This window comes from Janthinobacterium sp. LPB2021202312-11-4 (genome assembly GCF_037049705.1).
Classification (GTDB): domain Bacteria; phylum Pseudomonadota; class Gammaproteobacteria; order Pseudomonadales; family Pseudomonadaceae; genus Aquipseudomonas.
This window is the reverse complement of sequence record NZ_JBAGKV010000009.1, coordinates 57,672-169,844: the sequence shown is the minus strand read 5'-3', so window position 1 is coordinate 169,844 and position 112,173 is coordinate 57,672. Positions and strand designations below refer to the sequence as shown.

The 112,173-nt window shown below is 60.4% G+C and carries 110 protein-coding genes and 4 tRNA genes (2 of these 114 running past the window's edge); 88 read left to right on the top strand and 26 right to left on the bottom strand.

Annotation, left to right across the window (positions count from 1 at the left end; translation table 11 throughout):
* The 6 genes from V5E99_RS12570 to V5E99_RS12545 all read left to right on the top strand — a co-directional run.
* Positions 1 to 227 carry the 3' end of a PDDEXK nuclease domain-containing protein gene (locus tag V5E99_RS12570; RefSeq protein ID WP_499802721.1) on the top strand. The gene continues 796 nt to the left of window position 1, outside the view, so 227 of the gene's 1,023 nt are visible here — the last part of the coding sequence; its start codon lies off the left edge, out of view; the stop codon is at positions 225 to 227.
* A gap of 114 nt (positions 228 to 341) precedes the next feature.
* Positions 342 to 1,238 carry a cysteine synthase CysM gene (gene cysM, locus V5E99_RS12565; RefSeq protein ID WP_499802758.1) on the top strand — a complete coding sequence of 299 codons (897 nt, stop codon included), beginning with the start codon at positions 342 to 344 and terminating at the stop codon, positions 1,236 to 1,238.
* The gene (rlmD, locus tag V5E99_RS12560; RefSeq protein WP_499802720.1) at positions 1,238 to 2,590 is read left to right on the top strand and encodes a 23S rRNA (uracil(1939)-C(5))-methyltransferase RlmD; all 1,353 of its coding nucleotides are present in this window, start codon (positions 1,238 to 1,240) and stop codon (positions 2,588 to 2,590) included. Before cysM ends, rlmD begins: the two co-directional genes overlap by 1 nt.
* A 123-nt stretch (positions 2,591 to 2,713) precedes the next feature.
* Positions 2,714 to 4,957, top strand: coding sequence for a GTP diphosphokinase (gene relA, locus V5E99_RS12555; RefSeq protein WP_499802719.1), 2,244 nt, complete (start codon positions 2,714 to 2,716; stop codon positions 4,955 to 4,957).
* A gap of 125 nt (positions 4,958 to 5,082) precedes the next feature.
* A complete protein-coding gene (gene mazG / locus V5E99_RS12550) occupies positions 5,083 to 5,916 on the top strand; it encodes a nucleoside triphosphate pyrophosphohydrolase (RefSeq protein WP_499802718.1) in 834 nt (277 codons plus the stop codon).
* Between the two features lie 28 nt (positions 5,917 to 5,944).
* Entirely contained in the window at positions 5,945 to 6,487 is a 543-nt protein-coding gene (locus V5E99_RS12545) for a DUF2058 domain-containing protein (protein ID WP_499802717.1), read from the top strand.
* Between the two features lie 70 nt (positions 6,488 to 6,557).
* Here V5E99_RS12545 and V5E99_RS12540 read toward each other — a convergent pair whose 3' ends face one another.
* From V5E99_RS12540 to V5E99_RS12515, 6 genes are all read right to left on the bottom strand, one after another.
* Positions 6,558 to 6,746, bottom strand: coding sequence for a hypothetical protein (locus tag V5E99_RS12540; protein ID WP_499802716.1), 189 nt, complete (start codon positions 6,744 to 6,746; stop codon positions 6,558 to 6,560).
* Positions 6,747 to 7,149: 403 nt separating this feature from the next.
* The gene (gene fabB / locus V5E99_RS12535; RefSeq protein ID WP_499802757.1) at positions 7,150 to 8,376 is read right to left on the bottom strand and encodes a beta-ketoacyl-ACP synthase I; all 1,227 of its coding nucleotides are present in this window, start codon (positions 8,374 to 8,376) and stop codon (positions 7,150 to 7,152) included.
* 5 nt (positions 8,377 to 8,381) lie between these two features.
* Positions 8,382 to 8,897, bottom strand: coding sequence for a 3-hydroxyacyl-[acyl-carrier-protein] dehydratase FabA (gene fabA, locus V5E99_RS12530; RefSeq protein ID WP_042560484.1), 516 nt, complete (start codon positions 8,895 to 8,897; stop codon positions 8,382 to 8,384).
* Positions 8,898 to 9,145: 248 nt separating this feature from the next.
* Positions 9,146 to 11,047 carry an ATP-binding protein gene (locus V5E99_RS12525; protein WP_499802715.1) on the bottom strand — a complete coding sequence of 634 codons (1,902 nt, stop codon included), beginning with the start codon at positions 11,045 to 11,047 and terminating at the stop codon, positions 9,146 to 9,148.
* Positions 11,044 to 11,973, bottom strand: a complete 930-nt coding sequence (locus V5E99_RS12520; RefSeq protein ID WP_499802714.1) for a hypothetical protein — start codon at positions 11,971 to 11,973, stop codon at positions 11,044 to 11,046. Before V5E99_RS12520 ends, V5E99_RS12525 begins: the two co-directional genes overlap by 4 nt.
* Positions 11,973 to 14,096, bottom strand: a complete 2,124-nt coding sequence (locus tag V5E99_RS12515; RefSeq protein WP_499802713.1) for a TonB-dependent receptor plug domain-containing protein — start codon at positions 14,094 to 14,096, stop codon at positions 11,973 to 11,975. Before V5E99_RS12515 ends, V5E99_RS12520 begins: the two co-directional genes overlap by 1 nt.
* 157 nt (positions 14,097 to 14,253) lie before the next feature.
* Between V5E99_RS12515 and V5E99_RS12510 the strand changes: the two genes are divergently transcribed.
* The 10 genes from V5E99_RS12510 (at position 14,254) to V5E99_RS12465 (ending at position 22,443) form a co-directional block, all read left to right on the top strand.
* Entirely contained in the window at positions 14,254 to 15,318 is a 1,065-nt protein-coding gene (locus V5E99_RS12510; RefSeq protein ID WP_499802712.1) for an NAD(P)H-dependent glycerol-3-phosphate dehydrogenase, read from the top strand.
* A 30-nt stretch (positions 15,319 to 15,348) separates the two neighbouring features.
* Complete coding sequence (locus tag V5E99_RS12505) at positions 15,349 to 15,696, top strand: DUF4389 domain-containing protein (protein WP_499802711.1); 348 nt, start codon at positions 15,349 to 15,351, stop codon at positions 15,694 to 15,696.
* Complete coding sequence (gene sixA / locus V5E99_RS12500) at positions 15,693 to 16,145, top strand: phosphohistidine phosphatase SixA (protein ID WP_499802710.1); 453 nt, start codon at positions 15,693 to 15,695, stop codon at positions 16,143 to 16,145. The genes V5E99_RS12505 and sixA overlap by 4 nt, the downstream gene beginning before the upstream one ends.
* A 192-nt stretch (positions 16,146 to 16,337) precedes the next feature.
* Positions 16,338 to 18,005 carry an AMP-binding protein gene (locus V5E99_RS12495; RefSeq protein WP_499802709.1) on the top strand — a complete coding sequence of 556 codons (1,668 nt, stop codon included), beginning with the start codon at positions 16,338 to 16,340 and terminating at the stop codon, positions 18,003 to 18,005.
* Between the two features lie 32 nt (positions 18,006 to 18,037).
* Complete coding sequence (locus tag V5E99_RS12490) at positions 18,038 to 18,481, top strand: hotdog fold thioesterase (protein WP_499802708.1); 444 nt, start codon at positions 18,038 to 18,040, stop codon at positions 18,479 to 18,481.
* A 185-nt stretch (positions 18,482 to 18,666) separates the two neighbouring features.
* On the top strand, positions 18,667 to 19,473 hold the full coding sequence (locus V5E99_RS12485; protein WP_499802707.1) for an alpha/beta fold hydrolase: 807 nt from the start codon (positions 18,667 to 18,669) through the stop codon (positions 19,471 to 19,473).
* The gene (locus V5E99_RS12480) at positions 19,470 to 20,324 is read left to right on the top strand and encodes an alpha/beta hydrolase (RefSeq protein WP_499802706.1); all 855 of its coding nucleotides are present in this window, start codon (positions 19,470 to 19,472) and stop codon (positions 20,322 to 20,324) included. The genes V5E99_RS12485 and V5E99_RS12480 overlap by 4 nt, the downstream gene beginning before the upstream one ends.
* A 50-nt stretch (positions 20,325 to 20,374) precedes the next feature.
* A complete protein-coding gene (locus tag V5E99_RS12475) occupies positions 20,375 to 20,506 on the top strand; it encodes a thioredoxin domain-containing protein (RefSeq protein ID WP_499802705.1) in 132 nt (43 codons plus the stop codon).
* A gap of 8 nt (positions 20,507 to 20,514) precedes the next feature.
* Positions 20,515 to 21,321 (top strand): DUF4892 domain-containing protein, encoded by an 807-nt coding sequence (locus tag V5E99_RS12470; protein ID WP_499802704.1) that lies wholly within the window; start codon positions 20,515 to 20,517, stop codon positions 21,319 to 21,321.
* Positions 21,322 to 21,390: 69 nt separating this feature from the next.
* Positions 21,391 to 22,443 (top strand): AI-2E family transporter, encoded by a 1,053-nt coding sequence (locus V5E99_RS12465; RefSeq protein WP_499802703.1) that lies wholly within the window; start codon positions 21,391 to 21,393, stop codon positions 22,441 to 22,443.
* A 157-nt stretch (positions 22,444 to 22,600) separates the two neighbouring features.
* On the opposite strand, the gene xopAW is transcribed toward V5E99_RS12465, so the two are convergent.
* The 3 genes from xopAW to V5E99_RS12450 all read right to left on the bottom strand — a co-directional run bounded on the left by xopAW (position 22,601) and on the right by V5E99_RS12450 (position 25,520).
* The gene (gene xopAW, locus V5E99_RS12460; RefSeq protein ID WP_499802702.1) at positions 22,601 to 23,470 is read right to left on the bottom strand and encodes a XopAW family type III secretion system calcium-binding effector; all 870 of its coding nucleotides are present in this window, start codon (positions 23,468 to 23,470) and stop codon (positions 22,601 to 22,603) included.
* 242 nt (positions 23,471 to 23,712) lie between these two features.
* A complete protein-coding gene (locus tag V5E99_RS12455) occupies positions 23,713 to 24,762 on the bottom strand; it encodes a sensor histidine kinase (RefSeq protein WP_499802701.1) in 1,050 nt (349 codons plus the stop codon).
* Positions 24,762 to 25,520: a response regulator gene (locus V5E99_RS12450; protein WP_054054921.1), complete on the bottom strand. Its 759-nt coding sequence runs from the start codon at positions 25,518 to 25,520 to the stop codon at positions 24,762 to 24,764. Before V5E99_RS12450 ends, V5E99_RS12455 begins: the two co-directional genes overlap by 1 nt.
* Positions 25,521 to 25,813: 293 nt before the next feature.
* On the opposite strand from V5E99_RS12450, the gene pyrF reads away from it, so the two are divergent.
* Positions 25,814 to 26,512, top strand: a complete 699-nt coding sequence (gene pyrF, locus V5E99_RS12445; RefSeq protein WP_499802699.1) for an orotidine-5'-phosphate decarboxylase — start codon at positions 25,814 to 25,816, stop codon at positions 26,510 to 26,512.
* A gap of 86 nt (positions 26,513 to 26,598) precedes the next feature.
* On the opposite strand, the gene V5E99_RS12440 is transcribed toward pyrF, so the two are convergent.
* Positions 26,599 to 27,603, bottom strand: a complete 1,005-nt coding sequence (locus tag V5E99_RS12440; RefSeq protein WP_499802698.1) for an NADP-dependent oxidoreductase — start codon at positions 27,601 to 27,603, stop codon at positions 26,599 to 26,601.
* 236 nt (positions 27,604 to 27,839) lie between these two features.
* Between V5E99_RS12440 and V5E99_RS12435 the strand changes: the two genes are divergently transcribed.
* From V5E99_RS12435 to V5E99_RS12425, 3 genes are all read left to right on the top strand, one after another.
* Positions 27,840 to 28,601 (top strand): SDR family oxidoreductase, encoded by a 762-nt coding sequence (locus tag V5E99_RS12435; RefSeq protein ID WP_499802697.1) that lies wholly within the window; start codon positions 27,840 to 27,842, stop codon positions 28,599 to 28,601.
* Between the two features lie 242 nt (positions 28,602 to 28,843).
* Positions 28,844 to 30,247, top strand: a complete 1,404-nt coding sequence (locus tag V5E99_RS12430; RefSeq protein ID WP_499802696.1) for an aminotransferase-like domain-containing protein — start codon at positions 28,844 to 28,846, stop codon at positions 30,245 to 30,247.
* A 120-nt stretch (positions 30,248 to 30,367) separates the two neighbouring features.
* Positions 30,368 to 32,323 (top strand): methyl-accepting chemotaxis protein, encoded by a 1,956-nt coding sequence (locus V5E99_RS12425; RefSeq protein ID WP_499802695.1) that lies wholly within the window; start codon positions 30,368 to 30,370, stop codon positions 32,321 to 32,323.
* Between the two features lie 583 nt (positions 32,324 to 32,906).
* Here V5E99_RS12425 and V5E99_RS12420 read toward each other — a convergent pair.
* Positions 32,907 to 33,665 carry a hypothetical protein gene (locus V5E99_RS12420; protein ID WP_499802694.1) on the bottom strand — a complete coding sequence of 253 codons (759 nt, stop codon included), beginning with the start codon at positions 33,663 to 33,665 and terminating at the stop codon, positions 32,907 to 32,909.
* 392 nt (positions 33,666 to 34,057) lie between these two features.
* Here V5E99_RS12420 and V5E99_RS12415 point away from each other — a divergent pair.
* From V5E99_RS12415 to V5E99_RS12400, 4 genes are all read left to right on the top strand, one after another.
* Positions 34,058 to 34,133 (top strand) — tRNA-Glu (locus tag V5E99_RS12415).
* 2 nt (positions 34,134 to 34,135) lie between these two features.
* Positions 34,136 to 34,211 (top strand) — tRNA-Gly (locus V5E99_RS12410).
* 105 nt (positions 34,212 to 34,316) lie between these two features.
* Positions 34,317 to 34,392: transfer RNA gene (locus tag V5E99_RS12405), tRNA-Glu, on the top strand.
* Positions 34,393 to 34,395: 3 nt separating this feature from the next.
* Positions 34,396 to 34,471, top strand: a tRNA-Gly gene (locus tag V5E99_RS12400).
* Between the two features lie 147 nt (positions 34,472 to 34,618).
* Here V5E99_RS12400 and V5E99_RS12395 read toward each other — a convergent pair.
* From V5E99_RS12395 to V5E99_RS12380, 4 genes are all read right to left on the bottom strand, one after another.
* Positions 34,619 to 36,343 (bottom strand): dipeptidase, encoded by a 1,725-nt coding sequence (locus tag V5E99_RS12395; RefSeq protein WP_499802693.1) that lies wholly within the window; start codon positions 36,341 to 36,343, stop codon positions 34,619 to 34,621.
* Between the two features lie 197 nt (positions 36,344 to 36,540).
* The gene (locus V5E99_RS12390; RefSeq protein WP_499802692.1) at positions 36,541 to 37,179 is read right to left on the bottom strand and encodes a LysE family translocator; all 639 of its coding nucleotides are present in this window, start codon (positions 37,177 to 37,179) and stop codon (positions 36,541 to 36,543) included.
* Position 37,180: 1 nt separating this feature from the next.
* The gene (locus V5E99_RS12385) at positions 37,181 to 37,951 is read right to left on the bottom strand and encodes a 2OG-Fe(II) oxygenase (protein ID WP_499802691.1); all 771 of its coding nucleotides are present in this window, start codon (positions 37,949 to 37,951) and stop codon (positions 37,181 to 37,183) included.
* A gap of 91 nt (positions 37,952 to 38,042) precedes the next feature.
* The gene (locus V5E99_RS12380; protein WP_499802690.1) at positions 38,043 to 38,669 is read right to left on the bottom strand and encodes an alanyl-tRNA editing protein; all 627 of its coding nucleotides are present in this window, start codon (positions 38,667 to 38,669) and stop codon (positions 38,043 to 38,045) included.
* A 90-nt stretch (positions 38,670 to 38,759) separates the two neighbouring features.
* On the opposite strand from V5E99_RS12380, the gene V5E99_RS12375 reads away from it, so the two are divergent.
* A complete protein-coding gene (locus V5E99_RS12375; protein WP_499802689.1) occupies positions 38,760 to 39,758 on the top strand; it encodes a LysR family transcriptional regulator in 999 nt (332 codons plus the stop codon).
* A 153-nt stretch (positions 39,759 to 39,911) separates the two neighbouring features.
* Here V5E99_RS12375 and V5E99_RS12370 read toward each other — a convergent pair whose 3' ends face one another.
* Positions 39,912 to 40,319: a PA2817 family protein gene (locus V5E99_RS12370; RefSeq protein WP_054051726.1), complete on the bottom strand. Its 408-nt coding sequence runs from the start codon at positions 40,317 to 40,319 to the stop codon at positions 39,912 to 39,914.
* A 72-nt stretch (positions 40,320 to 40,391) separates the two neighbouring features.
* On the bottom strand, positions 40,392 to 42,839 hold the full coding sequence (locus V5E99_RS12365) for an acyl-CoA dehydrogenase (RefSeq protein WP_499802688.1): 2,448 nt from the start codon (positions 42,837 to 42,839) through the stop codon (positions 40,392 to 40,394).
* 249 nt (positions 42,840 to 43,088) lie between these two features.
* Here V5E99_RS12365 and V5E99_RS12360 point away from each other — a divergent pair, with 249 nt between their 5' ends.
* From V5E99_RS12360 to V5E99_RS12345, 4 genes are all read left to right on the top strand, one after another.
* Entirely contained in the window at positions 43,089 to 43,748 is a 660-nt protein-coding gene (locus V5E99_RS12360; protein WP_499802687.1) for a transglutaminase-like domain-containing protein, read from the top strand.
* Positions 43,749 to 43,791: 43 nt separating this feature from the next.
* Positions 43,792 to 44,415 carry a glutathione S-transferase family protein gene (locus tag V5E99_RS12355; RefSeq protein WP_499802686.1) on the top strand — a complete coding sequence of 208 codons (624 nt, stop codon included), beginning with the start codon at positions 43,792 to 43,794 and terminating at the stop codon, positions 44,413 to 44,415.
* 132 nt (positions 44,416 to 44,547) lie between these two features.
* Entirely contained in the window at positions 44,548 to 45,480 is a 933-nt protein-coding gene (locus V5E99_RS12350; RefSeq protein WP_499802685.1) for an ABC transporter ATP-binding protein, read from the top strand.
* Positions 45,477 to 46,256, top strand: coding sequence for an ABC transporter permease (locus V5E99_RS12345; RefSeq protein WP_499802684.1), 780 nt, complete (start codon positions 45,477 to 45,479; stop codon positions 46,254 to 46,256). Before V5E99_RS12350 ends, V5E99_RS12345 begins: the two co-directional genes overlap by 4 nt.
* 147 nt (positions 46,257 to 46,403) lie before the next feature.
* On the opposite strand, the gene V5E99_RS12340 is transcribed toward V5E99_RS12345, so the two are convergent.
* On the bottom strand, positions 46,404 to 46,919 hold the full coding sequence (locus V5E99_RS12340) for a DUF2062 domain-containing protein (protein WP_499802683.1): 516 nt from the start codon (positions 46,917 to 46,919) through the stop codon (positions 46,404 to 46,406).
* Between the two features lie 137 nt (positions 46,920 to 47,056).
* Between V5E99_RS12340 and V5E99_RS12335 the strand changes: the two genes are divergently transcribed.
* From V5E99_RS12335 to V5E99_RS12280, 12 genes are all read left to right on the top strand, one after another.
* Entirely contained in the window at positions 47,057 to 49,291 is a 2,235-nt protein-coding gene (locus V5E99_RS12335) for a DNA internalization-related competence protein ComEC/Rec2 (RefSeq protein ID WP_499802682.1), read from the top strand.
* A 98-nt stretch (positions 49,292 to 49,389) separates the two neighbouring features.
* Positions 49,390 to 50,025, top strand: coding sequence for a flagellar polar localization protein PocA (gene pocA, locus V5E99_RS12330; protein WP_046031667.1), 636 nt, complete (start codon positions 49,390 to 49,392; stop codon positions 50,023 to 50,025).
* The gene (gene pocB, locus V5E99_RS12325; RefSeq protein WP_499802681.1) at positions 50,022 to 50,450 is read left to right on the top strand and encodes a flagellar polar localization protein PocB; all 429 of its coding nucleotides are present in this window, start codon (positions 50,022 to 50,024) and stop codon (positions 50,448 to 50,450) included. The genes pocA and pocB overlap by 4 nt, the downstream gene beginning before the upstream one ends.
* A 5-nt stretch (positions 50,451 to 50,455) precedes the next feature.
* A complete protein-coding gene (gene lpxK, locus V5E99_RS12320; RefSeq protein WP_499802680.1) occupies positions 50,456 to 51,460 on the top strand; it encodes a tetraacyldisaccharide 4'-kinase in 1,005 nt (334 codons plus the stop codon).
* 25 nt (positions 51,461 to 51,485) lie between these two features.
* The gene (locus V5E99_RS12315) at positions 51,486 to 51,671 is read left to right on the top strand and encodes a Trm112 family protein (RefSeq protein ID WP_007945752.1); all 186 of its coding nucleotides are present in this window, start codon (positions 51,486 to 51,488) and stop codon (positions 51,669 to 51,671) included.
* Complete coding sequence (gene kdsB, locus V5E99_RS12310; RefSeq protein WP_499802679.1) at positions 51,668 to 52,432, top strand: 3-deoxy-manno-octulosonate cytidylyltransferase; 765 nt, start codon at positions 51,668 to 51,670, stop codon at positions 52,430 to 52,432. Before V5E99_RS12315 ends, kdsB begins: the two co-directional genes overlap by 4 nt.
* Positions 52,432 to 52,896: a low molecular weight protein-tyrosine-phosphatase gene (locus V5E99_RS12305; protein ID WP_499802678.1), complete on the top strand. Its 465-nt coding sequence runs from the start codon at positions 52,432 to 52,434 to the stop codon at positions 52,894 to 52,896. The genes kdsB and V5E99_RS12305 overlap by 1 nt, the downstream gene beginning before the upstream one ends.
* Positions 52,893 to 53,912 (top strand): UDP-N-acetylmuramate dehydrogenase, encoded by a 1,020-nt coding sequence (gene murB / locus V5E99_RS12300; protein ID WP_499802677.1) that lies wholly within the window; start codon positions 52,893 to 52,895, stop codon positions 53,910 to 53,912. Before V5E99_RS12305 ends, murB begins: the two co-directional genes overlap by 4 nt.
* A 244-nt stretch (positions 53,913 to 54,156) precedes the next feature.
* The gene (locus V5E99_RS12295) at positions 54,157 to 54,630 is read left to right on the top strand and encodes a (2Fe-2S)-binding protein (RefSeq protein ID WP_499802676.1); all 474 of its coding nucleotides are present in this window, start codon (positions 54,157 to 54,159) and stop codon (positions 54,628 to 54,630) included.
* Positions 54,627 to 56,948, top strand: a complete 2,322-nt coding sequence (locus V5E99_RS12290; RefSeq protein WP_499802675.1) for a xanthine dehydrogenase family protein molybdopterin-binding subunit — start codon at positions 54,627 to 54,629, stop codon at positions 56,946 to 56,948. The genes V5E99_RS12295 and V5E99_RS12290 overlap by 4 nt, the downstream gene beginning before the upstream one ends.
* Positions 56,948 to 57,931 carry an XdhC family protein gene (locus V5E99_RS12285; protein WP_499802674.1) on the top strand — a complete coding sequence of 328 codons (984 nt, stop codon included), beginning with the start codon at positions 56,948 to 56,950 and terminating at the stop codon, positions 57,929 to 57,931. Before V5E99_RS12290 ends, V5E99_RS12285 begins: the two co-directional genes overlap by 1 nt.
* Complete coding sequence (locus tag V5E99_RS12280; RefSeq protein ID WP_499802673.1) at positions 57,928 to 58,518, top strand: nucleotidyltransferase family protein; 591 nt, start codon at positions 57,928 to 57,930, stop codon at positions 58,516 to 58,518. The genes V5E99_RS12285 and V5E99_RS12280 overlap by 4 nt, the downstream gene beginning before the upstream one ends.
* Positions 58,519 to 58,667: 149 nt before the next feature.
* Here V5E99_RS12280 and rne read toward each other — a convergent pair whose 3' ends face one another.
* Complete coding sequence (gene rne, locus V5E99_RS12275; protein WP_499802672.1) at positions 58,668 to 61,907, bottom strand: ribonuclease E; 3,240 nt, start codon at positions 61,905 to 61,907, stop codon at positions 58,668 to 58,670.
* Between the two features lie 701 nt (positions 61,908 to 62,608).
* On the opposite strand from rne, the gene rluC reads away from it, so the two are divergent.
* The 3 genes from rluC to sppA are packed head-to-tail and all read left to right on the top strand — an operon-like array spanning position 62,609 to position 65,231.
* On the top strand, positions 62,609 to 63,571 hold the full coding sequence (rluC, locus tag V5E99_RS12270) for a 23S rRNA pseudouridine(955/2504/2580) synthase RluC (protein ID WP_499802671.1): 963 nt from the start codon (positions 62,609 to 62,611) through the stop codon (positions 63,569 to 63,571).
* Complete coding sequence (locus V5E99_RS12265; protein WP_499802670.1) at positions 63,558 to 64,217, top strand: HAD-IA family hydrolase; 660 nt, start codon at positions 63,558 to 63,560, stop codon at positions 64,215 to 64,217. The genes rluC and V5E99_RS12265 overlap by 14 nt, the downstream gene beginning before the upstream one ends.
* Positions 64,218 to 64,241: 24 nt before the next feature.
* Positions 64,242 to 65,231, top strand: coding sequence for a signal peptide peptidase SppA (sppA, locus tag V5E99_RS12260; RefSeq protein ID WP_499802669.1), 990 nt, complete (start codon positions 64,242 to 64,244; stop codon positions 65,229 to 65,231).
* Positions 65,232 to 65,352: 121 nt separating this feature from the next.
* Here sppA and V5E99_RS12255 read toward each other — a convergent pair whose 3' ends face one another.
* The gene (locus tag V5E99_RS12255; protein WP_499802668.1) at positions 65,353 to 65,931 is read right to left on the bottom strand and encodes a Maf family protein; all 579 of its coding nucleotides are present in this window, start codon (positions 65,929 to 65,931) and stop codon (positions 65,353 to 65,355) included.
* Between the two features lie 105 nt (positions 65,932 to 66,036).
* Between V5E99_RS12255 and V5E99_RS12250 the strand changes: the two genes are divergently transcribed.
* The 28 genes from V5E99_RS12250 to V5E99_RS12115 all read left to right on the top strand — a co-directional run bounded on the left by V5E99_RS12250 (position 66,037) and on the right by V5E99_RS12115 (position 92,147).
* Positions 66,037 to 66,564 carry a YceD family protein gene (locus V5E99_RS12250; RefSeq protein ID WP_008152342.1) on the top strand — a complete coding sequence of 176 codons (528 nt, stop codon included), beginning with the start codon at positions 66,037 to 66,039 and terminating at the stop codon, positions 66,562 to 66,564.
* A gap of 13 nt (positions 66,565 to 66,577) precedes the next feature.
* Positions 66,578 to 66,760 (top strand): 50S ribosomal protein L32, encoded by a 183-nt coding sequence (gene rpmF / locus V5E99_RS12245; RefSeq protein WP_008152339.1) that lies wholly within the window; start codon positions 66,578 to 66,580, stop codon positions 66,758 to 66,760.
* Between the two features lie 4 nt (positions 66,761 to 66,764).
* On the top strand, positions 66,765 to 67,775 hold the full coding sequence (gene plsX, locus V5E99_RS12240; protein WP_499802667.1) for a phosphate acyltransferase PlsX: 1,011 nt from the start codon (positions 66,765 to 66,767) through the stop codon (positions 67,773 to 67,775).
* A 125-nt stretch (positions 67,776 to 67,900) separates the two neighbouring features.
* On the top strand, positions 67,901 to 68,839 hold the full coding sequence (fabD, locus tag V5E99_RS12235) for an ACP S-malonyltransferase (RefSeq protein WP_499802666.1): 939 nt from the start codon (positions 67,901 to 67,903) through the stop codon (positions 68,837 to 68,839).
* A gap of 16 nt (positions 68,840 to 68,855) precedes the next feature.
* On the top strand, positions 68,856 to 69,596 hold the full coding sequence (gene fabG, locus V5E99_RS12230; RefSeq protein WP_499802665.1) for a 3-oxoacyl-ACP reductase FabG: 741 nt from the start codon (positions 68,856 to 68,858) through the stop codon (positions 69,594 to 69,596).
* Between the two features lie 196 nt (positions 69,597 to 69,792).
* The gene (gene acpP, locus V5E99_RS12225; protein ID WP_003442511.1) at positions 69,793 to 70,029 is read left to right on the top strand and encodes an acyl carrier protein; all 237 of its coding nucleotides are present in this window, start codon (positions 69,793 to 69,795) and stop codon (positions 70,027 to 70,029) included.
* Between the two features lie 108 nt (positions 70,030 to 70,137).
* Positions 70,138 to 71,382 carry a beta-ketoacyl-ACP synthase II gene (gene fabF / locus V5E99_RS12220; RefSeq protein ID WP_054613861.1) on the top strand — a complete coding sequence of 415 codons (1,245 nt, stop codon included), beginning with the start codon at positions 70,138 to 70,140 and terminating at the stop codon, positions 71,380 to 71,382.
* Positions 71,382 to 72,197 (top strand): aminodeoxychorismate lyase, encoded by an 816-nt coding sequence (pabC, locus tag V5E99_RS12215; RefSeq protein ID WP_499802664.1) that lies wholly within the window; start codon positions 71,382 to 71,384, stop codon positions 72,195 to 72,197. The genes fabF and pabC overlap by 1 nt, the downstream gene beginning before the upstream one ends.
* A gap of 3 nt (positions 72,198 to 72,200) precedes the next feature.
* The gene (mltG, locus tag V5E99_RS12210; RefSeq protein ID WP_499802663.1) at positions 72,201 to 73,421 is read left to right on the top strand and encodes an endolytic transglycosylase MltG; all 1,221 of its coding nucleotides are present in this window, start codon (positions 72,201 to 72,203) and stop codon (positions 73,419 to 73,421) included.
* 19 nt (positions 73,422 to 73,440) lie between these two features.
* Complete coding sequence (gene tmk, locus V5E99_RS12205; RefSeq protein ID WP_499802662.1) at positions 73,441 to 74,073, top strand: dTMP kinase; 633 nt, start codon at positions 73,441 to 73,443, stop codon at positions 74,071 to 74,073.
* Positions 74,066 to 75,052, top strand: coding sequence for a DNA polymerase III subunit delta' (locus tag V5E99_RS12200; protein ID WP_499802661.1), 987 nt, complete (start codon positions 74,066 to 74,068; stop codon positions 75,050 to 75,052). Before tmk ends, V5E99_RS12200 begins: the two co-directional genes overlap by 8 nt.
* 42 nt (positions 75,053 to 75,094) lie before the next feature.
* Complete coding sequence (locus tag V5E99_RS12195; RefSeq protein ID WP_499802660.1) at positions 75,095 to 75,451, top strand: PilZ domain-containing protein; 357 nt, start codon at positions 75,095 to 75,097, stop codon at positions 75,449 to 75,451.
* Positions 75,452 to 75,466: 15 nt separating this feature from the next.
* Complete coding sequence (locus V5E99_RS12190; protein ID WP_499802659.1) at positions 75,467 to 76,258, top strand: TatD family hydrolase; 792 nt, start codon at positions 75,467 to 75,469, stop codon at positions 76,256 to 76,258.
* A gap of 395 nt (positions 76,259 to 76,653) precedes the next feature.
* Positions 76,654 to 77,292, top strand: coding sequence for a TetR/AcrR family transcriptional regulator (locus V5E99_RS12185; protein ID WP_007908276.1), 639 nt, complete (start codon positions 76,654 to 76,656; stop codon positions 77,290 to 77,292).
* Positions 77,293 to 77,431: 139 nt separating this feature from the next.
* On the top strand, positions 77,432 to 78,400 hold the full coding sequence (locus V5E99_RS12180) for a GTP 3',8-cyclase MoaA (protein WP_499802658.1): 969 nt from the start codon (positions 77,432 to 77,434) through the stop codon (positions 78,398 to 78,400).
* A gap of 169 nt (positions 78,401 to 78,569) precedes the next feature.
* Positions 78,570 to 79,175, top strand: a complete 606-nt coding sequence (locus V5E99_RS12175; protein WP_499802657.1) for a DUF4823 domain-containing protein — start codon at positions 78,570 to 78,572, stop codon at positions 79,173 to 79,175.
* A 16-nt stretch (positions 79,176 to 79,191) separates the two neighbouring features.
* Positions 79,192 to 79,752, top strand: coding sequence for a DUF1285 domain-containing protein (locus V5E99_RS12170; RefSeq protein ID WP_499802656.1), 561 nt, complete (start codon positions 79,192 to 79,194; stop codon positions 79,750 to 79,752).
* A gap of 208 nt (positions 79,753 to 79,960) precedes the next feature.
* Positions 79,961 to 80,677, top strand: a complete 717-nt coding sequence (locus V5E99_RS12165) for a FadR/GntR family transcriptional regulator (RefSeq protein ID WP_499802655.1) — start codon at positions 79,961 to 79,963, stop codon at positions 80,675 to 80,677.
* Positions 80,678 to 80,810: 133 nt separating this feature from the next.
* Positions 80,811 to 81,686 (top strand): SMP-30/gluconolactonase/LRE family protein, encoded by an 876-nt coding sequence (locus tag V5E99_RS12160; RefSeq protein ID WP_499802654.1) that lies wholly within the window; start codon positions 80,811 to 80,813, stop codon positions 81,684 to 81,686.
* 198 nt (positions 81,687 to 81,884) lie between these two features.
* Positions 81,885 to 82,703, top strand: coding sequence for an SDR family oxidoreductase (locus V5E99_RS12155; RefSeq protein WP_499802653.1), 819 nt, complete (start codon positions 81,885 to 81,887; stop codon positions 82,701 to 82,703).
* Positions 82,704 to 82,832: 129 nt separating this feature from the next.
* Positions 82,833 to 83,837 (top strand): substrate-binding domain-containing protein, encoded by a 1,005-nt coding sequence (locus tag V5E99_RS12150; protein ID WP_499802652.1) that lies wholly within the window; start codon positions 82,833 to 82,835, stop codon positions 83,835 to 83,837.
* 64 nt (positions 83,838 to 83,901) lie between these two features.
* Entirely contained in the window at positions 83,902 to 85,443 is a 1,542-nt protein-coding gene (gene araG / locus V5E99_RS12145) for an L-arabinose ABC transporter ATP-binding protein AraG (protein WP_499802651.1), read from the top strand.
* Positions 85,444 to 85,455: 12 nt separating this feature from the next.
* Positions 85,456 to 86,424 (top strand): L-arabinose ABC transporter permease AraH, encoded by a 969-nt coding sequence (gene araH, locus V5E99_RS12140; protein WP_499802650.1) that lies wholly within the window; start codon positions 85,456 to 85,458, stop codon positions 86,422 to 86,424.
* A 246-nt stretch (positions 86,425 to 86,670) separates the two neighbouring features.
* Positions 86,671 to 87,348, top strand: a complete 678-nt coding sequence (locus tag V5E99_RS12135; RefSeq protein WP_499802649.1) for a GntR family transcriptional regulator — start codon at positions 86,671 to 86,673, stop codon at positions 87,346 to 87,348.
* Positions 87,345 to 88,343, top strand: a complete 999-nt coding sequence (locus tag V5E99_RS12130; protein WP_499802648.1) for an ADP-ribosylglycohydrolase family protein — start codon at positions 87,345 to 87,347, stop codon at positions 88,341 to 88,343. The genes V5E99_RS12135 and V5E99_RS12130 overlap by 4 nt, the downstream gene beginning before the upstream one ends.
* Positions 88,344 to 88,526: 183 nt before the next feature.
* Positions 88,527 to 89,993, top strand: a complete 1,467-nt coding sequence (locus tag V5E99_RS12125) for a purine-cytosine permease family protein (protein ID WP_499802647.1) — start codon at positions 88,527 to 88,529, stop codon at positions 89,991 to 89,993.
* Entirely contained in the window at positions 89,986 to 90,915 is a 930-nt protein-coding gene (locus V5E99_RS12120; protein WP_499802646.1) for a PfkB family carbohydrate kinase, read from the top strand. Before V5E99_RS12125 ends, V5E99_RS12120 begins: the two co-directional genes overlap by 8 nt.
* A 260-nt stretch (positions 90,916 to 91,175) precedes the next feature.
* Positions 91,176 to 92,147, top strand: a complete 972-nt coding sequence (locus V5E99_RS12115) for a DUF3829 domain-containing protein (RefSeq protein WP_499802645.1) — start codon at positions 91,176 to 91,178, stop codon at positions 92,145 to 92,147.
* Positions 92,148 to 92,381: 234 nt separating this feature from the next.
* Here V5E99_RS12115 and V5E99_RS12110 read toward each other — a convergent pair whose 3' ends face one another.
* From V5E99_RS12110 to V5E99_RS12095, 4 genes are all read right to left on the bottom strand, one after another.
* Complete coding sequence (locus V5E99_RS12110) at positions 92,382 to 92,636, bottom strand: hypothetical protein (RefSeq protein ID WP_499802644.1); 255 nt, start codon at positions 92,634 to 92,636, stop codon at positions 92,382 to 92,384.
* Between the two features lie 53 nt (positions 92,637 to 92,689).
* The gene (locus tag V5E99_RS12105; RefSeq protein ID WP_499802643.1) at positions 92,690 to 93,025 is read right to left on the bottom strand and encodes a hypothetical protein; all 336 of its coding nucleotides are present in this window, start codon (positions 93,023 to 93,025) and stop codon (positions 92,690 to 92,692) included.
* Between the two features lie 83 nt (positions 93,026 to 93,108).
* On the bottom strand, positions 93,109 to 94,311 hold the full coding sequence (locus V5E99_RS12100) for an MFS transporter (RefSeq protein WP_499802642.1): 1,203 nt from the start codon (positions 94,309 to 94,311) through the stop codon (positions 93,109 to 93,111).
* Between the two features lie 112 nt (positions 94,312 to 94,423).
* Complete coding sequence (locus tag V5E99_RS12095) at positions 94,424 to 95,077, bottom strand: HD domain-containing protein (RefSeq protein ID WP_499802641.1); 654 nt, start codon at positions 95,075 to 95,077, stop codon at positions 94,424 to 94,426.
* Positions 95,078 to 95,214: 137 nt separating this feature from the next.
* On the opposite strand from V5E99_RS12095, the gene V5E99_RS12090 reads away from it, so the two are divergent.
* The 9 genes from V5E99_RS12090 to V5E99_RS12050 all read left to right on the top strand — a co-directional run bounded on the left by V5E99_RS12090 (position 95,215) and on the right by V5E99_RS12050 (position 103,099).
* Positions 95,215 to 95,697 carry a GNAT family N-acetyltransferase gene (locus V5E99_RS12090; protein WP_133838361.1) on the top strand — a complete coding sequence of 161 codons (483 nt, stop codon included), beginning with the start codon at positions 95,215 to 95,217 and terminating at the stop codon, positions 95,695 to 95,697.
* Between the two features lie 218 nt (positions 95,698 to 95,915).
* On the top strand, positions 95,916 to 96,410 hold the full coding sequence (locus V5E99_RS12085; RefSeq protein ID WP_499802640.1) for a PAAR domain-containing protein: 495 nt from the start codon (positions 95,916 to 95,918) through the stop codon (positions 96,408 to 96,410).
* Between the two features lie 5 nt (positions 96,411 to 96,415).
* The gene (locus V5E99_RS12080) at positions 96,416 to 97,147 is read left to right on the top strand and encodes a hypothetical protein (protein ID WP_499802639.1); all 732 of its coding nucleotides are present in this window, start codon (positions 96,416 to 96,418) and stop codon (positions 97,145 to 97,147) included.
* Between the two features lie 6 nt (positions 97,148 to 97,153).
* Positions 97,154 to 97,651 carry a hypothetical protein gene (locus tag V5E99_RS12075; protein WP_499802638.1) on the top strand — a complete coding sequence of 166 codons (498 nt, stop codon included), beginning with the start codon at positions 97,154 to 97,156 and terminating at the stop codon, positions 97,649 to 97,651.
* A 273-nt stretch (positions 97,652 to 97,924) separates the two neighbouring features.
* Positions 97,925 to 98,917 carry a 2-dehydro-3-deoxygalactonokinase gene (locus tag V5E99_RS12070; RefSeq protein ID WP_499802637.1) on the top strand — a complete coding sequence of 331 codons (993 nt, stop codon included), beginning with the start codon at positions 97,925 to 97,927 and terminating at the stop codon, positions 98,915 to 98,917.
* A gap of 19 nt (positions 98,918 to 98,936) precedes the next feature.
* Positions 98,937 to 99,557, top strand: a complete 621-nt coding sequence (locus tag V5E99_RS12065; RefSeq protein ID WP_499802636.1) for a 2-dehydro-3-deoxy-6-phosphogalactonate aldolase — start codon at positions 98,937 to 98,939, stop codon at positions 99,555 to 99,557.
* Positions 99,558 to 99,604: 47 nt separating this feature from the next.
* Positions 99,605 to 100,753: a galactonate dehydratase gene (dgoD, locus tag V5E99_RS12060; RefSeq protein ID WP_090186690.1), complete on the top strand. Its 1,149-nt coding sequence runs from the start codon at positions 99,605 to 99,607 to the stop codon at positions 100,751 to 100,753.
* Positions 100,754 to 100,921: 168 nt separating this feature from the next.
* The gene (locus tag V5E99_RS12055) at positions 100,922 to 102,232 is read left to right on the top strand and encodes an MFS transporter (protein WP_499802635.1); all 1,311 of its coding nucleotides are present in this window, start codon (positions 100,922 to 100,924) and stop codon (positions 102,230 to 102,232) included.
* Between the two features lie 60 nt (positions 102,233 to 102,292).
* On the top strand, positions 102,293 to 103,099 hold the full coding sequence (locus V5E99_RS12050; RefSeq protein WP_499802634.1) for an IclR family transcriptional regulator: 807 nt from the start codon (positions 102,293 to 102,295) through the stop codon (positions 103,097 to 103,099).
* A 4-nt stretch (positions 103,100 to 103,103) separates the two neighbouring features.
* Here the strand turns inward: V5E99_RS12050 and V5E99_RS12045 are convergent, their stop codons facing one another.
* Entirely contained in the window at positions 103,104 to 104,156 is a 1,053-nt protein-coding gene (locus V5E99_RS12045) for an NAD(P)-dependent alcohol dehydrogenase (RefSeq protein WP_499802633.1), read from the bottom strand.
* A gap of 180 nt (positions 104,157 to 104,336) precedes the next feature.
* Between V5E99_RS12045 and V5E99_RS12040 the strand changes: the two genes are divergently transcribed.
* Positions 104,337 to 105,227: an AraC family transcriptional regulator gene (locus V5E99_RS12040; RefSeq protein ID WP_499802632.1), complete on the top strand. Its 891-nt coding sequence runs from the start codon at positions 104,337 to 104,339 to the stop codon at positions 105,225 to 105,227.
* Positions 105,228 to 105,401: 174 nt separating this feature from the next.
* Here the strand turns inward: V5E99_RS12040 and V5E99_RS12035 are convergent, their stop codons facing one another.
* Complete coding sequence (locus tag V5E99_RS12035; RefSeq protein ID WP_283777416.1) at positions 105,402 to 107,051, bottom strand: electron transfer flavoprotein-ubiquinone oxidoreductase; 1,650 nt, start codon at positions 107,049 to 107,051, stop codon at positions 105,402 to 105,404.
* Between the two features lie 563 nt (positions 107,052 to 107,614).
* Between V5E99_RS12035 and V5E99_RS12030 the strand changes: the two genes are divergently transcribed.
* The 6 genes from V5E99_RS12030 to V5E99_RS12005 form a co-directional block, all read left to right on the top strand.
* The gene (locus V5E99_RS12030; protein ID WP_499802631.1) at positions 107,615 to 108,364 is read left to right on the top strand and encodes an electron transfer flavoprotein subunit beta/FixA family protein; all 750 of its coding nucleotides are present in this window, start codon (positions 107,615 to 107,617) and stop codon (positions 108,362 to 108,364) included.
* On the top strand, positions 108,365 to 109,294 hold the full coding sequence (locus V5E99_RS12025) for an electron transfer flavoprotein subunit alpha/FixB family protein (RefSeq protein WP_499802630.1): 930 nt from the start codon (positions 108,365 to 108,367) through the stop codon (positions 109,292 to 109,294).
* A 218-nt stretch (positions 109,295 to 109,512) separates the two neighbouring features.
* Positions 109,513 to 110,328: a substrate-binding periplasmic protein gene (locus tag V5E99_RS12020; protein ID WP_499802629.1), complete on the top strand. Its 816-nt coding sequence runs from the start codon at positions 109,513 to 109,515 to the stop codon at positions 110,326 to 110,328.
* Between the two features lie 9 nt (positions 110,329 to 110,337).
* A complete protein-coding gene (locus V5E99_RS12015; RefSeq protein WP_499802628.1) occupies positions 110,338 to 110,694 on the top strand; it encodes a DUF4398 domain-containing protein in 357 nt (118 codons plus the stop codon).
* Positions 110,691 to 111,503 (top strand): OmpA family protein, encoded by an 813-nt coding sequence (locus V5E99_RS12010; protein WP_499802627.1) that lies wholly within the window; start codon positions 110,691 to 110,693, stop codon positions 111,501 to 111,503. Before V5E99_RS12015 ends, V5E99_RS12010 begins: the two co-directional genes overlap by 4 nt.
* 351 nt (positions 111,504 to 111,854) lie before the next feature.
* A protein-coding gene (locus tag V5E99_RS12005; RefSeq protein WP_499802626.1) for an aminotransferase-like domain-containing protein crosses the window boundary here: on the top strand, positions 111,855 to 112,173 show its beginning. The gene runs 1,124 nt beyond the window's last position; the window shows 319 of its 1,443 coding nt (coding positions 1-319); the start codon lies at positions 111,855 to 111,857; the stop codon falls past the right edge of the window.

The following is a 112,173-nucleotide window of genomic DNA, read 5'->3' as shown; positions in this document are numbered from 1 at the left end:
ATCTGGAAGCACTGGATCGCAATGTACGTAAGCCCCACGAAAACCCAGCCATTGGTGTGCTGCTTTGTGCCAGCAAGAAGGACGAAGTGGTCGAGTACGCCCTAAACCGTAGCCTGTCGCCCGCATTGATCGCTGAATATCAGGTCCAACTTCCGGACAAACAGCTGTTGCAGGCCAAGCTGCATGAGTTCTACGCGCTCAACATCGCGCAGGAGGAAGAAGCCTGATTCAGACGCTTATTCCCATAAGCCATAAGCATCGCACTTTGCGTGATATGGCCTGCGAAGGTTTGCCGGTATGATAGGCGCCCCCGCAGTCTGGATTGCGAATACGCCATGACCTTGCAGTACCCAACCATCGCCGATTGCGTCGGCAACACTCCGCTGGTTCGTTTGCAGCGCCTGCCTGGCGCCACCAGCAACACCCTTTTGCTCAAGCTCGAAGGGAACAACCCGGCGGGTTCGGTCAAGGACCGGCCGGCGCTGTCGATGATCACTCGCGCCGAGTTGCGCGGGCAGATCCATGTCGGCGACACGCTGATCGAAGCGACGTCCGGTAACACCGGGATTGCGCTGGCCATGGCCGCCGCCATCAAGGGTTACAAGATGATCCTGATCATGCCGGACAACTCCAGCGCCGAACGTAAAGCCGCGATGACGGCCTATGGCGCCGAGCTGATTCTGGTCACCCAGGAAGAAGGCATGGAAGGCGCGCGCGACCTCGCCCAGCGGATGGAAGCCGAAGGCCGTGGCAAGGTGCTGGACCAGTTTGCCAACGGGGACAACCCTGAAGCGCACTACACCACCACCGGCCCGGAAATCTGGCGCCAGACCGAGGGCACTATCACCCATTTCGTCAGTTCGATGGGCACCACCGGCACCATCATGGGCGTGTCGCGCTACTTGAAAGAGCAGAACGACAACGTGCAGATCGTCGGCCTGCAACCGATGGAAGGCTCGGCGATTCCGGGTATTCGTCGCTGGCCGCAGGAATACCTGCCGAAGATTTATCAAGCCGATCGTGTCGACCGCATTGTCGACATGGCGCAAAGCGAAGCCGAAGACGTGACCCGTCGTCTGGCCCGCGAAGAAGGCATTTTTTGTGGCGTGTCCTCGGGCGGTGCGGTGGCAGCGATGCTGCGCCTGTCCCAGGAAGTTGAAAACGCGGTGATCGTCGCGATCATCTGCGACCGTGGCGACCGTTACTTGTCGACCGGCATTTTCGACGCGCCCAACTGATGGCCAAGCAAGAGAGAGGCCTGCGCTTCCAGCCCACGGGCGGCAGCAAGGCCCCGCAAATTCCGACCGGCAAGAAGCAGCGCTTGAGCATCGAGCGCCTGGCGAATGACGGTCGCGGTATCGCGTTTTTTGAAGGTCGAACCTGGTTCGTCATCGGCGCATTGGCCGGTGAAGACGTCGAGGCGCGGGTGTTGGGTGCCCACGGCAAAGTGGTCGAGGCGCGCACCGAGCGGGTATTCCAGGCCAGCGAATTGCGGCGCCCGGCACCGTGCCCGCACGCCGGTCGCTGTGGCGGTTGCAGCGTGCAGCATCTGCCCCACAACGAACAGCTCGCCCTGAAACAGCGCATGCTCGCCGAGCAATTGTCCAAGGTCGCGGGCGTTGAACCAGAAGAGTGGGCCGCGCCGTTAAGTGGTCCTGAGTTCGGTTACCGGCGTCGCGCCCGAGTGGCGGTGCGTTGGGACATGAAGGCGAAAAAACTCGAGGTCGGTTTCCGCGCCGCAGGCAGTCAGGACATCGTCGCGATCACTGAGTGCACGGTGCTGGTACAGCCCTTGCAACCGATCATGAGCCGCTTGCCGGAGATGCTTCGCCGCTTGAGCAAACCTCAGGCGCTGGGGCATGTGGAGTTGTTCAGTGGATCGTCCCTGGCGGTGTTGCTGCGGCACATGGCGCCGTTGTCCGACGCCGACATGACAATCCTCAAGGATTTCTGTGCGTTCCATGAAGCCCAATTGTGGCTGCATGGCGACGGCGAGCCGCAACCGGTCGAAGCCGATCAGGCACTGGGTTATCGCCTGGAGCAGTGGGACTTGAACCTGGCGTATCGGCCAGGGGATTTCATCCAGGTCAACGCCGGGGTCAACGAAGCGATGGTTGCCCAGGCCCTGGATTGGTTGAAACCTGAAGCTGATCAGCGCGTGCTGGATCTGTTCTGTGGCTTGGGCAATTTTGCCCTGCCGCTGGCCAAAGCTGTTCGCGAAGTGGTGGCGGTGGAGGGCGTGCAGGCGATGGTCGAACGGGCCGCTGCCAACGCCGCTAGCAACAATCTGCATAACGCCAGGTTTTTTCAGGCCGATTTATCCCAGCCTTTGGCCGATGCCGAATGGGCCAGCGAAGGCTTTTGTGCGGTACTCTTGGACCCACCACGGGACGGTGCTTTCGAGGTGGTGCGCAAGCTGGCATCCCTGGGCGCCAAACGGTTGGTGTACGTGTCGTGCAACCCTGCAACGCTGGCGCGCGACACGGTCGAATTGATTAAGCAGGGCTACCGGTTAAAACGTGCCGGGATTCTCGATATGTTTCCTCAAACGGCACATGTCGAGGCCATGGCGTTATTTGAAGCGAGCTAGGACGGCTCGTCTGGTCCGACTGGCCGCCCGTGCAGCCGCGCACCAGCCCGGCGCGGGCTCACGGGCATCAAAGGTCAGCGATTTTGACGCATTGAATCTGCGTCGTAGGGAAGGTAAAGCAAGATGGTACAGGTGAGAGCACACCAGCCGATCAACACCGACGGCAGTATCAATCTCGAGGCTTGGCTCGATCACGCGGTCATTGTCGATCAGGCACTGGATCGCGAAGCCTTGAAAGAAGCGTGCGAGTTCGCTCGTTCGTCTGAACAACAGGCCAATGCGGCGAAAAATCTCTGGTCCGAAGGGACGTCGAGTTTCCGCACGGGCCTTGAGATCGCCGAGATTCTCGCCGACCTCAAACTCGATCAGGATTCGTTGGTCGCCGCGATCCTGTATCGCGGCGTGCGCGAAGGCCAGATCCAATTGCCGGCAGTCAGCCAGCGCTTCGGTCCAGTCGTCACCAAACTCATCGACGGTGTGTTGCGCATGGCGGCGATCAGCGCCAGCCTGAGCCCCCGTCAATCCCTGGTGCTGGGCACTCAAGGCCAGGTCGAAAACCTGCGCAAGATGCTCGTGGCGATGGTCGATGACGTTCGCGTCGCGCTGATCAAACTGGCCGAACGCACCTGCGCGATCCGTGCGGTGAAAACCGCCGACGACGAGAAACGCAACCGCGTGGCCCGTGAAGTCTTCGACATCTACGCGCCGCTCGCCCATCGCCTCGGTATCGGTCATATCAAGTGGGAACTGGAGGACTTGTCCTTCCGTTACCTTGAGCCTGACCAATACAAGCAGATCGCCAAGTTGCTGCATGAGCGGCGACTCGATCGCGAGCGTTTCATCGCCGACGTGATGAGCCAGCTCAAGAATGAGCTGACCGCCACTGGCGTCGATGCGGACATCAGCGGCCGGGCCAAACACATCTATTCGATCTGGCGCAAAATGCAGCGCAAGGGTCTGGAATTCAGCCAGATCTACGACGTGCGCGCCGTTCGCGTGCTGGTGCCGGAAATGCGCGATTGCTACACCGCGCTCGGCATCGTCCACACCTTGTGGCGGCACATCCCGAAAGAATTCGACGACTACATCGCCAACCCGAAAGAGAACGGCTACCGCTCGCTGCACACCGCAGTCATCGGCCCGGAGGGCAAAGTGCTGGAAGTGCAGATCCGCACGCACGCCATGCACGAAGAAGCCGAACTGGGGGTTTGCGCGCACTGGCGCTACAAGGGCACCGACGTCAAGGCCGGCTCCAACCAGTACGAAGAGAAAATCTCGTGGCTGCGTCAGGTGCTGGAGTGGCACGAAGAACTCGGCGACATCGGCGGCCTGGCGGAACAGCTGCGGGTCGATATCGAGCCGGACCGGGTCTACATCTTCACCCCGGACGGTCACGCCATCGACTTGCCGAAAGGCTCGACGCCGCTGGACTTCGCCTACCGCGTTCACACCGAAATCGGCCACAACTGCCGCGGCGCGAAGATCAACGGACGCATCGTACCGCTCAACTACAGCCTGCAAACTGGTGAGCAAGTCGAGATCATCACCAGCAAGCACGGCACCCCGAGCCGCGACTGGCTGAACTCGAACCTGGGCTACGTCACCACCTCGCGAGCGCGGGCGAAGATCGTTCACTGGTTCAAATTGCAGGCTCGCGACCAGAACGTCGCGGCGGGTAAAACCTTGATCGAACGCGAACTCACGCGTCTCGGTCTGCCGGCGGTGGATTTCGACAAGTTGGCCGAAAAAGCCAACATGAAAACCGCCGAGGACATGTTCGCCGCCCTCGGTGCCGGGGATTTGCGCCTGGCGCAACTGGTCAACCTGGCCCAGCAACTGGTCGAGCCGGAACGTGGTAACGAACAACTGGAACTGATCCCGCGCAAAGCCACCGGCTACAAACCGGGCAAGCGCGGCGACATTCAGATTCAGGGCGTCGGCAACCTGATGACCCAAATGGCCGGCTGCTGCCAGCCGCTGCCGGGTGATGCCATCGTCGGCTACATCACCCAGGGCCGTGGCGTGAGCATTCACCGTCAGGACTGCGCCTCGGTGCTGCAACTGGGCGGGCGCGAGCCGGAGCGGATCATTCAGGTCAGCTGGGGCCCGGTGCCGGTGCTCACCTATCCGGTGGACATCATCATCCGCGCCTACGACCGTTCCGGTCTGCTGCGTGACGTGTCGCAAGTGCTGCTCAACGAGCGGATCAACGTGCTGGCGGTCAACACCCGCTCGAACAAAGAGGACAACACCGCGTTGATGTCCCTGACCATCGAGATTCCGGGGCTGGATGCATTGGGTCGTTTGCTGGGGCGCATTTCCCAGTTGCCGAACATCATCGAAACCCGGCGTAACCGCACGCCATAAGCGGCGGTCGGTCTCCCTGTAGGAGCTGCCGAAGGCTGCGATCTTTTGATCTTGTTTTTAAAATCAAAAGATCGCAGCCTTCGGCAGCTCCTACAGGGAGTTCGGCGTTTGAACGAGAGAATTTGATGTACAGCCTTGAAGATTTGCTGCACCTGATGAGCCGCCTGCGCGACCCGCAGTACGGCTGCCCGTGGGACATCAAGCAAACTTACGCGACCATCGTCCCGCACACCCTGGAGGAAGCCTACGAAGTCGCCGACGCCATCGAGCGCGGCGACTTCGATCACTTGCAGGGTGAGTTGGGGGATTTGCTGTTCCAGGTGGTTTATTACAGTCAGTTGGCCCGGGAAGAAGGGCGTTTCGAATTCGCCGGTGTCATCGACAGCATCACCCGCAAGTTGATCCGCCGTCATCCGCACGTGTTTCCTACCGGCGATCTGTACGCGCCGCTGGACGTCCCGCGTCTGAATGAAGAACAGGTCAAGCAGCGCTGGGAAGAGATCAAGGCCCAGGAGCGCGCGGAGAAATCGGCGGCGCCGCAGCAACTGTCCTTGCTCGATGACGTCCCTGCCGCGCTGCCGGCGTTGTCCCGTTCGGCCAAGTTGCAGAAGCGCGCCGGGCAGGTCGGTTTCGACTGGCCGGACGCATTGCCGGTGCTGGACAAGGTTCGTGAAGAACTCGATGAAGTGCTCGAAGCCATGGCCGATAACGACTCGGCAGCGATTGCCGACGAGGTCGGTGATTTGCTGTTTTCGGTGGTCAATCTGGCGCGACACCTGAAGGTCGATCCGGAAACGGCTTTGCGTGGCGCCAACAGCAAGTTTGAACGTCGCTTCCGTTTTATCGAACAGGCATTGCGCGACACCCACCGTCCCATAGAAGATTGCACCCTCGAAGAGTTGGACGCCCTGTGGGGCGAAGCCAAACGTCAGGAAAAGAATTTGCCCAGCTGCGGTTGAGCAGTTGCCTAAGTGAGAAATAAGCACCATGAGCATTTCCCTTCGCGACCAGTTGCTCAAAGTAGGGCTGGTCAACCAAAAGCAGGCCAAACAGGTCAGCAAAGACAAACAAAAGCAGCAACGTCTGGTCCACAAAGGCCAGATCGAACAGGACGACACCCAGCAGCGCCTGGCCCAGGAAGCCTTGGCCGAGAAGGTCAAGCGCGACCAGGAGCTAAATCGCTTGCAGCAGGAGAAGGTCGAGGCCAAGGCCCGCGCCGCCCAGGTCAAGCAATTGATCGAAGTCTCGCGCCTGCCGAAACTGACCACCGAGGACTACTACAACTTCGTTGACGACAAGAAGGTCAAGCGCATCTCCGTCAACACGCTGATGCGCAACCAGCTCAGCAATGGTTTCCTGGCGATCGTGCACCATGGCGGCGGTTACGAAGTGATCCCCCGTGAGGCGGCCCTGAAGATCCAGGAGCGTGATCCGCAGCGGATCGTGCAGCTCAACGTCAAGACTGAGGAAGTGGCGGCCGAGGACGATCCATACGCGGCCTATCAGATCCCTGACGATCTGATGTGGTAAGCCTTTAAGGCCTGCAACAACGACAAACCCCGCTCATGGCGGGGTTTGTCGTTTTCAATGCTGTAGTTGCTCAAGCGGAGCGTCGTTCGCGTTGTTGCTCCAGTGTTTCCAGTTCGCACTTGTAGTTGTGGGCGTCGGTCTCGGAGTGGAACATACCGACCAGCAAGTCTTGTTGATGCACATCCCAGATGCGGATACCGGCGGCTACGCCTTCATGGGACATATGTGAATCGTCGCGTTCAGTTACTTTTACAGTCATCTGCTAGCTCCAATCTCAGTTACCTGCACCAAGGCGTGTGCAGGACTCTGTTATATGTTTGGTTAGCTTGCTAAGTAAACACTTGAGTTCGGTAACGAATATTTGCGAAATCCGCAAAAGTCCTGCAGCCCGCTAAACACGCGACATTTGGTCGCAGGCTCCTGAGCTGGATGACAAAAGTTTCATGTTCGCGGTGAACAAAACCACTGCCAACGCACCACCTGAGCGGAACACAAAAACCCGTAGGAGCTGCCGAAGGCTGCGATCTTTTGACTCTCAAGATCAAAAGATCGCAGCCTTCGGCAGCTCCTACAGTGGGATGAAGGCGTAGGCATTTTCTCAAGGCAAAAAAACGCCCCGAACCAGTCGGGGCGTTTTTGTGTGCAGCGAACGGGGCAGGGTGTTACTTGCCAGCCCAGCGCTTCAGTACCAGCGTGGCGTTGGTGCCACCGAAACCGAAGCTGTTGCTCATCACGGTGTTGATGGTGGCGTCTTCGCGAGTCTTGGTCAGGATCGGCATGTCTGCCACTTCCGGGTCCAGTTCGTCGATGTTGGCGGAACCCGCCATGAAGTTGCCTTCCATCATCAGCAGGCAGTAGATCGCTTCGTGAACGCCAGCGGCGCCCAGGGAGTGACCCGACAGGCTCTTGGTAGAGCTGATAGCCGGAGCCTTGTCGCCGAATACCGCGCGCACGCCTTCCATTTCCTTGGAGTCGCCGACCGGAGTCGAGGTGCCATGGGTGTTCAGGTAGTCGATCGGGGTATCAACGGTGGCCATGGCCATCTGCATGCAGCGGATGGCGCCTTCGCCGCTTGGCGCAACCATGTCGTAGCCGTCGGAAGTCGCGCCGTAGCCGACGATTTCCGCGTAGATTTTTGCACCACGGGCCAAGGCGTGTTCCAGCTCCTCGACCACGACCATGCCGCCACCGCCGGCGATGACGAAACCGTCACGCTTGGCGTCGTAGGCACGGGATGCTTTTTCCGGGGTTTCGTTGTACTGGGTCGACAGCGCGCCCATGGCGTCGAACAGGAACGACTGGCTCCAATGTTCTTCTTCACCGCCGCCTGCAAACACGATGTCCTGCTTGCCCAGCTGGATCTGCTCAACCGCAGTACCGATGCAGTGAGCACTGGTGGCGCAAGCGGAGGAGATCGAGTAGTTCACGCCCTTGATCTTGAACGGCGTGGCCAGGCAGGCGGAAACGGTGCTGCCCATGGTCCGCGTTACACGGTACGGGCCAACGCGCTTCACGCCTTTCTCGCGCAGGATGTCCAGCGCTTCCATCTGGTTCAGCGTGGAGGCGCCACCGGAACCGGCGATCAGGCCGGTACGCGGGTTGGAGACTTGCTCATCGGTCAGACCGGAGTCGGCGATGGCGTCTTTCATGGCCAGGTAGGCGTAAGCCGCGGCGTGGCCAACGAAGCGATAGATCTTGCGATCGATCAACTCTTCGAGGGGAAGGTCAATGGAGCCGGAAACCTGGCTACGCAGACCCATTTCGGCATATTCCGGGTTGAACCGGATGCCAGGGCGGCTTGCACGCAGGTTAGCGGAGACGGTCTCTTTGTCATTGCCCAGGCACGAAACGATGCCCAGACCAGTGATAACGACGCGGCGCATGCGGATAACCCTTAGAAGTTTTCAGTGGAGGTGAACACGCCGACCCGGAGGCCTTCGGCGGTGTAGATTTCGCGGCCGTCGACACTGACCGAACCATCGGCGATTGCGAGGTTCAGCTTGCCTTTGAGGACGCGCTTGATCTGAATGTTATACGTAACTTTCTTGGCGGTCGGCAGGACCTGACCAAAGAACTTCACTTCGCCCGAACCCAGTGCACGACCACGGCCCGGCAGGCCTTGCCAGCCCAGGAAGAAGCCGACCAGTTGCCACATGGCATCGAGGCCCAGGCAGCCCGGCATCACCGGATCACCTTCGAAGTGGCAGGCGAAGAACCACAGGTCTGGAGTGATATCCAGCTCGGCGACCAATTCACCCTTGCCGTACTTGCCACCCTCTTCGCTGATATGGGTGATGCGATCCACCATCAGCATGTTCGGGGCGGGCAGTTGCGCGTTACCTGGGCCGAACAGCTCACCGCGACTGCAGCGCAGCAGGTCTTCCCGAGTAAAGGCGTTTTGTTTGGTCATGCGAGCTCCTCAATAGTCCCGTGCGGCAGGGTGGGGCGAATCTTCCCGGCCGATCGAAGCGTTCATGCCTCGAGTCAGCAGCCTACTCATAGACTATTGCGTTGTGGTGAAAGTCACAGCACCAAGGACATGAATGTACACTTGTGCACTGAAATTATTATTCAAGCCCCTTTTCGGGCCTGTTCGGGTGCCTAAGACTGCCGCACTTTCGCCTTTCACGCCAGTCGCAGATAGCCGAAAGGACAGGACTACTGCACCCATCGCTGCAAAATTTGCTGCAGATCAGTGCGTTTGAAAGGCTTGGCCAGGTAATCATTCATGCCCGCCGACAGGCACGCTTCGCGGTCGCCCTGCAAGGCATTGGCCGTCAAAGCGATGATCGGCACGTCCTGGCAGCCGGGCAGTTGGCGGATCTGTCGGGTCGCTTCGTAGCCATCGATGATCGGCAACCGGCAGTCCATCAAAATTGCCTCGAAAATCAGACTCTCGGCACTGCGCACCGCCTGCGCGCCATCGCTGGCCACGCTCACCGTAAAGCCCAGGCTGCGCAACATCGCTTCAATCACCGTCTGGTTCACCGGGTTGTCCTCCACCAACAGAACGTTGCGTCCTTCACCGTGGCCACTGCCCGTCGGTGCCCGTGGCGGTGCCAGCTCCGGCAGCGCCTGCTTATAAAGGGCGAGGGGGATTTCCAGGGTGAACACCGAGCCGCGACCTTCCTCGCTCTGGGCCCGCAACGTGCCGCCCATGCGCTCGGCCAGGGTGCGGGCAATCGGCAAACCGAGCCCGGTGCCGCCGTAACGTCTTGAAATGGAACTGTCGGCCTGCTGGAACGCGTTGAACATCAATTCCAGGCGTTCGGCCGAAATACCGATGCCGCTGTCGCGCACGGTGCAGGTAAACCACAGCAATTCGTGATCCAGGGATTGCCACTGCGGCTCGATGGTCACGCGGCCCTGTTCGGTGAACTTCAGCGCGTTGCCGACCAGGTTGACCAGAATCTGCCTGATCCGCGTCGGGTCACCCTGCACCTGCAAGGCGCGCATGTCGTCAGGGATCAACAGCTCAAGGTCGAGTTTGCGTTGCACCGCACTGTGCTGGAAGGACTGGGCACAACTGATGATCAGGTCCGCGAGGTTGAACGGAATGTGCTCCAACTCCAGTTCCGAACGCTCGATGCGCGAGAAATCGAGAATGTCGTTGATGACCTTGAGCAAGTGTTCGGTGGACTCCGAGGCCAGCGCCGCGTACTCGATCTGCTCCTCGGTCATGTCGGTGGTTTCGAGCAACTGCAACATGCCCAGCACGCCGTTCATGGGCGTGCGCAGTTCGTGGCTCATCATCGCCAGGAAATCGGATTTGGCGTTGTTGGCCTTTTCCGCCTCTTCGCGGGTCTGGATCAACTGCGACATCGCCTGTTGCTGTTCGCGGCTGGCCTGTTCGAGGCCTTCGGCGAGGTTGTTGATGTGTTGCGACAAGGCCCCCAGTTCGGTGTCGTCGACGATCGGCAGCGGCGTGGTGTAGTCGCCTTTCTGGATCGCCTTGACCGCGTTGCCGATGTTGCGGATCGGCTGCGACAGACTGCCCGCCAGGCGCCGGGCCAGCAGAAAGGTAAACAGCAGGGCAAACAAGGCGAGGATGCCGGCCTTGAACAGAATCTCTTGCTGGCGCTGGCTGAAAGCGTCGTTGGACAGGCCGACGATCACCCGCCCCAGGTAATCCTCGCTCGGCGCAGCGACCGAGGTCCGGGTGTTCTGGAAGAAGTCATTGTTCAGCGCGATCCGTTGCAAGCGCACCGGCGCCTGGAACACTTCGACCTGCTGGGAGCGGTTGTGGGATTCCGACGGTTGCTCCACGTACACCAGAATCCGGTTGGCGTTGTCCTGGACTTCCAGGAACCGCACATTCGGCGTGGCCAGGGTGGCTTTGAGCAAACTTTCCAGCACGTCGTTGTTGCCGGAAATCACCCCGTATTCGGTGGCGGGCGCCAGTTGGTTGGCGATCAGTTGACCGGTGTGGTTGAGCTCCTGGCGCAGGTCCTGAATGCGCACGAACGTGAAGAAACTGATCAGCAGCAGCGTCAGCAACAGGGCAGGGCCGAGGCTAATGATTTGGGTGCGGGTGTTGATGTCCCAGCGACGAAAGGTCATGGGTGGCTTTCTCCTTCGGCCAACTGAGAGGCGACCGATGCTTCATCCATCTGTTCAATACCTAATGAACGAGCCACTTGCGGATTGCTTAAGACTTTGAAGTGGTTGGGGTAGAGCGTGCGTGGCCAGGTGGCCGGCGGCCGGTCGAGCAAATCGTCGAGGACCGCCAGCCAGTCGCTCTGGTCGCTGTAGGTGCTGGCCAGGCTGCCGGCCTTGACGAAACCGGCGTTCGGACCGATCAGCGCCATCTGTCGTCCGTAGCTGCTGAGCAACAGATTTTTCGCGGTTTTCGGGTTGTACAGGTCCGGATCGTCCAGGGCCAACAGCACGTCGCTGTTTTTCAGCAGCGCCTGCAACGGGCGGCTGTCGCTGGTGTTGTCCCAACGTTCGGTGACGATCTCAAGGCCCAGGGGCAGGGCGGCGAGGCGCAGTTCTTTCAAGAGAAATTCACTGTGGCGGTCATACAACACGCCGACCCGGCGCACCTGCGGCAGGATCAACCGCGTCAGGCGCAATTGCCGTTGCAGCGGTGGATCGCTCCACAGCAGGCTCAGGCGCGCCGGCAATACATTGCTCAAGCGTTGCCGCGCTTGCAGGCGACTGATGCGCAGCACCAGTGTCGCCGGGCCCTGGCTGTCTTGCAGGCGCCAGTCGAGGCTCGGCAGGTCAAGCAGAATCAAACGCGTCGCGCTGGGTAACTGGCCCGGCACCGGCAGGCTCGCCAGCGGCTGGAAACGCACATTGTCGGTGGGGCGCCGCTCGCTCAGGGCCTGGATGAAGGTTTGCACGCCGGGGCTGTCCTCGGCGCCGGTCAACAGAATGTCGGCGCCACTGGCCGTCAAGCCCCACAGCAGACCGCCGATGGCCAGGCACACTCCGATCAGCCGGCGGCGTAGGGTTGGCGTCTTCCGTGACTGAGGCTGCATTAGAACTCCAGCTCCGCGCTGAAGTAGAGCACCCGGCGCTCGTCGTAGTTATTGTCGACGAAGGTGGTCGGCTGGTGGTCGAGGCGCTGTTGCATCACGCCGGCCAGTTCCAGGCTGGCCTTGCCCAGGCCGATGCGCTTGGCGATGCGCGTGTCGACCCCTTCGAAGCGGTAGCCGTTGAGGGCGTCGTCACCATAATAGAAGAGCGCGCTGTTCCAGCCCTGGCCCCAGTCCCGCAGCCAACCGGCGGAACCGCTGTTGCGCGCGGTCTGGCGCTGGTCCAGCGGGTTACTGGCCTTGGCGTCGACGTAGGCATAGGTCAGGCGCAGGCGATCGGCATTGCTCAAGCGCCAGTCGAGCTGGGTTTCCGTGCCGCTGAACCGCGAGGTGTTGGCGTTGCTGGCGATGTACTGGTTATTGCGCAGCGGCTCGCTGATCATGCCGGTGATTTCGTCGTAGAACAGCTTCACGTCCACGGCCAGTCCGAGCTCGGCGAAGAAACCGTTGTAGCCCAGTTCCCGGGAACGCATGCGCTCCTTGTCGAGGTCGCCGGGACCACGGGTCTTCACAAAGTAACGGGCGCTACTTTGGCCATAGGCGCTGGGCCGCAGGTTGGTCACCTGGTAGCTCCAGTTCACATTGTTTTCGAACATGTCCGGCGAGCGGATCGCCTCGGAATACACCGCGCGCAAGCCGTGGCGCGGGTTGATCAGATAATTGATCGCGACCCGTGGCGTCAGCGAACTGCCGGTCAGTTGCGTGTCTTCGAACATGGCGCCGCCCTGTAGCAGCCAGTGTTCGCTGGCGCGCCACTCGAGCTGGCCGAACGTGCGCCACGTGGTGTCGTCGAGCGTGCCATTGAAGTAGGTCTCGGAGTCTGCCCGGTCGTAACGATAGTTCATGCCGCTGACCAACCGCAGACTATCGGACAGGCTCAAGGTGTCTTGCAGTTCGAGGTCGTAGCGCGATTCCCGGGCGCTTTGGTCGATGTCGCCGCACAGGGTTTGCCGGGCGCCATTTTTCCATTGCTTGAGCACCTGATTGCCCAGCGCCTGCTCGGCCGCTGTACCTGCCGGGGCACCGGGGCCGGTGTAGCGCTCCATATTGCGCGCCAGGCGTTCGGCGTAGTTCGGGTTGAGTTGCCACAGATCGGTCAGTTCCGGGCTGAACGACACTTCGGCGTCGCAGGCACGCCAGGTTTGCTGACGATCCCAGTGTTGCGCCGAGCCCTGGATATAGAGGCTGTGCTCGGGATTGATGTCCAGGTTCCAGCGCAGGGAGCCGGCGTAATCCTTGGCGATCACGTCGGAATTGTTCCCGGCAGCGGTAATCCCGGAGAACACCGGGCGGTAGGTGTAGGGTCGCTGGTTGGTGCCGTCCTTGGCATTCAACTGCCAGTCGATACTTTGGCTGTCGTTGAGCGTCTGGCTGACCGCGAGGTTGAAGCGGTCCAGGCGCCGACTGTCGCGATAATCGGCGCCAGTACGGTCCGAATCGAAGCCGTCATCTTGCTGGCCGGACAGCGACAGGCGCAGATCGCCGCCGTCCCAACCGGTGCCCTGGCTGGCGTAAAAATCGTTGATGCCGCGCTGGCCCCGGGTGACTTTCATCCGGGTGCCGTGGCTGTCCGCCGGGTTGCGCGTGATGATATTGACCACCGCCATCAGCGCGTTGGCGCCGTAGCTGACGGTGTTCGGCCCGCGAAAGACTTCGATGCGCTCGATGTCTTCCATGGCCACCGGAATATCGCTCCAGTCCACCGTGGCCAGGCCGGCGCGGTACACCGAGCGGCCATCGATCAACACCTGCATGCGCCGGGCTTCGCTGGCGTTGGTGCCGTGGTAGTTCACCACGGCCTGATTGCCGTTGATGTTGCCGACCATCATCCCCGGCACCAGCCGCAGCAACTCGCTGATGTCCCGGGCGCCGCTGGCCTTGATCAGTTCGCTGTCGAGCACCGTCATACTGCCCGGCACCGCTGCCGGCGATTGTTTCAGGCGCGTGGCGGTCAGGACTTGCGGCAATGGCTCGTTGTCGAGGAACAGGTCGTCGGCCAGCAAGGCCGGGCTGAAAATCAGCGCCAGCAGCAGCGGTGAACGCGGTGAGGGTGGACCAAAAGACACAACGCAGCCTTGGAAGCGATGAATTGGCGCGCATGTTAACCGAGCTAGACGACTTTTCCAGTCACGTTAAGGGCATTTTCCTCGGTTTTATCGGTCTTCTTCCTACACGTGCCGGTAATTGACGCAGGGGCTGGCCGCCACTGGGCCGCTCCGTATAATGCCGGCATCGCCACTGGTATGGATTAACGGATTGCATATGACTGAACAGCGCCCAATTGCGGTCCTGGGAGGCGGAAGTTTTGGTACCGCCGTGGCTAATCTGCTGGCCGAGAACGGGCATCAGGTCTTGCAGTGGATGCGTGATCCCGAACAGGCCGAGGCCATTCGGGTCAATCGCGAAAACCCGCGTTACCTCAAAGGCATCAAGATTTTGCCGGGTGTGACGGCGGTCACCGATCTGCAAGCGACCCTGGACGCCTGCGATCTGTGCTTCGTCGCGCTGCCGTCCAGCGCGCTACGCGCGGTGCTGATGCCACACGCCGAGCGGTTGACCGGCAAACTGTTGGTCAGCCTGACCAAAGGCATCGAAGCCCACACCTTCAAGCTGATGAGCGAGATCCTCGAAGAGATTGCCCCGCAAGCGCGCATCGGTGTGTTGTCCGGGCCGAACCTGGCCCGTGAAATCGCCGAGCACGCCCTGACCGCTACGGTGGTCGCCAGTGAAGACGAAGAACTTTGCCAGCGGGTTCAGGAAGCGCTGCACGGTCGCACCTTTCGCGTGTACGCCAGCGCCGACCGTTTTGGCGTGGAGTTGGGCGGGGCGCTGAAAAACGTCTACGCGATCATCGCCGGCATGGCGGTGGCGCTGGGCATGGGGGAAAACACCAAGAGCATGCTGATCACCCGGGCCCTGGCGGAAATGACCCGTTTTGCGGTGAATCAGGGCGCCAACCCGATGACCTTCCTCGGGCTGGCGGGTGTTGGCGATTTAATCGTCACCTGTTCTTCGCCAAAAAGCCGCAACTACCAGGTCGGGTTCGCCCTCGGCCAGGGCCTGAGCCTGGAAGACGCGGTCACGCGCCTGGGCGAAGTCGCCGAAGGCGTGAACACCCTGAAAGTACTGAAGGCCAAGGCTCAGGAAGTCGGCGTCTACATGCCGCTGGTCGCCGGGTTGCACGCGATCCTGTTTGAAGGGCGCACGCTCGATCAAGTGATTGAACTGTTGATGCGCGCCGAACCCAAAACCGATGTCGACTTTATTTCCACCAGCGGTTTCAACTGATCCCTTAATTTCACGGGCAGGGAGCGAGACATGAACGATCCGAAAGTAGAAGCCAAGTACGAATCCATCCTGCTGCGAGTGTTGTGGATGATCGTCTACGTGCTGGTCTGGCAAGTGGCGCAGTTCATCCTGGGCGCGGTGGTGCTGGTGCAGTTGATCTATCGTTTGATTTACGGTGCCCCGAGCGCCAGCCTGATGAACTTCGGCGACAGCCTGAGCCAGTTCCTGGCGCAGATCGGTCGTTTCGGCAGCTTCCACAGCGACCAGAAGCCTTGGCCGTTCGCCGACTGGCCGGCGCCGCGTACACCGGAAGGTGAAGCACCGCACGTGGTGGCGCCTGCGCCGCATCCGGTTCGAGATGAGGAACCCAAGCTATGAAACTCTGGGTATTGCGTCATGGTGAAGCCGAGCCTTATGGCTCGCGTCCCGATTCCGAACGGGCACTGACCGCCCACGGTCGCGAAGAAGCGCTGCGCAGCGCCGCCGAGTTGATCGGCCAACCGATCAGCGCGATCTACGCCAGCCCCTACCTGCGAGCGCAGCAGACCGCGCAACTGGTCCGCGAAGCCCTGGGTTTCGAGCCGGAGATCCGCACCGTCGACTGGCTGACCCCCGATAACCGCCCGCAAGCGGTGGCCGAACAGTTGGTGTCGGTGGATTACGCGTTGCTGGTCAGCCATAACCCGTTGGTGGGCAATTTGCTGGGCTACTTGCAGCACGGTCATGTGCAGCAACCGGAAGCGGTGAAAACCGCCGGCCTGGCCGAGCTGGAAGGCGACCTGCCGCTGGCCGGGGCGATGAAGCTCAACGGCATCAAGCACCCTTGAAAGCTAAAGATCGCAGCCTCGTTGCACTCGACAGCTCCTACATGGATTCGCATTCCTGTGTAGGAGCTGTGTAGGAGCTGTCGAGTGCAACGAGGCTGCGATCTTTTAATCTTTCTTATCCACAAATAATCAACCAAGCACTTGCTTGGTTGACTACGCTTGCTCCAGACCAAAAATTCAGGAGCAAGCCGCATGTCTGCTGCCTTTCGTTTGCCGCTGGACGTGTTCTACGAACGTGAAGCCCGCCATCCCCGCCAGCGCTTCCTGGTGCAGCCGGTGGGCGGTGGCCAGGTCGAGACGCTGACCTGGGCCGACGTCGGCCATCAGGCGCGCTGCGCCGCCCACTGGCTGCGCGCCCGGGAACTGCCCCAAGGCAGTCACATCGCCCTGATCTCGAAAAACTGCGCGCACTGGATCATCGCCGACCTGGCGATCTGGATGGCCGGGCATGTGTCGGTGCCGCTCTATCCCAACCTCACCGCCGAATCCGTGGCCCAAGTGCTGACCCACTCCGAAGCGGCGCTGGCGTTTATCGGCAAACTCGATGACTGGCCAAACATGTCGCGGGGTGTCAGCCCCGATTTGCCGACCATCAGCCTGCCACTCCATCCGCCCGGCACCTTCGATTTCAGCTGGGACGACCTGCAAAAGAGCTCGCCGATCCAGGACGACCCGAAACCCGCCGCCGATCAGTTGGCAACCATCATCTACACCTCCGGCACCACTGGCCTGCCCAAAGGTGTGATGCACAGCTTCGGCAATCTCGGCTTCGCCACCACTCGCGGCACGCAGTTGTTTGGCCTCAATGAGTCGGACCGACTGCTGTCTTACCTGCCGCTGTGTCACGTCGCCGAGCGGATGTTCGTCGAACTGGCGTCGATCTACACCGGGCAGACCGTGTTCTTTGCCGAGAGCCTCGATACCTTCCTCACCGATTTGCAGCGGGCCCGGCCCACCGCATTGTTTGGTGTGCCGCGTATCTGGACCAAATTTCAGATGGGGGTTTACAGCAAGATCCCGGCTAAACGCCTGGATTTCCTGCTGGGGCTGCCATTTATCGGCAAGCGAGTCGGGCACAAAGTTCTCGCCGGGCTGGGGCTGGACGCGCTGCGTATCGCGCTGTCCGGCGCGGCGCCGGTACCGCAGACCTTGCTGCAGTGGTACCGCAAACTCGGCCTGGACGTGCTGGAGGTGTACGGCATGACCGAAAGCTGCGGGTACTCGCACATCGGTCGGCCGGGCGATAACAAACCCGGCTGGATCGGCAAGCCGTGCCCGGAGGTCGAAGTGCGGATCGCCGAATCCGGCGAAGTCATGGTGCGCAGTGGCGCGACCATGCTCGGGTATTTCAAGGAACCGGAGAAAACCGCCGAAACCATCACCGAGGACGGTTTCCTGCGCACCGGTGACAAGGGCGAGCAAGACGCCGAAGGCAATCTGCGCCTGACCGGGCGGCTCAAGGAGATCTTCAAGACCAGCAAGGGCAAATACGTAGCCCCGGCGCCGATCGAGAATCGCCTGGCGGTGCATTCGCGGATTGAACAGGTGTGTGTGGTCGGCGATGGCTTGAGTGCGCCGCTGGGGCTTTGCGTGTTGTCGGCGGTCGGGCAGCAGGATGCCACTGGCGCAGCGCGGGCGGGGTTGCATTCGAGCCTGGAAAAACTCCTGGAGGAGGTCAACGCCGTTCTCGATAAACACGAACGCCTACGGCGATTGGTGGTGGTCAAGGACAGTTGGGCGGTGGAAAACGGCTTCCTGACCCCGACCCTGAAGATCAAGCGCAACGTGATCGAAGCGGCCTATGGCTCCCGTTTCGAAGAATGGAGCGAGCGCAACGAAGCGGTGCTGTGGCAGGATTGAGCGACGAACAACATCAATAAAGGAAGTCAGCGATGAGTCTGTGGCGTACCGCTCCGAACATTGAACAATTGAATGCCATCCAGAAAAACACCATCGGCGAAGTGCTGGATATCCGCTTCGAAGCCTTCGACGACGAGTCCCTGACCGCAAGCATGGTCATCGACCATCGCACCCACCAGCCTTATGGCCTGCTGCATGGCGGTGCCTCGGTGGTGCTGGCCGAAACGGTCGGTTCGATGGCCAGTTACCTGTGCATCGATGCCAGCAAGTTTTACTGCGTGGGCCTGGAAATCAACGCCAACCATTTGCGTGGTTTGCGCAGCGGACGAGTGACGGCGGTGGCCAAGGCAATTCATATCGGTCGCACCACCCATGTGTGGGATATCCGTTTGACCAGCGATGAGGGCAAGGCCAGTTGCGTGTCGCGGTTGACCATGGCGGTGTTGCCGTTGGGTGAGAAACCTCCGGCGCGGTGAGGTTTTAAAGTCAAAAGATCGCAGGCTTCGCCAGCGCCTACATTGGATTGTGTACACCCGTAGGAGCTGCCGAAGGCTGCGATCTTTTGATCTTCTTGCCACCATTCCTGACCGTTATGGTCATTGCTGCGGGCCACGGTCTTACGGACAATCAACGCACGTTTCTCGCCCATGGATTGACCGGTATGTCGCAGCAGATTTTTTTCGCCCACGCCAATGGCTTTCCTTCGGGGACCTACGGCAAGTTGTTCGCGGCGTTGGCGCCTGAGTACCAGGTGACGCATCTGGAGCAGCACGCCCACGATCCGCGTTTCCCGGCGGACGACAATTGGTACAACCTGGTGGACGAACTGATCCATCACCTCCAGCAGCAACCTGAACCGGTCTGGGGCGTCGGCCATTCGTTCGGCGGCGTGTTGCACCTGCACGCCGCGCTGCGTTGCCCTGAGTTGTATCGCGGCGTGGTGATGCTCGATTCGCCGGTGCTGACCCGCGCCGATCAATGGGTGATTCTTGCCGCCAAGCGATTCGGCTTCATTGATCGCCTGACCCCGGCCGGCCGCACCTTGGGCCGGCGCGAAGAGTTCGCCGACCTGGACAGCGCCCGCCGCTATTTCGCCGGTAAAACCCTGTTTCGCAGCTTCGATCCGGAATGCTTCGACGCCTACCTGCAACACGGTTTGCACAAGGTTGGCGACAAGCTGCGCCTGCGCTTCGACCCGGCCACGGAAATCAGCATCTACCGTGGCGTGCCGCACACCAGCCCGGGCCGGGCCCGGCAATTGAAAGTGCCGCTGGCGGTAGTGCGCGGGCACAAAAGCCGCGTGGTCATGCGTCACCACGCCAGTTCCGTCGGGCGCATGCCGTTGGGCGAATCCCTGACCATGCCCGGCGGCCACATGTTTCCCCTCGAACGTCCGCAAGACACCGCCACGCTGCTGAAAAATCTGTTCAGTCGCTGGGAAGGTCGTCGTCAGAAGGATTGTGCATGAGCCACGTCGTCGAAGAAGTTCGCCTCAGCCTGCCGCACATCGAGCTGGCGGCGCACCTGTTCGGTCCCGAGGACGGCCTGCCGGTGATTGCCTTGCACGGCTGGCTGGACAACGCCAACAGCTTTGCCCGGTTGGCGCCCAAGCTCAACGGCTTGCGCATCATCGCGCTGGACATGGCCGGCCATGGCCATTCCGGGCATCGGCCGGTGGGCGCCGGCTACGCGATGTGGGATTACGCCCACGACGTTTTACAGGTCGCTGAACAGCTGGGCCTGAAGCGTTTTGCGCTGATGGGGCACTCCATGGGCGCGATTGCGTCGGTGATCATTGCCGGGGCGATGCCGGAGCGCGTCACCCACCTGGCCTTGATCGATGGGGTGATACCTCCGACAGACAAAGGCGAAAACGCGGCTGAACGCATGGGCATGGCCCTGCAAGCGCAACTCGACTTGCGGGAAAAACGCAAACCGGTCTACAGCACCCTCGACCGCGCTGTCGAAGCGCGGATGAAAGGCCTGGTGGCGGTCAGTCGCGAAGCCGCCGAACTGTTGGCGCAACGGGGCCTGATGCCGGTGCCGGGCGGCTACACCTGGCGCACCGACAGCCGTCTTACGCTGCCATCGGCACTGCGTCTGACACAGGAACAGGCGATGGCCTTCGTCCAGCGCATCGGTTGTCCTGCAAAACTGGTGGTCGCGGCTGAGGGCATGCTCGCCAAACATCCGGAGTTGCTGGAGCGTCTACCCTTTAGCCGTGAACAACTGCCAGGCGGCCACCATTTGCACCTGAATGACGACCCCGGCGCCGAGCTTGTCGCAGACTGTTTCAATCGGTTCTTCGCCGTTCCTTGACTTGCGCCGGGCAACTGTCGAGGCTGGGCGGGTTGAAAAGGGAGACAACCATGATCGATCTCTACACCGCTGCGACCCCGGAAGGCCATAAGGTCTCTATCGTGCGTAAGGAATTCGGCCTGCCCAACACGGTGCGTGCCTTGAGTTTCGACAAAAAGGAACAGGGCATGCTGATCCGATGAACCTGCCCATGCGATCACTCAGCCTGCTGGCGTTGTGTTGTTTCAGCCCTTTAGTGTTTGCCGCCGATGTCCCGGGCAGCCAGGACTTGCCGATCGTGCCGCGCCTGGCCGATGCGCAGATCGTCGACTATCGCCCGCCGGTCGATCTTGAGCGGATTTATCCGTTGGGTTCGATCCGCAAGATCAGTGGCCAGTTGCGTTTCGACGGCCAGGTCAGCGCCCGTGGGCAAACCACCTCGGTGACCTACGAGTTGCCGCCGGAACATTCCTCCTCCGAAGCCTTTACCGCCGCCCGCGAAGCCTTGCAGAAGCAGGGCGCCGAACTGCTGTTCTGGTGCCAGGCCCGTGATTGCGGCGAAAGCAGCCTGTGGGCCAATGAAGTCTTCGGCAACGCCAAGCTGTTTGGCGCCGACGATCAACAGGCCTATTTGCTGCTGCGGCTGGCGGCGCCCAAGGACAATTCCCTGGTGGCGCTCTACGGCATCACTCGCGGCAATCGCAAAGCCTACCTGCATGTCGAGCAATTCGAAGCGGCCGCACCGTTGGGGGAGTTGTTGCCGACCTCCGCGACCTTGCTGCGCCAGCTTAAAAGCACCGGTGAGCTCGACTTCCCGAAATTGAGTGCGGACCCCGACGACACCTGGCTGCGCCTGATTTCCCGTGGCTTGAACCTGGATACCACGCTGCGAGTCAGTGTTTCCGGGGCCAAGGCCGAAGCCTGGCGCCAATCGCTGATCGCCCAGGGCGTGCGTGCGGCGCGGATGGAAACCGGCAGCGTCGAAGGCGCTGGCCTGCACATCGAACTGTTGCGATAAGCTGCATCCGGCGAACGCGTCCCGCGCGTTCGCCTACTCTTGTGCTGACTGACTTTTTTCGAGATTTCGATGATCAATAACGATCGGCTGTTGGTGCAGATTCTGCTCCTGGTGCTGTTTGGCGCGAGCTTCTGGGTAATGGCGCCGTTTTGGTCAGCCTTGTTCTGGGGCGCGGTGCTGGCATTTGCCAGTTGGCCGCTGATGCGTTTGCTGACCCGTTGGCTCAATGGCCGCGAATCCCTCGCGGCGGCTTTGCTGACGTTGGGCTGGATGTTGCTGGTGGCGGTGCCCTTGGTGTGGCTGGGGTTCAACCTGGCGGACCATGTGCGCGATGCCACGGTGTTCATCAAGGATGTGCAAGTCGATGGCTTGCCGGAAGCGCCAGCCTGGCTCGGCACGATTCCCCTGGTCGGTGAACGGCTGGTGGGGCTCTGGAACAGCATCGACGAGCAGGGCGCGGCGCTGATGCTGGCGATCAAGCCCTATCTCGGTCAGGTCGGTAACTGGCTGCTGGCGCGCAGTGCGCAGATCGGCGGTGGCATTCTCGAGCTGACGCTGAGCATTGTCTTCGTGTTCTTTTTCTACCGTGACGGGCCGCGTCTGGCGGCGTTCGTTCACAGCTTGCTGGAACGGCTGATCGGCGACCGCGCCGGGTATTACATCGAGCTGGTCGCCGGCACGGTGCAACGAGTGGTCAACGGCGTGATCGGCACGGCGGCGGCCCAGGCGATCCTGGCGTTGATCGGCTTCCTGATTGCCGGGGTTCCCGGGGCGCTGGTGCTGGGGATCGTGACGTTCCTGTTGAGCCTGATTCCGATGGGCCCGCCGCTGATCTGGATTCCGGCCACGGCCTGGCTGGCCTGGAAGGGCGAGTACGGGATGGCGGTGTTCCTCGGGATCTGGGGCACGTTCATCATCAGTGGCGTGGACAACGTGCTGAAACCGTACCTGATCAGTCGCGGCGGGAACTTGCCGTTGGTGATTGTGCTGCTGGGGGTGTTTGGCGGGTTGATCGCGTTCGGCTTTATCGGGTTATTCATCGGCCCGACCTTGTTGGCCGTGGCCTACAGCCTGTTGACCGACTGGAGCAAAAGCCAGGCGCGGGTTGAAGATCGCCGTTGAAATCCCTGCTTTATAAAAATCCCACTGAACCTGTGAAGGTCAGTGGGATTTTTTGTTGGGGCTTAAGGCCTCTTCGCGGGCAAGCCTCGCTCCTACAGGATGGGTGTCGTGCCGCGATGATGCGAACGACGCGAGGCTTGCCCGCGAAGCTTTTGACTCAGGTCGTGACGTTGAGGTACTTGCCCGCGCTCGCCACATTATCGAGCGAGTACTGCTTGCTCAGGTTGGCGATCATTTTTTGCAGCGCTTCGCTGACATTCGACTGATCGGTAGAGCTGTCGCCGTTTTTCTCGCGGCCAGCCTGCAACGCAGCCTTGAGTTCATCGCTGCTGACGCCACCGCTGCTGTCGCTGTCGAGAATCTTCAGCAGTGCGGCGCTGGTGTCGGTGGACGTCGAGGTCGAAGAGGTGCTGGCCTGCAACGCACTGCTCAACTCGGTGGCGCTGATGCTGCCATCGCTATCGGTGTCGAGCTGGCTGAATAACTGGTCGCTGGACGCCTGTTGCGGCGGCGGAGGCGGCGGGCTGAGGGCGGCGGTGAGCTCGTCCTTGCTGACGGTGCCGTCCTGGTTTTTGTCCAGGGCCGAGAAGATTTCCTTGCTGTCGGCCGTGCTGCCGGCGGCGGTCAGGCCGTTGCTCAGTTCATCGCTGCTGAGGTTGCCATCACCGTCGGCGTCCAGCGCGCCGAGCAGTGCATCGGCCAGATCGGTGTTGGGGGCTTGATCCTGCGGGTGCGAAGGGGGGGCCATCGCGGCCATTTCTTCACTGCTCAGGCTGCCGCTGTCGTCACTGTCCAGGTCAGTGAAGTTCTTGCTCAGATCAGCCAGCAGACGATTGTCAGGCTTCTCCGTCTGCGCGGTCTTGAGTTCATCCTGGCTCACCGAGCCGTCGCCATTGGTGTCGAGCTTGGTGAGCAGTTGTTTCTGGAACTCTGCCCGGCGGGCGGCGTTGGCCGCCGTGGTGCTGGTGCTGGTGCTGGTGCTCGTGCTGGTATAACTCGTGTAATTGCTGCTGACGCTACCGATCATTGGGCTCACTCCTTTGGACGGAAAACCGGTGAGTGCACCGGCTTATGCAGCCTCAAGGGGCAAGTTGTCGTGGGTATGTGGCGTTTGTACCGTTCGGTACACACGCGCAACTATTCAGGCTGTCCTCAAACTCTGTGGGAGCGGGCTTGCTCGCGAGGCGGCGTGTCAGTGGGCATTAATGTTTATTGATACACCGCCTTCGCGAGCAAGCCCGCTCCCACAGGGGGATTTTCTGTGGGACTTCAGGTGCGGGGCAGTTGGATGACGGCGGTCAAACCACCGCCGGGTGTTTCTTCCAGGCTCAATTGCCCGCCCAGGCGTTCCGCCGCCTCCTTGGCGATGGTCATGCCCAGGCCGACGCCGCCGGAGTTGCGGTTGCGTGAACCCTCCAGCCGAAAGAACGGTTCAAACACGGCTTCGCGCTTGTCCTCCGCAATCCCGGGCCCGTGGTCGATCACCCGGATCACCAGTTGCTCGCGGCTGTCTTCGAGGGCAATCGAGGCTTGCCCGGCATAGCGCAGGGCATTGTCCATCAGGTTGTTGATGCACGAGCGCAGCGCCATCGGCTGCACTTGCAATGGCGCGCAATGCCCGCTGGCCTGGACGTCGGCGCCCTGGTCCTGGGCGTTTTCGCTGAGGGATTCCACCAGCGCCTGCACGTCCATCCACTGCCGGGCCTCGCTGGTGCGCTGTTCGTGCAAATAGGTGAGGGTCGCGTCGAGCATGCCGATCATGTCGTCCAGGTCCTGACGCATCTGGCCTTGCAGTTTGTCGTCGTCGATCTGTTCCAGCCGCAGCTTGAGCCGCGACAACGGGGTGCGCAGGTCATGGGACACCGCGCCGAGCATCCGTGAGCGCTGCTGCACTTGTTCGATGATGCGGCGCTGCATCTTGTTGAAGGTGTGGGCCGCTTGCCGTGCTTCCCGGGGCCCGGATTCGTCCAGCGGCGGGCTGTCGAGGTTTTCGCTCAGGCGCTCGGCCGCGTCGCTCAGGCGTTGGATCGGTCGGCTCAGCAGTTTGGCGCCATACCAGGCGGCGATGATCAGCGAGACAAATTGAAAGGTCAGCGGCACCAACGGCCCGCCGAACCACGGCCGTGGCGGACGTTTTTCGAAGCGCGGGTCCATCGGTGGGCGCGGCCCGCCGAAGTCCTCGGAAAACCCGGGCGGCGGCGGAGGGGGAGGCGGGCCGTAGTGGTGAAACCAGAAAAACGCCAGCAGGTGCGCCAGGATGATCGCAATCAGCAGCACGCCAAACAGGCGGCCGAACAGCGTATCGAAGCGCTCACGCATTAGCCGATGTCTCTCGCGTCGAACAGATAACCCTCACCGCGCACGGTCTTGATCAACTGTGGGTTTTTCGGGTCGTCCCCGAGTTTCTGGCGCAGGCGCGACACCAGCAGGTCGATGCTGCGATCAAAGGCTTCGATCGAGCGACCGCGAGCCGCATCCAGCAATTGTTCGCGGCTGAGTACCCGGCGCGGACGTTCGATAAACACCCACAGCAAGCGGAATTCGGCGTTGGACAGCGGCACCACCAAGCCATCGGCGGCGATCAACTGGCGCAGCACGCTGTTCAGGCGCCAGTTGTCGAAGCGAATGTTCGCACGCTGTTCGGTGCGATCATCCCGCACGCGCCGCAGAATCGTCTGAATCCGCGCCACCAGTTCCCGTGGCTCGAACGGCTTGGCCATGTAGTCGTCGGCGCCCAGTTCCAGGCCGATGATCCGGTCGGTAGGTTCGCAGCGCGCGGTGAGCATCAGGATCGGGATGTCCGACTCGGCGCGCAGCCAGCGGCACAGGGACAAGCCGTCTTCGCCGGGCAGCATCAGGTCGAGCACTACCACGTCGAAATGTTCCGCTTGCAGCGCCAGGCGCATGGCCGCGCCATCGGTGACGCCGCTGGCGTGGATATTGAACCGGGCCAGGTAGTCGATCATCAGTTCGCGGATCGGGACGTCATCGTCGACGATCAGGGCGCGAATGCTCCAGCGTTTGTCGTCGCCGGGCGCTTTTTGATCGTCGTTCACAGGTGCAGGGGTGTTGTGCATGCGTGCGTTCATCTGCCAGGTAGGCTGCCAACCACAAAGATGGGCTGCGAGGTTGTGGCTTCAGCATAGGCGTCCAGCCCGAAGGCGGGAAGTGCTGTAAGGACGTGTTGCGGCTGCCGAGGGTAGCGATGAAGGATGTTGTGGGCGTGTCGTGAGTGTATCGGGCTCGACACAATTGGCGCACAAGCTAGGCTTGCCAGAGTCTGCGGGACGATTTACCGATCATCGGGTCCCGCAGTGGCGCTGGTTCCGCTACAATGCGCGCCGATTTCGTCCTGCCTGAGAGCCCGCACATGTCCGTCTGCCAGACTCCTATCATCGTCGCCCTGGATTTCCCCACCCGTGACGCCGCACTGAAGCTGGCCGACCAGTTGGACCCGAAACTGTGCCGGGTCAAAGTCGGTAAAGAGCTGTTCACCAGCTGCGCGTCGGAAATCGTCGGCACCTTGCGTGACAAGGGTTTCGAAGTGTTCCTGGACCTCAAGTTCCACGACATTCCGAACACCACCGCCATGGCGGTCAAAGCGGCGGCGGAAATGGGCGTGTGGATGGTCAACGTTCATTGCTCCGGCGGCCTGCGCATGATGGCGGCCTGCCGCGAAGTGCTCGACCAGCGCACCGGCCCCAAGCCGCTGTTGATCGGCGTGACCGTGCTGACCAGCATGGAACGTGAAGATCTGGCGGCCATCGGTCTGGACATCGAGCCCCAGGAGCAAGTGCTACGCCTGGCGGCGTTGGCGGAAAAAGCCGGGATGGACGGTCTGGTGTGCTCGGCCCTGGAAGCCCAGGCCCTGAAAGCGGCTCACCCGTCACTGCAACTGGTGACCCCGGGGATTCGTCCGGCGGGCAGCGCCCAGGACGACCAGCGCCGCATCCTGACTCCGCGTCAGGCACTGGATGCCGGTTCCGACTACCTGGTGATCGGCCGTCCGATCAGTCAGGCGGCGGACCCTGCCAAAGCGCTGGCCGATGTCGTCGCCGAAATCGCGTAAAAAGATCGCAGCCTATGGCAGCTCCTACAGAGGATCGCGTTTCCCTGTAGGCGCTGCCGAAGGCTGCGATCTTTTGATCTACCGCCTTAAACCTTCAACACCAACTTCCCGAAATTCTCCCCGCTGAACAACTTCATCAGCGTCTCCGGGAACGTTTCCAGCCCATCGACAATATCTTCCCTACTCTGCAACTGCCCCTTGGCCATCCAGCCGGCCATTTCCTGCCCGGCGGCGGCGAATTGCGCGGCATAGTCCATCACCACAAAGCCTTCCATCCGCGCGCGGTTGACCAGCAGCGACAGGTAATTGGCCGGGCCTTTGACCGCTTCCTTGTTGTTGTACTGGCTGATGGCGCCGCAAATCACCACCCGCGCTTTCAACGCCAGGCGACTCAGCACCGCGTCGAGGATATCGCCGCCGACGTTGTCGAAATACACGTCCACGCCTTTCGGGCATTCGCGCTTGAGCCCGGCCACGACGTCTTCGTTTTTGTAGTCGATGACGCCGTCAAACCCCAATTCGTCGATCAGGAATTTGCACTTGTCCGCGCCGCCGGCGATGCCGATCACGCGGCAGCCTTTGATCTTGGCGATCTGCCCGGCAATGCTGCCCACGGCGCCTGCCGCACCGGACAGTACCACCGTGTCGCCAGCCTTCGGGGCGCCGACATCCAGCAGGGCGAAGTACGCAGTCATGCCGGTCATGCCCAGCGCGGACAAATAACGCGGCAGTGGCGCCAGTTTCGGATCGACCTTGTAGAAACCTCGCGGCTCGCCGAGGAAATAATCCTGCACACCCAGGGCACCGTTGACGTAGTCCCCGACTGCAAATCCCGGATTGTTCGATGCCACGACTTTGCCTACGCCCAAGGCGCGCATGACCTCGCCGATACCGACCGGCGGGATGTAGGACTTGCCCTCGTTCATCCAGCCTCGCATGGCCGGGTCCAGGGACAGGTATTCGTTCTTGACCAGGATCTGACCCGCGCCCGGTTCGCCGACCGGTACTTCCTGATAGGTAAACGTTTCGCGGGTCGCTGCGCCCACGGGACGTTTGGCGAGCAGGAACTGGCGATTGGTCTGGGTAGTCATGACAGGCACTCAAGATGAATGAAGCCTTGTTGATAGACCTTCACGGGGCATGTCGCAAGGTTGGCTGATGCGGCGAATGCACGCCGATCCAGTGCAGTGATAGTTGGGCCGGCGCCTTCATCACTGTCAGTCATGGGCACTCAACCGGCCTTCTGATAGTGCTGCCGTGAGGCCGGGCCCTGTGGCTAGACTGCTAGCACGCGATCCCCCGCACCCTTCTTTTCGAGGACATAACAATGAGCATGACGTTTTCCGGCCAGGTAGTCGTTGTGACCGGCGCAGGCAATGGCATTGGCCGCGCCACCGCCCAGGCATTTGCCGCCGAAGGGTTGAAGGTGGTGGTGGCCGACCTGGACACGGCGGGCGGCGAGGGCACGGTGGCGCTGATTCGCACGGCGGGCGGCGAGGCGACTTTCGTGCGTTGCAACGTCACCGTGGAAAGCGAGGTAAAACATCTGATGGACGAGGTTATCAATACCTACGGCCGTCTGGACTATGCCTTCAACAACGCGGGCATTGAGATCGAAAAAGGCAAGCTGCCCGACGGCACGATGGATGAGTTCGACGCGATCATGGGCGTTAACGTCAAGGGCGTCTGGCTGTGCATGAAGTACCAATTGCCGCTGCTGCTGGCCCAGGGCGGCGGGGCTATCGTCAACACCGCCTCGGTGGCGGGGCTTGGTGCGGCGCCGAAGATGAGCATTTACGCGGCCTCCAAGCACGCGGTGATCGGCCTGACCAAATCGGCGGCCATCGAATACGCCAAGAAGAAGATCCGCGTGAATGCGGTGTGCCCGGCGGTGATCGACACCGACATGTTCCGTCGCGCCTATGAAGCCGACCCGAAGAAGGGCGAGTTTGCCAATGCCATGCACCCGGTCGGTCGCATCGGCAAGGTCGAGGAAATCGCCAGTGCCGTGTTGTACCTGTGCAGCGACGGCGCGGCCTTCACCACTGGGCATTCGTTGGCAGTGGACGGTGGCGTCACCGCATTCTGAGTGTTGGTAACGCAATCCCGGTGGGAGCGGGCTTGCTCGCGAAGGTGGCTTAACACTCGGCATTTACGTTGACTGTCACACCGCTTTCGCGAGCAAGCCCGCTCCCACTGTTGTTATGGCTGTCCTGTGGGAATGTGTTTCAAATGGTTAGAACCGCCGGTTTTGGCGGCGTTGTCGCACAGCCGAACGCTTGCTCCTGTGATTAACTGCTGCCAGCAAAATGGACAGGAGTTTGCGTGCTCATGGAATTGAGAATTGATCGACAGGCAATGGTGCCGGTCGTACAGCAAATCGTCGACGCACTGGCGGGCTGGATTCGCCAAAGCGAAGTACCCCCCGCGACCCGCTTGCCATCCGTGCGGCAGATCGCGCGGATCAATTTGCTCAGCCAGTCCAGTGTCGTGGAAGCCTGTGAGCGGCTGGTGGCCCAGGGCATTCTGGCCTCGCGTCAGGGGGCGGGGTTCTTTGTCGCCGCGTCGCCGCCCGTTATGCAAGGAATGCAGGACCTTCCCCGATTCGAAGGCGTGGAGGCGCTGCAGGCGGGCGTCACCGGCAATCTGTCGGCAGAGCTGATGCTCGGCAGCGGTGGCCTTCCAGAAAGCTGGCGTGAGACGGACGACCTCAGCTACGCGATCCGCCAGATAACCCGCACCGATATGGCCGGTCTGTTCAGCTACAGCACGCCACTGGGGTTGCTGGCGTTGCGTCAGCAGATCCTCAAGCGCTTGAAGCCGCTGAATATCGCTGCGGATGAAAGTCGAATCCTTACGACGGCGGGCGCGAGCCAGGGGTTGGACTTGATCGTGCGTACGCTGCTCAAGCCTGGGGATTGCGTGGTGGTGGAAAGCCCCGGGTTTTCCCCGTTGTTCGATCTGCTGAGGTTGCATGGCGTACGCATGCTTGAGGTGCCCCGCACCCCGCACGGGCCCGATGCGGGCGCGCTCGAAAGGGTGTTGGTGGAGCACAGTCCTCGCGCACTGTTCATCAATAGTTTCCATCACAACCCTACAGGCAGTTGCGTCACGCCCGCCGTGGCGCAGCGGGTGTTGGCGCTAAGCAAAACCCATGACGTGCTGGTGATAGAAGACGATGTCTATGCCGATATGCACAACAGCCCCGGCACACGCCTCGCCGCGCTGGATGACGACGGGCGGGTGATCTATGTCGGCAGTTTCTCGAAGACCCTCAGCAGTTCGTTGCGCGTAGGGTTTATCGTGGCGGGCGCCGAGCTTATCTCGCGGCTGGCCGAGGTCAAGATGATCAGTTGCATGGGCGGGTCGCGGTTTTGCGAGTCGGTACTGGCCAATCTGTTGGCCTCCGGTGCCTATCGCAAGTTGGTGCAGCGCCAGCGTCAGCGCCTCAACATGGACCGGGTGGCGGCATTGCAGGTGCTCGAAGACGCTGAATGGGAGGTGTTCGGCAAGCCTTCCGGTGGCCTGTTCATTTGGGCGCGATCACCAATGTCGGACTACGCTCAGGTACGCACACAGGCGCGACGCTTCGGTGTCCTGCTGTCGTCCTCTGTGGCTTTCAGTCCGACCGGTGTGGCCAGTGACTGGCAGCGAATCAATGTGGCTTATGCCTGCGATCCACGGGCGCGCCGGTTTTTCCAGGCCACTGCTTTGAATCGACCTAAAGCGTTCTGAAAACGACGTGGGCGTAGCTTTTTGCCATTATTCCGACGCCAGAGACTTGTGCTGGCTCAGGCCCGTTGCGAATCTCCATCAACAGACTTTGGCAGGGGACTATGAGCAATGATTTCGGCCGTGCAAGGACGTTTTGCCAACCTCGGTATGGCGAAAAAACTGGGCATCGGGTTTGTCCTGGTGCTGTTGTTGACCGCACTGGTGGCAGCCATTGGCGTATGGTCCCTGCAAACCATCAGTCAGCGTTTCGACGGGCTCAAGCAAATGTCGTCGCTCAACAGCGGCTTGCTCAAGGTGCGCTTGCTGGAGCAGGAATACGCCTTGCACAGCAGCCCGAAAACCGTCGATGCCCTGCATCAGGGGGTTGATGGGTTGATTGCCCTGGCAACCGAGTTAAAGGCGCAGTCGGCGCTCAACGTGCCGGTGATGAACGATGTGGAGCAGTCGCTGGGTGCTTATCGCAAGGCCTTTGACGAATTCGTGTCGCTGACCCAGGCCAAGGACCTGGCCCTGGAAATGGCCAGTTGGTCGGTGTCCAGCGTGGCCAATAACCTCGACGTGTTGCAGGCTGGACTCGCGGATGACGGCGCGTATGCCTTGAAGGAGTCCGAGGGCAAGGACGGTTCGCAATTCATTGAACAGGCCAATCAGGTCAGCCAGGTCTCGCGATTGATGTTGCAGGCGATGAACGAGGCCCGCGTGCGCCTCGACCAGAGTCGCAAGGGTGACGATGACAGCGCCGGCAAGGGCAAGATCGAACAGGCCGACCAGGCGCTGACCCAGGCCGAACAACTCAAGACCACGGTCAAGGACGAGGGCTATCAGACCGTTCTCAATGAAGTGACCGGGCATATCGCCAGTTTCAGCGAAAAACTCGCCGAGTACACCGACCTGCTTGCCCAGGAAAAAACCGTCTACGAGCAACTGCACCAGCGCGCGGCGCAGGTCGTTGAACGTGTGGATCAGGCCTACGTGGCCGAAGACGGCGCGATGCAGGCCGAACTGAAAAAGAATTCGCTGTTGATCATCGGTTCTTCGGCGCTGGCGCTGTTGGTCGGGTTGATTGCGGCGTGGGTGATTACCCGGTTGATCGTCGCGCCGCTGCGCAGTGTCATCCGTGTTGCCCAGCAGATTGCCGCGGGTGATTTGAGTGCGACGGTGGAAGTGACCCGCCGCGACGAGATCGGCCAATTGATGCTGGCGATGCAACAGATGGGGGCTGGCCTAAGCAGTATCGTCAGCGGGTTGCAGGCTGGTATCGAACAGTTGGCCAGTTCTGCGCACTCGCTGTCGGCGGTGACCGAGCAGACGAATCTGGAGGTCAGCAGCCAGAAGGAAGAAACCGAGCAGGTCGCCACGGCGATGAACCAGATGACCGCCACGGTGCACGATGTGGCGCGTAATGCCGAGGAAGCGGCGACGGCGGCGCAGACGGCGGATGATAAGGTCGAGAGCGGCCAGCAGGTGGTGCGTCAGAGCATGGCGCGGATCGAACAACTGGCGGATTCGGCGACGTCTGCCAGTTCCAGCATCGAGAGCCTGAGTGCGGAGATCCAGAACATCGGTACGGTGCTCAGTGTCATTAAAAGCGTGGCCGAGCAGACTAACCTGTTGGCGCTGAACGCGGCCATTGAGGCTGCGCGGGCGGGTGAGCAGGGCAGGGGCTTTGCGGTGGTGGCTGATGAGGTGCGGGCGCTGGCCAAGCGTACGCAGCAGTCGACTGAGGAGATTGAGCGGCTGGTCAGCGCCTTGCGTTTGGCGGCGCAGTCGTCGGTGCAGCAGATTCAGAACAGTGGTGAGTTGGTGAAGTTGGCGGTGAGTGATGCGTTGCAGACCGAGAGTGCGCTGGGGAGTATTGCGGCGGCGGTGTCGCTGATTCAGCAGATGAATCAGCAGATTGCGGCGGCGGCGGAGGAGCAGAGTTCGGTGGCGGAGGAGATTAATCGCAGTGTGACGAGTATTCGGGCGAGTGCGGATCAGTCCTCGTTGGCGATGCAGGGGAATGCGGCGTCGAGTATTGAACTGGCGCAGTTGGGGAGTGAGCTTAAGGGGATGGTTGGGCATTTTCGGCTTTGACGCTTTGTCTTGGCGGCCTTCGGGCCGACCAAGCTCTGGGTGATTGTGTACATATCCGTTGCTGCGGTAACGGCCGCTTAGGGTTTCGCCCTTACGGCGAGGCACTTTTTTCAAACGCCAAAAAAGTACCCAAAAAGGCTCGCCCCGAGCGTCCGGCCCCTCGCTTAGGCTCGGCGTGCCTTCGTTCCGGTATTCATCTGGGGGCATCGCCTCCGGTCGGCTTCGCTTCGACCTCCTCTCGATGTGTGCGACTTCGTCGCACGGCGCTGCGCGCCTGCCCCCAGATGAACACCTCCACTCAGCCTCCCGAAGGGGCGGGTGGATCAAGATCAAGAGCTGCAGGCGAGCTAACGCTCGGCCTGATGAGTGGTTTGGGGCGGTGGGGTGTGTGCTGCTCTGCTTCTGCCTTTGATTTTGTAGGAGCAAGGCTTGCCCGCGAAGGCGGCGTGACAGCCGACCATTCTCTTTCGGCTATACGTCTTCCTCTGTAGGAGCTGCCGAAGGCTGCGATCTTTTGATCTTGCTTCATCAAACCCAAGACGAAAAAAAGCCACCTCTCGGTGGCTGTTCTTTTTGTTTTCAATCAGTCGTAAATGACTTTCTTCTTCCAGTCGGCATCGGCTTCAACGTCTTTAAGGCCTTCGGTCAATTGGTTGACTTCGCCTTCCGCCGGGGCGGTTTTGTCCATGACTTGGGCGTTGGCGCGGGCCAGGAGTTTTTCCAGGTATTCGAGTTGTTCGGCGTAGATCTGCGGTTCCTGTTGTTTGCGCAGGTATTGCACGCCGCGTTCGAACGCCAGGCGGGCCTGGCCCGGTTGATTCTGTTGCAGGGAGTGCTGGCCGAGGTTGTTGAAGAACTCGATGTGCAGCAGTACCAGGATGTGGCGAACTTCGCGAATCCAGCGCTTGGCTTCGTTGGTCGGCAAGAAGCCGTCCTGTGCCGCGCGGGTGATTTGGCCGTGCAGGGCTTCGAGGAGGAAGCGCACGTCCTTGGCCTTGGCTTCGGTCTGGATCGGGGCCGGTGGGTTATTCACCGGGATCGATTCGCCTTGGGCGATCAGGGTGTTCAGTTCGGCGATTCGGGCCTTGACCGTGGCGCTGGTTTTTTCAAGGTGCAGCAGGCGCTGACAGACGTTCAGCTCCAGGCGGGTCAATAGCAGCTTGAGCGCGGGCGTCATCAACTGACCGGGGAAGGTCTCGGTGATTTCGCCGCAGCGACGCAAGCGGTCGTTGAGTTCAACCTTGGTACGGACCTTTTCCAGCTTATTGTTTTCCACCACATGGTTCATGTAGCCAATGGCGATCAATAGTGCGATCCCGGCTACAACTAGCAGGGTGATCATGAGTGGTGTCACCGGTAAGACCTCTTTATAGGGTTCGCATTCGAGTGTAGTGGCTTGGCATAGGGGCGCATAGGACCGCTCGACGAGTTGAATCGGCCATGACTCTACTTATATCGGCCATAACCCTGCTTATATAAGTAACCGCGTACGAGGCGCACATTGCCATCACAAGGCATGGGGTGGACTATAGCGCCTTGGCGGGTGCCAGAATATAGGCGTCAAACGCCGGGCGACGGAAAACCCGGATTCGCCTCTCAAAGCAGGGCGAAGTCATTGATTTAAATAAATTTATATCAGGGGGTTGACGACCCCTTCATCCATCCATAGAATGCGCGCCACTTACAGCGTAAAGCACACAGCGAAACGCGGTAGGAAGTGAATGTTGTACGTGTGTCCCCTTCGTCTAGTGGCCTAGGACACCGCCCTTTCACGGCGGTAACAGGGGTTCGAGTCCCCTAGGGGACGCCATTGCGGGAATAGCTCAGTTGGTAGAGCACGACCTTGCCAAGGTCGGGGTCGCGAGTTCGAGTCTCGTTTCCCGCTCCATTTTTAAACAGCACTGCTTTCGGGCGGGGCTGAGTGAAACCAGAACCGACATCTTCGGATGCGGATTTGGGCACTGAAATACACACCATGTGTTTCAGTTAGCGTGTCCCCTTCGTCTAGTGGCCTAGGACACCGCCCTTTCACGGCGGTAACAGGGGTTCGAGTCCCCTAGGGGACGCCATTTGCGGGAATAGCTCAGTTGGTAGAGCACGACCTTGCCAAGGTCGGGGTCGCGAGTTCGAGTCTCGTTTCCCGCTCCATATTTAACGAAAACGCCGCTCAGCAATGAGCGGCGTTTTTGTTTGTGTATCTTTTGTGGGAGCGAGCAAGCCCACATGTTTGTGTCTGTTCGGCTTCTCGACGGCATCAAGGCATTGGACCCGCCAAAACAGCGGGTCCAAACAGGATCAGAGTTTCGGCAGTTGCCCGATGCGCCCCATCATTTCGGTCACGATCTGCAGGTCCAGCAGAAACTGGTCAACTGTTTTGAACTCATTGTCGGTGTGACCGGTGTACTTGACCTCGGGTCGGGCCAGGCCGAATTGCACGCCGTTGGGCAGTTCATGGACGGAAGTGGCGCCGGCGGACGAGCCGAACTTGTGCTCCATGCCCAGGTTTTCGGTCGACACCGCCAACAGGGCCTTGACCCATTCACCTTCAGGGTTACGGTACATCGGCTCGGCGATCGAGTAGTCGAAGGTCGCGGCCACGTGGGTTTTCTTGCTCCAGGCCGCAATTTTGTCAGCAATTTTCGCTTTGAGCACTTCCGGGGATTCGCCCTTTGGTACGCGCAAATTGACCGCGAGCTTGAAGGTTTTGTCATCCATCCCGACAAAGGTCAGGGACGTGGTCAGCGGCCCCATGAATGCATCGGAAAAACCGACGCCCAATTTGCCACCCAGGTAATCCAGGCCCCAGTTGTCGGCAGCGTAACGGGCAGCGTCCGTGATGTGGTTGTGCTTGAGCGCGACATTCCCATCAAGGCTGTGGATCAAGTCCAGCATCCGGGCCACCGGGTTGACGCCGGACTCGGGCTCGGAGGAGTGGGCGGAAACGCCAGTGACCGTCAGTTCGACATTCTTGCCGACGACTTTGGCGCTCACCTCAAAGTTACCGCCATTGCGCTTGGCATAATCAGCGCCGGCCTTCTGCAGGCTCGCGGCCAACTCGGCAGGTTTGTCCGTGACAAAGGTTGCGACCGAAGCCGATGGAATCTGGTTAGTCGCCAAACCGCCGGTCATTGAGATGATTTCGGCTCCTTTGCCCTGACCATTACGTCGCGGGAATTTCGCCATGACGGTGCCGTAGCCTTTCTCGGCAATCACCACCGGGTAGCCGCCATCCAGCGCCAGGTTGTAGTTGGGTGTCGGGTTGTGTTCGAAGTAATACGGGATGGCGTCGCCGGTGGTTTCCTCGGTGGTATCGATCAGTAGCTTGAAGTTGCGCGCCAGCGGCAGCTTCTCTTCCTTGATCACCTTCATGGCGTAGAGCGCCACGACGATGCCGTTCTTGTCATCCTCGGTGCCACGGCCATACATCCGGTCGCCGATCAGGGTGATCTTGAACGGATCGAGTTTGGTGCCGTCCTTCAGCACCCAGTTCTCCGGCGTCACCGGCACCACGTCGGCATGGGCGTGAATACCCACGACTTCATCGCCGCTGCCTTCCAGGGATATTTCATAGACGCGGTTGTCGATGTTGCGGAAGTTCAGGTTGAAGGCCAGGGCAAGGCCCTTGATCTTGTCGGCGATCTTGATGAATTGCGGGTTATCGTGCTGGGCCACGCCCTCCACTTGGAAGGTCGGGATTTCCACCAGCTCGCGCAGGGTCTCGGTGGCAGCGGCGCCGTACTTCGCCCGCGTATAAAGGCCAAGCAGTCGATGGATATCGTTTTGCTGGTCGGCGGTCAGGGTTTTGTTGTCGAGGAAAGTACTGATTGCCGGGCCGAGGTCATCGGTTTTGGCCAGTCTGCCCAGGAACTGCCTGAAATCCGTGGCCGAGGCCTCACTGTAGGACTTGAGGATGGCCGCGCTCTGTTGCGCGGTGATGGTGGCGTGGGCGAGTGGGGTAAACGACGAAAGACTGGCAAACATCAACGTGGTTGCGGCCAGTTGCTTGAGTGAAAAATCCATTGCTGGGGGCATTCCTTTGCAGGCGGTTTGTGAGAAATGTCTGATCGATAGGTCAGAAACGTTCCCAAACTAACATCGCAAGGGAACGATAGGGGAGCCCCGGAAGTGGGATCTGTCGCACAGAAACGCAAAAGCGACGCACAAACGAAAAAGGCCCGCCAGTCTGACTGAGCGGGCCTTTTGCGTGGGCGCAGGTTTCACATCGACAAAATCAGGCGTCCGGCGAACAGGATCAGAATCACCCCCATGGTGCGTTCGAACCAGTGCCCCATGCGCATAAACAGCAGCCGCACGCGAGCACTGGAAAAGAACAGCGCGACGATCACAAACCACAGTGCGTTGACGAAACACATCCACAAGCCATACAGCGCCTGGATCTGCAGCGGCGTCGTGGCGCTGATGATGGTGGTGAAAATCGCCAGGAAAAACAGCGTGGCTTTCGGGTTGGTCGCGTTGGTCAGGAAACCGGTGCTGAACGCTTTGAACAGTGTTTGTTCGACCACTGGCTCGTCTGCAACCTTGTCACCCTCCAGCGCGGTTTTGGGTTTGCTGCGCAACAGGCTGACACCGAGGTAGAGAATGTAAGCGCCACCCACAACCTTGGCCACGGTCAATAGCCAAGGCGTGGTGTGCATCAGCGCGCCGACGCCGAGCAGGGTGTAAAGCACATGCACGGAAATTCCCGCACCGATGCCCAGCGCCGTGCAGATCCCCACCAGTCGGCCGAAGCGCACGCTTTGGCGAATGGTCACGGCGAAGTCCGGGCCGGGTGCGACTACGGCCAGAAAGTGGATGGTCGCCAGCGCCAAAAACTCGCCCAGGTAATTCGAAAGCATCTCAACTCCAAAAAGTAAGGGGTGAAGCATTGCCGCGATAGCCGACAAAGAACGAAAGGCTCAATCGCGGGTCTGCCACGCCCGGGGTCACCGAGTGCATGCAACGCGAATTGAACATGATGAAATCCCCCGGCTCTGGGCGAATCTCCAGGGTTGGAGGGCCCAGCAGAGCCGGGTCGATGCCGTAGCTGTCGCCACGCATTTCGTCGAATTGATCGGGGGTGATGTCGTCGTCCCACATCTGCAACGCACCGCCCTCGGTGGGCATGTTCAGGTACACGTTGCAGGCGAACTGCGCTTCCAGGCTTCGGGCCTGAAAGCTGTCCGGGGCGTCCTTGGCGAAGATGTCGTGGTGGGCGAGAAAGCACACGCCCGGCTTCACCACCCGGGACAGCCCGACGTACATTTTGCGGCCGTAGAGGTTTTCCAGATGCGCACCGGCCGGCCAGGACTCATCGAGCATGCAGCGCAGGGTGTCCACCGGCGATGAGTAGGGCGCACAACGACTGCGAAGTTCGGCGATGTTGCTGGTGGCGCGTTCGAAATAGTCTTCGATCAGCAGCGGCTGGTTTTCAGCTTCATAAAACGCCATGCCGATGCGACCGATACTCGGCGCGTTGATATAGCCTTCAAAGCCTGGCGCAAGGATCTTGTCACCAATCTGCACCGCCAGCGGCTGAGGCAAAAAGCCTTTGACGCGGATGGCGAGGACTTCTTCGTTGGCCAGTTTTTTTATGCACGTCTCATCGAGACGCTCGACGTCAAGCATCATGGTTTAGGTCCATCTATCGAGTAGTCAACGGAGCTTGCGAATGCAGGCTCCCCGGCGTCAGGCGATGACGGTGTCGGCATCGCCAAAAAGCTCAATCCACGTGGTAGTGGACGGACAACGTTCCCTTCTTCAATGAAAGGGAGGCGATCGTGACTGTGCCCAAATCCTTCAGGCTACGTACATGGGTGCCGCCGCAACCGAACGCGGGCAAATCACCGAAACCGATTTCCCGGGCGCCTTCGCGTAGTGAGGTCAGGCGCGGCAGGTCTTGAGTGATCCATTGGGCGATGCCGTTCTCAAGGATCGTCGGGTCGATTTCCTCTGCGGCATCGCTCGGTTTGAATTGCACCCGACCCTCGTCTGGCCAGTGGTGGGCCTTGATCGGCATCCAGCCCAGGGCTTGAACGAAGTGGCCGATCAGATGGCCGGCCGAGTGCATGCGGGTGTTGAATTGGCGGCGTTGTTCATCGACGCGGATTTGCGTCATGCCGAGTTTTACCGGTTGATCGACGTAATGGATGATCCGGTCCGGGTCCTGGACTACCCGCAGCACCTGGCTTTCGCCGATCCAGCCGGTATCGCAGGGCTGGCCACCGCCCTGGGGGTGAAACAGGGTGGCGCGCAAAACGACCGCGAATTCATGCTCGTGGGGCGTGCAATCCAGGACTTCCACATTGGCCTTAAGGTCATCACTATGGAAAAAGAGGCGAAGCGTCATATTCCATGCCCTTATTAAAGTTTCTATTTTTATTATATGAACCATGGAATTGCGTGATAATCCGTTCAAACATCAAAGGACTGTTGCGCTGTGAGCATAAATCTACCGCTGCCGCTGCTGGGCGAAATGGCGATTTTCGTCAAGGTTGTCGAGACCGGCAGCTTTTCAGAAGCGGCACGTCAGCTCGGTTCGTCACCCTCGGCGGTCAGTCGCAGCATCTCGCGCCTGGAAAAGGCCCTGGCCACCCGGTTGCTGCAACGCACGACGCGCAAGCTGCGGTTGAGCGATGGCGGCGAAGAGGTGTTCAAGCGTTGCCAGGAAATGGTCAGCGCGGCCAAGTCGGTGATGGAAATCAGCGGTCAGTTCACCCATGAAGCCGAAGGGCTGGTGCGGGTCAGCGTGCCCAAAGCCGTGGGGCGATTTGTGATTCACCCGCATATGCCGGAATTTCTGCGGCGTTATCCCAAAGTGGACGTGGAGCTGTTGCTCGAAGATCGGCAGGTGGATTTGATCGATGACAACGTCGACCTGGCGATCCGTATCACCGATCGCCCACCGGCCGGCCTGGTCGGACGCCAATTGCTGACCATCGACCATTTGCTCTGCGCCACGCCGCAGTACCTGGCTGAACACGGTACGCCGACCCATCCCCACGACTTGCTCAATCACAGCTGCATTTACCTGGGCGAAACCCCGAGCGATGCCCGCTGGAAATTCAAGAAGGGCACCAAAGCCGTGACCGTCGGCGTGCGTGGGCGATACGCCGCCAATCACACCGGCGTGCGATTGGGCGCGGTGTTGCAGCATATTGGCATTGGCAGCTTGCCGTATTTCACTGCTCGCCATGCCCTGGAACAGGGGCTGATTGTGCAGGTGCTGCCGGACTGGACTTTCCTCGCTTCCTATCACGGCGGTGCCTGGCTGTTGCATTCGCCGACGCGTTATCTGCCGCCCAAGCTTCGGGTGTTTATCGACTATCTGGTGGAATGCCTGGAGAAGGAGCCGACGCTGAGTAAGCCGGGTAAATCCGGTGCGTCAGGCAAGGTCGCCCTGGAGTATGAGTTGCCTGAGCGTGATGGCTTGGTTTGAAGCAAAGATCAAAAGATCGCAGCCTTCGGCAGCTCCTACAGGGGGATCGCATTTCAAATGTAGGTGCTGCCGAAGGCTGCGATCTTTTGACCTTCAAAATATAAAAAGGCCCGCATGATCTCCATGCGGGCCTTTCGTTTTACTGATCCGGAATCAGTGCTTGCTGTCGTCTTGCGACATCGCCAGCAACTGCTTTTCCTGGTTCCAGTCGAAGGGTTCGTCGTTCTGTTCAGCTTCGAAACGACGTTCTTCCAGCGCCTGATACAAATCGATTTCGTCATCGGGCATGTAGTGCAGGCAGTCGCCAGCGAAGTACCAGAGCAGGTCGCGCGGCACCAGGTGAGCGATTTGCGGGTAACGGGTGATGACCTGGCACAGGATGTCCTGGCCCAGGTATTGGCTTTCGATCGGATCGACCGGCAGCAACGCACGCAATTCGTCGAAGCGCTCCAGGAACAAGGCATGGCTTTCTTCGGGAACCTGTTCGGCCTCACCTACGGCGACCAGGATGCTGCGCAAGTGGTCAAGCAAGACGAGATGGTCGGCAACGACATTGGACACGAGATAAGTCCTCAAGAGCAAAACGGGCGCGGGAGTATAAAGCTCCAGCGCCCTTTTTTACAGGAACATGGATCAGCGGACCTTTCCTTCGGCCAGCGCCAACTGCTCTTTGTCGAAATCATCGACATCGATCACCTTGCGTCGCGCCACTTCGGCGTCACGCAGGGTCTGCGCTTCACCCGGTTGCAACACCCCGGCCTCCAGCGCGGCGTCGATGGCGTGTTCGCCGGCAGCCGGTTTGACCTGACCGCTCTTGAGCGCCACATGCAGCTTTTTCTGAAGCGGTTGCGCTGCGCTCAGCAGGTTGCACGCATGTTGCAGTGCGCCGACGGCGTCATCGGCCGATTGCGGACGGTAGCAACCGCCGAGCAACTCTTCGAGGGTCGGGTCGCCTTTGGCCCGGCCAATCACTGCCGCGACTTCGGCACCGAGTTTGTCCGACGGCCCTTTGTGGCGACGACCGAACGGGAACACGATCACCCGCAGCAGGCAACCCAGTACCTTGTTCGGGAAGTTGGTCAGCAGCTCATCCAGCGCACGTTCTGACTGACCAAGGCTCTCTTCCATGGCCCAGATAAACAGCGGCGCCATATGGTCAGGTGAATCGAGATCGTGATAACGCTTGAGCGCGGCAGAAGCCAAATACATGTTGCTGAGCACATCGCCCAGGCGTGCCGACAGGCGTTCGCGGCGCTTCAACTCACCGCCCAGCAACATCATGCTGAGGTCGGCAAGCATGGCGAACGCGGCAGCCTGACGGTTGAGTGCGCGGAAATAACCCTGGCTGAGTTTGTTGCCCGGCGCGTGTTCGAAGTGACCAAAACCGAGGTTCAACACCAGCGTACTGGCGGCGTTGCTCACCGCAAAACCGATGTGCTTGAGCAGCAGGCCATCGAATTCGTTGAGTGCCTGATCCTTGTCCTCACGACCGGCGAGGGCCATTTCCTTGAGTACGAACGGATGGCAGCGAATCGCGCCTTGGCCGAAGATCATCAGGTTGCGCGAGAGAATGTTCGCGCCTTCCACGGTGATGAAGATCGGCGCGCCGTTCCAACTGCGGCCCAGGTAGTTGTTCGGCCCCATGATGATTGCCTTGCCGCCATGTACGTCCATGGCGTGGCTGATGCATTCGCGGCCGCGTTCGGTGAGGTGATATTTGAGAATCGCCGACAGCACCGACGGCTTCTCGCCCAGGTCCACCGCGTTGGCGGTCAGCATCCGGGCGGCGTCCATCATCCAGGCGTTGCCGCCGATGCGGGCCATGGCTTCCTGAATCCCTTCGAACGCCGACAGTGGCACGTTGAATTGCTCACGTACTTGCGCATATTGGCCGGTGACCAAACTAGTGAATTTGGCTGCGCCGGTGCCGACTGCCGGCAGGGAAATCGAACGGCCCACGGACAGGCAGTTCATCAGCATCATCCAGCCCTTGCCGAGCATTTCCTGGCCGCCGATGAGGAAGTCCAGCGGGATGAACACGTCCTTGCCGGAGTTCGGGCCGTTCATGAACGCCGCGCCGAGAGGCAGGTGACGGCGGCCGATTTCAACGCCGGCTGTGTCGGTGGGGATCAGCGCCAGGCTGATGCCCAGGTCTTCCTTGTCGCCCAGCAAGTGATCCGGGTCGTAAGCCTTGAAGGCCAAGCCAAGCAGGGTGGCCACCGGGCCGAGGGTGATGTAGCGCTTTTCCCAGTTCAGGCGCAGGCCCAGGGTTTCCTTGCCTTCCCACTCGCCTTTGCAGATGACGCCGGTGTCGGGCATCGCGCCAGCGTCAGAACCGGCCAAAGGACCGGTCAACGCAAAGCACGGAATGTCATCGCCCCGGGCCAGCCGTGGCAGGTAATGGTTGCGTTGTTCGTCGGTGCCGTAATGCAGCAACAGTTCGGCCGGGCCGAGGGAGTTGGGCACCATTACGGTGGAGGCGAGGTCGCCGCTGCGGGTCGCCAGTTTCATCGCGACCTGGGAGTGGGCGTAGGCCGAGAAACCTTTGCCGCCGAATTCCTTGGGAATGATCAGCGCGAAGAAACCGTGTTCCTTGATGTGGGTCCAGGCTGCAAGCGGCAGGTCCATGTCCTGACCGATCTGCCAGTCGCTGACCATGGCGCAGAGTTCTTCGGTCGGGCCGTCGATAAAGGCCTGTTCCTCTTCGCTCAGTTGCGCTTTCGGATAGGACAGCAGTTTGTTCCAGTCCGGACGACCGCTGAACAGCTCGCCATCCCACCAGACCGTGCCGGCATCAATGGCGTCGCGTTCGGTTTGCGACATCGGCGGCAGGGTTTTCTGGAACCAACTGAACAGCGGCGCGCTGAAGTATTTGCGGCGCAGGTCAGGCAGCAACAAAGGCGCCGCGACTGCCGCGATCACTACCCAGAGAATAAGCAGCAACCAGCCCGGCGCATGGCTGAAGGCACCCATCGCCACCACATAGACCGCGACGATGCTCAAAGCAGGCAGCGGGGCGATGCGGCGGTGGGCCAAATAGGCAATTCCGACGATCAGAACCAGTATCCACAACAACAGCATATTTAATCCTCCGTGAAGCCAGGGCAAAACCAACCTTCAGAGCTTAGACGGCATCCGTAAAACAGGGTGGTCAGAGCAAGGTGATTGAAATCGTGGGAAACCTTGGATGGTTTTTGTAAGACCTGTGGGCAACAGGCCTCCGAAATCGTTCGTAGGGCGAGCAGCAAAGCGCCCATGTTTGGCCGAATCGTCGTTATCTCTGTGCTGAAGGTGTCGCTAGACTCGAGGCTCCCCCAGGAGATCGTCCTCATGCACGAGTATCTGAGCAGCGGCCGCTTCATCGATAGTGACCACCCTTCGGTGGTGGAGTTCGCGGAAAAACATCGCGGCGTCAGTCGTGATCCGGTCGAGCAAGCGATCCATCTCTATTACGCCGTGCGCGAGGCGGTGCGCTACAACCCCTACACCTTCAGCCGCGACCCAGACACCTTGCGCGGCAGTTACGCCTTGGCGACTGGCGAGAGTTATTGCGTGCCCAAAGCCACGCTGCTGGCCGGGTGCGCCCGGCATTGCGGGATTCCCGCGCGCATTGGCCTGGCGGATGTGCGCAATCATTTGTCGACCCCGCGTCTACTCGAACTGCTTAAGAGCGACGTGTTCGCCATGCACGGCTACACCGAGTTGTATTTGAACGGGCGCTGGGTCAAAGCCACGCCGGCGTTCAATCAGGGTTTGTGCGAATTGTTCAATGTCGCGCCGCTGGAATTCGACGGGCTCAACGACAGCGTATTCCACCCGTTCAACCGCGCTGGCGAGAAGTTGATGGAGTATGTGGTTGACCACGGTCAGTTCACCGACGTGCCTGAAGCGTTCTTTTTCCAGCACCTGGAAAAATGCTATCCGCATCTGTTCGGCGAGCAACTGCCGGTACTGCTGGGCGACATGCAGAGCGATTTGAGTCGCGCCTGATCCGGCGTATGCTGCCTGCGCATTCATCCAAAAAGAGGCGGTCATGCTGAAGATCTGGGGTCGGAAAAACTCGTCGAATGTCAGGAAGCCGTTGTGGGCCGCCGAGGAATTGGGCCTGGCCTATGAAGCCATCGATGCCGGCGGCGCGTTTGGCGTAGTGGACACGCCGGAGTACCGCGCGATGAATCCCAATGGCCGCGTGCCGGTGATCCAGGACAACGGTTTTGTGCTGTGGGAATCCAACGCCATCGTGCGTTACCTGCTGGCTCGCCATGCGGGCAACACCGCGTGGTATCCCGAAGACCTGCAGGCCCGCGCCACCGCCGATAAATGGATGGACTGGACCACTTCCAGTTTTGCCGGCCCGTTCCGCACCGTGTTCTGGGGCGTGTTGCGCACCCCGGAAGATCAGCAGGACTGGCCTGCCATCCACGCTGCAATCAAGGAGTGCGAAGGTTTGCTGTCGATGGCCGATCAGGCGCTGGCGAGCACACCGTACCTGTCTGGCAATGAGATCGGCATGGGCGACATCCCCTTGGGCAGTTTCATTTATGCCTGGTTCGAGATGCCGATCGAGCGCGCGCCACAGCCTCATCTGGAGGCCTGGTACGCACGATTGAAACAGCGTCCGGCGTATCAGAAAGCAGTCATGACCGCGTTGACTTAATACTCACTATCGACACACTTGACTGTACTTGTCGGGCGGCGACACGCACCATTGCGCTCGTGCGCCGTGGTTGTATTAGTCGCCGCCCGCCCTTACTTATCTTTTTCTTCCCTTCTTGGTGCGTATCCCGATATGAGTTCCGCTCTGTCCATCCGGCAGCTAACCAAAACCTACGGCAACGGTTTCCAGGCCTTGAGTGGTATCGATCTGGATGTCGCCGAAGGTGACTTTTTCGCCTTGCTCGGCCCCAACGGCGCCGGCAAATCCACGACCATCGGCATTCTCTCCACCCTGGTGAACAAGACCAGCGGCACGGTGAATATCTTCGGTCATGACCTGGACAAGAATCCTGCGCAGCTCAAGCGCTCCATCGGCGTGGTGCCCCAGGAATTCAACTTCAACCAGTTCGAAAAAACCTTCGACATCGTCGTGACCCAGGCCGGTTACTACGGCATCCCGCCGAAAATCGCCAAGGAACGCGCCGAGCAATACCTGACGCAACTGGGCCTGTGGGACAAGCGCGATGTGCCGTCGCGCTCCCTGTCCGGCGGCATGAAGCGGCGCCTGATGATCGCCCGTGCGCTGGTTCACGAACCACGCCTGCTGATCCTCGACGAACCGACGGCGGGGGTGGACATCGAGCTGCGTCGTTCGATGTGGACCTTCCTCACCGAACTGAACCAGAAAGGCATCACCATCATCCTCACCACCCATTACCTGGAAGAGGCTGAGCAGTTGTGCCGCAACATCGGGATCATCGACCACGGCACCATCGTCGAGAACACCAGCATGAAGCAGTTGCTCAGCCAACTGCATGTGGAGACCTTCCTGCTCGACATCAAGAACACCCTGAACGTGGTGCCGCAGTTGCTTGGCTACCCGACCAAATTGCTCGACGGCCATACCCTGGAAGTCCAGGTGGACAAGGCCATGGGCATTACCGCGCTGTTTACCCAGTTGGCGCAGCAGAACATCGAAGTGTCGAGCCTGCGTAACAAAACCAATCGCCTTGAGGAGTTGTTCGTGTCCTTGGTGGAGAAAAATCTGTCGAAGGTGGCGGTATGAGTTCCGAGCTGCAACCCAACCTCGTCGCCCTCAATACCATCGTTTACCGTGAGGTCCGGCGCTTTACCCGGATCTGGCCGCAGACGCTGCTGCCGCCAGCGATCACCATGGTTTTGTACTTCGTGATCTTCGGCAACCTGATCGGCAAACAGATCGGCGGCATGGGTGGCTTCACGTACATGGAGTACATCGTGCCGGGGCTGATCATGATGTCGGTGATCACCAACTCCTACGGCAACGTGGTGTCGAGTTTCTTCGGCAGCAAGTTCCAGCGCTCCATCGAGGAATTGATGGTTTCGCCGGTGTCGCCCCATACGATTCTGATCGGCTACACCCTGGGCGGCGTGCTGCGCGGGTTGATGGTCGGGGTCATCGTGACCATCCTGTCGATGTTTTTCACCGATTTGCAGGTGCACCACCTGGGCGTGACCGTTCTGGTGGTGGTGCTGACGGCGACGATCTTCTCGTTGCTGGGCTTCATCAACGCGGTGTTTGCACGCAACTTCGATGACATCTCGATCATCCCGACCTTCGTGCTGACGCCGCTGACCTACCTGGGCGGGGTGTTCTACTCGATCTCCTTGCTGCCACCGTTCTGGCAGACCGTGTCCCTGGCCAACCCGGTGCTGCACATGGTCAACGCGTTCCGCTACGGCATTCTTGGGGTTTCGGACATCAAGATCAGCGTGGCGATTACCTTCATGCTGGTGGCGACCGTGGTGTTGTACGTCGGTTGTGCGCGGTTGCTGGTGAGTGGGCGCGGGATGCGTACCTGATCGCAGACCGAGTCGCTTCATTCGCGAGCAAGCTTTGCTCCTACCGGTACGGTGGTGCTCTTGTAGGCGCGAGGCTTGCCCGAGAAGGCGTCAGCCCAGACACCTCATAAAAAAACGGCCTCCAAAAATGGAGGCCGTTTTGCATTCTCACATCCGGTTTTTCTTGCGCCGCGTCCATTGCCGCGCCACCCACCACCGCCAGTACATCATCGTCAGGCAATAGGCCAGCGCCCCAAGCACCAGCCCGGTCACCACCGAGCCAAGCAAAAACGGCTGCCACAACGTCGAAAGCTCACCGCTGATCCATTCCCAGGTCAACTCATCCGGCAGTGAGCGCGCCGGCACATCCATCAGCCAGGCGCCGGTCTGGTAGGTGCAGAAGAACACGGCGGGCATGGTGATTGGGTTGGTCAGCCAGACCAGGCTCACCGCAATCGGCATGTTGCCGCGAACCATGATCGCCAGGAAGGCGGCGAGGAGCATTTGCAGTGGAATAGGCAGGAACGCCGCGAACAGACCGACGGCCATCGCCCGCGCCACCGAATGGCGGTTGAGGTGCCAAAGGTTGGGGTCATGCAGCAGCGTGCCGAGAAAGCGTAAGGATTTGTGTTCCCTGATGCTGGTCGGGTCTGGCATGTAGCGTTTGAATAAGCGCCGGGGCATAAGGCTTCTCGGTCGGTTCAGGCGGCAAGTATGTCTGGATTCTATTAGCCGCCCATTCAGACTTTGTGACAATTAATAACGACGCCCCTGCGCCGCGCCGACTATGCCTAGTGGAGGGGACTCTCAAGGACGGGCTTATGCGCACAGGGATGGTGGCGCTGGCGCTCGGATTGTTGGCGCTGCGTTTTTTGCCGGTGTTACCGCCGGTCTGGTTATGGCTGTTGTTGCCGGTCACGGGGTTAATGCTGCTGCCGTTTCGCACGTATCCACTGGCGTTTTTTCTGTTCGGCTTCAGTTGGGCCTGCTGGCAGGCGCAGTTGGCGCTGGATGATCGCTTGTCGGTGAACCTGGACGGCGAAACGCGTTGGGTCGAAGGGCGGGTCACGGGATTGCCGCAAAACAACGACGCAGTGGTGCGTTTCGAATTGGCGGAAGCGCGCTCGCGCCATGGCCCGGTGCCTTCCTTGATGCGGCTGGCGTGGTTCGACGGGCCGCCGGTCAACAGCGGCGAACGCTGGCGCCTGGCGGTGAAACTGAAGCGACCAACCGGGTTGCTCAATCCTCACGCCTTCGATTACGACGCCTGGTTGCTGGCCCAGGGCATTGGCGCTACCGGCACGGTCAAGGCTGGCCAACGCCTGTCCCCGGCGCGATGGGCCTGGCGCGACGGTATCCGCCAGCGCATGCTCAACGTTGATGCCCAAGGGAGAGCCGGAGCATTGGCGGCGTTGGTGCTGGGCGATGGCGGCGGGCTGAGTCGCGAGGACTGGCAGGTGCTGCAAGACACCGGCACCGTGCACCTGTTGGTGATTTCCGGGCAGCACATCGGTTTGCTCGCCGGCGTGGTGTATTGGCTGATCGCCGGGCTGGCCCGTTATGGCCTGTGGCCCGGACGCTTGCCCTGGCTGCCGTGGGCGTGTGGTCTGGCGTTTGCCGCCGCTCTCGTCTATGGGTTGCTGGCCGGGTTCGAGGTGCCGGTGCGGCGGGCCTGCGTGATGATTGGCCTGGTGCTGTTGTGGCGGCTGCGCTTTCGTCACCTCGGCGCCTGGTGGCCGCTGTTGCTGGCGCTCAGTGGTGTCCTGCTGCTGGACCCGTTGGCGAGTCTGCAACCGGGTTTCTGGCTGTCCTTTGCGGCGGTGGCGGTGCTGATTTTCACCTTTGGCGGCCGGCTCGGCCCCTGGCGCTGGTGGCAAACCTGGACTCGCGCCCAATGGCTGATCGCGATTGGCTTGTGTCCGTTGCTGCTGGTGTTGGGATTACCCATCAGTGTCAGCGGGCCGCTGGTCAATCTGCTGGCGGTGCCCTGGATCAGTCTATTGGTGTTGCCGCCAGCCTTGCTCGGGACGTTGTTGCTGGCGGTGCCTTACGTGGGGGAAGGCTTGCTGTGGTTGGCCGGAGGGCTGATCGACTTGCTGTTCAAAGGTCTGGCGTTGATGGCCGGCCAATTGCCCGCGTGGGTGCCGGTGGCGATGCCGCTGTGGACGTGGGCCATCGGCGCACTGGGGGCTTTTCTACTATTAATGCCCCGAGGCGTGCCGTTGCGTCCGTTGGGTTGGCCGATGTTGTTGCTGCTGGTCTTTCCACCGCGCAATGACGTGCCCGAAGGCGAGGCCGAGATCTGGCAATTGGATGTCGGCCAAGGGCTGGCCATTCTGGTGCGCACTCGCCATCACTCGTTGCTGTATGACGCCGGCCCGCGTTTCGGCGATTTTGACCTTGGGGCGCGAGTGGTGGTGCCGTCCTTGCGCAAACTGGGGGTGAGCGCACTGGACCTGATGCTGCTCAGCCACGCCGACGCCGACCATGCCGGCGGTGCGCGCGCCGTGGCCAACGCGCTGCCGGTGACGCGGGTGCTCAGTGGCGATCCACTGGCCTTGCCGGTTGAATTGCAAGCCGAAGGTTGCGCCAGCGGCGAGCAGTGGACGTGGGATGGCGTCCGTTTTCAGCTCTGGCAATGGCCATCGGCGCGTGAAAGCAATCAGAAATCCTGCGTGATGCAGATCGAAGCCAATGGCGAGCGGCTGCTGCTGACCGGCGACATCGATACCCACGCCGAGCGCGCATTGCTGGACAGCCCATTGGCGGTAACCACCGACTGGTTGCAGTCGCCGCACCACGGCAGTCGCAGTTCATCCTCGATGGCGCTGCTCAACGCGTTGCAACCCAAAGCCGTGCTGATCTCACGGGGCCACGGCAACTCCTTCGGTCACCCACATCCCACGGTCATGGCGCGCTACCGAAAACGCGGCCTGCAGATCTACGACAGCGCCGAGCACGGTGCCGTCCGTCTGCAACTCGGCCGCTTCAAGCCAGCCCGTACGATGCGTCAAGAACGGCGCTTCTGGCGCGATTCACCGGCGGTCAGCCAATAACCATGCGTTATGAAAGCCGGACGGGATGCGACATCACAGTCTTCGGTGCGCCGACCCCCTATGTTAGAGTGGCGCACTTTTTCGAGGGGACTGTCACTGTGTGGGAATTGGTCAAATCCGGCGGCTGGATGATGCTGCCGATCATTCTGAGTTCCATCGCGGCCATGGCGATCGTTGCCGAGCGTCTGTGGACCCTGCGTGCCAGCCGAGTGACCCCGGAGCATTTGCTCGGGCAGGTCTGGGTCTGGATCAAAGACAAACAACTGAATAAAGAGAAGCTCAAGGAACTGCGCGCCAACTCGCCGTTGGGCGAGATCCTGGCCGCCGGCCTGGCCAACTCCAAACATGGTCGCGAGATCATGAAAGAGTGCATTGAAGAAGCCGCCGCCCGGGTGATCCACGAGCTGGAGCGCTACATCAATGCGCTGGGCACCATCGCCGCCATGGCCCCGTTGCTCGGGTTGCTGGGGACGGTGCTGGGCATGATCGATATCTTCAGTTCGTTCATGGGCACGGGCATGACCACCAACGCCGCCGTGCTGGCCGGCGGTATCTCCAAAGCCTTGATCACCACGGCTTCGGGCCTGATCGTCGGTATCCCGTCGGTATTCTTCCACCGGTTCCTGCAACGGCGCATCGATGAGCTGGTGGTGGGGATGGAGCAGGAAGCCATCAAGCTGGTTGAGGTGGTGCAGGGCGACCGTGATGTGGACCTGGCTGAGGGCAAAGCGTGAAATTCCGCCGCAAGCAACGGGAGAACGTGGACATCAATCTCGTGTCGCTGATCGACGTGGTATTTGTCCTGCTGCTGTTTTTCGTTGTGACCACCACCTTTACCCGGGAAACCCTGTTGCGCGTCGAGCTGCCGGAAGCGGTCAGCGGCTCGCCGGCCGAAGACCAGCAGCTCAAGCAACTGGACATCGCCATCAGCGCCGAAGGCGTGTTCTCGGTGAACAACCAGTTGTTGCCCAAGAATGACCTGGCCAGCCTGATGGACGCCTTGCAGAAGGAATCCAACGGCGACACCAATATGCCGCTGTCCATCAGCGCCGACGGCAAGACTCAACATCAGTCGGTTATCACCGCGATGGACGCTGCCGGCAAGCTCGGCTTCAGCCGTTTGCGCATGACCACCGTCGAGGCAGCGCCGGCGCACTGATGGCCATGTCCGATCGATTGCTCGCAGCGTGGTACGAAGGTCATCCGGCCCTGAAGCTGTTGCAGCCGCTGGAATGGCTGTATCGGCGGGTGGTTAACGCCAAGCGCGAACGCTTTTTGGCGGGCGAGGGCGAAATCTACCAGCCACCAGTGCCGCTGATCGTCGTGGGTAACATCACCGTCGGCGGAACCGGCAAGACACCGCTGATCCTGTGGATGATCGAGCACTGCCAGCGGGTTGGCTTGCGCGTGGGCGTGGTCAGCCGTGGTTACGGCGCCAAGCCGCCGCAATTGCCGTGGCGGGTCGAGGCCGATCAAGGTGCCGACGTCGCCGGCGACGAACCGCTGTTGATCGTTCAGCGCACCGGCGTGCCGTTGATGATCGATCCGGATCGCAGCAGCGCCGTCAAAGCCTTGTTGGCCAGTGAGCCGCTGGACCTGATCCTGTCCGACGACGGCATGCAGCACTATCGACTGGCCCGGAACCTTGAGCTGGTGCTGATCGACGCCGCCCGTGGCCTGGGCAATAAACGTTGTCTGCCGGCCGGGCCGTTGCGCGAACCGGTCGAGCGTCTGCAAAGCGTTGATGCGGTGCTCTACAACGGCGCTGCCAGTGATCGCGACGATGGTTTTGCTTTCCAGTTGCAACCGACTTCACTGATCAATCTGAAAACCGGCGAACGTCGCCCCCTCGACCATTTTCCGCCGGGCCAGGCGCTGCACGCCGTGGCCGGCATCGGCAATCCCCAGCGTTTCTTCACCACCCTCGAAACGCTACACTGGCGGCCAGTACCCCACGGGTTTGCCGACCACGCCGAATACAGCGTGCAGGCCTTGAGTTTCACGCCGTCATTGCCATTGGTGATGACCGAAAAGGACGCGGTGAAGTGCCGTGCCTTTGCCGCCGCCGACTGGTGGTACCTGGCGGTCGATGCTGTGCCGTCGCCGGCCTTCGTGGCCTGGTTCGATACGCAGTTGATGCGCCTGTTGCCGAATCGTCTTTTGCCTTAAAACCGTTTTTATCCAGGGAATGCTCATGGACACCAAATTGCTCGATATCCTCGCTTGCCCGGTCTGCAAAGGCCCGCTCAAGCTCAGTGCCGACAAGACCGAGTTGATCAGCAAGGGCGCTGGCCTGGCCTATCCGATTCGTGACGGCATCCCGGTGATGCTCGAAACCGAAGCCCGCACCCTGACCACCGACGAGCGCCTGGATAAATGACCACAGCCTTTACCGTTGTTATTCCATCGCGTTACGCCTCTACCCGCCTGCCGGGCAAACCGTTGCTGCTGATCGCCGGCAAGCCGATGATCCAGCACGTCTGGGAGCAGGCGAGCAAAAGCAGTGCCCAACGCGTGGTGGTCGCCACTGACGACGCACGCATCGTCGAGGCCTGCAAAGGCTTCGGCGCCGAAGTGGTGCTAACCCGTGAAGACCACAATTCCGGCACTGATCGCCTGGCCGAAGTTGCCGCGAAACTGGGCCTGACGCCTGACGCCATCGTGGTCAACGTCCAGGGTGACGAGCCGCTGATCCCGCCGAGTGTGATCGATCAGGTCGCCGCCAACCTGGCCGCCCACACCGAAGCACGCATGGCCACCCTGGCCGAGCCGATCGAAGATGTGGCAACCCTGTTCAACCCGAACGTGGTCAAGGTTGTCAGTGACCTCAATGGCCTGGCGCTGACCTTCAGCCGCGCCACGCTGCCGTGGGCTCGGGACGCGTTCGCCAAGAACCGCGACCAGTTGCCGGAAAGCGTGCCGTACCGTCGCCACATCGGCATCTATGCCTATCGCGCCGGTTTCCTGCATGACTTCGTCAGTTGGGGACCGTGCTGGCTGGAAAACACCGAATCCCTGGAACAACTGCGAGCCCTGTGGCACGGCGTGCGGATTCACGTCGCCGACGCGTTGATCGCGCCGCCAACCGGTGTCGATACCGTCGAAGACCTTGAGCGCGTTCGTCGCCTGCTGGAGGCCTGATGCGGGTTCTGTTCGTCTGCCTGGGCAACATTTGCCGTTCGCCCACGGCGGAAGGCGTGCTGCGGCACAAACTGCGCGAGGCGGGGCTGGCGGATCAAGTTGAAGTGGCCTCTGCTGGCACTGGCGACTGGCACGTCGGCAAAGCCCCGGACAAGCGCAGCCAGGCTGCGGCCAAACGGCGCGGTTACGACTTGTCGGCCCAGCGCGCCCAGCAAGTCAGCCGTGCGGATTTCGCCACTTATGACCTGATCCTGGCCATGGACAACAGCAACCTTCGCAACCTCAAGGCCCTGCAACCGGCCACGGGCAAGGCTGAGCTGGACTTGTTCCTGCGCCGTTACGAATCGGAAACCGATGAAGTGCCGGACCCGTACTACGACGGCGACCAAGGCTTTGAGCAGGTGCTGGATTTGATCGAACGCGCCAGCGATCTGCTGGTGATTGAGTTAAAGGGACGGTTATGAGTCTGCAGGTACACCCCGGCGTTTCCCTCAAGCCGTTCAACAGTTTTGGCGTAGACGTGCAGGCGCAACTGTTCGCCGAAGCCCACAGCGATGCCGAGGTGCGTGAAGCGTTGGCTTATGCCGTGCAACATGACGTGCCGCTGCTGGTGATCGGTGGTGGCAGCAACTTGCTGCTGACCGCAGATATCCAGGCGCTGGTGCTGCGCATGGCTACACGCGGCATCCGCGTATTGAGCGATGACGGCAGCCAGGTGGTGATCGAAGCCGAGGCCGGCGAGCCTTGGCATCCGTTCGTGCAACACACCTTGGCTCAGGGTTTGTCGGGACTGGAAAACCTCAGCCTGATCCCCGGTACTGTCGGCGCGGCACCGATGCAGAACATCGGCGCTTACGGCGTCGAGATCAAGGATGTGTTCGCCGGCCTCACCGCGCTGGATCGCCAGACCGGCGAGTTGCGCGACTTCACCCTGGACGAATGCAATTTCGCCTACCGTGACAGCCTGTTCAAACAGCAGCCGGGGCGTTGGTTGATCCTGCGGGTCCGGTTCACCCTAAACCGTACCGCGCACCTGCATCTGGAATACGGCCCGGTGCGTCAGCGTCTGACCGAACAGGGCATCGACCAGCCGACGCCGACCGATGTCAGCCAGGCGATTTGCAGCATCCGCAGCGAAAAACTCCCGGACCCGTTGGTGCTCGGCAATGCCGGCAGCTTCTTCAAAAACCCGTTGGTGCCGGCGGCGCTGGTGGCGCAGCTCAAGGGTGAATACCCGGACCTGGTGGCCTACGCGCAACCGGATGGGCAAATGAAACTGGCGGCGGGCTGGCTGATTGAGAAGGCTGGCTGGAAAGGTTTCCGCGACGCCGATGCGGGCGTGCATAAATTGCAGGCGCTGGTGCTGGTCAATTACGGCAACGCGACCGGTCTGCAACTGCTGGCGCTGGCGCAACGCATCCAGAAAGACATTTCGCAACGATTCAGCGTCGAGCTGGAAATGGAGCCAAACCGCTATTGAAGCTACGCTTTCAAGGCGAATTCCCGAAGCCCTGCACACTTCAAATGTGCAGGGCTTTTTTGTTAATGCTGGGTTAACTTAGCCAGCTAACGATGCAAGCATTTGCTCCACCCAAGGCCCGACGCAGACGTTGCCGTTTGCGTAAGAGAGCCGATTAGCCTGAGCCTATCTGCGTGAACCCACCGCCAACCCCCGGCGGCAGATTGCTCGACCCCATAACCGAATTCACTATGCGGGCGTGCCCATGAATACCCTGAAGCTCAACGGTCAAGACTACAAAATGGATGTGCCGGACGAGATGCCGCTGCTGTGGGCCATTCGCGATGTGGCGGGCGGCCATCCCGGCACCAAGTTCGGCTGCGGCCTGGGCTTGTGTGGCGCCTGCACGATCCATATCGACGGCCAACCGGCACGTGCGTGCATCACGCCCATCAGTTCGGTGAACGGGCAAAACGTCACCACCATCGACAATCTGCATAACGACCCGATCGGCCAGATCGTCCAGCAAGCCTGGCTCGACACCGCCGTGGCCCAATGCGGTTTCTGCCAGGGCGGGCAAATCATGTCCGCCACCGCGCTGCTCAAGACCAATCCCAACCCCAGCGACGAGCAGATCGAAGAAGCCATGGTCGGCAACATTTGCCGCTGCGGCACCTACAACCGCATCAAAATCGCCATTCGTCAGGCTGCCACTCATTTGAAGGAGTCCAAGGCATGAGCCAGCTCCCGAATGATTTCGCCCTGAGCAACCTCAGTCGTCGCGGTTTTCTCAAAGGTGTCGGCGCCACCGGTGCGCTGGTACTCGCCGCCAGTTGGGGCTGGCAGGATGCGTTCGCCGAAGACAAACCGAAGAAGTTCGGTGCTGATGGCATGCCCAACGGCTGGATCGACGATCCGAAGGTCTATGTCAGCATTGCCGCCGACGGCACGGTGACGGTGGTCTGCAACCGTTCGGAAATGGGCCAGGGCGTACGCACCAGCCTGAGCATGGTGGTAGCCGATGAACTCGACGCCGATTGGGCGCTGGTCAAGGTGCAACAGGCGCCGGGTGATGAAGTGCGCTTCGGCAACCAGGACACCGACGGCTCGCGCAGCATGCGGCATTGGTACGAACCGATGCGCCGTTGCGGTGCCGCCGCCCGGACCATGCTGGAACAGGCCGCCGCCGAGCAGTGGAAAGTCCCGGTCGGCGAATGCCACGCGAACCTGCACAAAGTCATCCACCAGCCCTCCGGTCGGGAACTGGGTTACGGCGCATTGGCCGCCGCAGCGGGTGCGCTGGCGGTGCCGGCCCGTGACAGCCTGCGACTCAAGCAGCCGTCGGAATTTCGCTACATCGGCAAGGAAGGTGTGCGCGCCATTGACGGTGCCGACATCGTCAACGGTCGTGCGGTCTACGGGGCGGATGTGCATTTCGACGGCATGCTCTACGCGACCATTGCCCGGCCGGCGGTGTACGGCGGCAAGGTCAAATCCTTCGATGACAGCGCGGCGCTGAAAGTGCCGGGCGTGATCAAAGTCTTGCAGATCGAAAGCCGCCCGCTGCCGTCCGAGTTCCAGCCACTGGGTGGCGTGGCCGTGGTGGCCAGCAATACCTGGGCGGCGATCAAGGGCCGTGAGGCGCTGAACATCGAGTGGGACGACGGCCCCAACGCCAGTTACGACTCGATTGCCTACCGCAAGGAACTGGAGGCGGCATCGCTTAAACCCGGCAAAGTCGTGCGCAATACCGGCGACATCGACAAGGCCCTGGCCAGCGCCGGCAGCACCCTTGAAGCGTCCTACTATTTGCCGCACCTGGCGCAGTCGCCGATGGAGCCGATGGTCGCCATCGCGCGTTACCAGGATGGCGTCTGCGAAGCCTGGGCCCCGAGCCAGGCGCCGCAAGTCACCCGCGAGCGCATCAGCGAACGCCTCGGCCTGCCGTTCGATAACGTCACGTTCAACGTCACGTTGCTGGGCGGCGGTTTCGGGCGTAAGTCCAAACCGGACTTCGTCGTTGAAGCGGCCATTCTCGCCAAGGAATTCCCCGGCAGAGCCGTGCGGGTGCAATGGACCCGTGAGGACGACATCCACTGTTCCTACTTCCACACCGTGTCCGCCGAGTACCTGAAGGCCAGCCTCGACAAGGACGGCATGCCGTCCGGCTGGTTGCACCGCACCGTCGCGCCGAGCATCACTGCGTTGTTCGCGCCGGGGATGAATCACGAAGCGGCGTTCGAGTTGGGCATGGGTTTCACCAACATGGCTTATGCGATCCCCAACGTGCGCCTGGAAAACCCGGAAGCGACGGTGCATACCCGGGTCGGCTGGTATCGCTCGGTGTCGAACATTCCCCACGGGTTCGCGATTCAGACCTTCGTTGATGAATTGGCCCACAAGGCCAAGCAAGATCCGCTGAAGTACCAGATCAAACTGCTCGGCCCGGACCGTCAGATCGATCCACGGACCTTGAGTGAAGAGTGGAACTACGGCGAATCCCCCGAGCGTTATCCGATCGACACCGCGCGGATGCGCACGGTGCTGGAAACTGCCGCCAAAGCCGCCGGTTGGGGCCGCAAGTTGCCAAAGGGCCGAGGCCTGGGGCTGGCGGTGCATTACAGCTTCGTCACCTACGTGGCGGCGGTGATTGAAGTCGAAGTCAAAGACGACGGCACCTTGATCGTGCACAAGGCTGACATCGCCGTGGATTGCGGCCCGCAGATCAATCCCGAGCGGATTCGCTCGCAGTTCGAAGGCGCCTGCGTCATGGGCCTGGGCAACGCGGTACTCGGGGAAATCAGCTTCAAGGACGGCAAGGTTCAGCAGGACAACTTCCACATGTATGAGGTCGCGCGCATGTCCCTGGCGCCGAAAGAAGTCGCCGTGCACTTGGTCACACCACCCGGCGAAGTACCGTTGGGCGGTGTCGGTGAGCCGGGCGTGCCGCCGATAGCGCCAGCCTTGTGCAACGCAATCTTTGCCGCCACCGGCCAACGTATCCGCAGCCTGCCGGTTCGCTATCAGTTGCAGGGCTGGCAGAAGGCAGGCGCCTGATGGACAGCGTCGATCTGAATGTCCTGCGCAGCGTGCTCGAATGGCGTCGCGCGGGGCAGCGGGTGGTGCTGTACAGCGTGGTCCAGACCTGGGGCACCGCGCCCCGGGCGCCGGGCGCGATGCTGGCCTTGCGTGAGGATGGCGTGGTGATTGGCTCGGTGTCGGGCGGTTGTGTCGAGGATGATCTGATCGCACGGCTGCACGACGGTCGTATCCCGGCCGATGGGCCGCCGGTGCAATTGATCACTTACGGCATCACTCGTGAGGAAGCGGCGCGTTTCGGTTTGCCCTGCGGCGGCACCTTGCGCCTGACCGAGGAACGAGTCGGTGATCCCGCATGGGTCGCCGAGTTGCTTGGGCGTTGTGAGAACCATGAAATCGTCGCCCGTTCCCTGGATCTGGCGTCCGGTAACGTGGTGTTGCAATCGGCGAACAAAACCGATGTGCTGAGTTTTGACGGCAACACCTTGCGCGCCATTTACGGCCCGCGCTGGCGCTTGCTGCTGATCGGCGCCGGGCAACTGTCGCGCTATGTCGCAGAAATGGCACGGTTGCTGGATTTCGAAGTGCTGATCTGTGATCCGCGCACCGAGTTCGTCTACGGCTGGGAAGAACAACACGGCCGCTTCGTGCCGGGCATGCCCGACGAAGCGGTGCTGAATATCCAGACCGACGAACGCACCGCTATCGTTGCCCTGACCCACGACCCCCGGCTGGATGACATGGCACTGCTCACGGCGCTGGATTCCAAGGCGTTTTACGTTGGTGCGCTGGGTTCGCGGGTCAACAGCCAGAAACGCCGGGACAACCTGGCTCAGCTAGGCTTGTCAGCGCAGGCCATCGAGCGGCTGCATGGCCCGATCGGTCTGCACATCGGCAGCCACACCCCGGCGGAAATCGCCTTGTCGCTGCTGGCCGAGATAGTGGCGATCAAGAACGGCGTTGAGCTGAAGCAGAAGAAGCCGTTGCGGGAGGACGCATGAGTGAGCCCATCGGTGTCATCGTGCTGGCGGCGGGGCAGGGCAGTCGGTTTCGACAGGTAGCGGGTGCCGAAAAGGACAAGTTGCTGGCCGACTGCGCCGGTCGCGACGGCGCCGTGCGCTCGGTGATTGAGCAGGTGTTGGTGAATCTGCCCGCTTCGATTGAGAAGCGCGTGCTGGTCACCACCGAGGATCGCCCGCAGGTGATTCGCATGGCTCAGGCTTACGGTTATGAAGTCGTGCTGATCGAATCCACGGGCATGGGCGACAGCATTGCCGCCGGGGTATCGGCCTGTGCGTCGATGGGTGGCTGGCTGATTGTGCTGGGGGATATGCCGTTCATTTTGCCGTCGAGCATTGAGCGGGTGGTGGCGGGTATTGCTGACGATTGCATCAGCGTGCCGGTTCACGGGGGCGAGTTCGGGCACCCCGTTGGGTTTGGACGCAGTTTTGGTCCCAGGTTGATGGGGTTGTCGGGAGATCGTGGGGCCAAGCCGTTGTTTGCCCAAGCAACGGTGGTTGAGGTTGTGGTTAATGATCCCGGCGTGTTGTGGGACGTTGATGTGCCAGAGAAGCTAGTGTTTGGATAAAGATCAAAGGATCGCAGCCTTCGGTAGCTCCTACAGGAGAACGCATTCAACGTAGGAGCTGCCGAAGGCTGCGATCTTTTAACCTTGCTTCCTGTACAAAAAAAGCCCCGCCTGGATCACCAAGCGGGGCTTTTTAGTGGCCGATGGAATCAGACGAGAGGTTTAGGCTCGTGTTCTTTTTCCAGGGCTTGTTCGTGTTGCTGTACCGCTTCCTGAACGGAGCGTGGTGCTTCGTCGATCACCGATTCAACCGGTTCGGCAGCGACTTCGGCAGTCGGGGCAGGGGCTGCCTCGACAACTTCAGCAGCAACCGGTGCGGCAGCGGCAGCCAGTTCGGCTTCTTTCTGCAGACGCTCGGCTTCACGCTTGCGGCGACGCACTTCACGCGGGTCGTTCGGCGCACGGCCATTTTCAGTCAGGGCGCTGACCGGAGCGGCTTCGACGACCGGTGCAGCCACTTCGGCAACCACCGGAGCTTCTACGACCGGGGCTTCAACTGCTGGAGCAGGCTCGGCGGCGGCAACCACTGGCTCGGAGGCCGGAGCTTCAACGACCAGCGCTTCAGCGACTGGCTCTGGCGCTTCGGCCACTGGCTCGGCGGCTACCGGCTCGGCAACCCAATTGAACGCAGTTTGTTCTTCACGAACTTCGCGGACAGCTTCGGTCACGGTTTCGGTCGACGTTTCGACAACCGATTCGGCGACGACTACTGGTTCAGCGACGAACGCAGGCTCGGCAACCGCTTGAACTTCAGGCTGGGCTTCACGAACCGGCGCCACTTCAACTTCCGGAGCGGCTGTTGCTTCTACCGGGGTAGTCGCTTCAACGACCGGCGTTTCTACCGGAGCAGTTTCCTGCACGGCAGCAGTGGCGCGTTCGGCTTGCTCGTGAGCCTGGGCTTCAGCCGGAGCGCTGATCACGGTGCTGGCAACGGCTGCGGTGACAGCCAGGCCGGCGGCCAGATCGGCAGCGCTTGGTGCTTCGTTGGCTTCGCCTTCGGCGGACTCGGATTCTTCCGAACCTTCGATCACGTTGCCATTGGCATCACGTTGACGCTCGCGACGGTTGCTGCGACGACGCTGGCCACGGGAACGGCGGCGTGGACGATCGCCCTCGGCGCCTTCCTGACCTTCTTCCTGTTGCTCTTCGTTGGTCAGCAGTTCTTCTTCGGCGACGGCGGCAACAGCCTGCTCGGCACGTGGCTGACGCTCTTCACGCGGTGGGCGTGGCGCGCGTTCTTCACGTGGCTGACGGGCTGGACGCTCTTCAGTGGTGGCAGCAACGGCAGCGGCTGGCGCAGCAGGTGCGGCATCCAGTGGCTCGCGCAGTTCACGAACCGGACGCTCTTCGCGGTCGCCACGTGGCTTGCGATCTTCACGTGGAGCGCGCGGTGCACGTTCCTCACGCGGGGCACGTGGTGCGCGCTCTTCGCGAGTGACTACCGGAGTAGCGGTCTCTTCACGGGCTTCGCGTGGTTGACGCTCTTCGCGTGGCTCACGGGGTGCGCGTTCTTCACGCGGAGCACGTTCCTCACGAGGCTTGCGTTCTTCATCGCGGCGACCGTTACGGTTGCGGCTCTGCTGACGACCGTTGCGACGCTCTTCGTTACGGGCCGGGCGCTCGCTGGTCGCTGGTTTTTCAACCACAACCGGAGCGGCTGGCTCTTCCTTGGTGGCGAACAGGCTGACCAGCGACTTCACCAGGCCTTTGAACAGGCTTGGCTCTGGCGCGGCAACCGGTGCAGCCACCGGAGCAGGAGCGACCACTTCGGTCGGAACCGGAGCGTTGGCGCGGGCCGGGGCCGTCTTGACCGCGGCTTCCTGGCGAACCAGGGTGCGGGTCGCGGCGGCAGGCTGGACTTCTTCCACTTCGGCAGCGGCAGCAGCGATTTCGTAGCTGGACTGGTTGATGTGGGCTTCCGGGCTGTCATCGCGCAGACGCTGAACTTCGAAGTGCGGCGTTTCGAGGTGATCGTTCGGCAGAATGACGATGCGGGCACGGGTGCGCAGTTCGATCTTGGTGATCGAGTTGCGTTTTTCGTTGAGCAGGAACGCGGCCACCGGGATCGGCACTTGGGCGCGAACTTCGGCGGTGCGGTCTTTCAGGGCTTCTTCTTCGATCAGGCGCAGGATCGCCAGCGACAGCGATTCAACGTCACGGATGATGCCGGTGCCGTTGCAACGCGGGCACACGATGCCGCTGCTTTCGCCAAGCGATGGACGCAGGCGCTGACGGGACATTTCCAGCAGGCCAAAGCGCGAGATGCGACCGACTTGCACGCGAGCGCGGTCGGCTTCCAGGCATTCGCGGACTTTCTCTTCCACGGCGCGCTGGTTCTTGGCAGGGGTCATGTCGATGAAGTCGATGACGATCAGGCCGCCGATGTCGCGCAAGCGCAACTGACGGGCGATTTCTTCGGCCGCTTCAAGGTTGGTCTGCAGGGCGGTTTCTTCGATGTCGCTGCCTTTGGTGGCGCGCGCCGAGTTGATGTCGATGGACACCAGGGCTTCGGTCGGATCGATGACGATGGAGCCGCCGGAAGGCAGTTCAACGACGCGCTGGAAAGCGGTCTCGATCTGGCTTTCGATCTGGAAACGGTTGAACAGTGGAACGCTGTCTTCGTACAGCTTGATCTTGCTGGCGTACTGCGGCATCACCTGGCGGATGAAGGTCAGGGCTTCGTCCTGGGCTTCAACGCTGTCGATCAGCACTTCGCCGATGTCCTGGCGCAGGTAATCGCGGATGGCGCGGATGATCACGTTGCTTTCCTGGTAGATCAGGAATGGCGCGGAGCGATCCAGCGAGGCTTCTTTAATAGCGGTCCACAGTTGCAGCAGGTAATCGAGGTCCCACTGCATTTCTTCGCTGCTGCGGCCAAGGCCGGCAGTGCGCACGATCAGACCCATGTCAGCCGGGGCTACCAGGCCGTTCAGGGCTTCACGCAGCTCGTTGCGTTCTTCACCTTCGATGCGACGGGAGATACCGCCGGCACGCGGGTTGTTTGGCATCAGAACGAGGTAGCGACCGGCGAGGCTGATGAAGGTGGTCAGGGCTGCGCCCTTGTTGCCACGTTCTTCTTTTTCGACCTGAACGATGACTTCCTGGCCTTCGGTCAGGACGTCCTTGATGTTGACGCGGCCTTCGGGGGCTTTCTTGAAGTATTCGCGGGAGATTTCTTTGAGGGGCAGGAAGCCGTGGCGCTCGGAGCCGAAATCGACAAAGGCAGCCTCAAGGCTTGGTTCGATGCGAGTAATCCGGCCTTTATAGATGTTGGCCTTTTTCTGCTCGCGTGCACCGGATTCGATGTCCAGGTCGTAGAGGCGTTGGCCATCTACCAGTGCAACACGCAACTCTTCGGGTTGAGTTGCGTTAATCAGCATTCTTTTCATGTAGTACCGTCGGTTTCCGGGCTGCCGGAAACGGCGTTCGGCACACACGACTTCTCACGGTCGGTGTCAGGTGCGTCAGGAGTGTGGTTGGACACTCCAGTGTCTAGCGATGGCGGCCAATGTGGGCCGGCGTCGCGACGTACGCGTCCTGCTTGCTGTGGCTACTTAAGCACTCAGTCAGGAGGAGGAATCAACCAGCGGCTGTGGACGAGATGAAGCGTCTTGATAAAGCCTATTGCTACACAGTCCAGCGGTTGTGCATCTCCACCCTACACGTATCCCTGATAATTCGGGTGCTGCCGCGCGCAGAATCCGCAGCGGGTTGGCATTTACCGTGAACTCCGAAAGGGGAGGTCACGCATCATGGCTAATTTAGGCGTTGTTTCCGAAGCGTTCGCTCGGGGTCATTCGCAGCTGACTGCACTTTGTGAACTGGCCGTGAATATGGCTCGCAAGGCGAGTGAAAACTCTGCTTTGCCGCTTGATTCAGGCCTCATGTCACCTGCGCTCGTTACACCTGCAAACTCCACCGTTACGTAGCGAAAGCCCCGTAGGACGGCCTCGCGTCCTGGTGAATTGCGTTGGTCAGGGCCGGTTTTTGACCGTTAGTCCGCTGTCCAGGCCGCTTTTGGCGGCGTTCGCGACTATAGCAGCAATGATTAAGTGCTTCAATTCCATAAAAAATTGTTATCATCGCCGCCATGACGACTACCGCCCCCTCGACCCCAGCGGTACAACTGCTGGAGGTCTCGCCGGAATATGCCGGCCAACGTATTGATAACTTCCTTCTCGCTCGGCTCAAAGGCGTGCCCAAGACCTTGATTTACCGAATTTTGCGTAAAGGCGAAGTGCGAGTGAACAAAGGTCGGATCAAGCCCGAATACAAGCTGCAGGCGGGCGATATCGTGCGCGTGCCGCCGGTTCGCGTGCCTGAGCGCGACGAACCGGTGCCGCTGGCACAAGGCCTGCTCCAGCGCCTCGAAGCTTCGATTGTCTTCGAAGACAAGGCGCTGATCGTGATCAACAAGCCTTGCGGCATCGCGGTTCATGGCGGCAGCGGCCTGACTTACGGCGTGATCGAAGCCTTTCGTCAGTTGCGTCCCGATTGCAAGGAATTGGAGCTGGTTCACCGGCTCGACCGTGATACTTCCGGCCTGCTGATGATCGCCAAGAAACGCAGCATGTTGCGTCACTTGCACACGGCCTTGCGCGGCGACGGCATCGACAAACGCTATATGGCGCTGGTGCGCGGTAACTGGGCGGCCTCGATCAAGCAAGTCCGTGCGCCGCTGGGCAAGAGCAATCTGCGCTCCGGTGAGCGCATGGTCGAGGTCGACGAGGAGGAGGGCAAAGAGTCGGTGACCGTGTTCAAGGTCCTGCGTCGTTTCGGCGACTTTGCCACCCTGATCGAAGCCAAGCCGATCACCGGTCGCACTCACCAGATCCGCGTCCACACCTTGCACGCCGGGCATTGCATTGCCGGTGATACCAAGTACGGCGATGACGATTTCAGCAAAGAGATTCGTGATCTGGGCGGTAAGCGCCTGTTCCTGCACGCCTACCTGCTGACCGTGCCGCTGCCCGATGGCGGCGAGCTGAAGTTGCAGGCGCCGGTGGATGAAATGTGGGCCAAGACCGTGGAGCGCCTGAGTGCACCCCTCTGATTACAAGCTGCTGATTTTCGATTGGGACGGCACCCTGGCCGATTCCATTGGTCGGATTGTCGAGGCGATGCATGTCGCCTCCGAGCGCTCGGGTTTTCAATTGTGTGATGACTTTGCCGTCAAAGGCATCATCGGTCTCGGGTTGCCCGAGGCGATTCGCACGTTGTATCCGCAGATTGGCGACGACGAACTCATTGCCTTTCGCCAGCACTATGCCGATCACTACATTGCCGCAGAAGCCGTGCCTTCGCCGCTGTTCGAGGGCGTTGTTGAGTCGATGGCCGCTTTTCGCGACGAGGGTTATCACTTGGCGGTCGCTACCGGCAAGGCCCGTCGTGGGCTGGATCGGGTGCTCAAGGCTCACGGCTGGGAAGACTATTTCGATATCACCCGTGCGGCAGATGAAACGGCCAGCAAGCCGCATCCTCTGATGCTGGAAGAAATCCTGGCGCATTGCGGTGTTTCTGCGCAGCAGGCGCTGATGGTCGGGGATTCGTCCTTTGATCTGCAAATGGCGCGCAACGCGGGCATGGATTCGGTGGCTGTCAGTTATGGCGCTCAATCCATCGAGGCGTTGCAGGTGTTCGAGCCGAAGCTGTCGATTGATCGTTTTCCTGAATTGCACGCCTGGCTCCGTCAGGCTTAATACGTTTTTGCTGGGGTAGATGGCATGACCGACGAATGGAAAGCGCCTGCCAAGGCAAGCGCGGATGGCGGTGACGAGAAGAGCTGGAAGCTGCTGGAAAAGACCCTCCTGGCCAGTGTTCAGGAACAGCGCCGCTCGCGCCGTTGGGGGATTTTCTTCAAGTTGCTGACTTTCGTGTACCTGTTTGCCGCGCTGTTGCTGTTCACGCCGCTGATGGACATGGAAAAAAGCGGCACTCGCGGCTCCAACTACACTGCGTTGATCGACGTGAATGGCGTGATCGCCGACAAGGAGTCCGCCAGCGCCGATAACATTGTCGGCAGTCTGCGTGCAGCCTTCGAAGACACCAAGGTCAAGGGTGTGATCCTGCGCATCAACAGCCCGGGTGGCAGTCCGGTGCAGTCGGGTTACGTGTATGACGAAATCAAGCGCCTGCGTGGCTTGCACCCTGATACCAAGGTGTACGCGGTGATTTCTGATCTGGGGGCTTCCGGTGCTTATTACATCGCCAGTGCGGCCGACCAGATCTACGCCGACAAGGCGAGCCTGGTGGGTTCCATTGGTGTGACGGCGGCCGGCTACGGTTTTGTCGGGACCATGGAGAAGCTCGGCGTCGAGCGTCGTACCTACACCTCTGGCGAGCACAAGTCGTTCCTCGATCCGTTCCAGCCGCAAAAACCTGAAGAGACTCAGTTTTGGCAGGGTGTGCTCGATACCACGCATCAGCAGTTCATCAACAGCGTGAAGAAGGGGCGTGGTGATCGGCTCAAGGACAAAGAACATCCAGAGCTGTTCTCAGGGTTGGTCTGGTCTGGCGAACAGGCGCTGCCGCTCGGGTTGATCGATGGTCTGGGTAATGCCAGTTCGGTGGCTCGTGACGTAATTGGCGAGAAAGAGCTGGTGGACTTCACCATCCAGGAGTCGACCTTTGATCGTTTCTCGAAGAAGCTCGGCGCCAGCGTGGCCGAGCAGTTGGCGATGTGGATGGGGTTTCATGGTCCGTCGTTGCGCTGAATCTGCTGTGGCATGAAAAAACCGGCCTTTGTGCCGGTTTTTTTTCAGGATCAAAAGATCGCAGTCTTCGGTTGGGCGCGATCCCATGTAGGAGCTGCCGAAGGCTGCGATCTTTTGATCTTCAGGGAATCTGCACGCCTTCAGCCAATAACATGTCAATCAGCCTAATCAGCGGCAGGCCGATCAGGCTGGTGGCGTCAGGGCCTTCGGTGCTTTGAAACAGGCTCACCCCCAAACCTTCGGCCTTGAAGCTGCCAGCGCAGTCGTAGGGCTGTTCTGCGCGTAGATAACGTTCGATGCGTGCTTGATCGAGTGTGCGCATGTGTACGGTGAACGGCACGCAATCGACCTGGCAATGGCCGGTCTGGCTGTTAAGCACGGCCAGGCCGGTAAGGAAGGTCACGCTGGCGCCGCTGGAGGCCAGCAATTGTTCGTGGGCCTTTTCGAAGGTGTGGGGTTTGCCGATAATCCGCTCGCCGAGGACCGCCACTTGATCGGAGCCGATGATCAAGTGGTTGGGGTGGCTGCTGGCGAGTGCGCGCGCTTTCTCTTCGGCCAGGCGTTTTACCAGGTCAATCGCGGACTCGTTAGGGCGATGACTTTCGTCGATGTCCGGCGAGCTGCAGGTAAATTCAAGCTGCAAGCGGGACAGCAATTCCCGGCGATAAACCGAGCTTGAAGCAAGTAATAAAGGCAGCATGCGCATCTCCAAAAGGCAGGGGCGAATTCTAGCGAGGCTTCCAAGTGACGGACAGGGCTGAATTTCCTTTGACATGGCTGGGTGCATCCCTATAATGCTGCGCCTATGTTGAATGACCCGATTCCACCTCACGTTGACCCGCGCAAATTGGCTGATCGTGGCACCACCCTTCAAGGTGAAATGCTGCTGGCCGATTTGGAGAGACTCTGCGACCCGCTTTCCGACACTGTCGGTACGGTGCAGGCTAAATTCGTTTTTGAACGAGATGAACGTAAATCTGTGGTCATCCACAGCTTTATCGACACCGAGGTCAAAATGGTTTGCCAGCGTTGTCTTGAGCTGGTCACCCTGCCGATCCACAGCGAATGCAGTTATGCTGTGGTGAAGGAGGGTGCGAATACCCAGTCGTTGCCGAAAGGTTATGACGTGCTGGAACTGGGCGAAGATCCATTGGATCTGCAGTCACTGATCGAGGAGGAGCTTCTGCTCGCCTTGCCCATTGTGCCTGCTCATCATCCGGAAGAATGCCAGCAGCCGGCGGGTCTCGATGAGCCCGAACCGAGCGAGGACGAGGTAACGCGGTCCAACCCGTTCAGTGTATTGGCGCAGTTAAAGCGTGACCCAAACGTTTAGGAGTTAATCAATTATGGCTGTTCAGCAGAACAAAAAATCCCGCTCTGCCCGTGACATGCGTCGTTCGCACGACGCCCTGACGGCAAGCACTCTGTCTGTAGAAAAAACCACCGGTGAAATTCACCTGCGTCACCACGTATCGCCAGAAGGCGTATACCGTGGCCGTAAAGTGATCGACAAGGGCGCTGACGAGTAATCACTTGTCTGCTCAAGTCATCGCGATTGACGCAATGGGCGGGGACTTCGGTCCCCGCAGCATTGTTCAGGCCAGCCTTGCTTGCCTGTCTGCTACGCCCTCGCTGCACCTGACCCTCGTCGGTCAACCTACCCTTTTAGAAGAACTGCTCTCCAGCCATTCGGTTGTGGATCGCGCGCGCCTGTCGATTACCCCGGCGTCCGAAGTCATCACCATGGACGAAAAGCCTGCCCAGGCTTTGCGTGGCAAGCCTGATTCGTCGATGCGCGTGGCCCTCGAATTGCTGCGTGATGGCAAGGTCCAGGCCTGTGTCAGTGCCGGTAATACCGGCGCACTGATGGCCTTGTCGCGGTTTGTGCTCAAGACCCTGCCGGGTATTGATCGACCGGCGATGGTCGCGGCCATTCCGACGCAGAAGGGCTATTGCCAGTTGCTCGACCTGGGCGCCAACGTCGATTGCAGTGCCGAGCACTTGTTGCAGTTCGCGATCATGGGCTCGGTGGCGGCGGAAACCCTGGGCGTGGTGCGTCCGCGTGTGGCGCTGCTGAACATCGGCACCGAAGACATCAAGGGCAATCAGCAGGTCAAGCTGGCTGCAACCTTGCTGCAAAGTGCCCGTGGTATTAACTACATCGGTTTTGTCGAAGGTGACGGTTTGTACCGGGGCGAGGCCGATGTGGTGGTGTGTGACGGCTTTGTCGGCAATATCCTGCTCAAGTCCAGCGAAGGCCTGGCGACCATGATTGCCGGGCGCATCGAAGCCTTGTTCAAGAAGAACCTCGCCTCGCGGATGGTCGGTGCGTTGGCGCTGCCATTGATGAAACGCTTGCAGGCGGATCTGGCGCCGGCGCGGCACAACGGTGCGAGCTTCCTCGGCTTGCAGGGGATTGTGGTGAAAAGTCACGGTTCGGCCGGGGTCCAGGGTTTTCAGAGCGCGATACAGCGCGCGCTGATCGAGATCCAGGAAAACCTGCCGCAACGCCTTCACGGTCGCCTTGAGGATTTGTTGCCTTAGGCGTTTTCGTCGGACAATGCTTAAATGTGACCGCTCAGTTCAATTGGCCATCCAACTGTCAGTTTCTTGCGTCCCCCAGGCGGGACGTCAATTCTCCGACGACAAGATCATTAGGGGCTCGTTACATGTCTGCTTCCCTCGCATTCGTCTTTCCAGGACAGGGTTCGCAGTCCCTCGGCATGCTGGCCGAGTTGGGCGCGCAACATCCGGTTGTCCTCGAAACATTCAAAGAAGCTTCCGATGCTCTGGGTTACGACCTGTGGGCTCTGACCCAGCAAGGGCCGGAAGAGCAACTCAATCAAACCGATAAAACCCAGCCGGCCATTCTGACCGCCTCGATCGCTTTGTGGCGTCTGTGGCTGGCCGAAGGCGGCGCGCGTCCTGCTTACGTGGCCGGTCATAGCCTGGGCGAATACAGCGCCCTGGTAGCGGCGGGCAGCCTTAGCCTGGGCGACGCGGTCAAACTGGTCGAGCGTCGTGGCCAGTTGATGCAGGAAGCCGTTCCGGCCGGGCAGGGCGGCATGGCCGCTATCCTCGGTCTGGATGATGCTGACGTGCTGGCCGCCTGTGCCGAAGCGGCGCAAGGCGAAGTGGTCAGTGCCGTTAACTTCAACTCCCCGGGCCAAGTCGTCATCGCCGGTGCCAAGGCTGCGGTCGAGCGCGCTATCGAAGGCTGCAAGGCTCGTGGCGCCAAGCGCGCGATGCCATTGCCGGTCAGCGTACCGTCCCACTGCGAACTGATGCGTCCGGCGGCCGAACGGTTTGCCGAGTCCATCGCTGCCATCGACTGGCAGGCGCCGCAGATCCCGGTGGTACAGAACGTCAGCGCCAGCGTGCCGGCCGATCTGGACACCCTCAAGCGCGATCTGCTTGAGCAGCTCTACAAGCCAGTACGTTGGGTTGAATCGGTTCAGGCTCTGGCAGCCAAGGGCGCGACCCAATTGGTCGAGTGCGGCCCTGGCAAGGTGCTGGCCGGTCTGAACAAACGCTGCGCCGAAGGCGTGTCGACATCCAACCTCAATACCCCAGACGCTTTCGCTGCCGCCCGCGCAGCCTTGGCCTGAATCAGGAGAAACTTGCATGAGTCTGCAAGGTAAAGTTGCATTGGTCACCGGCGCAAGCCGTGGTATCGGCCAGGCTATCGCCCTGGAACTGGGTCGTCAGGGCGCCATCGTCATCGGCACCGCGACCTCTGCCTCGGGCGCCGAGCGCATTGCCGCTACCCTGAAAGAAAACGGTATCCAGGGCACTGGCCTGGAACTCAATGTCACCAGCGACGAGTCCGTTGCTGCGGTGTTGACGAGCATCACTTCGCAGTTTGGTGCTCCGGCGATCCTGGTCAACAATGCCGGTATCACCCGCGATAATCTGATGATGCGTATGAAAGATGACGAATGGCATGACGTCATCGATACCAACTTGAACAGTCTGTTCCGCCTGTCCAAGGGCGTTTTGCGCGGCATGACCAAAGCCCGTTGGGGCCGAATTATCAGTATTGGCTCTGTTGTGGGTGCCATGGGCAACGCAGGCCAAGTAAACTACGCAGCCGCCAAGGCCGGTCTGGAAGGTTTCAGCCGTGCACTGGCGCGTGAAGTCGGTTCGCGTTCGATTACGGTAAACTCGGTGGCCCCAGGGTTCATCGACACCGATATGACCCGGGAACTGCCCGAGGCGCAGCGTGAATCCTTGGTGACACAGATTCCGCTGGGCCGTCTGGGGCAAGCTCAAGAGATCGCGTCTGTGGTCGCTTTTCTTGCATCCGACGGTGCGGCATACGTTACTGGGGCTACAATCCCGGTGAACGGCGGGATGTACATGTAATTCAAATGTGACGGATTGCTTCAAAAAAATGTCATACGAGCTGTCTAAAATCCGTTATAAAGCTGCAATCTATTTATAGGCAGAGGGTCCCTGGGTTTGAGGAGTGAAGCTTTCAGTTGAAAAACTGAAAAGTCTTTCTATACACTTACCCACTGGCCAGCTGCCTGAATTTGTCCATTAGGAGTGAAAACAAGGTATGAGCACCATCGAAGAGCGCGTCAAGAAAATCGTTGCTGAGCAACTGGGCGTTAAAGAAGAAGAAGTGGTCAACACTGCTTCCTTCGTTGAAGACCTGGGTGCCGACTCCCTTGACACCGTTGAGCTGGTGATGGCTCTGGAAGAGGAATTCGAGACCGAAATCCCTGACGAAGAAGCTGAGAAGATCACTACTGTACAAGCTGCAATCGATTACGTTACTAACCACCAGGCTTAATAGCTTGTAATCGTTGCTAGCTGTCATGGAAAAACCGCACTGCCATCACGGCGTGCGGTTTTTTCTTTAGGCCTGATGCAAAGTCGTCATTTGAAAAAGGAGAGTGCTGTGTCGCGTAGACGCGTCGTAGTCACCGGTATGGGTATGTTGTCGCCACTGGGCACGGATGTGCCGAGCAGTTGGCAGGGCATTCTGGCTGGCCGCAGTGGCATTGGTCTGATCGAACACACCGACCTTTCTGCCTATTCCACCCGTTTTGGCGGCTCGGTAAAGGGCTTCAATGTCGAGGAATACCTGTCGGTCAAGGAAGCTCGCAAGCTCGATCTGTTCATTCAATACGGTCTGGCCGCAGGGTTTCAGGCTGTGCGCAACTCGGGCCTGGAAGTCACTGACGCCAACCGCGAGCGCATCGGTGTAGCCATGGGGTCGGGTATTGGCGGTTTGACCAATATCGAAGAAACCAGCCGCACGCTGCATGATTCCGGCCCTCGTCGAATTTCACCGTTCTTCGTGCCTGGCTCGATCATCAATATGATTTCCGGTTTCCTGTCCATCCACTTGGGTGCACAGGGGCCTAACTACGCCATCGCCACGGCATGTACCACGGGTACGCACTGCATCGGCATGGCGGCGCGCAACATCATGTACGACGAAGCCGACGTGATGATTGCCGGCGGCGCCGAAATGGCGGCTTGCGGTCTGGGCATGGGCGGCTTCGGTGCCTCCCGCGCGCTGTCGACCCGCAACGACGAGCCGACCCGTGCCAGTCGTCCATGGGACAAGGGCCGTGATGGCTTCGTCCTGTCCGACGGTGCCGGTGCACTGGTGCTCGAAGAGCTGGAGCACGCCAAGGCTCGCGGCGCGACCATCTACGCCGAGCTGATCGGTTTTGGCACCAGCGGCGACGCCTACCACATGACCTCGCCGCCCGCTGACGGCGCCGGTGCTGCACGTTGCATCACCAATGCTCTGCGCGACGCGAAGATCAATGGCGACCAGGTCCAGTACATCAACGCCCACGGCACCTCGACCTCGGCCGGCGACCTCGCCGAAGCGTGCGCGATCAAGTCGGTGTTCGGCGATCACGCCTACAAACTGGCGGTCAGTTCGACCAAGTCCATGACCGGTCACCTGTTGGGTGCGGCGGGCGCGGTTGAAGCGATTTTCAGTGTGCTGGCGATTAACAGCCAGGTGGCACCGCCGACCATCAACCTCGATGAGCCGGACGAAGGTTGCGACCTCGATTTCGTGCCGCACACGGCACGCAACATGGACATCGATGTGGTGTTGTCGAACTCCTTCGGGTTTGGCGGGACCAACGGCTCGCTGGTGTTCCGCCGGTTCGCTGACTGATGGACAGCTGGGTCGACGGTCAGCCGGCTGACGCTCTGTCGCTGAAGGATCGCGGCCTGGCTTACGGTGATGGTCTGTTCGAGACCATTGCCGTGCGAGGCGGGCAACCGCTGTTGCTGGATCGGCACCTGTCGCGTCTGGTTGAAGGTTGTTCGCGTCTGGCGATCACGGCCGATCATTCGCTGATCCGCAGCGAATTGATCGCCTATGCCGCCGCACTGGGCGAGGGCGTGCTCAAGCTCATCCTCACTCGCGGTGACAGCTTGCGCGGTTACGCCCCCGACCCTTCGGCCCAGGCCCGACGCATTCTGCAAGGCAACCCTCCCGCAACTTACCCGGTCATTCATGGGGAGCAGGGCATTCGTTTGTTCCCCTGCGCTACACGCCTTTCGATACAACCGCTGCTTGCCGGCCTCAAGCATTTGAATCGCTTGGAGCAGGTGATCGCTCGTGCCGAATGGCAGGACACCGAACACGCCGAAGGCTTGATGCTCGATCAGGCCGGTCGCGTGATTGAAGGGGTTTTCAGCAATCTGTTCCTGGTGCGCGATGGCGTGTTGATCACCGCCGATCTCAAGCGCTGCGGGGTAGCCGGCGTGATGCGTGCCGAATTATTGTTTCAGGCTGAGTCATCGGGAATCCCCACGCAAATCACCGACATCAGCCTCGATCAGCTGCAATGGGCCGATGAAGTCTTTGTCTGCAACAGCGTGTATGGCATCTGGCCGGTGCGCGCCTATGCAGCGCTGAGCTGGTCGGTTGGCCCGCTCACCCGTAAACTCCAAACCATTGCCCGCGCGCTACTGGATGCTTGATACGTGAGACGTAAACTCTTGCTGCTGCTGGAAACCGGACTGGTTCTGGCAGGGCTGCTGTTGGGCGCTTCGGCCTGGAAAATCCATTCGGCGCTGGAACAGCCGCTGAACATCACCCAGGAAGAACTGCTGGACGTGCCCAAAGGCTCCACGCCGACGGGGACGCTCATTCGACTCGAAAGCGATGGCGTCATCAAGGACGCCTTCTGGCTGCGCATCTATTGGCGCTTCAACCTGGCGAGGACGCCGATCCACAGCGGCGAATACCGCATGCTGCCCGGCATGACCGTCGACGGTCTGATCGATTTGTGGAAGCGCGGCGAAGTGGTGCAGTACAACGTGACGTTGGTCGAAGGCTGGAATTTCCGCCAGGTCCGGGCTGCGCTGGCCAAGGATGACAAGCTCAAGCAAACCCTGACCGGCCTGACCGACGCCCAGGTGATGGACAAGCTCGGTCACAGCGGGATTTTCCCTGAGGGCCGCTTCTTCCCTGATACCTACAGCTTTGTGCGTGGCATGTCCGACGCCGAGTTGCTGAAAAAAGCCTACGACCGTCTCGACGAAGTGCTCGCCAAGGAGTGGGAAAAACGCTCCGTTGATGCGCCATACACCGAACCCTATCAGGCGTTGATCATGGCCTCGCTGGTGGAGAAGGAAACCGGTGTGCCGCAAGAGCGCGGGCAGATTGCTGGTGTGTTCGTGCGGAGGATGGCGATCGGCATGTTGCTGCAAACCGATCCGACCGTGATCTACGGTCTGGGTGATCGTTACACCGGTAAGTTGACTCGCGCCCACCTCAAGGAAGCGACGCCGTACAACACTTACATGATTTCCGGATTGCCGCCGACCCCGATTGCCATGGTCGGTCGCGAAGCCATTCATGCGGCGCTGAACCCGGTGGCTGGCAACAGTTTGTATTTTGTCGCGCGCGGCGATGGCAGCCATGTGTTCTCCGATGACCTCGATGCCCACAACTCGGCGGTGCGCGAGTTCCAGCTCAAGCGCCGTGCCGATTACCGCTCTAGCCCGGCGCCAGCTAATGCGCCCGTAGCGCCGGATGCCGAGACGCCGGTTCCCGCAGCGGTGCCAGACACCGTGCCTGAAGCGGCACCGCAGGTGCCGGCAAAAGAGCCCGCGTCGGAAGCCGTAACGCCGCCGGAACCGGCCTCCACACCGGAGCCGGAATCGAAACTGGACGCCCCTGCACCGCAAAGCCCGCAATGACTCTGATTAAGGACTGCCTGTGACTGGCTTGTTTATTACCCTGGAAGGCCCGGAAGGCGCCGGCAAGAGCACCAATCGTGAATACCTGGCCGAGTGCTTGCGCGCTGCCGGTATCGAGGTGTTGCTGACCCGTGAGCCGGGCGGCACGCCGTTGGCCGAGCGCATCCGCGAAGTGCTGCTGGCCCCGGTGGATGAAGTCATGAACCCCGACACCGAGCTGTTGCTGGTGTTCGCCGCGCGAGCCCAGCATCTGGCCGAGGTCATCCGCCCGGCGCTGGCGCGCGGCGCGGTGGTTTTGTGTGATCGCTTTACCGACTCGACCTACGCCTATCAGGGTGGCGGTCGTGGCTTGTCCCTGGAGCGCATCGCGACCCTGGAAACGTTTGTCCAGGGCGACTTGCGCCCGGACCTGACGCTGATTTTCGATCTGCCGGTGGAAGTCGGCCTGGCCCGTGCCAGTGCACGTGGTCGGCTGGACCGCTTCGAACTCGAAGGTCGTGCGTTTTTCGATGCGGTGCGCAGTGCCTTTCTCAAGCGCGCCGAGGCTGATCCCGCGCGTTATGTGCTGGTGGATGCCGCCCAGCCGCTGCCGCAGGTCCAGCAGTCGCTGGATGCGTTGCTGCCGCGTTTGCTGGAGCTGACCCGTGGCTGAGGCCTATCCGTGGCAGGACGAGCTCTGGCAGCAACTGGCCGGGCGTAAACAGCACGCCCACGCCTATCTGCTCCATGGCCCGGCCGGGATCGGCAAGCGTGCCTTGGCCGAACGGCTGATGGCGCATTTGCTGTGCCAGCGTCCGACGGCGCAGGATGCCTGCGGCGAGTGTAAATCCTGCCTGCTGCTCAAGGCCGGCAGTCACCCCGACAACTACATTCTGGAGCCGGAAGAGGCGGACAAGGCGATCAAGGTCGATCAGGTCCGTGATCTGGTCAGCTTCGTGGTCCAGACCGCGCAGATGGGCGGGCGCAAAGTGGTGTTGATCGAACCGGTGGAGTCGATGAACGTCAACGCCGCCAACGCCTTGCTCAAAAGTCTTGAAGAACCGTCCGGCGATACCGTGTTGCTGCTGGTCAGCCACCAGACCAGCCGTCTGCTGCCGACGATCAAAAGTCGTTGCCAGCAGCAGGCCTGCCCGCTGCCGAGTGAAGCGATGAGCCTGGCGTGGTTGGCGACGGCGTTGCCGGATTGCTCGCAGGACGAACGCGTTGAACTGCTGACCCTGGCCGCCGGCTCGCCGCTGGCTGCGGTCAAGTTGCAGGCCCAGGGTGTTCGCGAACAGCGCGCACTGGTGGTTGAAGGTGTGAAACAGTTGCTCAAGCAACAGAAATCACCGACGCAGCTTGCCGAGGAATGGAAAAGCATCCCGCAATTGTTGTTGTTCGACTGGTTCTGCGACTGGTCGAGCCTGATCCTGCGCTTTCAGTTGACCCAGGATGAACAAGGCCTGGGCCTGATGGACATGCGCAAGGTCATTCAATACCTGGCGCAGAAAACCGCGCAGGGCAAAGTGCTGACGATTCAGGACTGGATTCTTGCCCAGCGCCAGAAAGTGATGAGCAAAGCGAACCTCAATCCGGCGTTGTTGCTGGAAGCGTTGCTGGTGCAATGGGCCTCTTTGCCTATCCAGAAGTGATCGTCTGTGCCTAGACTCTGAGCATCAGCCGTGGAGGTCAGCATGAATGAACCGCTCAACACCGGGCCGCGTAACGGTATTTTGTCCCTGACCATCAAGGACAAATCCGTGCTGTATGCGGCTTACATGCCGTTCATCAAGAACGGCGGCCTGTTCATCCCGACCAACAAAAGCTACAAGTTGGGCGACGAGGTGTTCATGTTGCTGAACCTGATGGACGAGGCGGAAAAAATTCCGGTCGCCGGCAAAGTCAGCTGGATCACCCCCAAAGGCGCGCAGGGCAACCGGGCCGCCGGGGTTGGCGTGCAGTTCAATGACGGTGATAACACCGCCCGCAGTCGAATCGAAACCCATCTGGCCGGAGCCCTGAAATCCGACCGTCCCACTCATACGATGTAAGTTGCAGCCCCTTTTATGCTCGTAGATTCCCATTGTCACCTTGATCGCCTCGACCTCGCCGCCCACGACGGCTCGCTGGATGCCGCGCTGGATGCGGCTCGCCAGCGCGGGGTCGGGCACTTTCTGTGTATCGGCGTCAGTGTCGACAACGCTGCCGATGTCAAAGCCCTGGCCGAACGTTACGACGACGTCGATTGTTCGGTGGGCGTGCATCCGCTTGACGTGCAGCCTGGTGCGGCGCCCGCGCTGGATTGGCTGTTGCAGGAGTTGAATCATCCGCGTGTGGTGGCGATCGGTGAAACCGGCCTGGATTACCACTACGAGCCGGAAGCTGCCGAGTTGCAGCAAGAGTCCTTCCGACTGCACCTGCAAGCCGCCCAGCAGACCGGCAAGCCCGTGATCATCCATACCCGTGGTGCCCGCGCCGATACGTTGAGCCTGTTGCGCGAGGCTGCGCTGCCGCAGGCCGGCGTGCTGCATTGCTTCACCGAAGACTGGGACATGGCCAAGGCTGCGTTGGACATGGGTTATTACATTTCTCTGTCCGGGATTGTCACGTTCCGCAATGCCGATGCGTTGCGCGATGTGGCGAGCAAGGTGCCAGCCGACCGTTTGCTGGTGGAAACCGACTCGCCGTACCTGGCGCCGATCCCTTATCGCGGTAAACCGAACCTGCCGCAATATGTGCGGGAAGTGGCAGAGTTTCTCGCGATGCTGCGCGGTGAGTCCTACGAGCGATTTGCCGAGCAGACCACGGAGAATTTCAAGCGGTTGTTTCCGTTGGCGCACGTCAAGGCATCGGCGTAGCACCGGAAAAGATCGCAGCCTTCGGTAGCACCTACGGGGACGACGGCCCCTGAATCGCAGGCAAAAAAAACCCGGGTTCTGGGGGGTGAATCCGGGTTAAGACCATTAGGAGTAAAACAAAGGCACGCGGTCCGTTGGTACCTATATCGGCGCGACACTTGGGGGAGATGCCTCGCCGACAGTTCAAGTATTGATCAGTATTGCGTCGACGCCAGTTTAGCCGCCCCGGTTTTTAAACAATTTTGGAATACGCCCGCTTCGGAAGAGTTCTCATCAACCGGAGACCCTGCGTGAAATGATCAAGAAACACAGATATGCTCGGATGATCCGTGCATTTTGGCGCAAGTTAGGCATAATACGCGGCTTCGAATTTTGACCCCTACAGACCTTTTCTTATGCATAAAGAACCTCGTAAGGTCCGTGAGTTTCGTCGCCGCGAGCAAGAAATTCTCGATACCGCGCTCAAGCTGTTCCTCGACCAAGGTGAAGACAGTGTCACCGTCGAGATGATTGCTGATGCCGTCGGTATCGGCAAAGGCACGATCTATAAGCACTTCAAATCCAAGGCCGAAATCTACCTGCGCCTGATGCTCGATTACGAGCGGGATTTGAACGAGCTGTTGCATTCGGCCGATGTCGACAAGGACAAGGAAGCCCTGTCCCGGGCCTACTTCGAATTCCGCATGCGCGATCCGCAGCGCTATCGCTTGTTCGATCGCCTGGAAGAAAAGGTGGTCAAGGGCAACCAGGTGCCGGAAATGGTCGAGGAGCTGCACAAGATCCGTGCCTCGAACTTCGAACGCCTGACCCTGTTGATCAAGGGCCGGATCAGCGAAGGCAAGCTTGAAGACGTGCCGCCGTACTTCCATTACTGCGCATCCTGGGCGCTGGTGCATGGCGCTGTCGCGCTGTATCACTCGCCGTTCTGGAGCAATGTGCTGGAAGATCAGGAAGGTTTCTTCCAGTTCCTGATGGACATCGGCGTGCGCATGGGCAACAAGCGCAAGCGCGACCCCGAGACCCCGAGCAGCTGAATCATTCAGTTGCCTGATTGCGCCATGTTTTCGCTATATGGCGCAGTACCGCAGGAATATACTCAGGCTTAGGACTTGCTAAAACTTGATTTGTGAGTCAAGTTTTAGCGGCCCGAATATCCTTTCGCCGGAGTGATCCATGATCGTTGACCGTCAAGGCAGGCGTTTTCGCAATTTGCGGATCAGCCTGACCTCCGCCTGCAATTACGCGTGTACCTACTGTGTGCCTAATGGCAAGCGGTTGGTGGCTGCGCAGGATGAGTTGTCGGCCGAGGCCATGGCGCGTGGCGTGGCGTATCTGATCGAAGCCGCTGGCATCGAGCGGTTGCGCATCACCGGCGGCGAGCCGCTGGTCAGCCCCAAACTCGAAGCGTTCATGACGGCCGTCGGTCAAATGGGCCTTGAAGACATCAGCCTCACCACCAACGGTCAGTTGCTGGCGAAAAAACTGCCACTGCTGGTGGACGCCGGTATCCGCCGCATCAACGTTTCCCTCGATACCCTGGACGCCAGTGCGTTTCGCAGCATCGCCCGTGGCGGCGACCTGGCCACCGTGCTCGACGGCATGGACCAGGCTGCGGCGGCTGGCATCAAGATCAAGGTCAACATGGTGCCCTTGCGCGGGCAGAACCTCGATCAGGTGATGCCACTGCTCGATTACTGTCTCGAGCGTGGCTACGAGCTGCGTTTTATCGAACTGATGCGCATGGGCCACCTGGCCAGTGACAACAACGCCTTCCTGCAACAGTTCGTCAGCCTTCAGCAGTTGCTGAGCCTGATCGGCGAGCGCTACGAATACCTGCAAGCCGATGCGCCGGTGGATGCCACCGCCGTGCGTTATGCCATTCCGGGCCTGGGCCATTTCGGCGTGATTGCCAACGAAAGCGTGCCGTTCTGCCGGACCTGTTCGCGGTTGCGGCTGTCGTCCACCGGTTGGCTGCATGGCTGCCTGTCGTCGAGCAATCGCCACTATGTCGGCGACTTGCTGGACAAACCACGCCATCAAGCACTGCCGGCGTTGCAGCGTCTCTTGGTAAAAGCCTTGGGCGACAAGCAGGAAGTGGCGTTCTCCGGTGGTGCGACCATCATGAAGATCATCGGCGGCTGATCGGACCTCATCGCGGGCAAGCCTTGCTCCCACAGGTTTGAGTGATCCCTGTAGGAGCCAGGCTTGCCCGCGATTGCACTCTATAAAGCGAAGATAATCTTGAGCTGGCGCGGAAGCTGCATCCAACGCCCATTCGCCGGTTTTCCGTCACCGGCCTCTGGAGGGTAGGATGCGTAGCCTGGTTTTGCTGCTGGCCGTTATGGCGCTTGGCGGCTGCATGAATGTCAGCGATATGGGCGAAGGTGTTCGCTACCACATGAGCGACGCGGGCCTGTTGGATCACAGCAACAGTCAGCGCGTGAACAACTTCCGCATTCAGCCGGACTCGTTCATCTACATTGCCCAGGGTGCCTTCGCGCCGCCGGGCAGTGCCTATCCGCGACCGAACGTGGTCGCTGAAACCGCCTTCGACGGCTTTATCGAATACTTCCCGATGGTCCGCCGTGCCCGTGCGCCGGAAGGCCTCGATGCGGCCATGGGTGAAGCCCGGGCCGCCGGCGCGCATTACCTGCTCTACACCCGTTTTGCCAAGGCTGACGACCGCATCGGCAACTCCGACGAATGGCTCGACCAGGAAGCTGTGGATCGCCTCGGTCTGGACAGTGGCGTGATTCAGATCATGTTGATCGAGACCAGCACCCAGTATTTGATCGATACTGCACGGATCAAGAGTCGTGGCGGTTTACTGACGTTCCACGACACCAAGCCAGAAGACTTGCTGGGCCCGCCGCTGGAGCAATACGCTCGTGGTCTGTTGGGGCTCAGCGACCAGTAATTCCAAGGAGATCGCCATGAGTGGCCCGCAAAAAGCCGTCGACCTGCTGGGGCAAATCCCCAAAACCAAAGGCTTGCCGCCGGTCCACTTGTGGAACCCCGACTTCTGCGGCGACATCGACATGCGCATCGCCCGCGACGGCACCTGGTACTACTTGGGCACGCCGATCGGGCGCAAGCCGATGGTCAAGTTGTTCTCCACCATCATCCGCCGCGACGGCGATGATTATTTCTTGATCACCCCGGTCGAGAAAGTCGGTATCAAGGTCGATGACGTGCCGTTCGTGGCGATTGCCGTCGAGGTGGACGGCGAGGGTGAAGCTCAGGTCTTGCGCTTCACCACCAATGTCGATGAGACGGCCGAGGCGGGCGCGGAACATCCCATTCGCGTGATGATTGATCCGCTGACCGAGGAGCCTGCGCCCTACGTGCATGTACGCACCAACCTTGAAGCGCTGATCCATCGCAATGTGTTCTACCAACTGGTGGAGCTGGCGGTAAGTCGTGAAATCGACGGGCAGCGTTGGTTGGGCGTATGGAGTGGCGGGACGTTTTTCCCTATCGGTCTCGAGCCGTAACCGAATCTGAATGTGGAAGCGGGCTTGCTCGCGAAGGCGTCGTGTCAGTCAACCTATCAATCAACTGACAGACCGCTTTCGCGAGCAAGCCCGCTCCCACATAGGTTTTTTGCGGCCTGCTGAAAAACCAAATTGACAGCCAATCGTATGATGATTAGCGTGGGCCTCCATCGCGAACGGTTTTTGCCGTCCCTGCCCCGAGGTTTTCATGTCCAGCAGTTTTCATGCGTCGACGGTTGATTGGTTGGGCGGTTGGATTGCCGCCGGGCAGGTCAAGCCCGGCGAAACCATCAAGGTTGAAGCTGACCTGGGCCAGCAGCTCGGGGTCAGTCGCACGGTGATCCGCGAAGCCATCAAGACCCTAGTCGCCAAAGGCATGCTTGAAGTCGGGCCGAAAGTCGGCACGCGGGTACTGCCGGTGCGGCGCTGGAACCTGTTTGATCCGCAGGTCGTCGGCTGGTTGTCTCGCAGCGGATTGCCGGAAAACTTCGTCGACGACTTGCTCGACCTGCGCCGCACCATCGAACCCATGGCGGTGCGCTGGGCTTGCGAGCGGGCCACTGTCGAGCAGGTGCAAGCCATCCTCCAGGCGTACAACGCGCTGGAGCGGGCCGTGGACAGCGGCATCGACTACAACCGCGCCGACCAGTTCTTCCACGAATGCATCCTCGCCGCCAGCCACAATCAATTCATCGAACAAATGGTTCCGGCCCTCGGTGCGCTGCTGGCCGTGTCCTTCGAAGTGTCCGCCGCCGACCCGGATGAACTCCGTCGCACGCTACCGATCCACAAAGACATGGCCGACGCCATCGCTGCCCGGGATGCCGCGCGGGGTGTGTGGGCCTGCATGACCCTGATCGACAACGCCGACCTGGCGATCAAGCGTTTCTACCCGCAAGTCATGGCCGACAAAAAGGCCGGTTGATCCCACAAATCCCCCTGTGGGAGCGGGCTTGCTCGCGAAGGCGTCGGCAAATCCGACATCAATGTCACAGACCCACCGCTTTCGCGAGCAAGCCCGCTCTCACCTTTAAAACAAGAACAATGCAGGAGGTTTCATGACGTGGACTGCGGTTACCGAACACCGGGCCGGACTGGGTGAAGGCCCATTCTGGGATGCGCCGACCCAGGCGTTGTACTGGGTGGATATCGCCGGCAAGCAAGCGCTGAGATTGATCGGCAATAACGTGCAGATCTGGCAAATGCCCGAACACGTGTCCGCCTTCATTCCCTGCGAAAGCGGCGATGCGCTGGTGACCCTGAGCAGCGGCGTGTATCGGCTGGATTTGGACTCGCCGGGGCTTGAGCCACGGCTGACCTTGCTCTGTGTCGCCGACCCACAACCGGGCAACCGACCCAACGAAGCCCGCTGCGATGTGCTGGGCCGGCTCTGGCTCGGCACCATGCAGAACAACATCGGTGAGCAGGGCGAGGACTTGCCCATCGAGCGCCGTTCCGGTGGCCTGTTTCGTATAGACCGCGATGCACGGGTCACGCCGTTGCTCCGAGGGTTGGGCATTCCCAACACCCTGTTGTGGAGTGATGACCTAACCCGCGTGTATTTCGGCGACAGCCTCGACAGCACGCTCTATCAACATGTCATCCGCACCGATGGCAGCCTTGAGCCGGCGCAAGTGTGGTTCGGCCCTCACCAACGCGGCGGCCCGGACGGCTCGGCGATGGATGCGCAGGGCTACCTGTGGAACGCACGGTGGGACGGTAGCTGTCTGCTGCGGCTGAATCCCGAGGGCCACGTTGATCGAGTCATCGAACTGCCCGTCAGCCGCCCGACCAGTTGCGTGTTCGGCGGTGAAGACCTGAAAACCCTCTACATCACCAGCGCCGCGAGCCCGCTCAATCATCCACTGGACGGAGCGCTGCTCTCGATGCGGGTCGATGTGAGTGGAAAAGCCTGTACGAGGTTTGCCGGTTAAATCCCAAAATATGGGATGTAAAATTATATATTGAGATTATTTGGCGGTCGGGTTTATAGTCGGCTCCATCAGTGACACGCACTCACACTTAAAAAAACAAAACAGGTGAAGTGATGCAGGGATTTCCCCAACAGTTTTTTGACCGGACATCGACAGATGCCCGGTTTTTGTCGTGCCTGCAAAAAGGAGTCTTGATCCATGGCTGAACCTCTTTCCCTGCCACCGGTGCCCGAGCCGCCGAAGGGCGAGCGACTGAAAAACAAAGTCGTGCTGCTGACCGGCGCGGCCCAAGGCATCGGCGAAGCAATCGTCGCAACCTTTGCGTCCCAGCAAGCCAGGCTGATCATCAGCGACATCCAGGGCGAGAAAGTCGAAAAAGTGGCGGCCCAGTGGCGGGCCAAAGGCTTCGACGTCCAGGCGATCAAGGCCGACGTGTCCAACCAGCAAGACCTGCACGCCATGGCCAAATTGGCCATCGAACGGCATGGCCGGATCGACGTTTTGGTCAACTGCGCCGGGGTCAACGTGTTCCGCGATCCGCTGGAAATGACCGAGGAAGACTGGCGCCGCTGTTTCGCCATTGACCTGGATGGCGCCTGGTACGGTTGCAAAGCCGTGTTGCCGCAGATGATCGAGCAGGGCATCGGCAGCATCATCAACATTGCCTCGACCCATTCCACCCACATCATTCCCGGCTGCTTCCCTTACCCGGTGGCCAAGCACGGCTTGCTCGGCCTGACCCGCGCCCTCGGCATCGAATACGCGCCCAAGGGGATTCGCGTCAACGCCATCGCCCCGGGCTACATCGAAACCCAACTGAACGTCGATTACTGGAACGGTTTTGCCGACCCCCACGCCGAACGTCAGCGGGCCTTCGACTTGCACCCGCCGCGCCGGATCGGTCAGCCGATGGAAGTGGCGATGACGGCGGTGTTCCTGGCTAGCGATGAAGCGCCGTTCATCAATGCCTCGTGCATCACCATCGATGGTGGTCGCTCGGTGATGTACCACGACTGAACAAACGGAATTCAGGCGCGGAACTCCGTCTGAAATCCAATCATCATACGATATGACTATTGGCTACACGGTTTGACCGCTGCATCGGCTTTCAAATAACGCTCAAAAAAAATAACAAGGAGTCAGCTTATGAATCGTCGTCGTGGAATCCGTTCCCTGTGTTGTGCCGCCCTGGCGGTCACGGCGGTCAGCCTGAGCAGTTCGCTGCTGGCGACCGAGCAAGTGAAAATCGGTTTTCTGGTCAAGCAGGCGGAAGAGCCCTGGTTCCAGACCGAATGGGCCTTCGCGGAAAAGGCCGGGAAAGACAAGGGCTTTACCGTGATCAAGATCGCCGTGCCTGACGGTGAGAAAACCCTTTCTGCCATCGACAGCCTGGCCGCCAACGGCGCCAAGGGCTTCGTCATCTGCCCACCGGACGTCGGCCTCGGCCCGGCTATCGTGGCCAAGGCCAAGGCCAACGGTTTGAAAGTGATGGCGGTCGATGACCGGTTTGTCGATGCCAACGGCAAGTTCATGGAGGACGTGCCTTACCTCGGCATGGCGGCGTTCGAAGTCGGCCAGAAACAGGGCGCCGCCATGGCCACTGAAGCTAAAAAGCGCGGTTGGGACTGGAAAGAAACCTACGCGGTGATCAACACCTTCAACGAACTCGACACCGGCAAGAAACGCACCGACGGTTCGGCCAAGGCCCTGGAAGATGCAGGCTTCCCGAAAGACCACATCCTCTTCACCGCACAGAAAACCCTCGACGTCCCCGGCAGCATGGACGCCACCAACTCGGCCTTGGTGAAACTGCCCGGCGGCGCGAAAAACCTGATCATCGGCGGCATGAACGACAACACCGTGCTCGGCGGCGTGCGCGCCACCGAAAGCGCCGGATTTGCCCCGGCCAACGTGATCGGCATCGGCATCAACGGCACCGACGCCATCGGCGAACTGAAAAAGCCTAACAGCGGTTTCTTCGGCTCTATGCTGCCGAGCCCGCACATCGAGGGCTACAACACCGCCGCGATGATGTACGAGTGGGTCACCACCGGCAAAGAACCGCCGAAATACACCGCCATGGACGACGTGACGCTGATCACGCGCGAGAACTTCAAGCAGGAACTGGAAAAGATCGGCCTGTGGAACTGACGGCCGGTTGATTTCATCGGCGGCCCTGGCAACAGGGCTGCCTGATCTGTGTGATGAGGTGGTTATGCAAGCGCAAACACAAACACAAGAACACGTCGGCGGCAGCTTGCGCTTCAACGGGATCGGCAAGACCTTTCCCGGGGTGAAGGCGCTGGACGGCATCAGCTTCGTCGCGCATCCGGGGCAGGTGCATGCCTTGATGGGCGAGAACGGCGCCGGCAAATCCACGCTGCTGAAAATCCTCGGCGGCGCGTACATCCCGAGCAGTGGCGACCTGCAGATCGGCGAGCAGACGATGGCCTTCAAATCCACCGCCGACAGCATCGCCAGTCGCGTCGCGGTGATTCACCAGGAGTTGCATCTGGTCCCGGAAATGACCGTCGCGGAAAACTTGTTCCTCGGGCATTTACCGGCCAGTTTTGGCTTGATCAATCGCGGTGCGTTGCGCCAGCAAGCGTTGGCCTGCCTCAAGGGCCTGGCGGATGAAATCGACCCGCAAGAGAAAGTCGGGCGCCTGTCCCTCGGTCAGCGGCAACTGGTGGAAATCGCCAAGGCCTTGTCCCGTGGTGCGCATGTGATCGCTTTTGATGAGCCGACCAGCAGCCTCTCGGCCCGGGAGATCGATCGCTTGATGGCGATCATCGGTCGGCTGCGGGACGAGGGCAAAGTGGTGCTCTACGTGTCCCATCGCATGGAAGAAGTGTTCCGCATCTGCGACGCGGTGACGGTGTTCAAGGACGGCCGCTTCGTGCGCACCTTCGAGAACATGAGCGAGTTGACCCACGACCAATTGGTGACGTGCATGGTCGGTCGCGACATCCAGGACATCTACGATTACCGCCCACGCCAGCGTGGCGCGGTCGCATTGAAAGTCGATGGATTGCTCGGGCCGGGCCTGCGTGAGCCGGTGAGTTTCGAGGTGCACAAAGGCGAGATTCTCGGGTTGTTCGGACTGGTCGGGGCCGGGCGCACCGAGCTGTTCCGCATGCTCAGCGGCCTGACCCGCAACAGCGCCGGGCGCCTGGAACTGCGCGGCCATGAACTGAAACTGCGTTCACCCCGCGACGCGATCGCCGCCGGGATTCTGCTGTGCCCCGAGGACCGCAAGAAGGAGGGCATCATGCCGCTCTCCAGCGTGGCCGAGAACATCAACATCAGTGCGCGCGGCGCCCATTCGACCTTCGGTTGCCTGTTGCGCGGCTTGTGGGAAAAGGGCAATGCCGACAAGCAAATTGCCGCGCTGAAAGTGAAGACGCCCAGCGCGTCGCAAAAAATCATGTACCTGTCCGGCGGCAATCAGCAGAAGGCCATTCTCGGTCGCTGGCTGTCGATGCCAATGAAAGTCCTGTTGCTCGACGAACCGACGCGCGGCATCGACATCGGGGCGAAAGCCGAGATTTACCAGATCATCCATAACCTCGCGCAAAGCGGGATCGCGGTGATCGTGGTGTCCAGCGACTTGATGGAAGTCATGGGCATTTCCGACCGCATCCTGGTGCTGTGCGAAGGCGCGCTGCGCGGTGAACTGTCTCGCGATGAGGCCAACGAATCCAACCTGCTGCAACTGGCTTTGCCGCGCCAACGCGCTGACGGCGTGGCGAACTGAGAGGTGACTATGATGACAACCCAAAACAATGCTCTGCCCACCCCGCGCAAACCCCTGGACCTGCGGCGGTTTCTTGATGACTGGGTGATGCTGGCGGCGGCCATTGGGATTTTCCTGGCGTGCACCCTGTTGATCGATAACTTTTTGTCGCCGTTGAACATGCGCGGTTTGGGTCTGGCGATTTCCACCACCGGGATTGCCGCGTGCACCATGTTGTATTGCCTGGCGTCCGGGCATTTCGACTTGTCGGTGGGGTCGGTGATTGCCTGTGCCGGGGTGGTCGCGGCGGTGGTGATGCGCGACACCGACAGCGTGTTTCTCGGGGTGGTCGCAGCGCTGTTCATGGGGCTGGTTGTCGGGTTGATCAACGGGATTGTGATCGCCAAGTTGCGGGTCAATGCGTTGATCACGACGTTGGCGACCATGCAGATCGTGCGGGGCTTGGCGTACATTTTTGCCAACGGTAAAGCGGTGGGCGTGTCTCAGGAGCAGTTCTTCGTGTTCGGCAACGGTCAGTTGTTCGGCGTGCCGGTGCCGATCCTGATCACCATTGTGTGCTTCCTGTTTTTCGGCTGGCTGCTGAACTACACGACTTATGGGCGCAACACCATGGCCATCGGCGGCAACCAGGAAGCGGCGCTGCTGGCCGGGGTCAACGTGGACCGGACCAAGATCATCATCTTCGCCGTGCACGGTTTGATCGGCGCGTTGGCCGGGGTGATCCTGGCGTCGCGCATGACCTCGGGTCAGCCGATGATTGGCCAGGGTTTCGAGTTGACGGTCATCTCCGCGTGCGTGTTGGGCGGGGTGTCGCTGAGCGGCGGGATCGGCATGATCCGGCACGTGATTGCCGGGGTGTTGATTCTGGCGATCATCGAGAATGCGATGAACCTGAAGAACATCGACACGTTTTATCAGTATGTGATTCGCGGTTCGATTCTGTTGTTGGCGGTGGTGATTGACCGCCTGAAACAACGCTGAAATTTTTGTTGATCTGACTGACCCCTTCGCGGGCAAGCCTCGCTCCTACAGGTTATGTGTCGGCTGGCATTTAACTTGTAGGAGCGAGGCTTGCCCGCGAAGGCTTTGTAGCTGACACACTCCATTCCTTGCATCGCCATCGCCACCTCCCGTCACCTCCCTTAAAAAATCCCTTGCCCGCCCGACCCTGTTTCGGTTATCACTTTGTACATGATTAGACAGGTTCGATTTGACAAGAAACAACGGGTGGTCGACGAGCTCATCCGGCGCATCGAAAGCGGCCTCATGGAGGACGGCTTTCTGTTGCCGGGCGAGCATCAGTTGGCTCAAGAATTCAAGGTCAGCCGCGGCACGCTGCGTGAAGCCCTGGCCGAATTGAAGAGGCGCAACTACATCGCCACGCAAAGCGGTGTCGGCTCCATCGTCACGTTCGACGGTGTGGTGCTCGATCAACGCAGCGGCTGGGCCCAGGCCCTGGCGGACAGCGGGGCGTTGATCAACACCGAAGTGCTGCGGCTCGAAGCGGTCAGTCGTCCTGACCTGTTGTCGCGGTTCGGCACCGAGAAGTTCATCACCCTCGACCGCCGCCGTCGTTCCAACGACGGCACGCTGGTGTCCCTTGAACGTTCATTGATGCCCGCCACCGGAGGCCTGGAAAGCCTGCCGCGAGTGGGCCTGATTGATAACTCGCTGACCATCACCCTGGCGGCCTACGGCTACATCGGCGAACGCGGCGATCAATGGATCGGCGCCGAACCCTTGAGCGCCGACGACGCCGAGTTGCTTGGCCGGCCAGTGGGCACGGTGTTTCTCAAAGCCTTGCGCACCACCTACGACCGTCAGGGCCGGTTCATGGAACAGGTCGAAAGCTTGCTTGACCCGGTGCACTTTCGTCTGCACCTGCAATTTGGAGAAGCAAAATGACCGCGCTCAACCGTGCCCTGGGCGCGTTCTACGGCTTGGCGCTGGGCGATGCCCTGGGCATGCCGACCCAATCCCTGAGCCGCGCCCAGATCAAGGCGCGCTTCGGTGAAATTACCGACTTGCAAGATGCCGGCCCCGATCAACCGATCGCCGCCAACATGCCCAAGGGCTCGATCACCGACGACACCGAACAGGCGATCCTGGTCGGCCAGTTGCTGATCGAAGGCGAAGGCCGGATTGAACCCGCGTTACTCGCCCAGCGATTGATCGAGTGGGAAGCGGAGATGCAGGCCAAGGGCTCCCAGGATTTGCTCGGGCCTTCGACCAAGCGCGCGATCGAGATGATCCTCGCCGGTCATTCGCCCGAAGAAGCGGGGCGCTACGGCACCACCAACGGCGCGGCGATGCGCATCACCCCGGTGGGGATCGCGGCGGATGTCGCCGACCCGGAACGCTTTATCAAAGCTGTGGTGCAAGCCTGCCAGGTCACCCACAACACCACGCTGGGGATCTCCAGCGCGGCGGCGGTGGCGGCGGTGGTGTCGGCCGGCATCAATGGCATGGACCTGGGCGAGGCCTTGAACCTGGGCATGCACATCGCCCAGCAAGCGGAAAGCCATGGCCACTGGGTCGCGGGCGGACGGATCGCCTCGCGGATCAGTTGGGCACGGACCATCAGCGTCGACAGCGACAAGGCCTTGCTGGCCGACTTGCTCTACGACGTGATCGGCACCTCGGTGGCCTCCCAGGAATCGGTGGTGGTCTCGTTTGCCCTGGCCCAGCAAGTGGCCATTGGCGAGATGAATGCCTTCGACGCGGTGTGCATGGCCGCGAGCCTGGGCGGTGACACCGACACCATTGCGGCGATTCTCGGCGCGATGCTCGGGGCTTGCCTGGGCATGGAGAGTTGGCCGGCGGCGATGATCGAGAAGGTCAAAACCGTGAATGGCCTGGAGCTGGAACCCCTTGTGAAAGGACTCCTCACCTTGCGCTGAGGTGTACGCAACAAACCTGTAGGAGCTGCCGAAGGCTGCGATCTTTTGATCTTGGCAGCCTTGAGGCAGCTGTAAATCAAGAGCAAAAGATCGCAGCCTTCGGCAGCTCCTACATGGGGTTGCGCAGGTCACTTAGAAATCCGTCTGCCCACAACCAAAACAATGGCAACAGGAGCATCCATCATGAGTTCATCGAACGCCGGGCCAAGCGCCGGACAACTGGAAACCCGAGGCATCGAACCGGTGCCGGAAAGTGAGTGCAACGGGCATCCGCTGCAACTGTTCTGGGTCTGGTTCGCCGCCAACATCTCTATTCTCGGCCTGCCGTTGGGCGCGACCCTTGTGGCTTTTCGCGGCTTGGCGATCTGGCAGGCAATCATCGTCGCGATCCTCGGCGCCGCCGGTTCGTTCGCGGTGGTCGGGATCATTTCCATCGCCGGCCGCCGTGGTCGCGCACCGAGCCTGACCCTGTCCCGGGCGATCTTCGGCGTACGCGGCAATATCGGCCCGACCGTGGTCTCGCTGATGTCGCGCCTGGGTTGGGAAACCGTCAACACCACCACCGCAGCGTTCGTGCTGCTGTCGTTGTGCTCGATCCTGTTTGGCTCGCCGGTGGAAGCGAAAAGCGCGCCGGTGTTGACGCTGATCTTCATCGCGATTTTCGTCCTGCTGACCTTGTCGGTGTCGGGCCTGGGCCACGCTACGTTGCTGGTGATCCAGAAGTGGGCGACCTACGTGTTCGGCGCGCTGAACATTCTGGTCGGTGGCTTTCTCTGTGCCACCATCGACTGGAGCGCGGTGTTCAACGCCACGCCGGCCCCGCTGAGCGCCATGATCATCGGCGTCGGCACCATGGCCGCCGGCACCGGGATCGGTTGGGCCAATGCGGGCGCCGACATGTCGCGCTACCAGCACAAAAGTGTCAAAGCCGTGCGCCTGGTGGCTTCGGCGGCCTTCGGTGCGGGGATTCCGCTGGTGCTGCTGATCACCCTCGGCGGCTTGCTGTCAGTGGGCAACAACGACCTGGCCCAAGCCACTGACCCGATCATCGCGATCCGCGACATGCTGCCGACCTGGATGGCCGTGCCGTACCTGATCACCGCGTTCGGCGGGCTGTTGCTGTCGAACAACCTGTCGGTGTACTCCGCCGGTTTGACCACGCTGACCCTGGGCCTGAAGGTCCCGCGTGTCTACGCGGTAGTGGTGGATATCGTCGCGATCTTCGCCGGTTCGATCTACTTCATGCTGATTGCCGACAGCTTCTACGGCCCGTTTATCACGTTCATTTCCCTGCTGGCGGTGCCGATCACCGCATGGGTCGGGATCTTCGTGGTTGACCTGATGCACCGGCATTACTACAGCCCCAAAGACCTGCTGGACGTGAGCCCGAGCAGCGCCTATTGGTATCGCGGCGGCATCGAATGGCGTGCCTTCGGCGCGTGGGCGTTTGCGATCGTGCTGGGCTTCAGCTTCACCACCATCGGCACCACGGCCGAAAACGTCTGGTTCCGCGGCTTCCTCTCCGACTCGTACCTGGGCCATAACGGCCTCGGCTGGATCGTGACCTTCCTGGTGGCCGGCGGGATTTACTGTGTACTCGGCGGGGCCAAGGATCGTCGTGCCGCGTTGATCGAGAATGCTCATGCCTAAGTTGTTGCACACCGGCCAGGTCATCATCGACCTGGTCATGGCCGTGGATAAACTGCCCCAGGCCGGCGGTGACGTGCTGGCGCAATCCGCCAGTTTCGAAGCCGGCGGCGGTTTCAACGTGATGGCTGCCGCCCAGCGAAATGGCTTGCCGGTGGTCTACCTCGGGCGTCATGGCACCGGGCGTTTCGGCGACCTGGCCCGGGAGGCCATGAAGGTTGAAGGCATCCGGATCGGCATCGCCCAACCCGCCGAGCGTGATACCGGTTTGTGCGTCGCCGTGACCGACGCCTCGGCGGAACGCAGTTTCATTTCCTACATCGGCGCTGAAGGCGAAGTGACGGCTGAGGACCTGGCGAGCGTGCCGGCCGAGGCGGGCGACTACGTCTACGTCAGCGGCTACAGCCTGCTGCATGTTGGAAAGGCCCAAGCGTTGGTGGCGTGGGTGTTGAACTTGCCAAAAGGGATCAACGTAATTTTTGATCCGGGCCCGTTGGTGGATTCGCCGGATGAACCGCTGATGAACGCGTTGCTGCCACGCATCGATCTGTGGACCAGTAACAGCGTCGAAGCGCTGCGGTTTACCGGGGCGTCGGACATTGATCAGGCGCTGGATCGGCTGGCCGATCATCTGCCGGCCGAGGTGTTGATGGTGGTGCGTGACGGGCCGCAAGGCTGCTGGATCAGCCAGGGTGGCGAGCGTCGGCATGTGCCGGGTTTCAAGGTTGATGCGGTGGACAGCAATGGCGCCGGGGATGCCCATGCCGGGGTGTTTGTGGCCGGGCTGGCCCAAGGGTTGCCGGCGGCGCAGGCGGCGCGGCGGGCCAATGCGGCGGCGGCTTTGGCTGTCACCCGGTGGGGGCCGGCGACTGCGCCGGGAACGGCTGAGGTGGATGCGTTGATCCGCAAGACTTTCGGCGCCTGATCTGACGCCTTCGCGGGCAAGCCTCGCTCCTACAGCTGATCAGCGTCTCAGGCTGATCAGCTGCGGTGATGCCGGCGGGCTATTTGCTATCCCATCCGAAAATTCGCACAATGCGCGCCCCCAGGAAGGGGGAAGCGTCTGACACCCTGTCAGGCCAGTTTCGTACACTCAAGGAGCGAGCCCTCGTTGCAAAACCTCTCGTTGAACACCCCCCGGCAAGCCATGCATGGCCCGCCGCGTTTTTTTATGGAAGAGAAAAAATGAATTACCGGATGATGATTGGCGCGACACTGGTCGCGACCTCCGCGTTGCTGGCCGGTTGTGGCGACAAGCCCGACGCGAGCGCCACCGCGCAGCCGAGTCAAAGCGCCGCTGAGCAGCAGCAAATCGAGAAGTACAACCTGTACGTCGATGTTGCCAACAGCCTGACGACGTCTTTCCAGGAAGCCCGGGAAAACTACCTCACTCAACAAATGCCGCTGTTGCAGGGCAAAGAAGCCCCCACGTCAATGCGCATCGAGAACGACATCCTTGTTGACCGCTCGGCTACTCAGCTGGATACCGCCGCTGCCATCGACGCCCCGATTGTTGAGATCGACGCTGCCGCCAAGGACTTTTCCGTGGCGCTCAAGGCGTTGTCGCCGCTGAGCCACGAGTTGAACAACTACGCCAATTCCAAAGGCTACCTGGCCGACAATGGCGACAAGGCTCGTCAACTGAGCAAGGACTACCTGGCGGCATTGACCCTGGTGGCTCAGAAGGAAGCGGCGTTCTACAAAGGGCTGGGTGATCGTGACCAAGCGCTGACCAAAGAAGCCTTCGACAAGGCCCCCAAGGACACCGCGGCCTACTACCGCGCCGGGCTGATTTATTACGGCAAAGTGAACAATGGCGATGCCAGCGTATTGTTTGCCGCACCCAATGACCCGGCAGCGCTGGAAGCTTTCGAAAAATCCCTGGCACTGGTCGCGGATGCGGCGACAGGCTGGAACAAGAAGGTCACCGAGCAATCGGCCAAGTCCGGCAAGAGTTGCAGCGGCGGCATGCTGGAGATCAACGATTTCCTGGGCCAGTCCCGCTCGCTGATCAAAGACATCAAGGACGGCGTATTCAAGCGTGAAGAAACCGGCATCATGGCGCGCATGAGCAGTTCGAACATCGTCAACTCGGCGAACCGCTACACCAGCAAGTACTCGAACGTGATCAACCGGTTCAATCACCCGATGTGCTGAGTGGTGACGCTTAATACATCTGACGCCTGATCGGACGTCTTCGCGGGCAAGCCTCGCTCCTACAGGTACGCGAAATCTCTTGTAGGAACGAGGCTTGCCCGCGAAGGCGCCATCAAATTCAAAGAATAATCCCGGCCCTCATCGCGCCTCGCGCAACGCCGCAAATAAAATCGCAGCCCGCACCCCGTAGGAGCTGCCGAAGGCTGCGATCTTTTGATCTTCAAACGTTAAACGTCAAACCTCCAACTTGCGCGCCGCCTCAACTCCCGCAGCACTGAGTTTTATCGGCAGGCTCAGCGAATGTTCGCCGGCCTCATTGCAGCTCACATGGCCATGCTGGATCAGCCCGCGATCCTGCAAAGTCGCGAGGGTACTGGCCACGACTTTCTCCCCCCGGTAATTGTCCAGGACCTCCTTGCCCAAACCATTCGGGTGGGCGTGCAGCAGACGGGTCAGGACTTCTTTTTCCAGATTTTTATCGACGTTCATGGTTACCTCTTTCATGGCTGTGGATAGGGTGTTGCGTCGCTCGCGTCGGCGAACTATTGGCCGGCACCTTCGGAGCCCGACCCACCGGTGGTGGTTTTCGAGCCCGTGCCGCTGCCGGCGTTATCGGGTGTCTGGGTGTCCGGCATGTTCATCCCGCCCTGACGGCCGGCATCGTTGCCCTGAAGTCGCGGATCGGTGCCTGTGGCCGTCGGCAGGCTGCTATCGATCCCCGAGCCATTGGTGTTCATGCCGGGGGCACTCTGGATGGCGGGGGCCTTGGGTTTTTCCACCGGGTCGGTCGGACCGGTGCCGGACGCCGTGGTGGCGGCGAACGCGGTGGAAGACAGCAGGGCAGCGAGAGCGAGGGCGGTCAGTCGGGACATGATCATGGTGTCGTCTCCAATTATTAGAGTCCTTACCTGATGTTGGTCCGCCCTCGATTTGGATTGGTGCCTGATGAACGACGAACGGTTCAGACGTGTTGCAGGGTTTGGGGGCTGGCGCGGCGCCAGAGCAGCCGGCCCACAGTGATCAGCCAGTTCAGCACGGCGATCAACAAAACTGTAAGCAGCAGTGTCGACATCCCGTGCTCGACGATGATCTTTCCGGCCAGCAATGGAAAGCCGAACACGCCGATAAAATACGACAGGCTGAACAGCAGCAAGGCTTGGGCGGTGGTGCCGGTCGGCGCTTCGTTCGCCGCCAGGCCGTTGATCACCGAGTAGGTCAGGCCATAGCCGACCCCGAGCGTCACCGCCGCCAACAGGTAAGTGAAGCGGCTATCGACCACGAAGCCGAACAGCACAATCGAGCCCATCATCAGCCCCGACAACAGGCATGAGGCCCTTAGCGGATCGCGCTTGACCACGAAACGGGCGATCAGCATCCGGCCGCTGATCGCCGCGCCCATGAAGCCGAAAAAGAACAACGAGTAATCCACTGAGCGCGACGTCGCATAACTGGTCTGGAAACTCGACAGACCACCAAACACGCAACCGCCGAGGCCGACCATGATGATCGGGAACAGCGCTTTGGAGGCCAGCACTTGCTTGGCTGCCCCCCAGGATATGCGCGAGACGACGGCCGAATTCGTGTGGGCGTTTTTGAGTTGCGAATCCAGCCGCCAGAACAGCAACACGCCGATCAGACTGGCCAGCGCCGCCAGGTAAAACGCCGCCGTCACCGGATAACCCAAGGCACTGGCGGCGCGACCCAGCAAGGGGCCGCTGCCGATCCCGGCCATCATGCTGCCCGACAGCAACGCAAAGTATTTGGCCCGTTGGGCCGGCGTCACCAGACTCGCCACGATGATCGGCCCCAAGGTGTAAAACACCCCCCAGCCGAGCCCCAGCAGCAGACCGAAAAACAACAGCAGATGGCCAAACCCGGGCGTCAACGCAAACCCCAGGCTGGCCGCCACCAGCAGCACGCCGAACAGCGCAATCGAACGCGCCGCGCCGAGCCGGTCTGACAGGTGCCCAGACACCATCACCGCCGCAAACGTACTGAGCATCGCCGCCGAAATCACGCTGCCGGCATCGTGCTCATTACCGCCTCGGGAACCGATCAACAACGAGAGCAAAAACGTCGAGCCATAGGACAGCGACAGCAAGTAACTGGCGAGGCAAAACAGGCCGAACAACTTGCTTGAGACCTGGGGCGGGGCGGTAGACATGAGGAGGTTCCCTGGGCGGATAAATGAGCGCTTCATCTATCTACCATGCACCGCGCCGATGTTAGGTCCGAGGTTGGTGATTTCAGGGTTAGTGGTGGCCGGAGTAATGCTTTCAGCAGACGCCGATTTCTTCCTCGAACAACTCCATAAAACCCTTGAGTCGCTGATGGCGAATCTGCGCCAGATGTTGGCCTGTGGTTGTCTGGAATCCGTCCGCCAGGTGCAGCAGCTTGGTCTGGAAATGGTCGAGGCAAAAGCGCTTGTCGTCGTAGTCACGGGCCTTGGCTTGCGGGTCCTGTGGGTCGTACAACGCGCTGCCCATGCGTCCGGCGATGTAGAAGGTTCTGGCGACACCGAGCATGCCGAGGGAGTCGAGACGGTCGGCGTCCTGCATGATCTTGGCTTCGAGGGTGGTCGGGGTGATGTTGGCGGAAAAGCTGTGGGCTTCGATGGCGTGGATGACGGCGGCGATTTTTGCGCTGGGCCAGTCCAGTGATGCGAGCACGGTCGACGCTTTCTCGGCAGCCAGCCGTGAGGCCTGGGAGCGCAGGGGCGAGTTCTTCTCCACCGCTACGCTATCGTGCAGCAGCACTGACGCCAGCAGCACTTCAAGATCCCCGCCTTCTTGCGCGTGAAGCGTGCGCACGTTGTGCCAAACCCGCTGCAAGTGCGACAGGTCGTGGGCACCGTCTTCGGCGGGTTCCAGCGCATGGGGCAGAAGTGTGTCGGCGAGGGTTTGCAGCGGGGCGAAAGCGGCGGCGGTCATAAAAATCCTTTTTGGTCATGCGCGATAAATAGGTGGGAGCCCTCCGGGCTGGCAGTAGAGTACTTTTTACTTTCCCATGTGACGAGTGCCACTCGCCGCCTTAGTATGGCGTTTTCCACTTTTGACAAGGCACGTCCATGACGATCGAGATCCGCCCGGCGACCCCCAGCGATGCACCGCAGATTCTCGCGTTCATCACTGAACTGGCCGACTACGAACGTGCCCGCCACGAAGTCATCGCCAGCGTCGCCGACATCGAGCGCAGCCTGTTTAGCGAAGGCGCCACGGCTCACGGTCTGATCTGCCTGCGGGATGGCTTGGCGATTGGCTTTGCGGTGTTCTTCTTCAGTTATTCCACTTGGCTCGGCAGCAATTGCCTGTACCTCGAAGACCTCTACATCACCCCGGAACAACGGGGCGGCGGCGCCGGCAAAACCTTGCTGCGTCACCTGGCAAAAATCGCCTGCGCCAATGATTGCGGGCGTTTTGAATGGAGCGTGCTGGACTGGAACAAACCGGCCATCGAGTTCTACAAATCCCTCGGCGCGCAGCCGCAGGAAGAGTGGGTGCGCTATCGAATGGATGGCGCGGTGCTCAGGGAGTTTGCCGAAGGGCGGTGATCGCGGTGTCGCGTGGATGTTAATTCAGTTGCCGACGGCGCCTTGGTTCTGCATGCTGTCGGCCTTTGCACGCTCATGGATGACACCCGCAATGCCTTGCACCCTGTCATCCCTCAAATTTTTCGACGATTGCCGCGGTCCGTCAGGCCCTTTGGCAATCCTGGGGTATGGCCAGCTCTCGCCATCACCTCAAAAACTCAACAGCAAGGAGCTTTGACTTGAGTGGAAAACCTGCTGCACGCGTGACCGATCCGACCGCGTGCCCTTTGCCGGGCCATGGCACCAACCCGATTGCCTCGGGTTCCCCGGACGTCTTTTTCGACGGCCTCGCGGCTGCCCGCATGACCGATAAATCCGCCTGCGGCAGCCCGATTACCGGTGCCGTGTCCGGCACGGTCTTCATCAACGGTCTCAACGCCGCCACCCTCGACAGCACCGGTGGTCATGGCAACGTGGTCATTGGCGGCTCCGGGACGGTGATCATTGGCCAAAGTGGCGGAGGGGCGCCTTTTAGCGGGTTGCTGCCGATGCCCGTTCATTTCACCGACAAGTTGCAGGTGGTCGATGAGGCGACCGGCAAACCGATTCCCGATCATCCCTACACCATTCAGCGTGGCGACGGCAGCGAAGAGCACGGGGTTACGGATGCGTCCGGGTTTACCCACACCGTCAGTTCGCATCTGGCTGAAACCATTAAATTGTTTGTGGAGTGATCGGGATGGCAGATGCGGCGCCGGCGGTGAAGGAAGAACTGCCAAAAAGAGAAGTAAAAACTCACACGTTAACGTGCAAGACCGACCAGTCCGTCAAGCCGGTTCCAGTGGCGTTGCGCGATTTGGTTATATTCTTTATTGGCGGTGCGGGCGATCAGGAAAGTTATTACGGAACGGGGCCGAACAATAATATTGACTATGTCCGCAAGATCACCATTGACGATGCAATACAGTTAAAAATATTGCAACGCTGCCCGTCCTGGCCGCTTAGTTATAACGCATTTATCAGTGATGAAGATCTCGAAAAAAACGTGCTGAGTCGCATACCTAATTGCTCCACCGCGATTTACATCGTTGGCCATAGCCTGGGCGGCTGGAACGGAGCTCACCTGTCCAGTGTGCTGACGGATAAAGGCTTTAAAGTAAAAATGTTAATGACGCTGGACCCGGTAGGTGAAGGCAAGATTGTCTACGGCATTTCAAATATCTACCGGCGCGAGCCTAAACCCAAGGCTGAATACTGGTTGAATATCCGGGCTGCCTCCGTCGACTGGAACGTCTCGGACCTGGTTGCCGATTTTGGTGAGCAGTGGGAAGTGACGCAAGGCCCTAACGTAATGGGGCGCGTTGACGTCAATCACGCGGACGCCGACAGGATGTTTTTGCAGATATTGCCCGGCGGCAAATCGGCTCGACAAATATTTTATGAATCGATTTTGAGCTATTTCAGGGAGTGAGTCCGGGTGCACAAGGTTCTTCTATTTTTATTTATATTGATGAGTGCAGGCTGTTCGTTAAATCACGGAAAACCTGAGGCAACCCTCGAGTATTCAAGTGTGGAGGAACTTCGTAGTACTGGGCTCTATCAGATTTATTTCACCTCTGACGTCGACGTTCTGCAGTTATTCAAGTCCAGGATTGGTCAGGGACTTGTTTGCGCGCTGGAAGATGACCTCGACTTTACCGAAGCACATCACATAAAACGTTCTGGTTTTGGTCTGGTAGAACCCGTGGCGGACGATCTGCCGTTACGGTTTCGCGCGAATGTCATTTTCAGTGAATCGGAAAGTGGCAAGGGCGGGGAGAATTATCTGGAAGGTGAAACTTTGATCCCGTTGTTGAAACAACGCGATTTTATTTCATGTGTCTTTAGAGTTCAGACCACAACCTACAAGACGTATTTCTCAAAGGTGATGCGCGTTCCAACCAGTGAGTTGCTGAAAGCGGCGACTAAACAGTGAACGCGAGCCCCTGCCGCAAGGCGCTTGCCACTTGCTGAAAACCTTTCGGCCGCGAGCTCATCGCAGGCCGCTCTTGATTGCCATTCCCCCTGATTGAATGACGACATCTGCGCCGCCGCCCCCCATGCGGGAGGTGGCGTCGAGTGCTGCCGGGTGTTTTTTGTTGTCGACAAAATCCCATAATGTGGGAATGATATTTATATATTGAGATTGTTCCGCGCCAGGGTTTATAGTCCAGCTCACTCACTGCCAATAAACAAAACAGGTGAAGCGATGCTGGCGCAATTGATCGCGCTCGATTGGGGGACAACCTCATTACGTGCTTACAAACTCGGCGCGGGTGGCCAGGTGCTGGAACAGCGCTCGCTGTCGTCCGGCATCATGCAATTGCCCCGCACGCCGCAAATCATCCACGGCCAGGCATGCACCGACGGTTTTGAACTGGCGTTCGATGAGGCGTGCGGCGACTGGCTCGACGCGCAGCCCGATTTGCCGGTGATCGCCTGTGGCATGGTCGGCAGTGCCCAGGGATGGCGCGAAGCGGCCTACTGCGACACGCCGGCAAACGTCGCCAATCTTGGAATTTCCCTGCAAACCGTTCGCAGCCTTCGCGGTGTCGATGTGCACATCGTGCCGGGCGTGATTCAGCGCTCGCGTCTGCCGAATGTGATGCGCGGCGAAGAAACCCAGGTCCTGGGCGTGTTGCAGAATCTGCCGGGCGGGGCGGGTAACGATCTGTTGATCGGCTTGCCCGGCAGCCATTCGAAATGGGTCGAAGTGGCCGACGGCTGCATCGTGCATTTCGACACCTTTATGACCGGCGAAGTCTTCGCCGTGCTCAGCGAACACAGCATTCTCGGGCGCACCCAGCAACAGGGTGCGTCGTTCGATGGCCCGGCGTTTGATCGCGGCGTGCAGGTGGCGTTGTCGGCGGACGGCGAGATCGGGCCATTGTCGACGCTGTTCAGTGCCCGTAGCCTCGGGCTGACCGGTGAACTCAGCGCCACGGCCCAACCGGACTACCTGTCCGGCCTGCTGATCGGCCATGAACTGACGGCCCTGGCCAGCGTTCAGCGGCGCCGTCGCAACAGCGTTCATTTGCCCTCGATCATCCTCATTGGTAACCCCCAACTCTGTGCCCGTTACAGCCGGGCCCTCGACGCCTGTGGCTTTGCCCGGGTGACCGTGGCCGAGCAGGCCACCGAGCGCGGGTTGTGGCAACTGGCGCTCGCCGCCGGACTGATCAAACAAACCCCATCCCGTTAAACCTGACTGGAGGTCTGACATGCTCAAGCAAGCCCTGGCGCAAAACGGCCTGATCGCAATCCTGCGCGGCCTGCGCCCGCAAGAGGCGGCGGCCATCGGCAACGTCTTGTATGACGCCGGATTTCGCGTCATCGAAGTGCCGCTTAATTCCCCCGAGCCGTACGAAAGTATCCGCATCCTGCGCAGTACGTTGCCCGCCGATTGCCTGATCGGCGCGGGCACGGTGTTGACGCCGGAACAGGTCGGGCAGGTGAAAGCAGCGGGCGGTCAAGTGATCGTCATGCCGCATAGCGATCCCAAGGTGTTGCGTGCGGCAAAAGCGGCGGGGCTCTACCTGTCGCCGGGTGTGGCGACGCCGACCGAAGCCTTTGCCGCACTGGCCGAAGGCGCGGACGTGTTGAAGATGTTCCCGGCCGAGCAGATGGGCCCAGCGGTGGTAAAAGCCTGGCTCGCGGTGCTGCCAGCCGGGACGATTCTGGCGCCGGTCGGCGGGATCACGCCGGACAACATGCAGGTGTTTATCGATGCCGGCGTCAAAGGCTTCGGCCTCGGTTCCGGGTTGTTCAAACCGGGCATGACGCCTGAGGACGTTGCCGTGAATGCCAAGGCTTATGTCGCTGCATGGAACGCTCTGCATTAAGACTTTTTGGCGCCGAGCGCGCTGCATCTAACAAGAGAGACAAGAAGATGAAAATCACCAAACTCACCACCTTCATCGTCCCGCCACGCTGGTGCTTCCTCAAGATTGAAACCGATGAAGGCGTGACGGGTTGGGGCGAGCCTGTAGTCGAGGGCCGCGCCCACACGGTAGCCGCGGCTGTTGAGGAATTGTCCGACTACCTGATCGGCAAAGACCCACGCAACATCGAAGACATCTGGACCGTGCTCTACCGTGGTGGCTTCTACCGGGGCGGCGCGATCCACATGAGCGCACTGGCCGGCATCGACCAGGCGTTGTGGGATATCAAGGGCAAGGCCTTGGGTGTGTCGGTCAGCGATCTGTTGGGTGGCCAGGTGCGCGACAAGATCCGCGTGTATTCGTGGATCGGTGGCGACCGCCCGGCGGACACCGCACGCGCCGCGAAAGAAGCGGTGGAGCGCGGTTTCACGGCGGTGAAAATGAACGGCACCGAAGAGCTGCAATTCCTCGATTCCTTCGAAAAAGTCGACCTGGCCCTGGCCAACGTCGCCGCCGTGCGTGACGCGGTGGGCCCGAACGTCGGTATCGGCGTCGACTTCCATGGCCGGGTGCACAAGCCCATGGCCAAGGTGCTGATGAAGGAACTTGACCCGTACAAATTGATGTTCATCGAAGAGCCGGTACTCAGCGAAAACTACGAAGCGCTGAAAGAACTGGCGCCGCTGACCAGTACGCCGATTGCGCTGGGCGAGCGGCTGTTCTCGCGCTGGGATTTCAAGCGTGTATTGAGCGAAGGCTACGTCGACATCATCCAGCCCGATGCCTCCCACGCCGGCGGCATCACCGAAACCCGCAAGATCGCCAACATGGCCGAAGCCTACGACGTGGCGCTGGCGCTGCATTGCCCGCTCGGCCCGATTGCGCTGGCGGCGTGCCTGCAACTGGATGCGGTTTGCTACAACGCGTTCATTCAGGAACAGAGCCTGGGCATCCACTACAACGAGAGCAACGACCTGCTGGATTACGTCAAGGACCCACGGGTGTTCGACTATGACAAAGGCTTCGTGAAGATCCCGAACGGCCCGGGCCTGGGGATCGAGATCAACGAGGAATACGTCATCGAACGCGCCGCCGTCGGCCACCGCTGGCGCAACCCGATCTGGCGCCATGCCGATGGCAGTTTTGCCGAGTGGTGATTTCTACCTGACCCGCCTCTTCCCCTGTAGGAGCGAGGCTTGCCCGCGAAAGCGGTGTGTCAGTCAACATCATTGCTGAATGACTCACCGCATTCGCGGGCAAGCCTCGCTCCTACAGAGGTTTGCTTCGCCCTTTGACCTCAATAACCATAAGAAGAGGCACACCCCATGCAACCGCAAACCCTCACCGGGCAGGCGTCGTTGGTGACGCCCAGTCGCAAGCGTTTTTTCATCATGGTGCTGCTGTTTATCACCGTGGTGATCAACTACCTGGACCGCAGCAACCTGTCGATCGCCGCCCCGGCCCTGACCACCGAGCTGGGCATCGACCCAATCCATGTCGGGCTGATTTTCTCCGCGTTCGGCTGGACCTACGCCGCCATGCAAATCCCCGGCGGTTGGCTGGTGGACCGCGTGCCGCCACGGATTCTCTACAGCGTCGCGCTGCTGTTGTGGTCCCTGGCCACGGTGATGCTCGGCTTCGCCGCCAGTTTCATCGCGCTGTTCGTGCTGCGCATGGCCGTGGGGGCGCTGGAAGCCCCGGCGTATCCGATCAACAGCCGTGTGGTCACCACTTGGTTTCCTGAACGCGAACGCGCCACCGCCATTGGTTTCTATACCTCCGGGCAGTTCGTCGGGTTGGCATTCCTGACGCCGGTACTGGCCTGGCTGCAGCATGAATTTGGCTGGCACATGGTGTTCGTCAGCACCGGTGTGGTCGGCATTATCTGGGCGGTGATCTGGTACGCGGTGTATCGCGAGCCACGGGATTTCAAGGGGGCCAACGATGCGGAAATCGACCTGATCCGCGAGGGCGGCGGGCTGGTGGATATCCAGGCCGAACAAGCCAAAGTCAAAGCCAAGTTCAGCTGGACCGACCTCGGGATTGTCCTGAGTAAACGCAAGCTGTGGGGCATTTACCTCGGTCAGTTCTGCCTCAACTCGACGCTGTGGTTTTTCCTGACCTGGTTCCCGACCTACCTGGTGAAATATCGCGGCATGGACTTCATCAAGTCCGGCTTGCTGGCGTCGCTGCCGTTTCTCGCGGCGTTTGTCGGGGTGCTGTGCTCGGGATTCTTCTCCGACTTTTTGATCCGTCGCGGCTACACCGTCGGGTTTGCCCGCAAGCTGCCGATCATTGGCGGGTTGCTGATTTCCACCTCGATCATTGGCGCCAACTTCGTCGACTCGACACCGCTGGTGATTGCCTTCCTCGCGTTGGCGTTCTTCGGTAACGGACTTGCCTCGATCACTTGGTCCCTGGTCTCGACCCTAGCCCCGGCGCGGTTGCTCGGGTTGACTGGCGGGGTGTTCAATTTCATCGGCAACCTGTCGGCGATTACCACACCGATTGTTATTGGCTTCCTGGCGACCGGTGATTCGTTTGCCCCGGCGATCACCTACATCGCGGTTCTCGCGTTGATTGGCGCACTTTCCTACGTGCTGCTGGTGGGGAAGGTCGAGCGTATCAAGTTGTAGTCCCGGCCGTCGGGCGACCATAATGCGGCCCGTTCACTCGCTCAACGGTAAAGGCTGGATATGCAGGAAGACGCCCCGAAAATCGCCAAGGACGCCGCGCCGACCGGCACCCAGACACTGCTTCGCGGTTTGGGTGTGGTTCAGGCCGTGGCCAGTGGTGCCCGTGATCTCAAGGAAATCGCCCGACTGATCGGCACCACGCGCAGCACCACCCATCGTCTGGCCAGTTGCCTGGTGGACGAGCGTTACCTGCGCGTCGTCCCGCAAATTGGTTATTTGCTGGGGCCGAAGCTGATTGAGCTGGGTTTTCAGGCGCGGGAAGAGTTGCCGCTGGTGACCCTGGCCGGGCCGTATCTGGATGAGTTATCGGCGTTGACCGGCGACACCATTCACCTGGCGATCCGTGAAGGCGACGAGGTGCTGTACCTGCACAAGAATCCGGGGCGAAATGGCCCGGAAATGCGTTCGCGGGTTGGCCATCGCATGCCGCTGGCGCGTACCGGGATCGGCAAGGCGTTGATGCTCGATGATGCCCAGGAAGACTGGAAACGGCTGTACGAAGTCAGCCTGCCGGCCGGTGGGAAAAGTCAGTTCTGGCCGCAGCACCCTGAGCAGTCCTGGGAGCAGTTTCAGCAGCGCATGGTCGAGTATGTGGCGGGCGGGTATGCGTTCGATCTGGAAGACAACGAACCGTCAATCCGCTGCGTGGCGGCGCCGATTCGGGACGCGAGCAAGCGCATCGTCGCCGGCATCAGCATCGCCAGTACCGTGCCATACATGCCGCTGGAAAAAATGGCCGAGCTGATTCCCCTGATCAAAGGGGTCACGGCCCGGCTCTCGGCGGAGCTCGGCGCTAAGCTGACTTAAAGGATCAGACCTTCAGCGTCGCCATGTCGATCACGAAGCGGTACTTCACATCACCGGCAATCATGCGGGTGAATGCTTCGTTGATCTGATGGATGTTGAGCATTTCGATGTCGCAGGTGATGTTGTGTTCGGCGCAGAAATCCAGCACTTCCTGGGTTTCGGCAACGCCACCGATCAGCGAACCGGCGAGCACTCGACGGCCCAATACCAGTTTGGCCGCGTGAACCGGCGGATCAACCGGCTCGATCAAACCCACCAGAATGTGCACGCCGTCGAAACGCAGGGTGTCGAGGTAGGGGTTGAGGTCGTGCTGCACCGGAATGGTGTCCAGCAGGAAGTTGAAGTGCCCGGCGGCGGCTTTCATCTGTTCGTCGTCGGTGGACACAATCACGTGGTCCGCGCCCTGACGCCGCGCTTCCTCAGCCTTGCTCGCCGAGCGGGTGAACAACGTCACTTCAGCGCCCATGGCTTTGGCGAACTTGATGCCCATGTGGCCGAGGCCGCCCATGCCGAGAATCCCCACTTTGTCGCCGGCCTTCACGCCGTAGTGCTTGAGCGGCGAGTAAGTGGTGATGCCGGCGCAGAGGATCGGCGCGGCGCTGGCCAGGTCGAGTTTTTCCGGGATGCGCACCACGAAATGCTCGCTGACCACGATGCTGTCGGAGTAGCCGCCCATGGTGTTGCTGCCATCGACCCGATCCGGGGTGGCGTAGGTCATGGTCGGGCCTTCGAGGCAGTATTGCTCGAGGTTGGATTGGCAGGCTTCACAGCTGCGGCAGGAGTCGACCATGCAACCCACGCCGACCAGATCGCCGATTTTGTGTTGGGTCACGTTCGTACCGACGGCAGTCACTTTGCCGACGATCTCGTGGCCGGGCATCAGTGGGTAAACGGCAATGCCCCACTCGTTGCGGGCCTGGTGGATGTCGGAATGGCAGACGCCGCAGTAGAGAATTTCGATGGCGACGTCGTCGGCCCGAGGGCTGCGGCGTTCGAATTTCACAGGGGCGAGGGGAGTGGTGGCCGACTGGGCGGCGTATCCGATAGCGGTGTACATGAGGAACCTCGCAAAAGCACTGACAGGTGAGGTGGGCCATTCTGGGCATCGGGCCGGGACGCGGCCATGGCGATTCCTCCGGGTGTCATGCCTAATCCTCCGGCATGTGCCTTTGATGGGTCGCACCGATCGCCAGACCTGCGATGATGGTTTCATCCCGATTTCCAAGAAGTTTTTGCCATGCTGTTGACCCGTCATCTCGATGCCAACGCGACGTTGGTTTCACTCCTGCAACCACTGACCACCCGCGACGGTTTCGCCCCGACGGCGTTGCCGGGCGTGCAGGTGTTGCGCGCCAGTTGCGATGTGGCACGCGGCCCGCAGATTTATGAGCCGAGCCTGGTGATCATCGTTCAGGGCAGCAAATTGGCGTACCTGGGCCCGCGAACCCTGGAATATGGCGCCGGGCATTACCTGATCCAGGCGTTGCCGGTGCCGTTCGAGTGCGAAACCTTTGCCGCGCCGGACGGGCCGATGCTGGGGATTTCCATCGCCATCGACCGGGTATTGCTCGGTGAGTTGGTGCTGGCCATGGGGCTGGTGTCGGGGCGCAGTATTGCGGCGCAGACGCTGGAATCCATGACCTCGACGGTGCTCGATGACGGCATGCGCGGTTGTGTGGAACGGTTACTGCGCTGCCTGCACGATCCGCTGGAATGCCAGATCATGGGCCCGGCGCGTTTGCGGGAATTGTTGTTTGTCGCGTTGCGCGGTCCCCAGGCCGATGTGTTGCGGGCGTTGGTCGAGCAGCAGGGGCAGTTCGCGCGGATTGCGGCGTCGCTCAATCATCTGCACGGGCATTTCACCGAGCCTTTGAATGTCGAGACGCTGGCCGGTTGCGCGAACATGAGTGCCTCGACTTTTCATGAGCATTTCAAGCGCAGTACGTTGCTGTCGCCGGTGCAGTATTTGAAGCGGTTGCGCTTGCTCAAGGCTCAGCAGTTGTTGATGGCCGAAGGCTTGGGCGTGGCGCAGGTGGCGCATCGGGTGGGGTATCAGAGCACGTCGCAGTTTAGTCGCGAATATAAGCGCTACTTCGAGCGGAATCCTGGAGAGGAACGGGCCGCCTGACACACCGACGATCCCCTGTAGGAGCAAAGCTTGCTCGCGATAGCGGTATGTCATCCACCATTGTTGTCGCCTGACACACCGCTATCGCGAGCAAGCTTTTGGGCGGTGATGATTTCTGAATCGTGCGCAACAAAAAGGCCCCCGTTCGGGAGCCTTGATGTTCGAGCGGTCGGCTTACATGTTCGGGTAAGTCGGGCCGCCGGAGCCTTCCGGCGCTACCCAGGTGATGTTCTGCGCAGGGTCCTTGATGTCGCAGGTCTTGCAGTGAACGCAGTTCTGGGCGTTGATCTGGAAGCGCTTCTCGCCGTCTTCCTTGGTCACCACTTCGTACACGCCGGCCGGGCAGTAACGCTGGGCAGGCTCATCGTACAGCGGCAGGTTCTTGCTGATCGGGATGCTCGGGTCGGTCAGCTTCAGGTGGCACGGTTGTTCTTCTTCATGGTTGGTACCGGAGATGAACACCGAGCTGAGTTTGTCGAAGCTGATTTTGCCGTCCGGTTTCGGGTAGTCGATCTTCTTGCAGTCGGCCGCCAACTTCAGGCAGGCGTAATCCGGCTTGGTGTCGTGCAGGGTGAACGGCAGTTTGCCGCCGAAGATGTTCTGGTCGAGCCAGTTGAAACCACCGCCGACAATCGCGCCGAACTTGTGGATCGCCGGGCCGAAGTTGCGGCTGGCGAACAGTTCGTCGTAGAGCCAGCTCTTCTTGAAGGCGTCGACGTAAGTGGTCAGCTCTTCGGTGCCGTCCTTTTCAGCGAACAGCGCTTCGGCCACGGATTCAGCGGCGAGCATGCCGGACTTCATCGCTGTGTGGCTGCCTTTGATCTTGGCGAAGTTCAGGGTGCCGAGGTCGCAACCGATCAGCGCGCCGCCCTTGAACACCATTTTCGGCAGCGAATTCAGGCCACCCTTGCAGATGGCGCGAGCGCCGTAGCTGATGCGCTTGCCGCCTTCGAGGTACTGCTTGAGCACCGGGTGATGCTTGAGGCGCTGGAACTCGTCGAACGGCGACAGGTAAGTGTTGCTGTAGGAAAGATCGACAATCAGACCGACGACCACCTGGTTGTTTTCCAGGTGATAGAGGAACGAGCCACCAGTGTTTTCGGTGCCCATGATGTCCAGCGGCCAACCGGCGGTGTGCACCACCAGGCCTGGCTGATGCTTGGCCGGGTCGATTTCCCAGATTTCTTTCAGGCCGATGCCGTAGTGCTGGGCGTCGGCATCGCTGTCGAGGTTGAAGCGCTTGATCAACTGTTTGCCGATGTGGCCACGGCAGCCTTCGGCAAACAGCGTGTACTTGCCACGCAGCTCCATGCCCGGGGTGTACAGGCCTTCTTTCGGATGGCCTTCGCGATCAACGCCCAGGTCGCCAGTGATGATCCCGCGGACGACGCCGTTCTCGTCGAACAGCGCTTCCTGAGCGGCGAAGCCCGGGTAGATCTCCACGCCCAGGTTCTCGGCCTGCTGGGCGAGCCAGCGGCACAGGTTGCCCAGGGAGATGATGTAGTTGCCTTCGTTGTGCATGGTCTTGGGCACAAAGAGGTCAGGGATTTTCTGCGCGCTGTCGGCGTTCTTGAGAACGAAGATGTCATCGCGGGTGACGGGCGTGTTCAGTGGCGCGCCGAGTTCTTTCCAGTCCGGGAACAATTCGTTCAGGGCGCGGGGTTCGAACACCGCACCGGACAGGATGTGAGCACCGACTTCGGAGCCTTTTTCGACCACGCAGACGCTGATTTCCTTGCCGGCTTCAGCAGCCTTCTGCTTCAAGCGGCAGGCGGCGGAAAGACCCGCGGGGCCGGCACCGACGATGACCACGTCGAATTCCATGTATTCGCGTTCCACAGGTTATCTCCTACTCAAGGCTCAACAGTTTTTTTTCTAATATTGGAGGTTTGGTGTCGCATCCATGAATCCCGGCGCAAGGCCGAAAGTGGACAATCGCTGAACCACCTTTCTCTCTAGGTGGCGCATTATATCTACACCACTCCTAGCGTCCAATACAAACGTTTGTTTGAATTGGCTCCGGGCCAGATAAATCAAAGTAACGCGGCTTATGACTGGCCATTTTGCCGTATTGACCGGAATAGGCGTTCCGGTCAAGATACGGGCGGTTTTGCGCTCGCCGTAGGCTGACTGTTGGTTTCAAGAGCACCTCTAAAGACAGGGCGATGGCAGTACAAGGTGATGCGCAGCGATTATTCGGCGCGCAGTTTACACGCCGCGGTAATGAATGACTCGTCAGTCACCCCTGACGAACGGTCGTCCTCCACCGTGCGCCGTGTCACCCCGTTCAGATGCCAGCGTTTTTAGAGGTGCCCTTGCGCCCACGAGCATCAACCGCCAGGTTCGCCTAGGCGACTTTCTTTTCACCGGAGAGTAACGAGGAATCCATGAAGGTTCTTGTAGCTGTCAAACGCGTTGTGGATTACAACGTCAAGGTTCGCGTCAAGGCGGACAATTCCGGCGTCGACCTCGCTAACGTGAAGATGTCGATGAACCCATTCTGCGAAATCGCAGTGGAAGAAGCCGTACGCCTGAAAGAGAAAGGCGTTGCGACTGAAATCGTCGTCGTATCGATCGGCCCGTCCACCGCTCAAGAGCAACTGCGCACCGCGCTGGCTCTGGGTGCCGACCGCGCCATCCTCGTCGAATCCGCTGAAGATCTGACTTCCCTGGCCGTTGCCAAACTGTTGAAAGCGGTTGTCGAAAAGGAACAGCCTCAGCTGGTGATCCTTGGCAAACAAGCCATCGACAGTGACAACAACCAGACTGGCCAGATGCTCGCTGCATTGAGCGGCTACGGTCAGGGCACCTTCGCTTCGAAAGTCGAAGTGTCCGGTGACAGCGTTGCCGTGACCCGCGAAGTCGACGGCGGCGCGCAGACGGTTTCCCTGAAACTGCCGGCCATCGTCACCACCGACCTGCGTTTGAACGAGCCGCGCTACGCGTCCCTGCCAAACATCATGAAAGCCAAGAAGAAGCCTCTCGAAGTGCTGACTCCGGACGCTTTGGGCGTTTCCACCGCCTCCACCAACAAGACCGTAAAAGTCGAAGCGCCGGCTGCACGCAGCGCGGGTATCAAGGTCAAGTCGGTGGCTGAACTGGTCGAGAAACTGAAAAACGAAGCGAAGGTAATCTAAATGACTATCTTGGTTATTGCTGAACACGACAACAAAGTGCTGGCCCCGGCCACGCTGAACACTGTTGCTGCTGCCGTTAAAATCGGTGGCGACATTCACGTTCTGGTTGCAGGCCAAGGCGCTGGCGCCGTGGCTGAAGCCGCTGCGAAAATCGCTGGCGTGGCTAAAGTGCTGGTGGCCGACAACGCCGCCTACGCTCACCAGTTGCCGGAAAACGTGGCTCCTCTGGTAGCCGAGTTGGGCAAGGGCTACAGCCACATCCTGGCTGCCGCGACTTCCAACGGCAAAAACATCCTGCCGCGCGTTGCCGCTCAGTTGGACGTTGACCAGATCTCCGAGATCATCTCGGTTGAAAGCGCTGACACCTTCAAGCGCCCGATCTATGCCGGTAATGCCATTGCAACCGTTCAGTCGAACGCTGCAGTGAAAGTGATCACCGTGCGTGCCACCGGTTTCGACCCGGTTGCTGCTGAAGGTGGTTCGGCTGCCGTTGAAGCCGTTGCCGCTGCTCACGACGCTGCGATCTCCAGCTTCGTTGGGGAAGAACTGGCCAAGTCCGATCGTCCGGAACTGACGGCTGCCAAGATCGTCGTTTCCGGCGGCCGTGGCATGCAGAACGGCGATAACTTCAAACACCTGTACGCCCTGGCTGACAAGCTGGGCGCTGCTGTTGGCGCTTCCCGCGCTGCGGTCGACGCAGGTTTCGTACCCAACGACATGCAGGTCGGTCAGACCGGCAAGATCGTTGCGCCACAGCTGTACATCGCCGTCGGGATCTCCGGCGCGATCCAGCACCTGGCCGGCATGAAAGACTCCAAAGTGATCGTTGCGATCAACAAGGACGAAGAAGCGCCGATCTTCCAGGTGGCCGATTATGGCCTGGTGGCAGACCTGTTCGAAGCCATTCCCGAGTTCGAGAAACTGGTCTAATCCAGCCGCTTGACTTATAAAGAGCCCGGCCTTTTGGTCGGGCTTTTTTTTGTCCTTCCGCCGGAGCCGTAGGGGCTGTCGAGTGAAACGAGGCTGCGATCTTTTGATCTTCGCTTGGGACTTAAGTGGACCCGAAAAGATCGCAGCCTCGTTTCACTCGACAGCTCCTACACAGCTCCTGCTGTTGGCATAACCGGGATTGAGAAGAGTGTAGTGCTATGGATCTGCGTCTTGTGTGGGGCTTGCTGGGATTGTCACTATTGCCGGGGCTGTGTGCTGCTGCGGGCAAATGCGAACGCCTGGTGGTCACCGGCAGCCCCGATGCGCCGCCCTACCTGTGGCAAGACCCGCAGAACCCCAAGCACCTGATCGGCGCCAGTGCCGATTTGTTGCAGCAAGTGGCGGGGGAGTTGGGTATCAAGATCGACATGCTCTATGCCGGCAAACGCTCCCAGGCCCTGGACGAAGTGCGCAGCGGGCGCATGGACATGCTGGCGGACGCACCGCTGACGCTCAATGAGTTGGAAACCCTGGACTACATCCATCCGCCGCTCCTGGAGAACGACTATCTGGTCTGGACCCGCAAGGACTCGAAACTGAGTTATGGCGAGGCAAAAGACCTGCATGGGCATCCCGGCGCCGTGTCGGAAAAGTCTCGAATGACCCAGGAATTCGGCACGTTCGCCGAGCAGAATTTGACGCTGGCTCGCACGCCAAATCTGGCCCAGGCCTTTCAGAAATTGCTGTTGGGCGAGGTCGAATATGTCCTCGCCGGGCGTTACTCAGGCAGGGCCGCTGCGCAGGCGTTGGGCATGGCCAATGACTTGCAGGCGTATCCGCAACCGGTCGACAAACCTGGCCTGTTCCTCGCGGTTTCCCATAACTCGGCCTGCAACGATCCTTGGTTGCGCGGACAGCTGGCCAAAAAGATGACAGAATTGCCCGCGTCCGGACTGACGGAAGCTGTGCTGCAACGCAATATCGAGCGTTGGACCGCGCAGCAGCAACAACCCGCCAGTACCCCAAAACAGTAGGGATTTTTAGTGAGTATTCGACCTCTTTTCGCTGCCCTGGCCGTTCTGGCTCTGGCGGGTTGTGCAGCCGATCCGGCGCCGAATGAACAAATACGCCTGACCGAACAGGCACTCAAACAAGCCAAAGCCGTTGGCGCCACCGCTGACGAAGTGCCAGAACTGAAACTGGCCGAAGACAAATTCTCCCGTGCCCAGGGCGACATGACCGATCAGTCCTACAAGCATGCGCGCATGCGTGCCGAGCAAGCCGAGCTGGACGCGCGCCTGGCCGAAGCACGGGTCCTGACCCTCAAGAGTCAGGAGCAGTTGAACGTACTCAATACCCGCATCACTCGCCTGCGCAAGCAACTGGGAGATGCCCAATGAGCCTCAAATCAAAAGTCCTCGGCGGTTTGATCCTCGCCGGCTGCGTCAGTCTGTACGGCTGCGCCGGCCAGCACAGCGAATCCGCGTTGCAAGAAGCCAGTGCCGACTTCCAGAAGGTCAAGGAAGATTCCAACGTGCTGCGTATCGCGCCCAAGGATGTGATCCGCGCCGGTGAGTCCCTGGCTCGCGCCGATCGTTTGTCCACTTATTGGGGCAGCGGATCGGATGTGGTGCATTACGCTTACCTGAGCCAGCGCTACAGCGAAATCGCCCGGGAACACACCAATCAGGTGCTCAACGAAGAGCAAGCGGCGAAGCTCGAACTGGAGCGTCAGCGCCTGCAACTGGCCTTGCGCGAATCCAAACTGCTCAGCGTGCAGCAGCAGGGCAAGTGGCTGGAAGAACAAATTGTGGCGCTGGCCACCATCCAGACTGATCGCGGTCTGGTCATGACCTTGGGCGACATGCTGTTCGACACCGGCGAGGCCGAATTGAAGAACTCGGCGAACCGCGTGGTGCTGAAGATTGTTCAGTTCCTGCAACTCAATCCCAAGCGTGTGGTGCGGATCGAGGGCTATACCGACAGCACCGGTGGCAAACAGGACAACCTCAAATTGTCCCGCGACCGTGCGCAGTCGGTGGCCGACGTGCTGATGGACCTCGGGATTGATGACAAACGCATCCAGGTCGAAGGCTATGGCGACGAATACCCGGTAGACGTGAACGCCACTGAGCGTGGTCGCGCGCAGAACCGTCGGGTGGAAATTGTGTTTTCCGACGAAAAAGGCCAGCTCGGCGCCGCCCGCTAAGGACTGCATCGCGCGCAGCCCCTAAATCTCGTAGGAGCCGCGTAGGAGCTGTCGAGTGAAACGAGGCTGCGATCTTTTGATCTTTCGCTTGAGACTCAAGTGAACGCGGAAAGATCGCAGCCTCGTTTCACTCGACAGCTCCTACGCATCTCATACGCAGCCCTACAACCCGGCCTTTGCACGTCAGCGCCGGGTTTTTTACGCCTGCCAATGGCGTCGCAAAGCAGTACAGATTTTGCTGACACTGCACTGTATGGTCGACTATTGTGGCAACTGTCCCAGTACACTTCTAAACTGTTCCGGTATTGTTTCACACAAGAATAAAATGCCCGTGAAATCGAGTGCTGCGTCATGACCAATCTTTTGCTCTACCAACGTATTGCTCAGCAACTGGCCGAGGACATCCGCCGTGGTGTCTATCAACCGGGGGAGCGCGTGCCTTCGGTGCGCAAGATGAGCTCGCAGCTCAACGTCAGCCATGCGACGGTGTTGCAGGCTTACGCCAACCTTGAGGATCAGGGCCTGATCCGGGCCCGGCCGCAGTCCGGTTATTACGTGCACCAGACCCCGGCTCTGACTGCGCCGACGCCAGACATCGCCCGGGTCGAACGCCCCGGCCTGGTCACCCGTAGCAGCATCATTCAGCAAGTGTTGGTCGAATCCCGCCGCG

What these genes read in the sequence shown, in the direction of transcription:
- V5E99_RS12170 (WP_499802656.1), top strand. Translation starts at nt 79,192, where the DNA reads ATGAGTGGCCCGCAAAAAGCCGTCGACCTGCTGGGGCAAATCCCCAAA.
- V5E99_RS12010 (WP_499802627.1), top strand. Translation starts at nt 110,691, where the DNA reads ATGAGCCTCAAATCAAAAGTCCTCGGCGGTTTGATCCTCGCCGGCTGC.
- lpxK (WP_499802680.1), top strand. Translation starts at nt 50,456, where the DNA reads ATGTCCGATCGATTGCTCGCAGCGTGGTACGAAGGTCATCCGGCCCTG.
- V5E99_RS12525 (WP_499802715.1), bottom strand. Translation starts at nt 11,047, where the DNA reads ATGACCTTTCGTCGCTGGGACATCAACACCCGCACCCAAATCATTAGC.
- V5E99_RS12165 (WP_499802655.1), top strand. Translation starts at nt 79,961, where the DNA reads ATGTCCAGCAGTTTTCATGCGTCGACGGTTGATTGGTTGGGCGGTTGG.
- V5E99_RS12070 (WP_499802637.1), top strand. Translation starts at nt 97,925, where the DNA reads ATGCTGGCGCAATTGATCGCGCTCGATTGGGGGACAACCTCATTACGT.
- V5E99_RS12155 (WP_499802653.1), top strand. Translation starts at nt 81,885, where the DNA reads ATGGCTGAACCTCTTTCCCTGCCACCGGTGCCCGAGCCGCCGAAGGGC.
- rpmF (WP_008152339.1), top strand. Translation starts at nt 66,578, where the DNA reads ATGGCTGTTCAGCAGAACAAAAAATCCCGCTCTGCCCGTGACATGCGT.
- V5E99_RS12110 (WP_499802644.1), bottom strand. Translation starts at nt 92,636, where the DNA reads ATGAACGTCGATAAAAATCTGGAAAAAGAAGTCCTGACCCGTCTGCTG.
- V5E99_RS12520 (WP_499802714.1), bottom strand. Translation starts at nt 11,973, where the DNA reads ATGCAGCCTCAGTCACGGAAGACGCCAACCCTACGCCGCCGGCTGATC.
- dgoD (WP_090186690.1), top strand. Translation starts at nt 99,605, where the DNA reads ATGAAAATCACCAAACTCACCACCTTCATCGTCCCGCCACGCTGGTGC.
- V5E99_RS12285 (WP_499802674.1), top strand. Translation starts at nt 56,948, where the DNA reads ATGGACAGCGTCGATCTGAATGTCCTGCGCAGCGTGCTCGAATGGCGT.
- V5E99_RS12480 (WP_499802706.1), top strand. Translation starts at nt 19,470, where the DNA reads ATGAGCCACGTCGTCGAAGAAGTTCGCCTCAGCCTGCCGCACATCGAG.
- V5E99_RS12490 (WP_499802708.1), top strand. Translation starts at nt 18,038, where the DNA reads ATGAGTCTGTGGCGTACCGCTCCGAACATTGAACAATTGAATGCCATC.
- V5E99_RS12465 (WP_499802703.1), top strand. Translation starts at nt 21,391, where the DNA reads ATGATCAATAACGATCGGCTGTTGGTGCAGATTCTGCTCCTGGTGCTG.
- fabG (WP_499802665.1), top strand. Translation starts at nt 68,856, where the DNA reads ATGAGTCTGCAAGGTAAAGTTGCATTGGTCACCGGCGCAAGCCGTGGT.
- V5E99_RS12350 (WP_499802685.1), top strand. Translation starts at nt 44,548, where the DNA reads ATGAGTTCCGCTCTGTCCATCCGGCAGCTAACCAAAACCTACGGCAAC.
- V5E99_RS12505 (WP_499802711.1), top strand. Translation starts at nt 15,349, where the DNA reads ATGAACGATCCGAAAGTAGAAGCCAAGTACGAATCCATCCTGCTGCGA.
- V5E99_RS12470 (WP_499802704.1), top strand. Translation starts at nt 20,515, where the DNA reads ATGCGATCACTCAGCCTGCTGGCGTTGTGTTGTTTCAGCCCTTTAGTG.
- araH (WP_499802650.1), top strand. Translation starts at nt 85,456, where the DNA reads ATGACAACCCAAAACAATGCTCTGCCCACCCCGCGCAAACCCCTGGAC.
- rne (WP_499802672.1), bottom strand. Translation starts at nt 61,907, where the DNA reads ATGAAAAGAATGCTGATTAACGCAACTCAACCCGAAGAGTTGCGTGTT.
- V5E99_RS12160 (WP_499802654.1), top strand. Translation starts at nt 80,811, where the DNA reads ATGACGTGGACTGCGGTTACCGAACACCGGGCCGGACTGGGTGAAGGC.
- V5E99_RS12095 (WP_499802641.1), bottom strand. Translation starts at nt 95,077, where the DNA reads ATGACCGCCGCCGCTTTCGCCCCGCTGCAAACCCTCGCCGACACACTT.
- araG (WP_499802651.1), top strand. Translation starts at nt 83,902, where the DNA reads ATGCAAGCGCAAACACAAACACAAGAACACGTCGGCGGCAGCTTGCGC.
- V5E99_RS12045 (WP_499802633.1), bottom strand. Translation starts at nt 104,156, where the DNA reads ATGTACACCGCTATCGGATACGCCGCCCAGTCGGCCACCACTCCCCTC.
- V5E99_RS12440 (WP_499802698.1), bottom strand. Translation starts at nt 27,603, where the DNA reads ATGACTACCCAGACCAATCGCCAGTTCCTGCTCGCCAAACGTCCCGTG.
- V5E99_RS12180 (WP_499802658.1), top strand. Translation starts at nt 77,432, where the DNA reads ATGATCGTTGACCGTCAAGGCAGGCGTTTTCGCAATTTGCGGATCAGC.
- V5E99_RS12115 (WP_499802645.1), top strand. Translation starts at nt 91,176, where the DNA reads ATGAATTACCGGATGATGATTGGCGCGACACTGGTCGCGACCTCCGCG.
- pyrF (WP_499802699.1), top strand. Translation starts at nt 25,814, where the DNA reads ATGTCCGTCTGCCAGACTCCTATCATCGTCGCCCTGGATTTCCCCACC.
- acpP (WP_003442511.1), top strand. Translation starts at nt 69,793, where the DNA reads ATGAGCACCATCGAAGAGCGCGTCAAGAAAATCGTTGCTGAGCAACTG.
- V5E99_RS12065 (WP_499802636.1), top strand. Translation starts at nt 98,937, where the DNA reads ATGCTCAAGCAAGCCCTGGCGCAAAACGGCCTGATCGCAATCCTGCGC.
- relA (WP_499802719.1), top strand. Translation starts at nt 2,714, where the DNA reads ATGGTACAGGTGAGAGCACACCAGCCGATCAACACCGACGGCAGTATC.
- pabC (WP_499802664.1), top strand. Translation starts at nt 71,382, where the DNA reads ATGGACAGCTGGGTCGACGGTCAGCCGGCTGACGCTCTGTCGCTGAAG.
- V5E99_RS12395 (WP_499802693.1), bottom strand. Translation starts at nt 36,343, where the DNA reads ATGGATTTTTCACTCAAGCAACTGGCCGCAACCACGTTGATGTTTGCC.
- rlmD (WP_499802720.1), top strand. Translation starts at nt 1,238, where the DNA reads ATGGCCAAGCAAGAGAGAGGCCTGCGCTTCCAGCCCACGGGCGGCAGC.
- V5E99_RS12495 (WP_499802709.1), top strand. Translation starts at nt 16,338, where the DNA reads ATGTCTGCTGCCTTTCGTTTGCCGCTGGACGTGTTCTACGAACGTGAA.
- V5E99_RS12185 (WP_007908276.1), top strand. Translation starts at nt 76,654, where the DNA reads ATGCATAAAGAACCTCGTAAGGTCCGTGAGTTTCGTCGCCGCGAGCAA.
- V5E99_RS12485 (WP_499802707.1), top strand. Translation starts at nt 18,667, where the DNA reads ATGTCGCAGCAGATTTTTTTCGCCCACGCCAATGGCTTTCCTTCGGGG.
- V5E99_RS12250 (WP_008152342.1), top strand. Translation starts at nt 66,037, where the DNA reads ATGTTGAATGACCCGATTCCACCTCACGTTGACCCGCGCAAATTGGCT.
- V5E99_RS12540 (WP_499802716.1), bottom strand. Translation starts at nt 6,746, where the DNA reads ATGACTGTAAAAGTAACTGAACGCGACGATTCACATATGTCCCATGAA.
- V5E99_RS12195 (WP_499802660.1), top strand. Translation starts at nt 75,095, where the DNA reads ATGAATGAACCGCTCAACACCGGGCCGCGTAACGGTATTTTGTCCCTG.
- V5E99_RS12435 (WP_499802697.1), top strand. Translation starts at nt 27,840, where the DNA reads ATGAGCATGACGTTTTCCGGCCAGGTAGTCGTTGTGACCGGCGCAGGC.
- V5E99_RS12130 (WP_499802648.1), top strand. Translation starts at nt 87,345, where the DNA reads ATGACCGCGCTCAACCGTGCCCTGGGCGCGTTCTACGGCTTGGCGCTG.
- V5E99_RS12030 (WP_499802631.1), top strand. Translation starts at nt 107,615, where the DNA reads ATGAAGGTTCTTGTAGCTGTCAAACGCGTTGTGGATTACAACGTCAAG.
- V5E99_RS12390 (WP_499802692.1), bottom strand. Translation starts at nt 37,179, where the DNA reads ATGCTTTCGAATTACCTGGGCGAGTTTTTGGCGCTGGCGACCATCCAC.
- V5E99_RS12255 (WP_499802668.1), bottom strand. Translation starts at nt 65,931, where the DNA reads ATGCTGCCTTTATTACTTGCTTCAAGCTCGGTTTATCGCCGGGAATTG.
- V5E99_RS12315 (WP_007945752.1), top strand. Translation starts at nt 51,486, where the DNA reads ATGGACACCAAATTGCTCGATATCCTCGCTTGCCCGGTCTGCAAAGGC.
- rluC (WP_499802671.1), top strand. Translation starts at nt 62,609, where the DNA reads ATGACGACTACCGCCCCCTCGACCCCAGCGGTACAACTGCTGGAGGTC.
- V5E99_RS12175 (WP_499802657.1), top strand. Translation starts at nt 78,570, where the DNA reads ATGCGTAGCCTGGTTTTGCTGCTGGCCGTTATGGCGCTTGGCGGCTGC.
- V5E99_RS12510 (WP_499802712.1), top strand. Translation starts at nt 14,254, where the DNA reads ATGCCGGCATCGCCACTGGTATGGATTAACGGATTGCATATGACTGAA.
- xopAW (WP_499802702.1), bottom strand. Translation starts at nt 23,470, where the DNA reads ATGATCGGTAGCGTCAGCAGCAATTACACGAGTTATACCAGCACGAGC.
- V5E99_RS12380 (WP_499802690.1), bottom strand. Translation starts at nt 38,669, where the DNA reads ATGACGCTTCGCCTCTTTTTCCATAGTGATGACCTTAAGGCCAATGTG.
- V5E99_RS12360 (WP_499802687.1), top strand. Translation starts at nt 43,089, where the DNA reads ATGCACGAGTATCTGAGCAGCGGCCGCTTCATCGATAGTGACCACCCT.
- V5E99_RS12340 (WP_499802683.1), bottom strand. Translation starts at nt 46,919, where the DNA reads ATGCCCCGGCGCTTATTCAAACGCTACATGCCAGACCCGACCAGCATC.
- V5E99_RS12345 (WP_499802684.1), top strand. Translation starts at nt 45,477, where the DNA reads ATGAGTTCCGAGCTGCAACCCAACCTCGTCGCCCTCAATACCATCGTT.
- V5E99_RS12335 (WP_499802682.1), top strand. Translation starts at nt 47,057, where the DNA reads ATGCGCACAGGGATGGTGGCGCTGGCGCTCGGATTGTTGGCGCTGCGT.
- V5E99_RS12090 (WP_133838361.1), top strand. Translation starts at nt 95,215, where the DNA reads ATGACGATCGAGATCCGCCCGGCGACCCCCAGCGATGCACCGCAGATT.
- fabA (WP_042560484.1), bottom strand. Translation starts at nt 8,897, where the DNA reads ATGACCAAACAAAACGCCTTTACTCGGGAAGACCTGCTGCGCTGCAGT.
- V5E99_RS12430 (WP_499802696.1), top strand. Translation starts at nt 28,844, where the DNA reads ATGGAATTGAGAATTGATCGACAGGCAATGGTGCCGGTCGTACAGCAA.
- V5E99_RS12290 (WP_499802675.1), top strand. Translation starts at nt 54,627, where the DNA reads ATGAGCCAGCTCCCGAATGATTTCGCCCTGAGCAACCTCAGTCGTCGC.
- V5E99_RS12025 (WP_499802630.1), top strand. Translation starts at nt 108,365, where the DNA reads ATGACTATCTTGGTTATTGCTGAACACGACAACAAAGTGCTGGCCCCG.
- V5E99_RS12305 (WP_499802678.1), top strand. Translation starts at nt 52,432, where the DNA reads ATGCGGGTTCTGTTCGTCTGCCTGGGCAACATTTGCCGTTCGCCCACG.
- V5E99_RS12020 (WP_499802629.1), top strand. Translation starts at nt 109,513, where the DNA reads ATGGATCTGCGTCTTGTGTGGGGCTTGCTGGGATTGTCACTATTGCCG.
- V5E99_RS12365 (WP_499802688.1), bottom strand. Translation starts at nt 42,839, where the DNA reads ATGCTGTTGTTGTGGATACTGGTTCTGATCGTCGGAATTGCCTATTTG.
- V5E99_RS12385 (WP_499802691.1), bottom strand. Translation starts at nt 37,951, where the DNA reads ATGATGCTTGACGTCGAGCGTCTCGATGAGACGTGCATAAAAAAACTG.
- V5E99_RS12100 (WP_499802642.1), bottom strand. Translation starts at nt 94,311, where the DNA reads ATGTCTACCGCCCCGCCCCAGGTCTCAAGCAAGTTGTTCGGCCTGTTT.
- V5E99_RS12040 (WP_499802632.1), top strand. Translation starts at nt 104,337, where the DNA reads ATGCTGTTGACCCGTCATCTCGATGCCAACGCGACGTTGGTTTCACTC.
- kdsB (WP_499802679.1), top strand. Translation starts at nt 51,668, where the DNA reads ATGACCACAGCCTTTACCGTTGTTATTCCATCGCGTTACGCCTCTACC.
- V5E99_RS12120 (WP_499802646.1), top strand. Translation starts at nt 89,986, where the DNA reads ATGCCTAAGTTGTTGCACACCGGCCAGGTCATCATCGACCTGGTCATG.
- mazG (WP_499802718.1), top strand. Translation starts at nt 5,083, where the DNA reads ATGTACAGCCTTGAAGATTTGCTGCACCTGATGAGCCGCCTGCGCGAC.
- murB (WP_499802677.1), top strand. Translation starts at nt 52,893, where the DNA reads ATGAGTCTGCAGGTACACCCCGGCGTTTCCCTCAAGCCGTTCAACAGT.
- V5E99_RS12055 (WP_499802635.1), top strand. Translation starts at nt 100,922, where the DNA reads ATGCAACCGCAAACCCTCACCGGGCAGGCGTCGTTGGTGACGCCCAGT.
- sixA (WP_499802710.1), top strand. Translation starts at nt 15,693, where the DNA reads ATGAAACTCTGGGTATTGCGTCATGGTGAAGCCGAGCCTTATGGCTCG.
- V5E99_RS12455 (WP_499802701.1), bottom strand. Translation starts at nt 24,762, where the DNA reads ATGCGTGAGCGCTTCGATACGCTGTTCGGCCGCCTGTTTGGCGTGCTG.
- fabD (WP_499802666.1), top strand. Translation starts at nt 67,901, where the DNA reads ATGTCTGCTTCCCTCGCATTCGTCTTTCCAGGACAGGGTTCGCAGTCC.
- V5E99_RS12105 (WP_499802643.1), bottom strand. Translation starts at nt 93,025, where the DNA reads ATGATCATGTCCCGACTGACCGCCCTCGCTCTCGCTGCCCTGCTGTCT.
- V5E99_RS12475 (WP_499802705.1), top strand. Translation starts at nt 20,375, where the DNA reads ATGATCGATCTCTACACCGCTGCGACCCCGGAAGGCCATAAGGTCTCT.
- sppA (WP_499802669.1), top strand. Translation starts at nt 64,242, where the DNA reads ATGACCGACGAATGGAAAGCGCCTGCCAAGGCAAGCGCGGATGGCGGT.
- V5E99_RS12355 (WP_499802686.1), top strand. Translation starts at nt 43,792, where the DNA reads ATGCTGAAGATCTGGGGTCGGAAAAACTCGTCGAATGTCAGGAAGCCG.
- V5E99_RS12545 (WP_499802717.1), top strand. Translation starts at nt 5,945, where the DNA reads ATGAGCATTTCCCTTCGCGACCAGTTGCTCAAAGTAGGGCTGGTCAAC.
- V5E99_RS12420 (WP_499802694.1), bottom strand. Translation starts at nt 33,665, where the DNA reads ATGATCACCCTGCTAGTTGTAGCCGGGATCGCACTATTGATCGCCATT.
- V5E99_RS12450 (WP_054054921.1), bottom strand. Translation starts at nt 25,520, where the DNA reads ATGCACAACACCCCTGCACCTGTGAACGACGATCAAAAAGCGCCCGGC.
- V5E99_RS12080 (WP_499802639.1), top strand. Translation starts at nt 96,416, where the DNA reads ATGGCAGATGCGGCGCCGGCGGTGAAGGAAGAACTGCCAAAAAGAGAA.
- V5E99_RS12150 (WP_499802652.1), top strand. Translation starts at nt 82,833, where the DNA reads ATGAATCGTCGTCGTGGAATCCGTTCCCTGTGTTGTGCCGCCCTGGCG.
- V5E99_RS12280 (WP_499802673.1), top strand. Translation starts at nt 57,928, where the DNA reads ATGAGTGAGCCCATCGGTGTCATCGTGCTGGCGGCGGGGCAGGGCAGT.
- V5E99_RS12035 (WP_283777416.1), bottom strand. Translation starts at nt 107,051, where the DNA reads ATGGAATTCGACGTGGTCATCGTCGGTGCCGGCCCCGCGGGTCTTTCC.
- V5E99_RS12125 (WP_499802647.1), top strand. Translation starts at nt 88,527, where the DNA reads ATGAGTTCATCGAACGCCGGGCCAAGCGCCGGACAACTGGAAACCCGA.
- V5E99_RS12190 (WP_499802659.1), top strand. Translation starts at nt 75,467, where the DNA reads ATGCTCGTAGATTCCCATTGTCACCTTGATCGCCTCGACCTCGCCGCC.
- V5E99_RS12295 (WP_499802676.1), top strand. Translation starts at nt 54,157, where the DNA reads ATGAATACCCTGAAGCTCAACGGTCAAGACTACAAAATGGATGTGCCG.
- V5E99_RS12050 (WP_499802634.1), top strand. Translation starts at nt 102,293, where the DNA reads ATGCAGGAAGACGCCCCGAAAATCGCCAAGGACGCCGCGCCGACCGGC.